This is a genomic window from Haladaptatus caseinilyticus (assembly GCF_026248685.1).
Taxonomy (GTDB): domain Archaea; phylum Halobacteriota; class Halobacteria; order Halobacteriales; family Haladaptataceae; genus Haladaptatus; species Haladaptatus caseinilyticus.
Genome location: NZ_CP111037.1, coordinates 57,672 through 173,014 on the forward strand (window position 1 = coordinate 57,672; position 115,343 = coordinate 173,014).

At 58.0% G+C, this 115,343-nt stretch carries 105 protein-coding genes and 2 pseudogenes (2 of these 107 cut by a window edge); 51 read left to right on the plus strand and 56 right to left on the minus strand.

What is annotated here, in order from left to right; translation table 11 throughout:
• Window positions 1-198: the beginning of a glycoside hydrolase 5 family protein gene (locus tag OOF89_RS14590; protein ID WP_266080321.1), read on the minus strand. Its footprint begins 1,008 nt before the window's first position; 198 of the gene's 1,206 nt are visible here — the first part of the coding sequence; the start codon lies at window positions 196-198; its stop codon lies beyond the left edge, outside the window.
• A gap of 475 nt (window positions 199-673) precedes the next feature.
• Between OOF89_RS14590 and OOF89_RS14595 the strand changes: the two genes are divergently transcribed.
• The 3 genes from OOF89_RS14595 (at window position 674) to OOF89_RS14605 (ending at window position 4,147) form a co-directional block, all read left to right on the plus strand.
• Window positions 674-838 carry a hypothetical protein gene (locus tag OOF89_RS14595; RefSeq protein WP_266080323.1) on the plus strand — a complete coding sequence of 55 codons (165 nt, stop codon included), beginning with the start codon at window positions 674-676 and terminating at the stop codon, window positions 836-838.
• A gap of 101 nt (window positions 839-939) precedes the next feature.
• Window positions 940-3,249, plus strand: a complete 2,310-nt coding sequence (locus tag OOF89_RS14600; RefSeq protein WP_266080325.1) for a cation:proton antiporter domain-containing protein — start codon at window positions 940-942, stop codon at window positions 3,247-3,249.
• A 133-nt stretch (window positions 3,250-3,382) separates the two neighbouring features.
• Window positions 3,383-4,147: a cytochrome b family protein gene (locus OOF89_RS14605; protein WP_266080327.1), complete on the plus strand. Its 765-nt coding sequence runs from the start codon at window positions 3,383-3,385 to the stop codon at window positions 4,145-4,147.
• A gap of 12 nt (window positions 4,148-4,159) precedes the next feature.
• Here OOF89_RS14605 and OOF89_RS14610 read toward each other — a convergent pair whose 3' ends face one another.
• The 5 genes from OOF89_RS14610 to OOF89_RS14630 form a co-directional block, all read right to left on the minus strand.
• Entirely contained in the window at window positions 4,160-4,921 is a 762-nt protein-coding gene (locus OOF89_RS14610; RefSeq protein WP_266080554.1) for a maleate cis-trans isomerase family protein, read from the minus strand.
• Between the two features lie 28 nt (window positions 4,922-4,949).
• Window positions 4,950-6,587 (minus strand): hydantoinase B/oxoprolinase family protein, encoded by a 1,638-nt coding sequence (locus OOF89_RS14615; protein ID WP_266080329.1) that lies wholly within the window; start codon window positions 6,585-6,587, stop codon window positions 4,950-4,952.
• Window positions 6,584-8,587, minus strand: a complete 2,004-nt coding sequence (locus tag OOF89_RS14620) for a hydantoinase/oxoprolinase family protein (RefSeq protein ID WP_266080331.1) — start codon at window positions 8,585-8,587, stop codon at window positions 6,584-6,586. Before OOF89_RS14620 ends, OOF89_RS14615 begins: the two co-directional genes overlap by 4 nt.
• Window positions 8,588-9,805 (minus strand): Nramp family divalent metal transporter, encoded by a 1,218-nt coding sequence (locus OOF89_RS14625; RefSeq protein WP_266080333.1) that lies wholly within the window; start codon window positions 9,803-9,805, stop codon window positions 8,588-8,590.
• A 164-nt stretch (window positions 9,806-9,969) separates the two neighbouring features.
• Window positions 9,970-10,518: a ribbon-helix-helix protein, CopG family gene (locus OOF89_RS14630; protein ID WP_266080335.1), complete on the minus strand. Its 549-nt coding sequence runs from the start codon at window positions 10,516-10,518 to the stop codon at window positions 9,970-9,972.
• Between the two features lie 253 nt (window positions 10,519-10,771).
• Between OOF89_RS14630 and OOF89_RS14635 the strand changes: the two genes are divergently transcribed.
• Window positions 10,772-12,022, plus strand: a complete 1,251-nt coding sequence (locus OOF89_RS14635) for a hypothetical protein (protein WP_266080337.1) — start codon at window positions 10,772-10,774, stop codon at window positions 12,020-12,022.
• A 177-nt stretch (window positions 12,023-12,199) separates the two neighbouring features.
• Here the strand turns inward: OOF89_RS14635 and OOF89_RS14640 are convergent, their stop codons facing one another.
• Together OOF89_RS14640 and OOF89_RS14645 are read right to left on the minus strand one after the other, a co-directional pair.
• Window positions 12,200-13,741: an oligosaccharide flippase family protein gene (locus OOF89_RS14640; RefSeq protein ID WP_266080338.1), complete on the minus strand. Its 1,542-nt coding sequence runs from the start codon at window positions 13,739-13,741 to the stop codon at window positions 12,200-12,202.
• Window positions 13,742-13,900: 159 nt separating this feature from the next.
• Window positions 13,901-15,334, minus strand: a complete 1,434-nt coding sequence (locus OOF89_RS14645) for a sulfatase-like hydrolase/transferase (protein ID WP_266080340.1) — start codon at window positions 15,332-15,334, stop codon at window positions 13,901-13,903.
• Between the two features lie 221 nt (window positions 15,335-15,555).
• Here OOF89_RS14645 and OOF89_RS14650 point away from each other — a divergent pair, with 221 nt between their 5' ends.
• The 3 genes from OOF89_RS14650 to OOF89_RS14660 all read left to right on the plus strand — a co-directional run bounded on the left by OOF89_RS14650 (window position 15,556) and on the right by OOF89_RS14660 (window position 19,338).
• Window positions 15,556-17,619: a heavy metal translocating P-type ATPase gene (locus OOF89_RS14650; RefSeq protein WP_407661635.1), complete on the plus strand. Its 2,064-nt coding sequence runs from the start codon at window positions 15,556-15,558 to the stop codon at window positions 17,617-17,619.
• A 72-nt stretch (window positions 17,620-17,691) separates the two neighbouring features.
• A complete protein-coding gene (locus OOF89_RS14655; protein ID WP_266080342.1) occupies window positions 17,692-18,960 on the plus strand; it encodes an MFS transporter in 1,269 nt (422 codons plus the stop codon).
• A gap of 192 nt (window positions 18,961-19,152) precedes the next feature.
• Window positions 19,153-19,338 (plus strand): hypothetical protein, encoded by a 186-nt coding sequence (locus OOF89_RS14660; protein ID WP_266080344.1) that lies wholly within the window; start codon window positions 19,153-19,155, stop codon window positions 19,336-19,338.
• 66 nt (window positions 19,339-19,404) lie between these two features.
• Here the strand turns inward: OOF89_RS14660 and OOF89_RS14665 are convergent, their stop codons facing one another.
• Both OOF89_RS14665 and OOF89_RS14670 read right to left on the minus strand, forming a co-directional pair.
• Window positions 19,405-19,566, minus strand: coding sequence for a hypothetical protein (locus OOF89_RS14665; RefSeq protein WP_266080346.1), 162 nt, complete (start codon window positions 19,564-19,566; stop codon window positions 19,405-19,407).
• 19 nt (window positions 19,567-19,585) lie between these two features.
• Window positions 19,586-19,816: a hypothetical protein gene (locus tag OOF89_RS14670; protein WP_266080347.1), complete on the minus strand. Its 231-nt coding sequence runs from the start codon at window positions 19,814-19,816 to the stop codon at window positions 19,586-19,588.
• 246 nt (window positions 19,817-20,062) lie between these two features.
• Here OOF89_RS14670 and trpS point away from each other — a divergent pair, with 246 nt between their 5' ends.
• The 4 genes from trpS (at window position 20,063) to OOF89_RS14690 (ending at window position 24,313) form a co-directional block, all read left to right on the plus strand.
• Window positions 20,063-21,169 (plus strand): tryptophan--tRNA ligase, encoded by a 1,107-nt coding sequence (gene trpS / locus OOF89_RS14675; RefSeq protein WP_266080349.1) that lies wholly within the window; start codon window positions 20,063-20,065, stop codon window positions 21,167-21,169.
• Between the two features lie 88 nt (window positions 21,170-21,257).
• Window positions 21,258-22,064: a creatininase family protein gene (locus OOF89_RS14680; protein WP_266080351.1), complete on the plus strand. Its 807-nt coding sequence runs from the start codon at window positions 21,258-21,260 to the stop codon at window positions 22,062-22,064.
• A 173-nt stretch (window positions 22,065-22,237) separates the two neighbouring features.
• Window positions 22,238-23,527: an NRAMP family divalent metal transporter gene (locus tag OOF89_RS14685; protein WP_407661636.1), complete on the plus strand. Its 1,290-nt coding sequence runs from the start codon at window positions 22,238-22,240 to the stop codon at window positions 23,525-23,527.
• A 12-nt stretch (window positions 23,528-23,539) separates the two neighbouring features.
• Window positions 23,540-24,313: a sulfite exporter TauE/SafE family protein gene (locus tag OOF89_RS14690; RefSeq protein ID WP_266080353.1), complete on the plus strand. Its 774-nt coding sequence runs from the start codon at window positions 23,540-23,542 to the stop codon at window positions 24,311-24,313.
• Between the two features lie 49 nt (window positions 24,314-24,362).
• Here OOF89_RS14690 and OOF89_RS14695 read toward each other — a convergent pair whose 3' ends face one another.
• Window positions 24,363-25,406, minus strand: coding sequence for a DHH family phosphoesterase (locus OOF89_RS14695; RefSeq protein WP_266080355.1), 1,044 nt, complete (start codon window positions 25,404-25,406; stop codon window positions 24,363-24,365).
• Between the two features lie 73 nt (window positions 25,407-25,479).
• Complete coding sequence (locus OOF89_RS14700; protein ID WP_266080357.1) at window positions 25,480-26,136, minus strand: O-methyltransferase; 657 nt, start codon at window positions 26,134-26,136, stop codon at window positions 25,480-25,482.
• A 708-nt stretch (window positions 26,137-26,844) separates the two neighbouring features.
• On the opposite strand from OOF89_RS14700, the gene OOF89_RS14705 reads away from it, so the two are divergent.
• Together OOF89_RS14705 and OOF89_RS14710 are read left to right on the plus strand one after the other, a co-directional pair.
• Complete coding sequence (locus OOF89_RS14705; protein WP_266080359.1) at window positions 26,845-26,967, plus strand: hypothetical protein; 123 nt, start codon at window positions 26,845-26,847, stop codon at window positions 26,965-26,967.
• A gap of 171 nt (window positions 26,968-27,138) precedes the next feature.
• Entirely contained in the window at window positions 27,139-27,429 is a 291-nt protein-coding gene (locus tag OOF89_RS14710) for a hypothetical protein (RefSeq protein ID WP_266080361.1), read from the plus strand.
• Between the two features lie 41 nt (window positions 27,430-27,470).
• On the opposite strand, the gene OOF89_RS14715 is transcribed toward OOF89_RS14710, so the two are convergent.
• A complete protein-coding gene (locus tag OOF89_RS14715) occupies window positions 27,471-27,779 on the minus strand; it encodes a hypothetical protein (RefSeq protein WP_266080363.1) in 309 nt (102 codons plus the stop codon).
• A gap of 1,103 nt (window positions 27,780-28,882) precedes the next feature.
• Between OOF89_RS14715 and OOF89_RS14720 the strand changes: the two are divergent.
• The 3 genes and pseudogenes from OOF89_RS14720 (at window position 28,883) to OOF89_RS14730 (ending at window position 31,218) form a co-directional block, all read left to right on the plus strand.
• A pseudogene (locus OOF89_RS14720) lies at window positions 28,883-29,234 on the plus strand (DsrE family protein).
• A 189-nt stretch (window positions 29,235-29,423) separates the two neighbouring features.
• A complete protein-coding gene (locus OOF89_RS14725; RefSeq protein WP_266080364.1) occupies window positions 29,424-29,798 on the plus strand; it encodes a winged helix-turn-helix transcriptional regulator in 375 nt (124 codons plus the stop codon).
• Window positions 29,799-30,018: 220 nt separating this feature from the next.
• Window positions 30,019-31,218 carry an AI-2E family transporter gene (locus OOF89_RS14730; RefSeq protein ID WP_266080366.1) on the plus strand — a complete coding sequence of 400 codons (1,200 nt, stop codon included), beginning with the start codon at window positions 30,019-30,021 and terminating at the stop codon, window positions 31,216-31,218.
• On the opposite strand, the gene OOF89_RS14735 is transcribed toward OOF89_RS14730, so the two are convergent.
• Complete coding sequence (locus OOF89_RS14735; protein ID WP_266080368.1) at window positions 31,219-31,887, minus strand: helix-turn-helix domain-containing protein; 669 nt, start codon at window positions 31,885-31,887, stop codon at window positions 31,219-31,221.
• Between the two features lie 111 nt (window positions 31,888-31,998).
• Here OOF89_RS14735 and OOF89_RS14740 point away from each other — a divergent pair, with 111 nt between their 5' ends.
• Window positions 31,999-32,709 (plus strand): DUF502 domain-containing protein, encoded by a 711-nt coding sequence (locus OOF89_RS14740; protein WP_266080370.1) that lies wholly within the window; start codon window positions 31,999-32,001, stop codon window positions 32,707-32,709.
• Here OOF89_RS14740 and OOF89_RS14745 read toward each other — a convergent pair.
• Window positions 32,706-33,935, minus strand: coding sequence for a Zn-dependent hydrolase (locus OOF89_RS14745; RefSeq protein ID WP_266080372.1), 1,230 nt, complete (start codon window positions 33,933-33,935; stop codon window positions 32,706-32,708). The two genes, OOF89_RS14740 and OOF89_RS14745, sit on opposite strands and share 4 nt — an antisense overlap.
• Window positions 33,936-34,113: 178 nt before the next feature.
• Here OOF89_RS14745 and OOF89_RS14750 point away from each other — a divergent pair, with 178 nt between their 5' ends.
• The 5 genes from OOF89_RS14750 (at window position 34,114) to hemG (ending at window position 38,090) form a co-directional block, all read left to right on the plus strand.
• Window positions 34,114-34,863, plus strand: coding sequence for an ABC transporter ATP-binding protein (locus OOF89_RS14750; RefSeq protein ID WP_266080560.1), 750 nt, complete (start codon window positions 34,114-34,116; stop codon window positions 34,861-34,863).
• 49 nt (window positions 34,864-34,912) lie between these two features.
• The gene (locus OOF89_RS14755) at window positions 34,913-35,464 is read left to right on the plus strand and encodes a DJ-1/PfpI family protein (RefSeq protein ID WP_266080374.1); all 552 of its coding nucleotides are present in this window, start codon (window positions 34,913-34,915) and stop codon (window positions 35,462-35,464) included.
• A gap of 109 nt (window positions 35,465-35,573) precedes the next feature.
• A complete protein-coding gene (locus OOF89_RS14760) occupies window positions 35,574-35,912 on the plus strand; it encodes a hypothetical protein (protein WP_266080376.1) in 339 nt (112 codons plus the stop codon).
• A 133-nt stretch (window positions 35,913-36,045) separates the two neighbouring features.
• Window positions 36,046-37,428 (plus strand): sulfatase, encoded by a 1,383-nt coding sequence (locus OOF89_RS14765; RefSeq protein ID WP_266080378.1) that lies wholly within the window; start codon window positions 36,046-36,048, stop codon window positions 37,426-37,428.
• A gap of 122 nt (window positions 37,429-37,550) precedes the next feature.
• On the plus strand, window positions 37,551-38,090 hold the full coding sequence (hemG, locus tag OOF89_RS14770; RefSeq protein ID WP_266080380.1) for a menaquinone-dependent protoporphyrinogen IX dehydrogenase: 540 nt from the start codon (window positions 37,551-37,553) through the stop codon (window positions 38,088-38,090).
• A 73-nt stretch (window positions 38,091-38,163) separates the two neighbouring features.
• Here the strand turns inward: hemG and OOF89_RS14775 are convergent, their stop codons facing one another.
• From OOF89_RS14775 to OOF89_RS14785, 3 genes are all read right to left on the minus strand, one after another.
• Complete coding sequence (locus OOF89_RS14775) at window positions 38,164-38,643, minus strand: twin-arginine translocation signal domain-containing protein (RefSeq protein ID WP_266080382.1); 480 nt, start codon at window positions 38,641-38,643, stop codon at window positions 38,164-38,166.
• Window positions 38,644-38,778: 135 nt separating this feature from the next.
• Window positions 38,779-39,174 (minus strand): DUF302 domain-containing protein, encoded by a 396-nt coding sequence (locus OOF89_RS14780; RefSeq protein WP_266080383.1) that lies wholly within the window; start codon window positions 39,172-39,174, stop codon window positions 38,779-38,781.
• 261 nt (window positions 39,175-39,435) lie between these two features.
• Window positions 39,436-40,671, minus strand: a complete 1,236-nt coding sequence (locus OOF89_RS14785; RefSeq protein WP_266080385.1) for a permease — start codon at window positions 40,669-40,671, stop codon at window positions 39,436-39,438.
• Between the two features lie 408 nt (window positions 40,672-41,079).
• Between OOF89_RS14785 and OOF89_RS14790 the strand changes: the two genes are divergently transcribed.
• Window positions 41,080-42,879 (plus strand): S9 family peptidase, encoded by a 1,800-nt coding sequence (locus tag OOF89_RS14790; RefSeq protein WP_266080387.1) that lies wholly within the window; start codon window positions 41,080-41,082, stop codon window positions 42,877-42,879.
• 134 nt (window positions 42,880-43,013) lie between these two features.
• Here the strand turns inward: OOF89_RS14790 and OOF89_RS14795 are convergent, their stop codons facing one another.
• The 4 genes from OOF89_RS14795 to OOF89_RS14810 form a co-directional block, all read right to left on the minus strand.
• Window positions 43,014-43,697 carry a haloacid dehalogenase type II gene (locus OOF89_RS14795; protein ID WP_266080389.1) on the minus strand — a complete coding sequence of 228 codons (684 nt, stop codon included), beginning with the start codon at window positions 43,695-43,697 and terminating at the stop codon, window positions 43,014-43,016.
• A gap of 109 nt (window positions 43,698-43,806) precedes the next feature.
• Entirely contained in the window at window positions 43,807-44,565 is a 759-nt protein-coding gene (locus tag OOF89_RS14800; protein WP_266080391.1) for a hypothetical protein, read from the minus strand.
• Between the two features lie 36 nt (window positions 44,566-44,601).
• Window positions 44,602-45,576: an aldo/keto reductase gene (locus tag OOF89_RS14805; protein WP_266080393.1), complete on the minus strand. Its 975-nt coding sequence runs from the start codon at window positions 45,574-45,576 to the stop codon at window positions 44,602-44,604.
• Between the two features lie 369 nt (window positions 45,577-45,945).
• Window positions 45,946-46,125 (minus strand): hypothetical protein, encoded by a 180-nt coding sequence (locus OOF89_RS14810; RefSeq protein WP_266080395.1) that lies wholly within the window; start codon window positions 46,123-46,125, stop codon window positions 45,946-45,948.
• A 1-nt stretch (window position 46,126) separates the two neighbouring features.
• Between OOF89_RS14810 and OOF89_RS24560 the strand changes: the two genes are divergently transcribed.
• Window positions 46,127-46,216 carry a hypothetical protein gene (locus tag OOF89_RS24560; RefSeq protein WP_328517192.1) on the plus strand — a complete coding sequence of 30 codons (90 nt, stop codon included), beginning with the start codon at window positions 46,127-46,129 and terminating at the stop codon, window positions 46,214-46,216.
• A gap of 1 nt (window position 46,217) precedes the next feature.
• Here OOF89_RS24560 and OOF89_RS14815 read toward each other — a convergent pair whose 3' ends face one another.
• Window positions 46,218-47,258, minus strand: a complete 1,041-nt coding sequence (locus tag OOF89_RS14815) for an enolase-like domain-containing protein (protein ID WP_266080397.1) — start codon at window positions 47,256-47,258, stop codon at window positions 46,218-46,220.
• 98 nt (window positions 47,259-47,356) lie between these two features.
• Between OOF89_RS14815 and OOF89_RS14820 the strand changes: the two genes are divergently transcribed.
• Entirely contained in the window at window positions 47,357-48,859 is a 1,503-nt protein-coding gene (locus OOF89_RS14820) for a cryptochrome/photolyase family protein (protein WP_266080399.1), read from the plus strand.
• On the opposite strand, the gene OOF89_RS14825 is transcribed toward OOF89_RS14820, so the two are convergent.
• Together OOF89_RS14825 and OOF89_RS14830 are read right to left on the minus strand one after the other, a co-directional pair.
• On the minus strand, window positions 48,856-50,334 hold the full coding sequence (locus tag OOF89_RS14825) for a DASH family cryptochrome (protein WP_266080401.1): 1,479 nt from the start codon (window positions 50,332-50,334) through the stop codon (window positions 48,856-48,858). The genes OOF89_RS14820 and OOF89_RS14825 overlap by 4 nt on opposite strands.
• A gap of 3 nt (window positions 50,335-50,337) precedes the next feature.
• The gene (locus OOF89_RS14830; protein WP_266080403.1) at window positions 50,338-51,129 is read right to left on the minus strand and encodes an HAD-IIA family hydrolase; all 792 of its coding nucleotides are present in this window, start codon (window positions 51,127-51,129) and stop codon (window positions 50,338-50,340) included.
• A gap of 155 nt (window positions 51,130-51,284) precedes the next feature.
• Here OOF89_RS14830 and OOF89_RS14835 point away from each other — a divergent pair, with 155 nt between their 5' ends.
• Together OOF89_RS14835 and OOF89_RS14840 are read left to right on the plus strand one after the other, a co-directional pair.
• On the plus strand, window positions 51,285-52,748 hold the full coding sequence (locus OOF89_RS14835) for an extracellular solute-binding protein (protein ID WP_266080405.1): 1,464 nt from the start codon (window positions 51,285-51,287) through the stop codon (window positions 52,746-52,748).
• A 131-nt stretch (window positions 52,749-52,879) separates the two neighbouring features.
• The gene (locus tag OOF89_RS14840; protein ID WP_266080407.1) at window positions 52,880-54,514 is read left to right on the plus strand and encodes a potassium channel family protein; all 1,635 of its coding nucleotides are present in this window, start codon (window positions 52,880-52,882) and stop codon (window positions 54,512-54,514) included.
• Between the two features lie 70 nt (window positions 54,515-54,584).
• Here OOF89_RS14840 and OOF89_RS14845 read toward each other — a convergent pair whose 3' ends face one another.
• Entirely contained in the window at window positions 54,585-56,054 is a 1,470-nt protein-coding gene (locus OOF89_RS14845; protein WP_266080409.1) for a stage II sporulation protein M, read from the minus strand.
• Between the two features lie 41 nt (window positions 56,055-56,095).
• Window positions 56,096-56,923 carry a hypothetical protein gene (locus OOF89_RS14850; protein WP_266080411.1) on the minus strand — a complete coding sequence of 276 codons (828 nt, stop codon included), beginning with the start codon at window positions 56,921-56,923 and terminating at the stop codon, window positions 56,096-56,098.
• A gap of 98 nt (window positions 56,924-57,021) precedes the next feature.
• Between OOF89_RS14850 and OOF89_RS14855 the strand changes: the two genes are divergently transcribed.
• From OOF89_RS14855 to OOF89_RS14890, 8 genes and pseudogenes are all read left to right on the plus strand, one after another.
• Entirely contained in the window at window positions 57,022-57,159 is a 138-nt protein-coding gene (locus OOF89_RS14855) for a hypothetical protein (RefSeq protein WP_266080413.1), read from the plus strand.
• Window positions 57,160-57,215: 56 nt separating this feature from the next.
• The gene (locus OOF89_RS14860) at window positions 57,216-58,166 is read left to right on the plus strand and encodes a DUF3179 domain-containing protein (RefSeq protein ID WP_266080415.1); all 951 of its coding nucleotides are present in this window, start codon (window positions 57,216-57,218) and stop codon (window positions 58,164-58,166) included.
• A 74-nt stretch (window positions 58,167-58,240) separates the two neighbouring features.
• The gene (locus tag OOF89_RS14865) at window positions 58,241-59,584 is read left to right on the plus strand and encodes an MmgE/PrpD family protein (RefSeq protein WP_266080416.1); all 1,344 of its coding nucleotides are present in this window, start codon (window positions 58,241-58,243) and stop codon (window positions 59,582-59,584) included.
• A gap of 196 nt (window positions 59,585-59,780) precedes the next feature.
• A complete protein-coding gene (locus tag OOF89_RS14870; protein ID WP_266080418.1) occupies window positions 59,781-60,221 on the plus strand; it encodes a hypothetical protein in 441 nt (146 codons plus the stop codon).
• Between the two features lie 468 nt (window positions 60,222-60,689).
• Window positions 60,690-60,929, plus strand: a complete 240-nt coding sequence (locus OOF89_RS14875) for a hypothetical protein (RefSeq protein WP_266080419.1) — start codon at window positions 60,690-60,692, stop codon at window positions 60,927-60,929.
• A gap of 388 nt (window positions 60,930-61,317) precedes the next feature.
• Entirely contained in the window at window positions 61,318-62,142 is an 825-nt protein-coding gene (locus tag OOF89_RS14880; RefSeq protein WP_266080420.1) for a phosphosulfolactate synthase, read from the plus strand.
• A gap of 139 nt (window positions 62,143-62,281) precedes the next feature.
• A pseudogene (locus OOF89_RS14885) lies at window positions 62,282-63,100 on the plus strand (aldo/keto reductase).
• A gap of 1 nt (window position 63,101) precedes the next feature.
• Entirely contained in the window at window positions 63,102-63,491 is a 390-nt protein-coding gene (locus OOF89_RS14890; RefSeq protein ID WP_266080422.1) for a DoxX family protein, read from the plus strand.
• 9 nt (window positions 63,492-63,500) lie between these two features.
• On the opposite strand, the gene OOF89_RS14895 is transcribed toward OOF89_RS14890, so the two are convergent.
• Together OOF89_RS14895 and OOF89_RS14900 are read right to left on the minus strand one after the other, a co-directional pair.
• Window positions 63,501-64,409 (minus strand): phosphorylase family protein, encoded by a 909-nt coding sequence (locus tag OOF89_RS14895; RefSeq protein ID WP_266080424.1) that lies wholly within the window; start codon window positions 64,407-64,409, stop codon window positions 63,501-63,503.
• Window positions 64,410-64,458: 49 nt separating this feature from the next.
• Window positions 64,459-66,036 (minus strand): acetolactate synthase large subunit, encoded by a 1,578-nt coding sequence (locus OOF89_RS14900; RefSeq protein ID WP_266080426.1) that lies wholly within the window; start codon window positions 66,034-66,036, stop codon window positions 64,459-64,461.
• A 203-nt stretch (window positions 66,037-66,239) separates the two neighbouring features.
• Here OOF89_RS14900 and OOF89_RS14905 point away from each other — a divergent pair, with 203 nt between their 5' ends.
• Window positions 66,240-67,094 carry a succinate dehydrogenase/fumarate reductase iron-sulfur subunit gene (locus OOF89_RS14905; RefSeq protein WP_266080562.1) on the plus strand — a complete coding sequence of 285 codons (855 nt, stop codon included), beginning with the start codon at window positions 66,240-66,242 and terminating at the stop codon, window positions 67,092-67,094.
• 18 nt (window positions 67,095-67,112) lie between these two features.
• Here OOF89_RS14905 and OOF89_RS14910 read toward each other — a convergent pair whose 3' ends face one another.
• On the minus strand, window positions 67,113-67,277 hold the full coding sequence (locus OOF89_RS14910) for a hypothetical protein (RefSeq protein ID WP_266080428.1): 165 nt from the start codon (window positions 67,275-67,277) through the stop codon (window positions 67,113-67,115).
• Between the two features lie 132 nt (window positions 67,278-67,409).
• Here OOF89_RS14910 and ctaD point away from each other — a divergent pair, with 132 nt between their 5' ends.
• Both ctaD and OOF89_RS14920 read left to right on the plus strand, forming a co-directional pair.
• The gene (gene ctaD, locus OOF89_RS14915; RefSeq protein ID WP_266080564.1) at window positions 67,410-69,128 is read left to right on the plus strand and encodes a cytochrome c oxidase subunit I; all 1,719 of its coding nucleotides are present in this window, start codon (window positions 67,410-67,412) and stop codon (window positions 69,126-69,128) included.
• Complete coding sequence (locus OOF89_RS14920) at window positions 69,128-69,352, plus strand: DUF6684 family protein (protein ID WP_266080430.1); 225 nt, start codon at window positions 69,128-69,130, stop codon at window positions 69,350-69,352. Before ctaD ends, OOF89_RS14920 begins: the two co-directional genes overlap by 1 nt.
• A 15-nt stretch (window positions 69,353-69,367) precedes the next feature.
• Here OOF89_RS14920 and OOF89_RS14925 read toward each other — a convergent pair whose 3' ends face one another.
• The 12 genes from OOF89_RS14925 to OOF89_RS14980 form a co-directional block, all read right to left on the minus strand.
• On the minus strand, window positions 69,368-70,561 hold the full coding sequence (locus OOF89_RS14925) for an MFS transporter (RefSeq protein WP_266080432.1): 1,194 nt from the start codon (window positions 70,559-70,561) through the stop codon (window positions 69,368-69,370).
• A 215-nt stretch (window positions 70,562-70,776) separates the two neighbouring features.
• On the minus strand, window positions 70,777-71,796 hold the full coding sequence (locus OOF89_RS14930; protein WP_266080434.1) for a Gfo/Idh/MocA family protein: 1,020 nt from the start codon (window positions 71,794-71,796) through the stop codon (window positions 70,777-70,779).
• A 63-nt stretch (window positions 71,797-71,859) separates the two neighbouring features.
• Window positions 71,860-73,113, minus strand: coding sequence for an outer membrane protein assembly factor BamB family protein (locus OOF89_RS14935; RefSeq protein WP_266080436.1), 1,254 nt, complete (start codon window positions 73,111-73,113; stop codon window positions 71,860-71,862).
• Between the two features lie 108 nt (window positions 73,114-73,221).
• Window positions 73,222-74,850 (minus strand): hypothetical protein, encoded by a 1,629-nt coding sequence (locus OOF89_RS14940; protein ID WP_266080438.1) that lies wholly within the window; start codon window positions 74,848-74,850, stop codon window positions 73,222-73,224.
• A 212-nt stretch (window positions 74,851-75,062) separates the two neighbouring features.
• On the minus strand, window positions 75,063-76,322 hold the full coding sequence (locus OOF89_RS14945) for an ABC transporter permease (RefSeq protein WP_266080440.1): 1,260 nt from the start codon (window positions 76,320-76,322) through the stop codon (window positions 75,063-75,065).
• 135 nt (window positions 76,323-76,457) lie between these two features.
• Window positions 76,458-76,889, minus strand: coding sequence for a universal stress protein (locus tag OOF89_RS14950; RefSeq protein ID WP_266080442.1), 432 nt, complete (start codon window positions 76,887-76,889; stop codon window positions 76,458-76,460).
• A gap of 115 nt (window positions 76,890-77,004) precedes the next feature.
• Complete coding sequence (locus OOF89_RS14955; protein WP_266080444.1) at window positions 77,005-78,297, minus strand: MFS transporter; 1,293 nt, start codon at window positions 78,295-78,297, stop codon at window positions 77,005-77,007.
• Window positions 78,297-78,734 (minus strand): CopD family protein, encoded by a 438-nt coding sequence (locus OOF89_RS14960; RefSeq protein WP_266080446.1) that lies wholly within the window; start codon window positions 78,732-78,734, stop codon window positions 78,297-78,299. The genes OOF89_RS14955 and OOF89_RS14960 overlap by 1 nt, the downstream gene beginning before the upstream one ends.
• Window positions 78,735-78,793: 59 nt before the next feature.
• Window positions 78,794-79,192, minus strand: a complete 399-nt coding sequence (locus tag OOF89_RS14965) for a helix-turn-helix domain-containing protein (protein ID WP_266080447.1) — start codon at window positions 79,190-79,192, stop codon at window positions 78,794-78,796.
• An 86-nt stretch (window positions 79,193-79,278) separates the two neighbouring features.
• Entirely contained in the window at window positions 79,279-79,761 is a 483-nt protein-coding gene (locus OOF89_RS14970) for a DUF6691 family protein (RefSeq protein ID WP_266080449.1), read from the minus strand.
• Window positions 79,758-80,267, minus strand: coding sequence for a YeeE/YedE family protein (locus tag OOF89_RS14975; protein WP_266080451.1), 510 nt, complete (start codon window positions 80,265-80,267; stop codon window positions 79,758-79,760). Before OOF89_RS14975 ends, OOF89_RS14970 begins: the two co-directional genes overlap by 4 nt.
• Before the next feature lie 18 nt (window positions 80,268-80,285).
• Complete coding sequence (locus OOF89_RS14980) at window positions 80,286-81,473, minus strand: MBL fold metallo-hydrolase (protein WP_266080453.1); 1,188 nt, start codon at window positions 81,471-81,473, stop codon at window positions 80,286-80,288.
• A gap of 221 nt (window positions 81,474-81,694) precedes the next feature.
• Between OOF89_RS14980 and OOF89_RS14985 the strand changes: the two genes are divergently transcribed.
• From OOF89_RS14985 to OOF89_RS15010, 6 genes are all read left to right on the plus strand, one after another.
• Entirely contained in the window at window positions 81,695-81,952 is a 258-nt protein-coding gene (locus OOF89_RS14985) for a sulfurtransferase TusA family protein (protein ID WP_266080455.1), read from the plus strand.
• Window positions 81,953-81,954: 2 nt separating this feature from the next.
• On the plus strand, window positions 81,955-82,530 hold the full coding sequence (locus tag OOF89_RS14990) for a DsrE/DsrF/DrsH-like family protein (protein WP_266080456.1): 576 nt from the start codon (window positions 81,955-81,957) through the stop codon (window positions 82,528-82,530).
• Window positions 82,531-82,792: 262 nt separating this feature from the next.
• A complete protein-coding gene (hflX, locus tag OOF89_RS14995; RefSeq protein WP_266080458.1) occupies window positions 82,793-84,088 on the plus strand; it encodes a GTPase HflX in 1,296 nt (431 codons plus the stop codon).
• 87 nt (window positions 84,089-84,175) lie between these two features.
• Entirely contained in the window at window positions 84,176-84,892 is a 717-nt protein-coding gene (locus OOF89_RS15000) for an NADH-quinone oxidoreductase subunit B (protein WP_266080460.1), read from the plus strand.
• Window positions 84,889-86,529, plus strand: a complete 1,641-nt coding sequence (locus tag OOF89_RS15005; RefSeq protein WP_266080462.1) for an NADH-quinone oxidoreductase subunit D — start codon at window positions 84,889-84,891, stop codon at window positions 86,527-86,529. The genes OOF89_RS15000 and OOF89_RS15005 overlap by 4 nt, the downstream gene beginning before the upstream one ends.
• Window positions 86,526-86,987 carry a NuoI/complex I 23 kDa subunit family protein gene (locus OOF89_RS15010; RefSeq protein ID WP_266080463.1) on the plus strand — a complete coding sequence of 154 codons (462 nt, stop codon included), beginning with the start codon at window positions 86,526-86,528 and terminating at the stop codon, window positions 86,985-86,987. Before OOF89_RS15005 ends, OOF89_RS15010 begins: the two co-directional genes overlap by 4 nt.
• On the opposite strand, the gene OOF89_RS15015 is transcribed toward OOF89_RS15010, so the two are convergent.
• Window positions 86,988-88,388, minus strand: coding sequence for an arylsulfotransferase family protein (locus OOF89_RS15015; RefSeq protein WP_266080465.1), 1,401 nt, complete (start codon window positions 88,386-88,388; stop codon window positions 86,988-86,990). It lies immediately after the preceding gene.
• Window positions 88,389-88,720: 332 nt separating this feature from the next.
• On the opposite strand from OOF89_RS15015, the gene OOF89_RS15020 reads away from it, so the two are divergent.
• The 3 genes from OOF89_RS15020 (at window position 88,721) to OOF89_RS15030 (ending at window position 92,315) form a co-directional block, all read left to right on the plus strand.
• Window positions 88,721-89,773 (plus strand): DUF1616 domain-containing protein, encoded by a 1,053-nt coding sequence (locus OOF89_RS15020; protein ID WP_266080467.1) that lies wholly within the window; start codon window positions 88,721-88,723, stop codon window positions 89,771-89,773.
• Between the two features lie 202 nt (window positions 89,774-89,975).
• Entirely contained in the window at window positions 89,976-90,860 is an 885-nt protein-coding gene (locus OOF89_RS15025) for a hypothetical protein (RefSeq protein ID WP_266080469.1), read from the plus strand.
• Between the two features lie 9 nt (window positions 90,861-90,869).
• On the plus strand, window positions 90,870-92,315 hold the full coding sequence (locus OOF89_RS15030) for a flippase (RefSeq protein WP_266080471.1): 1,446 nt from the start codon (window positions 90,870-90,872) through the stop codon (window positions 92,313-92,315).
• A 30-nt stretch (window positions 92,316-92,345) separates the two neighbouring features.
• On the opposite strand, the gene OOF89_RS15035 is transcribed toward OOF89_RS15030, so the two are convergent.
• Complete coding sequence (locus OOF89_RS15035) at window positions 92,346-93,875, minus strand: hypothetical protein (protein WP_266080473.1); 1,530 nt, start codon at window positions 93,873-93,875, stop codon at window positions 92,346-92,348.
• 229 nt (window positions 93,876-94,104) lie between these two features.
• On the opposite strand from OOF89_RS15035, the gene OOF89_RS15040 reads away from it, so the two are divergent.
• A complete protein-coding gene (locus tag OOF89_RS15040) occupies window positions 94,105-95,310 on the plus strand; it encodes a glycosyltransferase family 4 protein (protein ID WP_266080475.1) in 1,206 nt (401 codons plus the stop codon).
• Between the two features lie 151 nt (window positions 95,311-95,461).
• On the opposite strand, the gene OOF89_RS15045 is transcribed toward OOF89_RS15040, so the two are convergent.
• The 7 genes from OOF89_RS15045 to OOF89_RS15075 form a co-directional block, all read right to left on the minus strand.
• A complete protein-coding gene (locus tag OOF89_RS15045; RefSeq protein WP_266080477.1) occupies window positions 95,462-96,571 on the minus strand; it encodes a glycosyltransferase family 4 protein in 1,110 nt (369 codons plus the stop codon).
• A gap of 253 nt (window positions 96,572-96,824) precedes the next feature.
• Entirely contained in the window at window positions 96,825-98,078 is a 1,254-nt protein-coding gene (locus OOF89_RS15050; protein ID WP_266080479.1) for a sulfatase-like hydrolase/transferase, read from the minus strand.
• A 77-nt stretch (window positions 98,079-98,155) separates the two neighbouring features.
• A complete protein-coding gene (locus OOF89_RS15055; RefSeq protein ID WP_266080481.1) occupies window positions 98,156-99,127 on the minus strand; it encodes a hypothetical protein in 972 nt (323 codons plus the stop codon).
• A gap of 63 nt (window positions 99,128-99,190) precedes the next feature.
• Window positions 99,191-100,354: an antibiotic ABC transporter permease gene (locus tag OOF89_RS15060; protein ID WP_266080483.1), complete on the minus strand. Its 1,164-nt coding sequence runs from the start codon at window positions 100,352-100,354 to the stop codon at window positions 99,191-99,193.
• The gene (locus OOF89_RS15065; RefSeq protein ID WP_266080485.1) at window positions 100,347-101,396 is read right to left on the minus strand and encodes a DUF354 domain-containing protein; all 1,050 of its coding nucleotides are present in this window, start codon (window positions 101,394-101,396) and stop codon (window positions 100,347-100,349) included. Before OOF89_RS15065 ends, OOF89_RS15060 begins: the two co-directional genes overlap by 8 nt.
• Before the next feature lie 99 nt (window positions 101,397-101,495).
• Window positions 101,496-102,803, minus strand: coding sequence for a glycosyltransferase family 2 protein (locus tag OOF89_RS15070; RefSeq protein ID WP_266080487.1), 1,308 nt, complete (start codon window positions 102,801-102,803; stop codon window positions 101,496-101,498).
• A gap of 509 nt (window positions 102,804-103,312) precedes the next feature.
• On the minus strand, window positions 103,313-105,454 hold the full coding sequence (locus tag OOF89_RS15075) for a COG1361 family protein (RefSeq protein ID WP_266080489.1): 2,142 nt from the start codon (window positions 105,452-105,454) through the stop codon (window positions 103,313-103,315).
• Between the two features lie 168 nt (window positions 105,455-105,622).
• On the opposite strand from OOF89_RS15075, the gene OOF89_RS15080 reads away from it, so the two are divergent.
• From OOF89_RS15080 to OOF89_RS15090, 3 genes are read left to right on the plus strand one after another with little or no spacing between them, the layout of a single operon-like run.
• Window positions 105,623-107,089: a DUF58 domain-containing protein gene (locus OOF89_RS15080; protein WP_266080491.1), complete on the plus strand. Its 1,467-nt coding sequence runs from the start codon at window positions 105,623-105,625 to the stop codon at window positions 107,087-107,089.
• Window positions 107,086-107,550 (plus strand): hypothetical protein, encoded by a 465-nt coding sequence (locus tag OOF89_RS15085; protein WP_266080493.1) that lies wholly within the window; start codon window positions 107,086-107,088, stop codon window positions 107,548-107,550. The genes OOF89_RS15080 and OOF89_RS15085 overlap by 4 nt, the downstream gene beginning before the upstream one ends.
• Window positions 107,547-108,431: a hypothetical protein gene (locus tag OOF89_RS15090; RefSeq protein WP_266080495.1), complete on the plus strand. Its 885-nt coding sequence runs from the start codon at window positions 107,547-107,549 to the stop codon at window positions 108,429-108,431. Before OOF89_RS15085 ends, OOF89_RS15090 begins: the two co-directional genes overlap by 4 nt.
• A 92-nt stretch (window positions 108,432-108,523) precedes the next feature.
• On the opposite strand, the gene OOF89_RS15095 is transcribed toward OOF89_RS15090, so the two are convergent.
• The 5 genes from OOF89_RS15095 to OOF89_RS15115 form a co-directional block, all read right to left on the minus strand.
• Complete coding sequence (locus OOF89_RS15095) at window positions 108,524-109,549, minus strand: AAA family ATPase (protein ID WP_266080498.1); 1,026 nt, start codon at window positions 109,547-109,549, stop codon at window positions 108,524-108,526.
• 64 nt (window positions 109,550-109,613) lie between these two features.
• Window positions 109,614-110,675, minus strand: a complete 1,062-nt coding sequence (locus OOF89_RS15100) for a DUF4350 domain-containing protein (protein ID WP_266080500.1) — start codon at window positions 110,673-110,675, stop codon at window positions 109,614-109,616.
• Window positions 110,676-110,677: 2 nt separating this feature from the next.
• Window positions 110,678-110,953: a hypothetical protein gene (locus OOF89_RS15105; protein WP_266080502.1), complete on the minus strand. Its 276-nt coding sequence runs from the start codon at window positions 110,951-110,953 to the stop codon at window positions 110,678-110,680.
• A gap of 90 nt (window positions 110,954-111,043) precedes the next feature.
• Window positions 111,044-112,759, minus strand: coding sequence for a sodium/phosphate symporter (locus tag OOF89_RS15110; protein WP_266080504.1), 1,716 nt, complete (start codon window positions 112,757-112,759; stop codon window positions 111,044-111,046).
• Window positions 112,752-115,343, minus strand: partial view of an FtsX-like permease family protein gene (locus OOF89_RS15115; RefSeq protein ID WP_266080505.1) — the 3' portion only. The gene runs 408 nt beyond the window's last position; 2,592 of the gene's 3,000 nt are visible here — the last part of the coding sequence; the start codon falls outside the window, past its right edge; its stop codon occupies window positions 112,752-112,754. Before OOF89_RS15115 ends, OOF89_RS15110 begins: the two co-directional genes overlap by 8 nt.

Consider the following 115,343-nt stretch of genomic DNA (forward strand, 5'->3'; position numbering starts at 1 on the left):
CGGGATGTATATCGCGCCACGAACGTCCACCGGAGCGTCGGTATCCGGCGGGAGATTGACCGCAGTTCGGCGCTTTTTTCCGTGTCGATCCGGACTGGAGGTTCCGAACGTCGATGTGCTTCCCGCGATAGTGGGAAATCCGCCAGCACTCGCACCGATTCCTGCGAGAAACTGACGGCGACCAACTCGTCTGCTCATACCCTTTCTTCGAACCGAGGGGTCAACAAACTATTCCTCTCCGGAGGCTTCGTCCAACGGTTTGTGTGGGGCGAAGGGGCACGATTCGGCCATCGATTCGACCCGCTCGTTTCGGTGATGTCCACCACTGTGGATTTCCCGGCCGTTTTCACAATGCTGGTGATAGGTTAGCAAGGTCGTAACCATTCATTTCGTTCACTGTCGGTTCGGAGTTTGACCCGTCGGTTTCCTCCGTTCCGAGCGCCAACGTTGGGGACGCCGACCTACTTAGCCGATATCTAATCCGGTTTCGACCGTTCGGAAACGAGAACGGTCGGTGGTCATCATAAGCCCTGGGCGTCCATACATCAGTGCGTCACACGAACGCTACTGTGCGATCACCCCGAGTCAGAAACGCCTGTCATCTCGGCCGATATTTTCGTCGGCCGTCTCCGACCAGTTCGAGAATTTCCCACGACACACTCAGCCTTCCACCATGACGAACACGACACATCTGCTCAAGGAACTGCTCACGGTCATCACGATGCTCACGACGTTCGTGAGTACGATTACGGAAATGGCACACATCACGAACACGCGACTCGTCATCGTCGTTTTACTGGCCTGTCTCCTCGGATTGACCCTGTACGTGCGCGACTGAGTCACGACGCGGTTCGATTTGCAATTCGTCGGGAAGGGATGCCGTTCCGGGCAAGGGTATTTTAACTCCGTAGTTGAACGGGGACTGGGGAGAACGTGTCAGTGTATCCTACCGATACGGGTAGCGTCGTCCCGCCGCTTTCCGGTGAGCAGTTGCTCTTTCTGTTCGGACAGCTATTCGTTCTCCTGTTTACCGCCCGCGTTCTCGGCGAGACCGTGAGATATTTCGACTATCCGTCGGTGCTGGGCGAACTCCTCGCTGGTATCGTCCTCGGGCCGTCGATACTGGGAACGCTCGCGCCGGGGCTTTTCATCTCACTCTTTCCGCCGCATCCGTCTCAGTATCATCTGCTCGAAGCCGTTTCGTGGCTCGGTTTGCTTATGCTGCTTGTCATCACCGGCTTCGAGACCGACCTTGACCTCATCGCCAGTCGTATCGGTCGTGCGACCTCGATTGCCAGCACGAGCATCGTCGTCCCATTCGTTCTCGGGTTCGGTGTCGCGTGGGTGCTTCCATCCACGTTTCTTGCGGCGGAAGGTGACCGATTCGTGTTCAGCCTCTTCATCGCCACCGCACTCAGCATCTCGGCGATTCCGGTCATCGCGAAAATCCTTCTCGACCTCGGCATCATCGAACGGGAAATCAGCCAACTGATCATCACGTCGGGGATGATAGACGACACTGTCGGGTGGATCCTCCTCGCCGTTGTCGCCGGGCTCGCGCGCGGCCAGGGGGAAACCGTAATAACGGCCGCGGGGACGAGTATCTTCTTCCTCGCCGTTTTCCTCCTGCTGGCGTTCACCATCGGTCTCCGATCCGTCGAACGTCTCATTCGGTGGGTCGATAGCACGTTCAATAGCGACCTCGCGCTCGTCACGACGGTCATGATTTTGGCGCTCGGCGTGGGGACGCTCACGCACGCACTCGGACTGGAAGCGGTACTCGGCGCGTTCGTCGTCGGCGTTCTCGTCGGTCGGGTCAAACGCTTCGACCAGGAAGTGCGCCACGTATTCGAGGTCGTCACGCTCGGAATCTTCGCGCCGATATTTTTCGCCATGGCAGGGCTTCGCGTCGATCTGACGGCGCTAGCCGATCCCTCGGTGTTACTCGTCGGAAGCCTGGTGTTGGGGATCGCCACCATCGGCAAGTTCAGCGGCGCGTTCATCGGCGCGCGCCGCGTCGGACTGTCGAACTGGGAGGGGATCGCCATCGGTGCGGGATTGAACGCCCGGGGCGCGCTGGAGATAATCGTCGCGACGGTGGGTCTCAGCCTCGGTGTACTGAACGGGACGATGTACACGATAATCGTCGTCATCGCAATCGTCACGTCGTTGTCGGCACCGCCGATGCTCCGTTTCGCTCTCGATCACGTCGAACTCTCCGAGGAGGAAACGAGACGATTGCGGCACCGAGAGCGGGAGGAACGGAGTTTCCTCGGGACGCTACAGCGCGTCCTCCTTCCGACGCGCTGTAGCGTCCACGCGCAACTCGCGGCGCAGCTGCTCGGTCATCTCGGTCGAAATCGGGACCTCGAAGTAACGAGCATGTACGTCGTCAGGAGCGAACCCAAACAGACGTCCTTCTACGAACGAATACGCGCGTTGTTTTCGACGTACGGCTTCGATACGCCCCGAACTCGAAGTAACGGCGGTGACACCCCATCCGCCGATGTGGGGGAGGACACCGTCGCGGAGAGCTGTCTCGACCTCACGACTCGACAGCTGTCGCTTCCGGAATCGGCGACCAGTACCCAGATCCGCCGCACGCGAGGGCCGGTAAGTGAAGCCGTCGTCGGGGAACTTCACCGCGGGTACGACCTCCTCGCGTTGGGAATGGGAACCGGAGGTGAAGCGAGGGGCGGACGTGACGGGAGCGGACGACCACTGTTCGAACTGGGTATCGAGGACGTGCTTCGAGCCACGCCGACCCCGATCATGGCCGTGAATGCGAACATCCAGAACGAGCGCCGGCCGCTCGATCCGGTTCCGATCCGACGAATCCTCGTTCCGACGGTCGGAACCGAGTACAGTCGTCACGCGGCCGAAATCGCCTTCGAAATCGCACTCGACTGCAACGCGCTCGTAGAAATCGTTCACGTCGTCGACCTTCGGCGGCTCCGTGAACTGTTCGTCGGCGAAGCGGACGTGTCCGATGCGGTCGATATCGGCGCGGAAATCGTCGACAGGGAGGCGACACTCGGCCAACAGCTCGGCGCGGAGGTGTTGACCGACGTCCTCGTGAGCGAGCAACCGGAGCGCACAATAATCGAACGAGCGGCGGCGAACGAGGCCGACCTCATCGTGCTCGGGAGTGAACTCCGGTCCCTCTCACGGCGCGCGTTCTTCGGCTATCCGGTCGAGTACGTGCTGAAAAACGCACCGTGTTCAGTCGCGGTCGTCAGTTCTCGATAGCCAGCCCACACCCGTGCGCTTTCGGTCAGAACTGATGAGGTTGAGATAGCTATGGCGGAGGAAGTATCCCTCGAAAAGGTTCATACTCGAAGGGTGATTCCAATCTAGTACGGAATGAATGGGGGATGTTAGCATGGGCTCTCAGAACGACACGGACAAGGAGCTACGGACGGACGGTTCGCTCATCGTTCCTCCGGACGATGAGACGCCGACGTGGCTCGAACGAAAACAACGGACACAGGGGCTCGCTCGACTGACGTACGAGTACTTCGAACGCGCTCGCTACGAAGACGAACAGCTTCGACAGGAATCCAGCTACATCGAGCGTGACGTACTGGCGTTCCCGATGTGGCCACACGAGATGATTCGCAATCTCTCGATCGTGAGCTTCTTCGTCGGAATGATACTGCTCCTCTCGGCGACGCTTCCGCCCCACCTCGGCGAACCGGCGGACCCGAGTTCGACGCCGCTGATAATCCTGCCCGACTGGTATCTGTACTGGTCGTTCGGGCTGCTGAAACTCGGCCCGCTGAACCCTGAACTCGCCATCCTCGGCGACGACAAACTCATGGCCGACCGAACGTTCGGCGTCATCGCGAACATCGTCGTGGTCGGCGTCATCGCGCTGGTTCCGTTCTTGAACAAGGGGAGCGCCCGGCGACCGGTCGAAGAGCCGTTTTGGGCCGCAGTCGGCGTGTTCGGCGTCATCTTCGCCATCATGATCAGCGCCTACTCGGTGCAGAATCTCGTCCCCATCGACTCGCACCTGCTCTTCGACCTCACGATGTTGCTTCCGTTCATCGGTGGGATCATCACCTACGCGGTGCTCAAGGCGATGCGGGAAGGATATATGTTCGAACTCAACCGGCGCTACTATAGACTGCGCCCGCCGCGATAAACGGATTCGAACTCAGGCACGGTCGTGGTCTCCCAACTGTCCCGGAATCTCATCTGCAACCTCGGCCGCTCGAAGCGCGTCCCAGAGCGTCGCCTGATTACTCGTCACGACCGGAATCCCGAGGTCGCTTTCCAGCGGTTCTATCGCCGGAAACGTCCGGTAGTTCGTACAGGAGACGAAGACGGCGTCCACGGATTCGGCGACTGATTCGGAATCAGTCGCCGAATCCGAATCAACGTCCAGTGCCGAAACGACCGCTCGAACCTGTCGATAGGCGTCCTCCGGCCTTAGCGACCCGATTCCCGTGTTTGCTTCGATCCCTCGACCGTCCAATTCGACCACATCGAAGCCGGTCTCGTCCAGATACGACTCCTCCCGGTCGTTCAGTTCGTCGGTGTAGGGGGTGACGACCACAATTCGCTCGGCACCGAGTGCCCGCAACGCGCGCTTGACCGACAGTGCGGTAGCCACGGCGGGAACACCCGCTGTTTCCGACAGCGACGCTTCGAGGTCGCTGTCGAAGCCCTTCCCGTGTAGGAGGCTTCCGGTCGTACAGGCGTAGGCGACGACATCGACGTTTGCGTGGGACAGTCGGTCTGCACAGGAAACGGCGTCGTCCGCCATCGAATCCAGTTCTTCGACGGTAACCGATTCGAGCGGCATCCGTGCCGCGTGCAGACTCGCCCCGTCGGATATCGTCTGCTCGAACTCGCCTTCGACCGTCGTGTTCGAGGACGGAACGATAACGCCGAGACGAGCGCGCCAACCGAACATCAGCGACACTCCGTTTTCGAATCCTTCCTCATTCGTCCCACTCCATCTTCCCGTCGGCGCGGTCACGTTCGATCTCCTCGGGGTCACGTTCGTCCGCGAGTCCGTGGCCGCCACCACCAGGTGTGGCGACCGTAATCGTCGTTCCGGCGGGCACGTCGCGCGTCGTCTTCGCCGGAACGACCGTCCCCGCGATTCGGTTCTCGCCCGGTTCGCCGTCGTCGCCCCCCGCGATTCCTCGCGGCGCGACACGGCGTCGCTCCGTCAGCAGCGACACCGTTGCGTCCGCTTCGACAGTAACCGAGCGAACGACGCCGAGACCACCCCGATGCTTGCCGCGTCCGCCGCTGTCTTCGCGGAGTCCGTACTCCTCCACGAACAGCGGGTACTCGGCTTCGAGGGCCTCGACCGGCGTGTTCAACGTGTTCGTCATCCCGACTTGTACGCCGTCCATTCCGTCCTTCGTCGGTCGTCCGCCGAACCCGCCCGCGATGGTCTCGTAGTAGGTAAAGCCGTCCTCGCCACCGTCTCGGCTCCCGATGGTGAGGTTGTTCATCGTCCCCTGTCCCTGTGCCGGGACCCGGTCCGGGGCGGCCTCCGCGAACGCGGTGAACACTACGTCCGTCACCCGTTGGCTGGTTTCGACGTTCCCCCCGACGACCGCTGCAGGAGGTCGCGGGTTCAACAGCGATCCATCCGGAACCGACACGGAAATCGGGTCGTAACAGCCTTGATTCGGTGGAATTTCGGGGTCTGTCACACACCGAATGACGAAGTAGACTGCGCTTTTCGCGACCGCGAGCGGCGCGTTCACGTTTCCGGCCACTTGTTCTGCGGTCCCGGCGAAATCGACCTCGATTCGCTCGCCATCGACCGTCACCGTCACCTCGATGGGTATCTCGTCATCGACGACCCCGTCGCCTTCCATCACGTCTCGTGCGGTGTAGGTTCCATCCGGAAGGTCGGCCAGTTCGGCGCTGATGCGGTCGTGTGAATACTCCATCACGGCGTCGAAAGCGGCGACGACGCGTTCGTGTCCGTGTTCGCTCACGAGGTCGCCGAGTCGGTTCTCCGCCCGTTCGTTGGCCGCGATTTGTGCACGGATGTCCGCCCTGCGCTCGCCGGGGTTCCGGACGTTCGCGAGCAGGAGGTTCATCACGTCGTCGTTTACCTCCCCGCCGTTCACGAGTCTGACCGGCGGCAGTCGGATTCCCTCCTGATATATCTCACGCGCCCCGGCGGGCATGCTTCCGGGGGTCATCCCGCCGACGTCGGCGTGGTGTGCCCGGGAGACGGCGTAGCCAAGGATTTCATCGTCGATGGTGATGGGGGAAACCATCGTTACGTCGGGGAGGTGCGTGCCACCCTCGAACGGGTCGTTCAGCACGAACACGTCGCCCGGTTGAGGGTCGTATCGTAGTACCGTCGTCACTGCCGCGGGCATCGCGCCGAGGTGAACCGGAATGTGTTCCGCCTGCGCGACGAGTCTGCCCTCGGCATCGAACAACGCGGTCGAGCAGTCCCGTCGCTCCTTGATGTTCGGCGAGTACGACGAAGTGATGAGCACTTGTCCCATCTCCTCCGCGACGCTCTCGAACTGATTGCGCATGATCTCGAGCGTCACAGGGTCGATGTCGTCCTCGAAACCGGTGTGGTTTTCGTCGCTCATTCGTCGTCACCTCCGGAGAGCGTGAGGGTTCCATCCACCTGTACCGTGCCACTCCATGCTGGGGGAACGACGACGGTGCTCTCGTTCTGTTCGAGGATAGCGGGTCCCTCGACCGTCTGCCCCTCGTCGAGCCCGACGCGGTCGAACACGGGGGCCTCGTGGAACTGCTCGCCGAAGAAGACCTCGCGGGTTCCCTTTCTCGCACCGCCCGCGGTCCGATAGGAGACAGACAACGATTCGCGCTCGACGACTGCCGTCGCGCGGAGGTTCACGAGTTCTATTGGGTCGTCCATCGTGTAGCCGTACGTGTTCTCGTGCGCCTCGGCGAAGCGACCAGCGACGGCCTCCGCGTCGAACGATTCGCCGACCGGAACGGTGAGTTCGAAGCTCTGGCCCACGTATCGAAGGTCCGCGGCGCGACGAACGATGGCATCGTTCGGATTCTCCACGTCCGCCAGCACGTCCTCCGTAAGGCCGTCGTACGTCGTTTCGATCGACTCCAGTGTGATTCCCGAGAGGTGGCTTCGGAGGGTTCGAACCGAGTCGTGTTTTTCGGCGGCGGCGAGCAGGCCGTAAGCCGACAGGACCCCGCAGGCGTGCGGGACGACGACTGAGTCCATATCCAACCCCTCCGCCAGCGCGGCGGCGTGCATCGGTCCTGCGCCGCCGAACGCGACGAGGCCGAATCCGCGGGGGTCGTGGCCTCGTTCGACCGTGACGGACCGAATCGCTCGCGTCATATTCGCGTTGGCGACCCGGAAGACGCCGCGTGCGGCGTCGAGCGCGCTATCGAGTCCGGCTTCGTCGGCCAGTCGGGAGAGGGCATCGTGGGCCGCTTCCACGTCGAGTTCGAGTTCGCCGCCGAGCGCCGAACTCCCGCCGATGTAGCCGAGGACGACGTTCGCGTCAGTGACCGTGGGCTTCGTTCCGCCCCGTCCGTAACAGGCCGGGCCGGGGTTCGCCCCGGACGACTGCGGTCCGACTCGGAGCGCGCCTCCGGCGTCAACCCACGCGATCGACCCGCCACCTGCTCCGACTGTGTTCACGTCCACCATCGGGGTTTTGATGGGTCGGCCGTTGATCTCCGCGTTCGTCGTTCGTTCGACCTCGCCGTCACGAACGAGGCTCACGTCGCTCGACGTGCCACCCATGTCGAACGTGACCAGTCCGTCGAGGTCCCCGGTGGCGGTTTCCGCCGCGCCGACGACGCCCGCGGCGGGGCCGGACATCGTCGTGGTCACGGCATGTTCGCGCACGGTGCTGGCCGGGGCGATGCCGCCGTTGGCTTGCATGATTCGTGGGACGGGTACGCCGAGGGTTTCCGCACGCTCCTCCAACCGACCGATGTAGGCGTCGATCGCTGGCGTGACGTAGGCATCGACGACCGTCGTCGATGTACGCTCGTATTCGCGAAACTCCGCGAGCACTTCGTGTGACGCGGAGACCGGAACGTCGAGTTCCTCGCGGAGGATTTCGGTAACGATCTGCTCGTTCTCTGGATGTTGATAGGCGTGCAGAAGCGCGACTGCGACGCTTTCCGCGTCGCAGTCGCGAACGTTACGTGCGATTTCGCGGATCTCGTCCTCGTCCGGGGCGACTCGGACGCCGACGATCGCGGTTCGCTCCTCCACTTCGAACCTGCGCCGTCGCGGAACGAGCGGTGCGGGTTTGTCCACGTTCACGTCGTAGAGGTCCGGTCGGGCCTGCCGCCCGATTTCGAGCACGTCGCGGAATCCCTCCGTGGTCACGAGGGCCGTCTCCGCGCCGTTCTCTTCGAGCAGCGCGTTGACGGAAACCGTCATCGCGTGGGTGAACACGTCCACGTCGCTCGGGTCGATTCCGGCCTCCTCGCAGGCTTTTTCGATGCCGGAGATGACGCCGACGCTCTGGTCGTCCGTGCTCGGGACTTTCGCCGTCACGAGCTCGTCGTCGGGCATGAGGAGAACCACGTCTGTGAAGGTGCCCCCCACATCGACACCGACGCGTGTATCGCCGCCCATTCAGAGTACCCCCAAACTCTGTGCGACGCCGTAGAGCGAGCGAAGACCGAGCCAAACGACGATGAGCGTGACGACCACGCCGACGACGTTCTGTGCGGTGCTGTTTACGTACTTTCCGAGGATATCGCGGTCGTTCATCACGTAGATGAGGAAGAGGGCCACGATGGGAAGAAGGATACCGTTCGCGACTTGTGCGAAGACGATCGCCTGCACGGGACTGTAGCCGAGCCCGGAGAAGACGATACCGATGAGTAGGATGGACCCCCAGACGGCGCGGAACTTCGTCGATTTGAGGTCGGTGTCCCAGCCGAGCGCACCAGCCGTGGCGTACGCACCGGCCAGCGGTGCCGTGGTCGCGCTCGTGAACCCGGCGGCGAAGAGACCGATCCCGAACAGGAAGGTCGCTTGTGGTCCGGCGAGCGGTTCTATCTGTTCCGCCATCTGGCTCACGTCGCTGATTTGGGTACCGACCGGGAACGCCGCCGCCGCGGTGACGAGGATGGCGATGGTGATGGCTCCCCCGATGAGAATTGAGAGTATCGTGTCGGCGCGCGATTCGCCCAGTTCGTCCGGCCCGGCCCACCGCTCTTGGACGCTACCGGCATGTAAGAAGAGGTTGTAGCCGACGACGGTGGTTCCGATGAGGCCCGTGATGAGGAAGGTCGAGCCTTCGGGGACGCTCGGGACGAATCCCATCGCCAGGGAACCGAGGTCGGGACCGATGATTATCGCGTCGATGACGAACGAGACGGCCATGAGTCCGACGAGGAAAACGAGCGCTTTCTCGATGAGTTTGTAGCGCCCGGTCCACAACAGCGCGCCAGCACAGAGGCCCATCAATGGACCCCAGATGTTCGCGCTGATTCCCGTGACGCCTTCGAGTCCGGCGGCCCCGCCGAGGATGTTCCCGGTTTCGTAGGCCGCCGTCCCGATGCCGATCGCGCTCACGACGAGCGCGATGCTGATCGTGGAGAGTGCGGGGTTGTCGAACTGTTCTTTGAGCGCTTCGCCGAGACCTCTGCGCGAGACGACGCCCAAGCGGGCGCTCATCTCCTGGAGGACGATGGTGGCGATGATGGAGAACACGATGGTCCAGACGAGGGCGTAACCGAACTTCGCACCCGTCACGCTCGCAGTCGTTACCGTTCCGGGGCCGATGAATGCCGCCGCGACCATCGCGCCCGGCCCGATGGATTGTAGCCTATCTATAATGTTCATGGTTCTTGTCGTGCTATGCTGTCTCAACCCACGATTTGAACTTAAATCCCCCCTAAGAACGGTGTGTACTGCTGTCTATGGGGAGTGACGATCGTATGAACGAGTATGAAATCGTAAGAACCACTCATACGACGCACCCTATTACCCCTTCGTTTATTTCTGCATCAATCCTCCCGAACCTCCGTGATGAGCACCTTCGAAACGCCTTCCTCGATCTCGAGTTCGAACGGCAGTCTGGCCGTACTCAATTCGATGAATCGCATCATGAACCACTTCACCGATTCGGTCGGAAACACCACGTGGTAGGTGTTCCCTCGCGTCGCACGAACGGTCAAAAACCCGCACAGCGACAGCCAATCGAGGAGTTCGCCGAGGGTATCGAATCGATGTTCGTACTCTCGGGCGTGATACTCGGAGACCTTGTCCGCCTGTTCCAGGAAGTCGGGGTTCGGTTCGCCCGTTTCGTTTTCGACGTAGTCCAGAAAGCAGTGAAGGAAATCCACGTCGAGCAGAACGTGTTCGCCGCTCGATAGCATCTGATGATACGCCTCGAGGTTTTCACCGGCATCCGCCGTCGCCGCGTCGTAGTTCGCGGCGTAGAAGGTGAGTGCCTGCCTGACGAGTTCGCTCTGGGGCTTGTCGGCCTGTCCGACGAGGTTGTCGAGTGCCGTCTGTGCGTCGTCGTCCAGCGACACCGTGATACGGTTCGTCATCTCGTGTGTTACTACTGGTGAGGAAGGTTATCGTTCTGTCCCCGTGCGTTGTTCCGCTATCGCGACCATTTCCCGTCCCGCTCCGTGCTCATCCTCGCTTGTTCCGAGAGTGACGGTATCGGCGTCGAAATCGACGTAGTTCTTCCCCTCGATGACGGTTTTTCGCTTTCATTGAAGCGTAGCCACGGACGTGGGCAACCGAACGCCCCATCTCACACTGCACATTTTACCCCTTGCCGAACGTACCCCCTTCATGCTCGGAACGGAAACAACCAACGGGGAAACCACGCAACGGAACCGAAACGCACTGGTCGCGTGGTTTCTCGTGGCGGCGATGGGGGTCACAGTCCTCGTCAGCACGCTCCGCGGCGATTACCTGTGGGCCGTATTCGGCGTCGCGTCGATTCTCATCGCGTCGGTTCCCGCGCTCGTTTTCCGCCGCCCGACGGCGATGGTTCCGTGGGAATCGCTCCTTGCGGTCGCGATTGGCCTTCTCAGCGTCCCGCTCGGGTCGTTGCTTCCACGCTCGGTTGCGACGTTCGTCGCCGTGGCCGGACTCGCGCTGGTGCTGGCCGTCGAGTTCGACGCCTTCACGGCGGTCGAACTCTCGCCGTTCTTCGCCGTGCTGTTCGTCGCCGTCGCGACCATGGCGAGCGCGGGAGTGTGGGCGGTCGTCCAGTGGGCCGGCGACCGATTTTTCGGGATGCAGAACCTCCCGGGGCTCAACGCCGTGATGTGGTCCCTGTTCGCGGCGACCGGTGCGGGGGTCGTTGCCGGACTGCTGTTCGCGGCGTATTTTCGGCGCATCGATACAGCGCGCTTCGGGTTTGGTTCCGACGACGGACGCAAGCGAGGGGCGGAAACGACCGCCGTCGGTGCGACCGAGGGATGGGGGCTGTCCGAGACGCGCCAGCGTCAGGTCGTTCGAGGGTTTCAGCTCGTCCTCGTCGGCGTGCTGCTCTATGGCCTTTACGAGGTAAACGTCGGTATCATCGTCAACACGGCAGTTGCCCTCGCGCTGACAGAACTCCCCGCCCTGCTCGAACGAAACTATGGCCTTCCAATGGATACGCGACTGACGCTCTGGATCGTCGTCCCGGTGTTTCTCCACGCAATCGGCACGGTCGGCCTCTACCAATCCATCGGATTGTGGGACCAGCTGACCCACGCACTTTCGTCCTCGCTCGTCGCGGCGGCGGGATATACCGTCGTTCGCGCTCTCGACGTCCACGCGGACTCCATCTATCTCCCGAAGAAGTTCATGTTCGTTTTCATCCTCCTCTTTACGCTCGCCTTCGGCGTTCTTTGGGAACTGCTGGAGTTCGGACTCGACGGCATTGCGTCGATGACGGGAACCCAGAACGTGCTCGCACAGTACTCCCTCGAAAACACGATGCTGGATTTGGTGTTCGATACACTCGGCGGCGTCGTGGTCGCACTTTGGGGTGCGAGATATCTGTCGAACGTCGCCAACACACTCGCCTCCGACACTTTCGAACAGTGAGAATGGTCGGGATTCGTGTCGTATCCGGTTTCGCATCTTTCCCGTGCGCTCGTTCGTCCCCTCTCGGCTCTACAGCAGGATGGGCAGGCCGCTGTCCTCCCCCAAACCACAGTTGAGCGACCGGGCCGTCGTAAAAACGGTTGACGAGGCGAGGAATCCGAGGTAATCGACCTTCTTTTACGTTGGGAGGTTCTCCGCGAAGAAGTCGCGGTCTTCCTGCTCGATACCGAGCAAGTACAGCATTCCGGCGAACGCGGCGAGTCCAACGACACCACCGATTGCACCTTGCACGAGCGCGACGATCGCGTCGGATCCGATCCCCGAAACGTAGCCCGTGAGTATCGTTTTCGTGCCGAACATCACGACGGCCGAGACTGCCCCGGCGAACACGGGTTTGATGTACCGTCGGGAGTAGGGAAAGAGCCCTTCGGTATACCAGACCTCGTAAATCCGGAGGACGTTGATGGCGACGATGACCGTCGCCGACGCGAGCGCGGCGCCGATGAGCCCGAACTCCTTGATGAACAGATAGTTCATGATGACGTTACAGACGCCGAGTACCCACTGATTGACGAGTGCGAGATAGTGATGATCGGTCATCATCAGCACGTAGCCCGACGGACCGACGCTCGCGTTCGCCAGTTGGGCGACGACCAACAACAGCAGAACCATTACCCCCTGCTGAGCGAACGATTCGCTGAACAGGACGAGCAGTTCGTGCGCGTAGATGACGGCACCGATTGCCGGAAACAATCCCAGCGTGAACGTCCATCGGGTAATTCGACGGTACAACGTTTCGAGGTCCTTCATCTCCCCGTTGTTGTACAACCGGGATGCGATGGGCGGAAACAGTTGACTGAACGCGCTCAGCGGGAGGAGCAGTATTCCGGCGAGGACGACGGCGATTTTGTAGATACCGACGGCGTCCGGCGTACTAATATATGCCCCCGCGAGAAATCCGACCATCAGCAGGTCCACTTTGCTCGCGAGCACCTGTCCGGTATGGCTGGCGGTGAGCGGCAGCGAGAAGTCGTAGAACTCGATGAGTTCGTCGCGCGATGCGCCGAATTTCGGTTTGAGGTCGGCCTTCGTAACCACCAACCAGATAGCGATACAGAACACGATGACAGCAGCGACGACGGTGGCGACGACCGTCTCTAGAAGGGCCAATCCGAGGAGAAGCGCGATGCTGACGCCGATGACGCGAAAGAGCGGCGTCAGGATGTTCCGGATGAACACCTGATACTCCGGCATTTCGAGACTCTTGAAGAGACTCCCGAAACAGCTAATGAGCGTGTCGAGGGGGAGGAGAAACGCGAAGACACGCAGTACATCCACGAACTGTTTTTGATACTCTGGGTCAGCGTACTGCGAAATCCACGGGGCGGCGACAAAGATGATTACGCCGACGGCGACACCGGCAACCAGCGAGGTCAGATAGGAGAGACCCAACATCCGACGGCGTTTCAGCGGATTGCCATCGTATTTGGGAATGAATTTCATGATGGCCTGATTCGTCCCGAGATTGGTGAACACCTGTGCGAACGTCAATACGACCAACCCAAGGGTGTACACACTGAACAACAGGCCACCGAGTCCCCGGACGAGCACCCAATTCAGGACGAATCGAAGTCCGTTGTCGAGACCCTTCCCGGCCATGAAAAAAGACGCACCGCGAGAAACGGATTTGAGCGATGAGTCCGACGATTGGTCAGCCATTATCTTAGATTGGTGCTATACGATTAGAGCTGATTATCTCTTGCGCTTTCGCGTCCCGCGTGTGTGCGTCTGTTTCGCACAACGGCGGAAAATCCGAGTAGGTAACCGTTCGGGATGAACACCGCCGGTCGGAACATGCGTGAGTCAAACTGGTGCCGATTACAGATATCCCAGTTCCTTGAGGCGCGACTCGGTTGCCGAATCGACTGCCGCCTCGTCGGTCTTTTCGTCCTTCGCTGCCGTCTTTGCCTCCCCGATCGTCGTGTCGAAGAACTCGGACTCGCCTGTCGGAGTTCCTTCGTCCGTTTCCACTTTTTCCTGCCAGGATAGTCGGTCACGGTCGAGTTCGTATTCGGTGCGGTTTTCGAGCGAATCCCAGACCGTCTTCGTCGCACCGTCGTATACACACCGAATCATGCGGTCCCAATATTCCTGGTTTGACGGCGGTTCCGGTCCGGCACTCATACCGACCAGTTCGGCGGGCAGTCGGTCGCGGAACACGTCCGGTGTCTCCCCGTTCGCCAGTCCGAGAACGAGGTCACCGAGGTCGAGATGAGAGACGTATTCGTCCTCGACGCTTTCGTATCCATCCGGTGGGTTGATGAGCAACAACGGGACGTGAAGTAGTCCCTCTGAGAGACTACTTTTGTGATTTGCGAGGAAGTCGTCGGCCTCGCGACCGTGGTTTTCCCCGTGGTCGGCCGTGACGACGATGGTCGTATTCGGTGCCGAGTCGAGAACGCGATGAGCGAAATCCGTGAGCACGCGGTCCATATACTCGATGGTTGCACCGTACACTTGCTCGCGGAGATGCCAGTATTCGTCGTGGCGTTCCGATTCGTCCATCAGCTCCCAAACGTCGTATTGACTGGAACTCCACGAGTTCGGCACTTGCTGGAGTGAGGAGTCGAACCATTGGCAGGGGTGTAGCGGTGTGTGGGCGTCCATGAGGTTACAAAACCCGAAGAACGGCACCGACGCATCCTCGATATGCTGCTCTGCAGATCGAACCACGGCCGATGCACCGTCATCGACCTGTTTCCGAATCGGTCCTGTTTTCGTCGTCTCGTGAAGAAAGCCGAAGGCGGTGTTTTTCAGGCTCAACACCGGATGGTCGTGCTTCACGGCTCGTTTGAGATATTCGATGTACTTCGTTCCACCTGTCGCGTCGGTTCGTTGCCCGACTTCGTTAAGACTGGTCGCTTCCGGATAGCGATGTTTCGGTTCGATGGTGGATAGTTCGTCCAGCCACGAATCGAACCCGTAGGTCGGACTAACGAAGGCGTTCGCGCTCACGCCGAACGTAGTATACCCGTCGAGGTCGGTGAGAAACGTTTCCTCGCGGTCGATGCTATCGAATCGCCGATTATGGGTATGGACCCCGTGTTCCGAGGGGAGTTTCCCCGTAAACAAGCTCGCGTGGCTCGGAACGGTCCACGAACTCGCCGCACGACACTGCGTGAACGACACGTCCGCAAGCCGTTGGAGACGTTTCGCGTATTCGGCAAAGAAATCCGCTCGTACCGTATCGAGACAGACGACGAGAACGTTTCGAGGCCTCGAAGCGTCTGTTGGATTCTTAGAGGGGACCATTGGTACAGCAAATACCAAACTGACGTAAAACGATGTCGGCCACATCTTTACAAAACGGAGTATCAGTAAAACCGAGTCCTCCGTGGTTAGTGATCTTAGCTCCCCGCGATTCCTTTTTTCTCACACTGTGCGCCCGCTCTCGGCTCTGGTGTTAAAATATATCACTGTATGGAACAGAGTCAAGTCGGCACCTCGCGTACAACCGTGTTAGTGGGGGAACGATGATAGACACACACGAAGAGGGGCACGAGAGCGTGAAACGAACGGTGACGGAGCGCGAGGATGACTTCGGGGGGACTCGTGCCAGCGTGGACCACCACGGACACGAATCGATGTTTCGACGACGGTTTTGGATTTGTTTGGCTCTCTCGGTTCCGGTCCTCTATTTCAGCCCGTTCGTCCAGTCAACGCTCGGATATACCGCGGTTCGGTTTCCCGGTAGCACGTGGGTAACGCCGGTTTTCGCGGTCATCGTCTTTGCCTATGGTGGGGTTCCGTTTCTCGGTATGGCTCGCGTGGAGGCGAAAAATCGCGAACCAGCGATGATGATGCTCATTTCGCTCGCCATCACCGTCGCGTTCGTCTACAGCCTCGCGGCGTTTCTCTTCCTTCCCGGGACGATGAGTTTCTTCTGGGAACTGGTGACGCTCATCGACATCATGCTTCTCGGTCACTGGCTGGAGATGCGAAGTGTCCGACAAGCCTCCGGTGCGTTGGACGAACTGGCGAAACTGATGCCCGATACCGCCGAACGAATCGCCGACGATGGGACGACCGAGGCGGTTCCGACCACCACCCTCCGCGACGGTGACCGAATACTCGTCCGACCCGGTGCGAGCATTCCGGCGGATGGCGTCGTCGAAGACGGCGATTCGACCGCCGACGAGTCGATGATTACCGGAGAATCACGTCCCGTTGATAAGGACGCTGGCGACGAGGTCATCGCCGGTACCATCAACTCCGGCGATGGAAGCCTGCGCGTTCGCGTGGCCGCGACTGGTGACGAGACGACATTGGCCGGGATCATGCGCCTGGTCGAGGATGCACAAGGGAGTCGGTCCCGAACGCAGGTACTTGCCGACAGAGCCGCGGGATGGCTGTTCTACGTCGCGCTCGCCGTTGCCACGATCACCGCGGTCGCATGGATTCTCGCAACCGGTTTCGACATCGCGGTCGTCGAGCGAGTCGTCACCGTTCTCGTCATCGCCTGTCCACACGCGCTCGGCTTGGCCGTTCCGCTGGTCGTCTCCATCAACACCTCGATGGCGGCGGGAAACGGCGTCCTCGTCCGCGACCGAATCGCGATGGAGGATGCAAGACACCTCGATACCATCATGTTCGACAAGACAGGGACGCTCACGCGCGGCGAACAGGGTGTCGTGGGCATCGAAACCGTAGACGACTGGGACGACGACCGCGCACTCGCTCTCACAGCTAGCGTCGAGGGCGACTCGGAACACGTCATCGCGCGGGCGATTCGACAAAAAGCGGACGAAACCGGCGTCGAACTGCCCGAAGTCACCGAGTTCGAAGCCATCAAGGGTCGCGGCGTTCGAGCGACGGTCGAGGGTAGTGAACTGCTCGTCGGTGGACCGAACCTGCTGGAATCGTTCGATGTGACCCCTCCGACTGCCATCTCGGAATTCGCCCGGGAATCCGGCTCGAAGGGTCACACGGTCGTGTACCTCGTTTCCGACGACGAAATCGTCGCCGCGTTCGCACTGGCCGACGTCATCCGCGAGGCGAGCGAGCGGGCGATCGACGCCCTTCACGCGATGGACATCGAAGTTGCCATGCTGACCGGCGATAGCGAGCCAGTCGCTCGATTCGTCGCTGACGAACTCGACATCGACACCTACTTCGCCGAAGTACTTCCCGAGGAGAAAGACGAGACGGTCATGGAGCTTCAGGAGCAGGGCAAACTGGTTGCCATGGTCGGCGATGGCGTCAACGACGCTCCTGCGTTGACGCGCGCCGATGTCGGAATCGCTATCGGAAGCGGTACCGACGTCGCGATCGAGTCGGCGGATATCGTGCTCGTGGAAAACGACCCCCTCGACGTGGTAAAACTCGTCCGACTGAGCCGTGCGAGCTATCGCAAGATGCAGGAAAACCTCGTCTGGGCGACCGGCTACAACGTGTTCGCGCTTCCACTGGCGGCCGGTCTCCTCGCACCCATCGGCGTCCTGCTCTCACCGGCGGTCGGAGCGGTTTTTATGTCGGCGAGTACGGTTATCGTGGCGGTCAATGCCCAACGGCTTCGGAACACCGACCTCTCTGTGTGACTGGAGGGAACCGGTGACATTGGTCGCCACCCACTCGTTTAACCTCCCGCCAGACGACCTTCGAGTCATCCGATGTCGTCCAGTCCTCGTTCGCTCACTGTTCGTCTCCAAAACGCGGTTCGTGGGCTTCGCGGCGACGGCCGCGGCTGGATTCTCATCGCTGTGGCGCTTGGCTGGGCGTTCACCCTCGGCCTGCGATTTCTCGTTCCAGCGCTACTGCCCCAAATAAAAACGACGTTCGAGGTCACCAACGCCACCGCTGGACTCGCCATTACGACCCTCTGGGTTGGATACGCCCTGATGCAGTTTCCGGCCGGTATTCTTATCGACCGGATCGGCGAGCGAACGCTCCTAACGACGAGCCTCTGTCTATCAGGGGTGAGCCTGTGTCTGATCGGACTCTCACCGGTGTTCGTCGTTTTCTTCGCTGGAAGTACGGCGTTCGGGCTCGGGTCCGGACTGTACGGCCCGAGTCGGGGAACTGTTCTCTCGCGCACCTATACGCGAAACGCCGGCGCGGCGTTCGGCGTCACGCTCGCCGTCGGGAGCATCGGTTCCGCAGTCCTTCCGAACGTGGCGACTACGATCGTCGGGGAGGTCGGATGGCGATACATCCTTGCCGGACTCTCGATTCCGTTTTTCGTCGTCGCAGCGTTGGCGTGGCGGGTCGTTCCCGAACGCTCGGGAACGACCGCTGGCGGATACGCCGAATCGACGGATGGTGGAAGCCTCGATTCCGAACCCGCCGACACGACACTCTTCGACCGTCGCATGCTCCGCGACATCGTACGAACGCTCTCCGACCGCTCGATTTTCCTCGCGGTCGTCGCTATGGCGCTCCTCCTGTTTGTCTTTCAGGGGTTGACGGCGTTTCTGCCGACGTATCTCCAAACCAAGGGAATGAGCCAGCAAACCGCTGCCCTGTTGTTCGGCGTCATGTTCATCGCGGGTGCGGTTTCACAGGTCGTCGCGGGCGGTGCCGCGGACCGAATCGGTGTCAAACCCGTCCTTCTCGCCGTCACTGCGATCGGTGTCGTAACGCCAGTGGCCCTCACGCTCGCGTCGGGAACGGCAGTTCTCGCGGTCGTCGTCTCCATCCTCGGCACTCGGATGGCGATTGCACCCGTGAATAACGCATACGTCGTTCGGGCGCTCCCCGAACATATCGAGGGCTCCGCGTGGGGATTCCTCCGAACCGGGTTTTTTCTGGTCGGTTCGACCGGTTCGACGTTCGTCGGCTATTTCGCCGACGCGAACCGGTTTGACTTCGCGTTTCTCGTGTTAGCGGGGTTGTCGGCTGTCGCGCTGGGATTGTACACGATGTTGCCCGACCCGGAATAGAAGACGACCGTCAGCTCGAAATACTCGTCGAGTGATGGGTGTCGGCGGGCTATCGCTATCATCGTGACTGATCGATACCGAACTCAACTGCTCAATGCAATCGTCGCCTTCACGATCTATCTGCCGGTTTCAGTAAGCCGTGATATCTCATCGAGGGGAACGATTTTGTATCAGATTTCTATTCAATTCTGTATGGACGAGTCCGCTCTCCGAAGCCAAATGTACCGAATCAGGCGACGGCAGTATCTCATTCTCATTCTGCTGATCGCCCCGATCTTTCGTCTCATCGCCGAACTGATCGGATTCTGGACTGCTGGAGTTCTCTGTACCGTGCTTGGCCTCGTCTCATTCGCGACGTTCGTCTTTCGTCGCAGATGAAATCGGAACGCGACGGGACAGTAACCCGAAATCGGCGCTCGATTCGTGCGCCGATAGCAACTTCGATTATGATGGATTGCGGGGCATCCTCGTATCGGTTTTCGGGTCGATGATCGACGATTCAGCACCTCGCTCGGGGAGGATTCCAGCGTGAAAGAACATCCCCTCGTCCGAAAAGAGTCGGCGTTTGAGGTGCGCGAGAACGTGTGGCTCAGTCTGTTCCGACAAGTCCGCCGAAAGGCTGATTTTACTCCCCCAGTTCGGTTTCGACCGAGAGCCACCACAGATGACCTCGGTTCCGTGCCTCCGTGTGTTCGAGAACGCCGTCCTCGACCAGTTCGTGAAGTCGGTCGAACATCGCATCAAGCGATACGTCGAACTCGTCCGCGAGATACCGCGTGTTCACGACCGGTGCTGGCGCGTCTCGAATCGCGGCGACGATGTTCGCCGGTTCGAGGGACGCTTCCCCGGAGTCCATACGCATCCTCCGTCGCCGAATGGTATGTGCAGTTCGGCCGGATTGACCGGCCGAACTGCAGGGGTTTAGACTCGAACGACTCCCGACTCGCTGTTGCGTGGACGAAACGTTTTTCCGCGCTACCGACGGAATGGAAACTGGCATGTATCCATCTGCCACTGCCGGTGGTCGATTTTGGCCGACCACGGCACACTGAAGCGACTTCTGCTGTACCGATAGTGATACTCACAACCCGGGAGGAGAGCCATGCCTGAAATCGATCCGTGGGGCGACGTCGAAATTACAGACTACGAGGCGACGATGGCGCAGTTCGGTATCGAACCGGTTGCGGAGCTTGCGGACCGGTTGCCCGATAACCGCCTCGTTCGACGAGGCATCGTTTTCGGGCACCGGGACCTCGACACCGTGCTTGATGCCCGCGACGAAAGCGATCCGTTCGCCATGATGACCGGCATCATGCCCTCGGGTGTCTTCCACTTCGGCCACCTCGGCGTGGTCGAGCAGGTGCTCATGTTCCAGGAGATGGGCGCACAAGTCACCCTTTGCGCGGCGGACATCGAATCCTACACCACGCGGGACGTGTCGCTCGAAGACGCTCGCGAACTCGTGATAGAGGAGTATCTGCTGAACTACGTCGCGCTAGGACTGAACCTCGACGCGACGGACTTCTACTTCCAGTCGCAAGCGGGTAACGACCATCACGTCCGGAGCAAGCTGTTCGCTCGGCACGTCACACAAAACGAGTTCGAAGCGACGTACGGCAATGCCGATCCCGGAAAGATGGCGTCGGCGCTGACCCAATACGCCGACATCCTTCGTCCGCAATCGACCGAACACGGCGGCCCAAAACCGACCGTCGTTCCGGTCGGAATTGACCAAGACCCGCACGTCAGGCTGACGCGAGACGTTGCGTCTCGATATCGAGATACATCGTATCGAAAGCCTGCGAGTACGTACCACCGGTTCATGCGGGGATTGCAGGGTGGGAAGATGAGTTCGTCCGACCCGAAAAGCTACATCGCCCTCACCGATTCGATTCCGGACGCGAAACGAAAAATCGACGAGGCGAAAACCGGCGGCCGGGTCAGTATCGAGGAACACCGCGAAAAGGGCGCCGACGTCGAGGAAGACATGGTGTTCGAACTGCTCGCGTACCATCTCGTCGAGGACGACGACGAACTGAACCGGATTCGCACCGAGTACGAATCCGGGGCGATGCTTTCGGGCGAACTGAAAGCGATTGCCAAGGAACGGCTCGAAACGTTCCTCCGGGAACATCATCGGAAACGCGAGGAGGCTCGGCCGAAAGTCGAGCAGTACGTCGCGGACAACCTCCCCGGGGCAGTTCACTGATGCGAATCCGGTGCCTCCGTGCGACCGAACTCGTTCCGTTCGTGGACGAGAGCGGAATTTTATGCTCCCTCCCCACGGTTAGTTTAGCATGTACCTCGCCGACAAGACGTGGCCGGAACTGGGCGACTACGTCGCCGAAGAATCCGTCGCAGTCGTGCCGCTGGGTTCGACCGAACAGCACGGTCCGCATCTGCCGCTCGCGACCGATCACCTCATCGCGGAAGCGCTAGCACGGGAGGCCGCGGACCGAACGGGCTACCTCTGCACGCCGACGATAAACGTCGGCGTCAGTCCCCATCACAAGCAGTTCCACGGAACGATGTGGGTCGATGCACGGGCGTTCCGAGAGTACGTTGAAAGCTTCACACGGAACCTCACATATCACGGTATCGACCGCGTCGTGTACGTCAACGCCCATGGCGGCAACATGCAGCACCTCCGTGAGGTCGGTCGGCGACTTCGCGAGGACGAAGTCGCCTTCGCCGTCGAATGGATGTGGGATGAGTCGATTCCCGACCTCGTGAGTGATCTGTTTGAATACAACGGCCCCCACGGTGGGCCAAAGGAGACGGCGATGATCATGCACATCGCGGGCGAGTTGGTCCGAACGGATCAACTCGCGAACGCGCGGGACGGTGGTTTGGCCGACCTCCGTGACGGAAACTTTACGATTCACGGTGCACGCAACTACTACGACGCGATCGACAACACGGAAAACGGGGTGCTCGGCGACCAGACCGACGCGACACCCGAGAAAGGTGAAAAAATCTTCGAGGCGGCGACGGAACAACTCGTCTCCCTCCTCGAGTGGTTGGACGGTGCGCGATTTTCGGATTTGATGGCGAAACCGCACGTCGAACCGCAACCCGGCAGTCGGTGCGAGTATGCGCCGTGATGTTCCGACGGTTGAACTGACACCGTTTCTTCGAACGTTCCCGCACTCCACACCGAAGTCAGTGGTGTCTCCAGAACTGCCACAACGTTTTTACAATTACTCTCGCGCATAAAAGCGGCTTGCACAGACAGGCACACGAGAGTAACCGATGACGTGTGATGAGGCAACTATCAATGGAAACGAAGCCAGGTCGGGAAACGAAGAGTTCCTATGGAAGTCGGTTCCGCGACGCAACGACTGGGTTTTTCCAGAAGTACGGACTCGGGTTCGTGATGGTGGCGAGCTACTTCGGCTCCGGTTCTGTATTCATCGCCAGTTCCGCCGGTGTTCGGTACGGATATGGCCTCCTTTGGGCCGTCGTCGGGGCGGTTCTGCTGGGATTCATGGCACAGGATATGAGTGCACGGCTGGGGATCTTCGGCGAACCGCTCATGGCGTTCGTCCGTCGAAAAATCGGTCCGACCGGTGCGACGGTGATCGCCGCCGTTCTATCCATCGGCTGTGTCGCGTGGACCCTCGAACTCACCGCAGCGGTCGGAAAAGGTGTCTCGATACTCCTCGGTGGTGCGGTCGGTTGGCAGCCCCTCGCGCTGGTGACGGGACTCCTCGCCATCCTCATCGGCGTGCTGAACTACGACGGGGTGGAGCGCATCATGACTGCCATGATGCTCGCTTTGCTCGTCATTTACATGGGTGTCGCAGGCGTGAGCAGTCCCTCGATGGCGGACGTCGCGGGCGGATTCGTTCCCTCAGTTCCCGTCGGTGGAGCGTTGACGCTCGCGGCCGCTATCATCGGGACGACCGCGCTGTGGCCGAACTTCTTCCTCGAATCGAACCTCGTGGACAAAAAGGGTTGGGTCGGTGAGGAAGGCGTCTCTGAGATGCGTCGTGACCTCGGAATCGGCTATCTCGTTGGTGGCCTGACGACAGTGGCGATCGTGGTCGTCGCCGCGGCGGTTCTGCGTCCTGCTGGGTACACCGAACTGGAGACGTTCATCACGCCGGGCCGAGCGCTTGCCGACGTGTTCGGCGAGTGGGCGATGATCGTCTTTCTCCTCGGAACCCTCGCGGCGGCGTTCAACAGTATCGTGCCGATAATGTGGACGCCTGCCTATCTCCTCCAGAACGCACGCGGACGAGTCGCCGATAGCGCGACCCGCGAGTTCAAGATCATCTACGCGGTCGGCGTCGGTATCGGAAGCCTCTCCCCACTTGTACACCAGTTCGCGGGACTGAGTGTTATCGACATGATACTCTTGTTTCCGGCGTACAACGCCATCGTCGGTTTGCCAATCACGGCGATCTTGTTGTTCTGGGCGGTAAATGACCGGAACACGATGGGAGAACACCGAAACGGGATGGCGCTGACAGCGGTGAACTTCCTGCTCGTCCTCCTCTCGGCGTATCTCGCCGTGACGTCGCTCCCTGGATTCATCGACGCACTGACCTCGGGCGGTCTCTAACGACTGAGACGAATGCTTCCCGACCCGACAACGCTGGCGGTCCTGGTCGTCATTGCGTTTCTGTCCGGTATCGGAATCACGGCCGTCGGACCAGGTGGTATTTTCATCACGGTCGCCCTGTTCGCACTGACGGACGTTTCGTCGTCGGTCGTCGCAGGAACTGCGATGACGACCTTTGTTTTCACGGGTGTGCTTGGAAGTCTTACGTACCTTCAGTCCGGTGAACTACGCTCTACGTCGGGGAGACGGCTCGCAGCCCTCGTAACGCTTCCGAGCGTAGTCGGCGCTATTGCCGGGGCGTTCGCCAACACGGTCCTTTCTGATGGCCTATTCGGAATCATGTTGACCGGATTTACCATGCTGGTTGGAACGAGTATCGTCTATCGGGAGCAACGGGGTCTGGATTCAAAATGGTCGTTTCGAACAGATTCGACACTCGGAATCCTCGTTTTCGGCGTTCTCGGCTTCTGTATCGGTTTCTTGGGTGGACTGCTCGGCGTCGGCGGGCCCGTCATCGCCGTTCCTGTCCTCGTCGTCCTCGGCGTTTCGATGCTCGACGCACTGGCAGCCGCGCAAGTGCAGTCTGTGTTCCTTTCTGCGTTTGCCGCCTCGACATACCTGATGGAGGGTGCTGTGTCGATTCCGTTGGCCGTCGCCATCGGTGTTCCCGAACTGGCAGGCGTCGTCGTCGGGTGGCGGGTCGCTCATTTCATCGACCCATCCCGTTTGAAACTTGCGCTCGGTGGTTCACTCGTCGCTGCCGGGTTCGCGCTCATTTTTTCGTAATCTCGATACGGAGACCGGGAAGGTGGTGTCCGGCACACCCTGGCGCGTGTCAGCTAGACGTAGTGTTGGCGAAAAACCGTTCGGTGAGCGTGTCGGTAAGCAGGTCGATGAGTTCGGTGTCACAGTCGTCCAATTCCCCAAACACGCCGAGTGGGACGACTCCACCGGCCATATCGCGGTGGCCGCCCGCGCTCCCGACCCCGCCGAACGCCGCGGTCATCACCTCGCCGATGTGGACTCGTGGGTCGCGAGTTCTCGCGCTCAGATGGACGGTCCCATCGATGATTCCGAACACGAGTGTCGTGGTGATCCCCTCCAAATTGAGGAGGTAATCCGCGGCCTGTGGGAGAGTATCCCGTTCGTCCGTTCGTCCAGTGTGGGTGACCAGATACGATCCTCGAACCGCGCGGTTTTGAATCGTCTCTCCGATGGAATCGAGCGTTTCGTGCGTGAACAGAGAATCGGACAACCGACGGAGCAGATTGATATCCGCGTGTGGATGCAGGAATCGAGCACTCGTGTACTCCGCTCCCGTGGCACTACGCGTGAATGCGAGTGTCTCCCGGCGAATCCCGAACAACAACGCCGTTGCGAGTCGCTTGTCGAGTTCGATGTCGAGAAACGCGAGATACTCGGTTAGGATGGACGCTGTCGCGCCGACTTCGGCCCTGTGGTCGACGTACTTGGCATCGATTCCCGTGACTGAGTGGTGATCGATGACGATATCCGGCATCGTCCCTTCCGGGACGGAGTTGTTGACACCGGGTTTTGCATGATCGACGAACGCGAGTAGGGACGATGAACGCAGGCAGTTCTCGGTCAATCGGTACAGTTCGATGTCGAGGGCGTTGACCATCGCACGGTTCTGTTGATGAGTGATTTCTCCACCGTAATACAGGGTAACGTCCTCGACACCGACGTGTTCCGCGACCGTCGAGAGGGCGAGCGCGCTACTGATACAGTCGGGGTCGGGGTCGTTGTGACAAAGGATGGCTAACGAGTCGTTCCCGTCCAGTAGTTGAAGCAAGGAATCGAGACGTATCTCCGTCCGGTTCGGACTCGACTTAGGGTTGACGTTGATCCCACTGCTCAAAGTTGCTCTCCTGTCGGTTCTGCTATGAGTAATACATACCTCAACGAAAAAGACTTTCGGCCCCCGAATAATTCTATCGCCGACAACTCACGGCGATTCCTTCTCCGAGCGGGACTACCGACGTTTCGAACTCCTCGTCTTCCCGCATCGCTACTAGATACTCCGCGATACCGCGACTATCTTCGTCCATCTCCGGGTCGTTCCCTTCGAGTGCGTCGAGAATCAAGTCGAACTCCTGTATTCCACTGACCATCGCATTGTCAGCAACGATGACGCCGCCCGATGCGACCTTGTCGCGCACGGCTTCCAAGGCCTCGGGGTAGCCGTCCTTGTTGTGGTCGATGAGAACGACATCGAACGGTCCATCGTGTCGTTCGATGGCATCCATGGCGTCGCCATTCTCGAAAACGGCACGGTCGGCGAATCCGGCCGTTTCGAGAAACGCACGGGCTTCCCGAAGTTCGCTCGCGTCGTACTCCGTAAGGACGATTTCGCCGTCATCGGGAAGTGCCTCGGCGAACCAATACGCCGAGTAGCCGAATCCCGACCCGAATTCGAAGATACGCTCCGCATTCGTAACGGAGGCGAGAAACCGAAGGAACTGACCGACTTCGCGTCCGACGGTCGGGAACCCTTGGCCACGCTCTTCCATCGCTTTCAGCGTCTCGTCCGGCTCGGGCAGTGCGGCACGAACGAATCGCTTCGTCTCTTCCGGTAGGATCTCAGTCATACGGCACAAAACGACTCCGATACGGTTAATACTCGGGGTATGCGGTCAGGTCCGATGTACCGTCCACCTGTTCGAACCATTCCGTCTATGTTGATGAACTCGTCCCTCGTCGTCTTGTTATAATGAACAACGTGATCGTAACCAGAATCCAGAGTGCGACCATTTTGACGCCTGCTTCTCCCGTTTCGGTGGATCCTTTTGTTTCACCCGTTCTGTCCCCCATTTTACCGTTCCCCATCCTCATAGACACGGAAGACGATGAGGACGAGAATAAAGATGATGGCGATTCCGTCGTTCTCACGCCGATGCCGAACCGGCATTCGAAAATAGCGACGCTCATTTCCGAAGTAGTATCGCTGGACGAAGGACGTGGCATTTTCAGTAGTACGCAAAATGAACAGAGCCGAACGTGTTACCCGACCCGGTACCGTCCCCGACCGAAATCGATGAGAAAAATCGCAACTGCGGAAACGGGAGTGTTGCCCTCATTCGTACATTGTTCATTTATCAATCCAACTTCAAATGGTGGCCACATCTCCGAATATCGACGCGTAGGTGGTGACTACTCCAGGGAAGGCTAGTCATACCAAAGTGGGTTTCGAGCGTCATTCCTTCTGAAGAAACGACCATGTCTGCTCCGAATCACACCCCATACGGAACAGGGAACCGCTCCGAAACGACCACCCGCCGTCTCTGTGAGGGTGTCTGATGGCTGGAAAGCCAACCTGCGAGATGGTGGTTTGCGAGACCGGGTGGATAGAGCTTCGAAATCCGGACGAAAGCGACGAGCAGTGGTTGCTATCGGATACTGCCGCCGAAATCCGTCAGTGATCGATTCTCTCCGGGATATTCATAACAACGTGTTATGGACGACATCGTCAGACACCCGCCTGACTGAACTTCTTGTAGATGCCCGCTGTTGGATCGTGATATGGCATTCGTGACTGTCGCATCCATCTACGGAACCACCAACACAAACGCGACAGTCGACGGTGAGGCTGTATGAGCGGCCAATGTGTTCGGATAGAGGTGTTGGTCGCGGATTCACCAGAGGACGCCCCACTAGTCGAATCCGACTCTCGCGTCGATGTTTCGGTAAACGGTCAGATGTATCCGACCGCGAAACTCACCGACGGTCGATATGTGGCGTGGTGGTTCGAACCGACTGCACCGGCGGTCGATTCCAGCATCACGACCGAGTGGGTCGCTGCACCGACCCGATATTTGGCGGCCGTGACGTTGGGTGAACTCTGGGAGAACCCGGCGACGTTCGAGACGCTTACCAAGGCGTAGTTGAAAGGACGAACAAGTCCATTCCGTATCCCTCCTCCCCATTACAGGCGGTCGATACCCGTCTTCGACTGGTGGGTGCTTCGATGGAGGGTTCGTCTTTGCGTTGGGCGCGACTGGCCGTTCCGCATTCCCCGCTGACGACGGTCACGTGGATGGAGTGTAATCGACGAAAGGAGCAACCGACCCACCAGAGCAGTCACGCTGAGGTTAAACAGAACCACGAAAAGAACTTCCGAGGTTACGAACGTCACGAACAACCCAGTCAGCAATACACGGACGCTGAGTCCCATCGCACCGACGGCGAGGAGGCTGGTGAGGAGGGCTTTGGTCCACCCATAATCCCGTCGCATATCTCCATGCTCGTAATGAACGGGAGACAGCGCGACGAAGCTTGCTGACAACTGATCGATTCCTACCCGCGGGCGTGCCGGAAACGGTACTCGTGATGACCCGTAGCACTGTGCTAACGACTCCCTCGACCGACGAGTACGTTTCTCCATCGTGTACGCGTTCGACTGGGTCCGTATTTAAACTGCGTCAGTCCATTGTCTGACGCTGATTTTTCTGTAAAAAAGTCTTCGCCGTTCGAATCACGACAGTCGCTCGACCTTGATATACTGGTTCGAAGCGGGAGACTCGTCCTCGAACAGCGTTTTGAACGACACGTTCGGGTCCGCGCGAAACCGTGCCAAGCAGTCCTGACACAGAGCAGAGGCGGAAGGCGAGGGCTTTTGGATCGGATGCGAGGAACCGTCTATCGCCGTCCGAATGACTCTGATAATGGCGTCGTCTAAACAGCGATCACAGGAGTATCGGTCGTTGCGTGAGTTGGCTCCGTTTTTGTGTGTATTTCGATTCATCGAACTCCGAATTCGATTCACGTCTTTTTACTGCAAGAGTATGAGCGACGTGCGGGCGAGCGGTCGATTCGTAATCACTCCGTACCGGGTTCGTGTCCGTCGTTGTTGCTCTACTGATGCCAAATCCAAGCCTCGTCGCGAGACGACGAATTTTGCGGAGCAAAGGTTGCTACGACAGAAAGCTATCCAGATTCCAACGATTATCGGTACTCGCGATGCATCAGTCGCACTCGGTACCTCTTCCCGCCATCCCGACGCTTGGGCACGAAGTCGAACCGTCTCACCCGAATCGATGGGCCGGTTTTATCGTGCAGTGGCCGTCCTGATTCCATGTGCTCCCCATCACCGCGCTCGCCGAAAATTACCCGGAAAAGCGTTGCTCCAAGTGGTCGATTGCGTTCTCCTCGATTTTCGAACAGATACATCGTCCGTTCAGTTGTTGGATGGACGGTTGGAGTAGACCGTTCGTACTTTCAACTAACCATTGCCTGGCCGATGTCTCGATTCCGATGAAAGGAGGTGTTCGAAACTGAGTCACCGGACAGCACAACCGATTTCGAGGGAATCTATGCGCAGTAGTCGAATGGGTATGTATGGCGAAAGCCGCAATCGTTGTTCTGGCCGCGACTGAATCGCACGCGGATTGGGCCGGTTGACCAACGCACTGCAGGCCGCAAAGGAGTTCCAAGAGGCCGGTGACGAGTTAGAATAATCTTCGACGGTGCCGGTACCCATTGGGTAGACGAACTTGCCGACGAGGACCACCCCGAACACGTGTTGTACGCGTCCCTCGAAGCGCACGTCAGTGTCTGTGAGTACTGTGCCGGTGCCTTTGAAGTGGAGGAGGAAGCGGCGGAGAGTGAGGTTGAAGTGGTCGGCAAGTTCGAGGGTCACCCGAGTATTCGACAGTTGGTCGGAGACGATTACGAAGTCATCACATACTGAGGACGCGTTCACACTGCCCCGGAATCGCTCCTTCCTCCGCTTGTTTGGCGCGGATACTGTTGGAATTAGGAGAGTAATCGTCGTTTCGCAATCGGTAGTGTCCTTCGTGCCGACGTATCGGATTACTATCCAAAACCTAGTTACTAGCGGTAACCCTATACTCGTCGGGGCTCTAGTAACGAAGTAAGGATGACCGAGCAATTGAATCAACTCGAAATTTGGTGTGAGGGGGAGGAGTGGTGTCCAATTACCTCCACGACCACACTTATCGGGAAGAAATGGCACCCAGTAATCATACACCGTCTGCTCGAATACGGTCCAAGTGGGTTCAACGAACTGAAGCGGGCCGTGGATGGTATCTCCAGCAAAGTACTCTCCGATAGTCTCGAAGATCTCGAAACCAAACAGCTCGTTTCGCGTGAGATCGTCAATCAGAAACCGGTCCGTGTCGAATACTCGCTTACTGGCCACGGCGAGTCGCTCCGTCCAGTTATCACCTCGATGCGAGACTGGGGGATGGGGTATCTCACTCCGGCAAAGGATGTGGACTCATCGATCGCGTAGGTATCATCATCCGCTCAAATTTTCCCGTTCGTCTCTCGATTTCTTCTTCCTCCCCGATACCACGACCACTCGGTAGGGAGCGTGCGGACGTCCTCGAACTATGAATTCGGCGGTTCGTTTCCACCATCCGTTCCGGATGCGTTCGTTGACCGCAGCTGACATTCCCTCCCGAACGAATTATCAACTTCTCAACCGTCTAGACCGATAGCGAGGGGAGAGGGTGAAAATTTGGAGTGAACGGGACTCTGACGGTATCGCGATTGGATGGTGGCTATTTGGAATCGCCATCGCCATCGTCCTCGTCGTCTCGCTCGATACGTACCTCGGATGGGTGGTATTCGGGCTGTTCCTGTACTACGTCGCTCGGCCGATTTCTCGATGGCTTCAACGTCGGGGATTGTCCGCTAGTCTCGCGTCGCTTCTCACGCTGGCTCTCATCATTTTGCCCTTCGTTGGATTACTCGGCGCTATCGTCGTCATCTCTTTCGGACAGCTCTCGACGATACGACCAGAAGATATCGAGCAACTCGCTCGAACGCTTTTCCCGGGCCTCGATATCAAAACGATACCGACCGAACCGACGCAGTTGTACGATTCCGCCACACAACTCCTGCGCGAACCGTCGGTGCAAAACCTGCTCAGTCAGTTCGGTGGCTTCGTCGGGACGTTTGCGACACAGGTGTACAACCTGTTTCTCGCGCTCGTTTTTGTTTTCTTCCTGATCCGGGACGAGAGCAGTATCGCGGACTGGTTCCGGAGGACGGTTGCCGACGAGGAGACCACGACGTACGAGTATCTGGATGCGGTTGACCGCGGATTGAACTCGGTCTTCTTCGGTTACACACTGACTATCTTCGTCATCATCGTCGTCTCCGCGATAATTTACAACGGCTTTAATCTCATCTCGCCGCCGAGGATGGCGATTCCACAGACCATGCTCGTCGCCGTTGCAACCGGACTCGCAACCCTCATTCCGCTTGTTGGGCGCTCCATCGTGTACTTGACCGTCGTCCTCTATCTCGCTATCATTGCGATCGAAACCAACCTGACCCGGCTTTGGTTCCCTATTCTCTTTTACGCATTTATGGCGTTCGTGTTCGACAACGTCATCCGAACGTACGTGCGACCGTACCTCTCCGGTCGGATGTTCCACACCGGACTTATCATGTTCGCATATCTCCTCGGCCCACCGATCTTTGGCTGGTACGGTATCTTCCTCGGACCACTGATAATGGTCATCGCCGTCCAATTCCTGTGGAAGGTATTTCCGAACATTCTCCCCGGTACGTCGTCTGCAACCGATGTATCAACGGTGAACGAGGAAGCTCAGTCGCCGGACGGACCGATACCACCGGGCCACGGAGGTGATCGGACGGGGGCAAAACCGGACGACCAAGACCGTGGGGACTCTACGCCGTGACTACCGTAGTTCGTTTTCGCCGACGACGAGCGCGTTCGAAATCAGGTTTTTATACGCTCGACGGAGACGCTCCGATAGCGCCTGATGTGAGATTCCGAGGCTGTCGGACAGCTCTTCACCCGATATTTCCCGCGGGATGTCGTAGTAGCCCGCTTCGAGCGCGGCCATGAGCGTTTCGTACTGTTCTTCGGTGAGTCCGTACTGCCCCCGCCGTGGTGATTCGTCTATCTGATATATCTGCTCGATTTCGAGGGGGATATCGTTCTCTTCGCAGAACTCGTACGTCGCCGACAGCGAGTCCCGGTCGGGGAACAGAATCCTGAGTTGCCAGCCATCGTCCTTCCCGTTCGCATCGATGATGGTGCCACTCTCCTCGACGAGGATGTGAATCGCGAACTTAGTTCTGCCAACCCACGACATCCGGTACAGCCTTTCTTCCTCCAAATCCACGAGCAGTTCGACGTTGTCCGTCGTCGGGTCGTCTTCGAGCGCCGCTTGGAGCGCTTCGAACTGGTCCGGCTCCGCCGACGCCCAGATGTATGGCATGACCCGTTCGGGTTCGGTGGCGACGACGCGCTCGACTTCGAACTCGACTTCCGGAACTCGCTCGAGTGTCGTCTGCAGTGCGAACCCTGAGGCTGGAATTCCCACGATGGCGATAGTACTCATACCACTCTCTAGGCACCTCGGGGGAATGACTCTGCTGGCGGATGTGTGCTATTTTGTCTCTACTGGAATGTGCAGGCGGTACGCTCTTTATGGCGCGTCAGAGTTCACCGTATGATGGACGATTCCGAAAATCTGTCTCCACTAGAAGTTTTACGTGAAGCGGCACTCACCGGCGTGACCGTCGTCGTTCCGCTGCTCATCACTGTGTACGTTCTCGTTGTCCTGCTCACTTTCGTTGCGGACATCCTTCGACCGCTGCTCGAGTTCGTTTCCCTCTCTTCGATTTACGTTCTGGGTGGCGTTACTGCGGCAACCGTTTCCGCGCTGATTTTGGTTATCGGATTCATCGCACATTCGCCGATGGGCGAGCGTGCAATCGACAACTTCGACGAAGCCATCAGCCGCGTACCGGGGCTCGGCACCGTCTACCGGAGCTTTCGACGGATGGGCGATGCCATGATAGAGAGCGATGCCGACCACTTTCGTGACGTCAAACTCCTCGAATTTCCCACTGACGGAGCCTACACGTTCGCGTTCGTAACGGCGGAAACCCCGGAGGGAATCGAAAGAGCGGTCGGTGAAGGCTCCATGACGACCGTCTTTCTCCCGATGGCTCCAAATCCAGTCATGGGTGGGTTCGTCGTCAACGTCCCCGACGATCAACTCGTGGATATCGATCTAACGCTCGAAGAAGCGTTCCGGGGAATCGTTACCAGTGGCGTCGGAATCGACGAAATGGACGCCGGTGGGAACGGCCTTTCCGAAGAGGAACTTCGCCAGCTGACCGGATATGACGTCGCAAAACGGCAGAAACGAACTTAGCGGGCCAACGACGCAAGCGCGCCAGCGAGTATCCGTGTCGCTGCGGCACAGTCGTCCCATTCAGTCCATTCGGCGGGATTGTGTGAGATCCCGTCTCGCGACCGGGCGAAAAGCATCGCCGTATCGGTTTCTTTCGCGATATGCATCGTGTCGTGGGCGGCCCCGGAATGAAGGTCGAGAAGTTCGATATCGGCTTCGTCACCTGCATCGTGCACTGCTCGCCGACAGCGGTCGCTCATCACTATCGGTTCGACATCGAACTCCCGGACGAATCCGGTTTCCACACCTCGCTCCGACTCGAGACGGTCCAGCGAATCCTGCGCCAGCGAGACAAGTTCATTCATCGCATCATAGGAAACGTCTCGAATATCGACACCCATTTCGACCGCTCCGGGAACGACGTTTGTCGCGTTCGGACGAACGTCTAGTTTACCGACCGTGCCGACCGTCGTCTCTCCGATCTCGTCGGCACCTCGTTCCACATCCTGTACGAACTCGCTCGCGGCGACGAGCGCATCGGTTCGTTCGTCCATTGGAGTCGCCCCGGCGTGATTCGCCTCCCCGAAGACTTCTACATGGCAGTGTGTGATCCCGGTAATCGTCGTTACGACGCCGACCGGCAAGTCGGCGCGTTCGAGGCGTTTACTCTGTTCGACGTGGAGTTCGAGCCACGAATCCCACTCGCTTGCGTCGATCCTCCCTTCGCCACGGAATCCCATCGTTTCGAGCGCATCTTCCAGCGTTGTCTGCCCGTCCTGCAGCGCGAGGGCCTCCTCGACCGATCGCTCGCCAACTGCGACCGACGACCCGAGCAGTCCGTCGGCGAATCGTTGACCTTCCTCCTCGGTGAAGGAGACAACTTCGACCGGTCGACTCGGTTCGATACCCGCATCCTGCATCGCCCGTACCGCTTCCAGTGCGGCGTAGACGCCGAGTGGCCCATCGAAGACACCTCCCTCCGGAACCGAATCGAGGTGGCTCCCTGCCGCGACGGCGTCCGCATCCGGGGCCGCAGTTTCGGGCGTCCACCGCCCGACGATGGTGCCGACCGCGTCCACTCGCACATCCAGTCCGGCGTCTTCGAGTCGCTCGACGAAGTACTCACGTACTTGGCGATTTGCTTCGGTTCCAGTGAGAACGGTTCGTCCGTGACCGTCTACATCGAGCGCGCCGAACTCGGCGTTCGTTTCGATATCGTTCCTGAGTCGTTGGCTATCGATTTTCATGACTCTGGGAAGGGTTTCGACGGGTAATAAGAGAGGGGATGTCTGGCATGCTCTGCCGGAAAGAGTATCCCACAACTGTCTCCTCCCGGTGAATGTTTCGATAGATGATGTTATTTTCCGCCATCCGCTTCCCGTGAGATGGGGCAGGGTTTAGACGATGGGGATGGTATCAGTGGATATGGCCGCCAGCCACTCGGTGACGGAGTCCGACGAGGGGCCGAGAGACGCCGTGACGCTGACCGACGTTCGGAGGACGTACCACCTCGGAGAACCGGTTCACGCGCTGGACGGCGTCTCGTTGTCGATTCCACGGGGCTCGTACACCGCAGTCATGGGACCGAGTGGGTCGGGAAAAAGTACCCTCCTCAATCTCATCGGCTGTCTCGACACCCCGACGGAGGGGATGGTTCACGTCAACGGGCGAAAAGTGACGGGACTCTCCGATGGCGAACGGACGGACGTTCGTGGAGAGGAGATTGGCTTCGTTTTCCAGACCTTCAACTTGATGCCGCGATTGACTGCTCGCGAGAACATCGCGCTTCCCCTCGTTTTTCAGGGGATTTCCCGCTCTGAACGACAGGAACGCGCCGACGACCTGCTCTACAAAGTCGGGCTTCGCGGGAGGGGCGACCACCGTCCGAACGAACTGTCGGGTGGGCAACGCCAACGTGTCGCCATCGCTCGCGCGCTGGCGAACGACCCTGCGATTATTCTGGCCGACGAACCGACCGGCAACCTCGACAGCGAGACGGGCCAACAGATCATGGGTCTCTTCGAGGAACTCAACGACGACGGCCACACCGTTTTGATGGTGACTCACGAGCGCAATATCGCGGAACACGCGGAACGTATCGTTCACATTCTGGACGGCACCATCGAGCGCGTGGAAGAAATCGAGGTTCCGCGCCGGGTCGAAGAGACACACTAGATCGACTGCCACACGAACAATCAAGCAGTCCCCCCGCCAACTCGGTTCCATGCATATTGCGTTCGTCGCATACGACGGCATGACCGTGCTCGATTTCGTCGGCATCTACGATCCACTAACTCGGCTCGATACGATGGGATTTCGGAACGACGTGTCGTGGGACGTTTGCGCCCGAACCGACCGCGTCACCGCGAATGCGGGCCTCGAAATCGTTCCCGACGTCGTGGACGAACCACTCTCGGGGTACGACATGCTGGTGGTGCCGGGCGGATTCGTCGCCCGTGACCTAGCCGAGAACGACGAGTTCACCTCGTGGTTGGCGACCGCGGATGCGGAGTGGATCGCCTCGGTCTGCACGGGGTCGCTCCCCCTCGGGGCCGCGGGATTTCTGGAGGGAAAACGCGCGACCACGCACCCCGACGCCTACGATCGACTAGCCGAGTACTGTGAGGTTGTCGAAGAACGCGTCGTTCGGGACGGACGGGTCGTGACGGCGGGCGGTGTTACGTCCGGTATCGACCTCGGTCTGTGGCTCTGTGCCGAATTGACCGACGAGTCGATCCGTGACGAAATCAAGACACAGATGGACTATCCGTATTAGCAGGTCGTCATTCCGGATGGCGGTACCGCGGTCCTATAGTGCGGTTCTCGGCCACGCCGGGGGAGAGCAGGGGAACGGTTATACGTCCTGTACGTGTCGCTGTTGGTGAATGATGGACGAGATCGACGACGTGGGCTTCGTTGCGATGAGCGTCCTTCCGGTGCTCGCGGTCATGGGACTCGCCAGTTTCGATATCGTACTCGGGGTGTTCCTGTTCGTTGGCGTCGTTACCGGAATCGTCCGCTATCGTCAGGGGCAGAAGTGGCTAGCGTTCGGGTGTGTGCTTTTGTCAGCTTCGGTCTCCTCGCTTCCGTTCATCAGCAGCAGGCCGCTCGTCATCGTCGTCTTTTTTGGCGGCGTTGTCGTCTCGCTGGTCATTCTCGTTTTCGGTCAGTTGGGCCTCATCGAACGACTTTCCCTTCCGTCGCTTCACGGTCGGCGTCGCTGAAGGGAACGAACCCACCGGTAGCACGAACTCACGAGTGCTATTGAGTTCTCCCCAGAACGACTGATATTTTGCTCGAAAAACATTTTATCTTCGTGACGGACTCTCAAGTAGCGGAGCCACCGCGACCGAAAGCATGAGTGCAAACGACACGGCCGTGACTGTCCTGTTCACCGTCGATTCGCTTCGTTCCGACGCCCTTCCAACGGATGGCGTCGTTTCTGCGCTGGGTGAACGAGGGACCGTCTTCGAACACGCGTTCGCTCAGGGGAACTGGACGCCGTTTTCGTTCCCGTCGATTCTCGGTGCCGAACAGGTGTTCAACGATTCGGGGGATATCGGTGTCGCCGATGCGCCGACGCTAGCCGAGACGCTGTCCGATGCCGGAGTATCGACCGCGGGATTCAACGGTGCGAACGGCTTCCTGACCGAACACTGGGGATACGACCGCGGATTCGATGACTTCGAATCGTTCACCTCCGGAACGGGGGACAGCCTCTACAGCAAGTATCTCACGGCCCATCCGACCGTTCAAGCGTGGCTCCAAGTCGCTGCCTCACCGATTCGGCGACTGTTCGGAAAAAGGGGTGGGGCGCGAAACGTTTCTCGAATGCTCGACGTGGAGCACCGAGCTATCGACTTCGTCGAAGAGGCTGAACCGCCGTTCTTCCTCTGGGTCCATTACATGGACGTTCATACGCCGTACGTCCCTGCCCCGAAGTTTGTCCGCGACGAGACTGGCACGAAGGTCGGCTCGCTCAAAATGCTTCGAGCACATGCGAGGGCAGGGTTGGGTCGTGAAGTGAGTGACGATTCCCTCGCCGATCTCGAATCGCTCTATCGGGCCGCAAGCAGGCAGGTAGACGCCAGCGTTGGTCGGGTGCTATCGGCACTCGACCGACGAGGAGTACGCGACGACGCTTGCATCGTTCTTACAGGTGACCACGGCGAGGAGTTCATGGAACACGGCCATCTCGCCCATTATCCGAAACTCTACGAGGAATTAGTTCACGTGCCACTCATCGTCCGAACCCCGGACGACGGGCCGAAATCCAAGCGTGGAAACGAGGATACAGTCGAGTGTGCGGTCGGTCTCGACTCGATTCCGGCCACCATCTGTGACACGATGGGCGTCGAACACGACTTTTCGAGCGGCAGTTTGCTCGGCGACGCCTCTGATCGAGTGCCGGTTACTTCCGTAGCGGTACGTGGCACCCACGTAACACAACAGCCGATTCCACGTCGGTTGAAGGACGGTGAACTTCTCGTGAGTGCACGAACCGCTGACTGGTCGTACATTTACCATACGGAATCGGGGAACCGCGAGTTGTACGACCGACGCCGCGATCCGACCGAACAGGAGAACAGCTGGGACGAACACGAGGGGTCGGAGTTCGCTGGTCGCCTCCACGATGCGGTTGAAAATCGAATCGACGATATCGAGACCGACGGGCGAAGCGAGTCGGTCGAACTGCCGTCCGACGTGACGAATCGGTTAGAGGCGCTCGGCTATCAGTGACCTCGTTGGTTTCCACCGACTGTCCGAGCGATGGTCGTTTTGGTTGTCGGTGTCTAACGTTTGCTGGGGGAGAGAATACTGATGAGAGAGAGCGCAAAAACCCGATTCGTGGAGGGTGGATGATGGCACGAGTGCTCGTTGTTTTCGGTACATCTGAGGGGCAGACAGCCACGATTGCCGAGCGGATTGCGGACGTGCTCGAATCGGAAGACCACTACACGACGTTGGTTCACGGACGACACGTCTCCGAGGAGTTTCGACTTCGCGACTACGACGCCGTCATCGTCGGTGCGTCGATTCACATGGGAAAACATCAACGGTACCTGACTCGATTCGTTCGGGAACACGCAGCGGAGTTGAACGAACTCCCCTCGGCGTTTTTCTCGGTCAGTCTCACGGCCGCAGCGGGGACCGACGAGTCACAGGCTACGGCACAAGGGCTGGTTGACGAGTTTCTCGCGACAACGGGGTGGCATCCGGACGAGACGATGACCGTTCCCGGCGCGCTTACATACAGTCGATATGGCTGGATCAAGCGGTTCGTGATGAAACAAATCGCGAGGCAAGAGGGTGGAGGTACGGACACGACACGGGATTACGAGTACACTGACTGGGATGAAATCAGCTCGTTCGCCATCCGTTTCGCCCGCTCGTTAGAATGAACGATGTCGAAAAACGTCCGCCTCGTCCGTCCACAACGGGCGGACGAGAGTGGACTTCCCACTTCCGTCGTTCTCAGAAGGTGCGCCGTGCCGTAGTACTCAGTAGGTTGAGTTCGCTACTGAAGATGGTCGCGTCCCCCGAGAATCGGTATCGTTCACCCCGGCTGAAGTTCGCGTCACGTGCGAACATCAGTGCCGTGAGCGCGGCGTTCGGACCGCCGAGGTCGTACCGGATGACCCAGCCACTGTATTCGTCCGGCTGACTGATTTCTGCCACGTCGCCACCGCCCGGTCGCCGAAGCAATCGAACGACTGTCGATGCCTCGAGTGCGTTCGTGATGCGGAACGGAACGTTCGGGTGATACGCGTACGTGTACACCAACACGTTCTCCCTCCGTTGTGCGGTAGCGGTTCCGGCACTGCCGAGACCCAGCGCGAGCGCACCCGTCGCGAGTGCACCCTTTTTCATAAATGTTCGCCGTGACTCGTCCGAAAGGACGTCCCCTGCGTTCTCTCCTGCACTTTTTGTGTCTATACTCTCACTCTCTGCCATACTTAACCCCCGTTAGAATATTGGACACTCTCATATATAAGGAAGTATTATTGTTATCTTTGGGGACATTTCCCCTCTTCCCTCCACACCTCCCAACTCCTCTTCCCTCGTGTCTCTTGCGGTACCGTGGAATTACTATTTATCAGCAAGCGTTTCGAGGACGCGGTCGAACCGGGTCCGAACATCCGACGCGATGTCTTCCATTTCCGGATTGTCCACGACCGAGAGCATGGCTTCTGGGTCCACTGCGCTGACGACGACACTGTCATCCGTTTCGTAGATGACGACGTTGCAGGGAAGCAGCACGCCGAGATCTCGCTCCGTGTCCAGCCCCTGTTTCGCGAGCGGTGGGTTACACGCGCCGAGAATCCGGTACTCGGGATAATCCTCGATACCAAGCTTTTTCTCGAACGCGTTGCTCACGTCGATGTCGCTCAGGATGCCGAAACCTTCGTCGCTCAGGGCATCCGTGGTTTTGCCGATGACCTCCTCGAATTCGCCCTCGACGTGTAGCTTGTCGTAATACGTCATCGATTCCCAGTACAAGAGACGGGAAGTTAGTAATTGAGGTTTCACAATGCGATTTCGCTCAGTTACTTTATTTTCAGTACAGAATTCCGAGTATGATTCCATTGAACCCCTGTCGGATGATATCGCTGAAATCAAACGATACGGTTCGGGGGAACACTTGCCCACTTACTACCCGTTTCGACGAGAAAGGTGGTAGCAACGCAGGATCGGAATACGATTTCTCGCCACCGTAGGAGTACGAGCGTGCGATTAAAGCTCCGTTCAGTCCGCGTGAGCGGCTGATTCTTCCTGGCCCCCGCTCGATTCGAAGTACGTCACGTACATTTGTGCGACGAAGACGGCAGTGAAGACCACGTTGAGAACCGTCGTGTATGTATGAGGAACTGATCCACCAGTCCCCGCTCGTTTCGGAATCAGACCGACTGCACCCCATGCATAGTGAGTCACGATGCCCGTTAGAGTGGCGACCGCGAAGATGGAGAGGAACAGTACCGCTGCCAGACGTTTGCCGTAGTATTTGCGATACATGTCGACGATGTGGGGAACGATTAGGTCAGCGTAGATGAACGACATCACGCCTCCAAACGGGATTCCGGACGACCATAGCACTAGTGCGAAGGGAACGTTCGCCACTGAACAGACGAACGTAAGGACGCCGACGAGGACGCCGATCGCTGACCCGAGTACGACCCACGCGACAGTCCCTTCGGGTGCGAGCGTGAATAGCTGTGCCCACCACGATCGTGGTACGAACGCGGCGAGAAGCGAGGCGATAATGAATCCTGCGACGAGATCGTCCCACAACATTTCCCACTCCCCGATGGCATTTCTGAAGGCGTTTTTCCATCCCGAGACGGTGAACAGTTTCTCCCTCCACGTCGCGGGTTTCTGCTGATTTACGAAGGTCTCTTTGCACGACTCCGAGCAGAAATACGCCGTTCCATCGTCCGTCTCGATGTACACGCTATCGTCGTCGTTCGGGTCGACTTCCATTCCACACACCGGGTCACGGACGGTTCCGTTTTCCTCGTCGCCCGAGCGAGCGTGGTCGCGCGCGGCTTCGAACCACGAATCGGGGACGATGTACTTCGTAATGCCCGCCAGCAGAAGGATCATCAGGATACCGCCGAATACGTCGGCGGCGACGAACTGCCAGCCGAGCAAAATCCACATCACGAGTCCGATTTCGATGACAAGGTTTGTGCTGGCGAACTGAAACCCGGCGAAGGACGATTCCGGCGAAGCTCCCTTCTTGAATAGTGATTTCGCCGTGGCGACGGCTCCGAACGAGCAACTCGACGAGAGAAACCCGAAGAGGCTGCCGAGCCCGATCTCACGTAGACCCCTTCCGCCGAGCACGTCGGTCATACGGTCCTCGCTGACGAACGCCTGCACTGCCCCCGCGATGGTAAATCCGAGTACTAGCGCCCACCACGTTTTCCACGTCATGTCGCCGAGGAACGTCGCAGCATCCACGAGGTTTTGAGCGATGTTCATGGATGGAACTAGGGACACGATGTTTTCGGTCGTTGTGGTTAATGGAACGGTAATTCGAACGTCGGTCTGCGAACGGATACTCCCGGAAAATCGCGTAAATCAACCGATTAGAAACCAGCCACATCAAAAACTCATTTATTAGTTCGGCCATTCACCCTAATCGTCTTGCCTTTCTAAAAAATACCGCTTCAAAGCTTGATCAAATAAGGTGGCGTAGCTTCCGGCACCGAATGCCAGCAAACGCTACGAAAGTGTTTGGGAACAGTAAGTCTCTATCGAGAACCGTCGGAAATGGCGCTCGAACTCTGACGGCGAGGTGCATACTCGGTACGACAGAAATGGGGCGAAAACCGGGGAAACACGCACCCCAGCCGAATCCTTTTGCCGTCTCCGTTCTTCGACCGTACCATGTCATCACCACGGTACTCTGTCGCACGCTATCTGAGCATCGATAGCGCCGAGTCGCCGACGATTTCGGTCGACGGCGAAATCGTCTATCTCACCGATACGACCGGAACGCCGCAGGTCTGGTCCCTCGACGCACCGAACACGTATCCGACTCGACTCACCGCGTACGACGAACGAGTTTCGTTCGTCTCGGCTTCGCCATCCCGTCCGGAGGTGATTTTCGGCATGGACGAAGGAAGCAACGAACACGATCAGCTATTCCGGTACAACCTGCGAGACGGTACCGAAACTCCACTAACTGACGACCCTGGATCGATACACCTGTGGGGCGGATGGAGTCCTGACGGCGATCAGTTCGCGTTCACGGCGAATCGTCGTGAACGCGATACCTTCGACGTGTATGTACAGACTCGGGACGAGTTGGAGCCAACACTCGTCCACGAGGGTACGGGTGGTTTCCTCGGTATCGAAACGTGGGGGGAACCCGGTATCGTGCTTTCGAAAGCACACGCCAGCTTCGACTACGACCTGTTCCTGCTCGACCCCGAAACGGGTGACCACCGAAGGTTGAGCGACGACACTGAAACACGGTACGGAAACGTGCAATTCGGCCCCGATGACGGACTCTACTGCGTGACGAACTACGGTTCCGATACGGCAGACATCGTCCGAATCGACCTCGACGACGGAACGCACGAGACGATACAGTCGGGTGACAACTGGAACGTCGAAGGGTTCACGCTGCACGTGGGAACGGACCGTATCGTCTGGAGTCGAAACGTCGATGGCTACTCCGACGTCCAAGCTGGCACTCTCGTAGGCGATGATATCGAGTCATTGGCTGAACCGGACCTCCCTGAAGGTGTCGTGTACGACCTCGGTTTGGGACCGGATGGCGAGCAGTGTGTCCTCTCACTCAGCCGGAGCGATGACCCGAGAAGCGTCGTTACGTTCGACCTGGGGACGGGAGACTCGGAGCGATGGACGAACTCCGGAACACTCGGCATACCCCGTGAGAGCCTCTTCGAACCGGAAACGATTCGATACGAGACGTTCGACGGGCGGGAGATTCCGGCCTACTGGACGCTTCCCGAGAACGTCGAATCGGACGGCTCGTCCGGAACGGTCCCCGTCATCGTCGACATCCACGGGGGTCCGGAGCATCAACGACGGCCGTGGTTCTATCCAACGAAACAATACTTCCTCCAACAGGGATACGCGATCTTCGAACCGAACGTTCGCGGGTCGTCAGGGTACGGCACGGAATACACGCACCTCGATGACGTCGAAAAACGAATGGATTCGGTTGCGGATATCGAATCGGCAGTCGAGTGGCTCCACGACCACGAAGCCGTCGATTCTACCCGTATCGTCGCCTACGGGCGCTCCTATGGCGGATTTATGGTTCTCGCGGCAATAACGGAGTATCCTGACCTCTGGGCCGCGGCGGTCGATTTCGTCGGCATCGCCGACTTCGAAACGTTCCTCGAAAACACCGGCGAGTGGCGGCGCTCCCATCGTGCACGGGAGTACGGCTCGTTGGACGATCCCGAACATCTCGAATCCATCAGCCCGATTCACAAGGTCGACCGAATCGCCTGTCCGCTGTTTATTCAGCACGGTGCAAACGACCCCCGTGTGCCGGTCGGTGAAGCCGAGCAGATCGCCGAAAAGGTTCGAGACCGAGGCGTTCCGGTCGAAACCTGTATTTTCGAAGACGAGGGTCACCACACGACCTCACGCGAGAACTTGATCGAGGAATTCGAACGCATCGCCGAGTTCTTGGACGAACACGTCTAAGTAGGGTGTCCGCCCATTTCCCGAGAGACTCGTTCGTCGTCGAACCGGTCGATTTGGTGGGTTGGAATGGCTGTACCTAGGTTTGGTGTCCGGTAACCAACACGTCGATAAGTGGTGCTCGCTGCAATCGACTTCTACACCCCTAACTCGTCGGCTAAGTCGTAAATCGATTCGATAACGAGGTCCGGCTCGTCGCCGAATGGCTCCCACGGCTTTCCTTTTCTGTCCAACCACACGCCCTGCATTCCGGCGTGTTTCGAACCCTGTACGTCGAACCATCCGGCGGTGATATGTGCGATTTCCTCGATCGGGGTCCCGGTTCGTCCCGCAGCATGGCGGTAGATCTCCGTGTCGGGTTTGAACGTCTCCACTTCGTCGGCGCTGATGGTGTCTACGAGGAGGTCGCCGATGTCGGCGTGTTCGACCATCGAATCCAACATTTCCGGGTTTCCATTGGAGACGACGTAGCAGTCGTAGCCACCGTCGCGGAGTCGCTCGATTCCGTCTCGCACGTCGTCGAATACATCGAGTTCGTGATAGACGGCGAGGATTTCGTCGCGCTCGTCCGCGGTAATGTCGGCATCGTGGGCGGAGAGAGCGTACTGAAGCGCATCCCGGTTCATCTCATAAAACGGTTGGTACGAATCGGTGTGGTTGGCGACGAACGTGTATTCGAGCGACCGTGCACGCCAGAGATCGGAGACGGGTTCCGGATCTTCGACGCGCTCGGCGAGCGCTTTTTCCGCGGCATCGACATCGACCAGCGTGCTGTAGGAGTCGAACGTAACGGTCGTAACTCGGTCGGACTCGAAGGACATGGACGGTGTTCGCTCGGAACGGAGTTAGTCGTAGGGGCAAAAGCAGGGATTTCCGGTACTCCTTGCTCCTCGATCGTGCAGCGATCAAAACGGGAGTGACGTTCAGTTCCTACAACCGGACCGTATGTTGTTTCGCCGAACCGACCCCGTCGAACTCGGAGAGTTGGCCGCCGCACGAACTCCGTGTTTCGGACGGACTGAGATACACCTCGAACTGGGAACTACAGCCGATGGTTCCCCAGGTCTCGATAACTGTCGTCGCTCCCGTCGCTTTCGGTTGTAGCGTGTAGAGCAGTTCCCCCCTTTCTGGGACGTTTCGGAACTGAAACACGTGTTCTGAACCCGGTTCGAGGGTGTACGCCTGGTCGAAAACGACGTTATCCTTTGGGCGAATTCGCGTCGCCTGCATCGTAAACTGGAATTCGCCGTCATCGCGTTCCTCCTTCCCCGTATTTTCGTCCTCGTCCCCGACTACGTCGTCGACCATGTCCTGAACGTCGATTTCGCCCTCGTCCTTTACCGTTTCCGTTTTCCCGTTCTTGTCGGTTATACGGTACGCCGAAATCGGCTGACTCGAAACGGAAAGCGTGAACAGTTGTGGATTGTCGGTCGGATTCTTTACCAAGAGCCGGTTTCCGGTCGATGACTGTGACTGGTTTTCGGTACGTGATTGACTTCCGATCGAGGATTGTGATTCGTCACCGCTGGAACTTTCCGTCTGTTTTGCAACAACCGAAGCCATCGTCCCGGTGAGAAGTACTGTCCCCCCTGCGAGTAAACGTCGTCGTGATATGTGATCGGAGAACTTACCCATGATACCCCACAGAACGGTGTCGCTCTTCAGCCCTTTCAAGGCTGTGGCACTCACGTGACACTATCGTCCCCTGATGGGGTGGTCGGTATCTCACTCGTGGCCCGACACGTGAACTGCTGAGTACGGCTCTTCGAGATACGCTAAATCGCCGGACGAGAGGTCGATATCGAGCGCTTCGACAGCGTCTTCTAGATGTTCAACGCTAGTCGTCCCGACGATCGGCGCGTCCACCCATTGTTTGTGGAAGAGCCACGCGAGCGAAATTTGCGCCATCGTCACGCCTTTTTGGGCGGCAAGTTCCTGCACTCGTTCGTTGATTTCCGCGCCGCCGTTATCCGCGTAGGGATGCTGGTGTGCGTAATCGTCGGATTGTCCTCGAGTCGTATCCTCGAACGCTTCGTGTGGCCGGGTGAGATAGCCACGTGCGAGGGGACTCCACGGAATGACACCGATCCCCTCTTTTTTACAGAAAGGAAGCATCTCGCGTTCTTCCTCGCGGTACACCAGATTGTAATGATTTTGCATCGTCACGAATCGGTCGAGGCCGAGTCGCTCACTCGTGTGAAGGGCCTCGGCGAACTGGTGTGTCCACATCGAACTCGCGCCGAAGTAGCGAACTTTTTCCCGTCGAACCGCATCGTCGAGTGCCCGTAGGGTAACGTCTATGGGCGTCCTCTCGTCCCACCGGTGAGTCTGATAGAGGTCGATCGTATCCATGCCGAGTCGGGAGCGGGAGTTGTCGAGTTCCTGTTCGATAGCCTTCCGTGAGAGCCCTCCCGAGTTCGGGTCGTTCTCGTTCATCTGGAAGTAGCCCTTCGTGGCTACCACCATCTCGTCGCGCCGACCATCCAGCGCCTTTCCGAGGATTCGTTCACTTTCGCCGCGTGAGTACATGTTCGCCGTGTCGAAGAAGTTGATACCGAGCTCGATGGCTCGTTCGATGATCGGCATACTCTCTTTCTCGTCTAGCACCCACTCGCGCCAGTCACTCGACCCGAAGCTCATACAGCCGAGGCAGATGCGACTTACCTCCATACCCGTATCGCCGAGCGTCGTGTACTCCATATCGAGAATCTCGCTTGCGGGTGGCAAAAAGCTACGCCACCCCGGAGAGTAACGTGCTCACACGATTATATATCTGAATAGATTTCTCAGAAGCTATCTAGAAAGCTATCTCACTTGGATTCCTTTGGAGCACGGAACGGTAGCGCAACTGAATCACACGCGGAAAATAGCGATTCGACGGTTCCGTTCATCACTCATTGCGTCACTCTTCTAGCAATTAGTGAACAGAACAAATAATATTAGTTTTTAGGAATAAATACCTATCGTAAAGAAAGGCGATAGTATGAAAACGAATATTTGGGTGCTACCAATCGACCCGCCGCAGACACGGGTGTTGTTCCTGCCGATTTGGAACGCAATGTACCAGGACTAACGATCCATACTGTCGACGACGTACAGGATGTTCTCAACGGTATCGAGGAGTGGAACGTCGATTGCGTCGTCAGTGCCTACGTGTTTCCGAGGTGGGACGGGATCACACTGTCCGAACGAGGCCGCGACCGCTTTCCATACGACCACGGATAGTGGATCGGGACTGGGTCTGTCCATCGTGAAAGGAACCGCCGAGGCCCACGGGTGGTCGATTTCCGTTCGTGACGGAACGGACGGCGGTGCGTGTTTTCGGATTCTGCTGGAGTAACCTACGGTCGCCGAAACCCTTCGACAGTGGGAGCGTCCAACGGACTCGTCGGAAGACCGTCCGTTGGCTCGGGGTCGTTGTATCCGCGTGGCGCGACGTCGTTCGGCGAATTCGGGTAGAACAACGACGCGAGCAGTTGGATCTGTTCACGGCCGACGCTCAGTTCGAACTGGCCACCACCATACAGTCGTATTTCGTGACGATCACAGTATTCGAGCGTGTCGAACAGCGACTCGACGCTTCCGAAGCGCGATGGCTTGATGTTCAACCACTTCGGCTCGAACGGAAGCGACTCGACACTTTCGACGCTTGTAATCGGGACGTCCCACGAAATTCTGTTCCGAGCAGAGTCGAGAATCGGTGCGGTTTCGTTGGTGTACGCCGGGTCTTCGATAACTACGTCGGGAAGGCCGTCCCGAACACGACAATACAGGTCCGGTTCAGCCGATTGTCCGACGGCTGCATCTTCGTACTGTGATTTCAGATCGACGATTCGAACGTTACCGGTGGCGGCCAGTTCCGAGACGAGTTCGGATGACCACTCAGGCGTGGCGTCGAGCTTGAACGATAGGTGAGGATCGATATCCAACCACCGTCGAACGCGCTCAGCACTCGGAGGGTCACCCAATCGCGTGCTCACCACGAACTCCACTGGAAGGGCAGTTCGTCCGAGAACGGTCGGGAGATCGGTGCCTGCCTGTCGAAGCGCCAAATCCAGTGCTGAACTCTCGAACCCCCACCGTCTGTACTGGCGGAAGTCGTCGCGGGACGGTCCAGCGGGAAACAAATCGAGGTCGCTCAGCGTCGCCGAAAACTCATCGAGCGTGTATTTACCGGACAGATCGAACGTCGCGTCTGCCAGTGCGTACTGATCGTCCGCCTCGTAGGTTACGTCTTCGCCCCGGCCGGTTTCGCCAGCACCCTGCAGGACGATTTCAGTCGTAACGCGCGTGAAATCGCTGGAGGTGTCTCGTTCGTGTGTTTCGAACTCGCATGCTTCGATTTCGAGCGGGAGATCCGCGATTTCGTCGTAAAGGCCCATAGGTGAGAAACGACGGGGGTGGGAATAACTGTCTGGTGGTGTCGACGAGATCATTCGTTGGGAGATGAACTTTTGGCACTGCCTCCCGACTCACACCTATGACCGTCTGGGTACTCGGCGACCAACTGACGACAGCGACCGGGCCACTCACGAACGCCGGGGATGAGCGAATCCTTCTCGTGGAAGCACACGACTTCGCCCGACGAATGCCATACCACCCGCAGAAACTCACACTGCTGTTCAGCGCGATGCGCCACTTCAGGGATGAACGCCGGAACGATGGACGGGAAGTCGTCTACCGGCAGTCGGAGACTTTTCTCGAAGCACTGAAAGCACACTTCGAGGTGTTTCCCGGCGACGAACTGCGACTGATGGAACCGGCCAGTCACGGTGCTGGAAACCGACTGCGAGAAATAGCCACGGAAGCGGGCGGAACGCTCGAACTCGTGCCGAACGACCTGTTTCTCGTTTCACCGCAGGCGTTCGACGAGTGGGCCGGTGAGGATACCACCCGATTCCGCCACGAACAGTTTTATCGATGGATACGCATGCAAACCGGTTATCTGATGGACGGGGACGACCCGGAGGGTGGCGAGTGGAACTACGACGATGCGAATCGTGAATCGCCGCCGCCGGAGTACGAGTTCCCCGACCCGCCATCGTTCGACCCCGACGAACTGACCCGTGAGACGCTGGCGTGGGTCGAACGGGAGTTCGAGACGTGGGGCACCGCTGACGAATTCCACTGGCCAGTCACACGGGAAGGGACGCTCGACGCGCTCGACCAGTTTATCCAGCACCGACTCGCCGATTTCGGGCCGTATCAGGACGCGATGGTAGGGTCTGAGTGGGCGCTGAACCACTCCATCCTTTCCTCGTCGGTCAACCTCGGATTACTCCATCCCCGTGAACTCATCGAACGGGCTATCGCGGCCTACGAGAGCGACGAAGCGCCTCTCAACAGCGTTGAAGGCTTCGTCAGGCAGGTGCTCGGCTGGCGGGAGTTCATGCGACACGTCTATCGCCGACGAATGGACGAGATGGCGGCCGCAAATCAGCTCGAAGCGCACCGAGAACTGTCGCCCCTGTACTACTTCGGCGACACCGAGATGAACTGTCTATCCATCGCAGTTGACCGCGTGTGGAAACGTGGTTACAGTCATCACATCGAACGATTGATGGTTCTCTCGAATTTCGCACTTCTCATCGGGGCCAGTCCACGGGAACTCAATCGATGGTTTCACTTCGCCTACGTCGATGCCTACCATTGGGTGACGACGCCGAACGTCGTCGGGATGGGTGTCTTCGCGACGGACGCACTCTCGACCAAACCCTACGCGTCCAGCGGACGATATATCGACCGAATGAGCGACTTTTGTGGGAATTGTCGATACAACGTCAACGAGACGACTGGACCGGATGCCTGTCCGTTCAACGCCCTTTACTGGGATTTCCTCGTCGAAAACGAGGGACAACTGCGAGATAATCACCGAATGGCACTGGTCTACAGCAACCTCGACCGAAAGGACGAGGACGAAATCGATGCGATCCGTGAACGGGCACGAACGGTTCGTGAAATGGCCGAGCGTGAAACGCTCTAATCGGTCTTCTCCGACGGCCGAACGATCGGTTTCGGATAGTCCTCACCGATAACGACCCCGTACCGATTCTGCTCGGCGGGGCTGAGATTCCACGGTTCATGTGCTTGTTCAGGCGGGATGCCGTCCAGTTCCGGTAGCCAGTATTTGACGTATGCTGCGTCGGGGTCGTACCGTTCCGCCTGCCAGACGATATCGAACGAACGGTTCCGCGAATCGTTTCCGACACCCGCGATGTACGCCCAGTTGCCGTAGTTGCTGGCCGGATCGTAATCTACGAGGTGGGTTTCGAAATACGCCGCGCCCCTTCGCCAATCGATTCCGAGGTCGTTCGCAAGAAAGCTGGCGACGTTCTGGCGACCGCGATTCGACATGAAACCCGATTCGTTCAGTTCTCGCATGTTCGCATCCACGAACGGAATCCCGGTTCCACCGCGCTTCCATCGTTCGAGCGCGCTTTCCGCATCTTCGTCGCCGCCTTCTCGATCATCCCTCCAGTCGATATCCCGCCGTCGAATCCCCCCCTGCTCGAACAGCTTGCTCCCGTGTTTTGCGAACTGAAACTGAAAGAAATCCCGCCATAGTAGCTCGAAGAAGAGCCAGTAGGTCGATTCGTTTTCGACTCGTTCACGTTCGTACCGTTTGACGGCTTCGTACACCGTCCGGGGGGACAAACAGCCCAAATTGAGCCACGGCGATAGTTTCGAGGAATAGTCCGAACCCAACAGTCCGTTCCGTGTTTTCTTATATTCCCTAAGGCGGTCGCGTTCCCAGACGTACCGTTCGAGTCGATCGAGTCCCGCCGTCTCCCCGCCCTCGAAATCGAGGACCGCGCGCTCGTCCGGCGTCGAACTATCGACACCGAGGTCGGTAAGCGTCGGGATCGTGCCCGTTTCGAGGCCCCCCGAGGGAAACGTCGGGCTCGGTGGAAGTGTCGGCGGTTCGACCGTCGGTCGAACCGCCGCGTTCGAACCCTCGACCCCCTTTCGAAAGGCCGTAAACGTGTCCTCGATTTCGTTGACTGCGACCGGCAAGTCATCGGGGTGGTAGAGCGTGTGTCCCGGAAACGATTCGATCTCGATGCCTGGTGTCGCCTCGCTCGCCCGATCGGCTACAGCTCGTTCGACGGCGATTTCCTCTACCGTCGGATAGGTGTGGAAATACACCGCGCTCGCGTCGATTTCGGCGGCCAGCGTCGGTACGACCGATTCCGGCGTTCCGTGACGGACGACCAATTCCGACCCCATCTCGCGGAGTGAAGTTCGAAGGTCCTCAACGCTCTCCCGAATGAATCGCGCGCGGTGGTGCCCGGTTTTCTCGTAGCGAAACGATCGCTTCCCGCCATACTCGCGTGAACTGAACGACCGAGGGTCGAAACAGAACACACAGAGCAGTTGCTCGCTTTCGCTCGCAACTGTCAACGCGTGGTTGTCACGGAAACGAAGGTCGTTCCGAAACCAGACGATGGCCGTTTTCATACATCAAACTCGGTCCCCGAGCACTTCCCCTATCTGCCCAACAGAGTCGAGGATATAGTCCGGTCGAATCTCGGAATCTTCGAGATCGTCCGGTGTCGCCACTCCCGAGTGGACGAGCACGGTCGTCGCGCCGATGTGTTCGCCGAGCGCGATGTCCGTATCCAGTCGGTCGCCGATGACGAGGCAGTCTTCCGCCTGAACCCCCAGGCGTTCAAGCGCAGCTGCTCCTGCTTCCGGTGCTGGCTTGCCCAGTACGTGGTCGGGGTCTCTCCCGGCGACACCTGCGATGGCGTTAATGATCGCTCCGGAACCCGGAACGAGACGTTCGGGGGTTGGAATCGTCACGTCCGGGTCAGTGCCGACGAACGGGGACCCATCTTCGAGCGCCCAGAGCGCGCGAGTGAGTTCCTCGTAATCGAACTCGCGGTCGATAGAGCCGACGACGACCTCCCCTACGTCGGGGTCGTCCCGAACCGTGAACCCGCGTTCGCACAGGAGGTCGCGAAGATACGGCTCGCCGACGACGAACAGGTCGCGCTCCTCGTATTCGGTTTCGAGGAACTCCGCCGTGACAAGTGCCGAGGTAAGTACCTGTTCGGCATCGATTCCGATATCGTGCGCACCGAGTCGCTCGACGTAGTGTTCGGGGGGACGTGTCGGATTGTTCGAAAAGAAGAGGAGGTCGATTTCGTTTTCGCGAAGCGTGTTTACTCCGTCCTTCGCTCCGGGCAGGAGGTCGTCACCCCGAACGAGTGTTCCGTCCACGTCCACGATTGCACCGCGACAGATGCTCATAGCCGAACCAACGAACCGGAACGTGTTCAATCGACCGTCCGAACGTCGAACGTTCCAAAACGGTAGCATTTCGAGAGAGCGGGTCGCTGCTGCTGGGGACGACCACCCTCTCATTGATGCTTGCTCCGAGAGTACTCTGTCATGGGGGAACACAAATGGGATCACGTGACACAATCTGTGACGATAGTCCGACATCCACCGTGACGCGGCGGGAATTCGCTCGACGGGCGGGTGCACTCGGTGGAATCGGCGCGGTCGGTGGCTACACATCCATCGATCGTGCTCGGGGCGGGACGACGGTTCAGTGGGCCTCGAACAGTGATTTCTGGGAACTCACGGAGACGTTTCAGCACGCGCTTTGGGAGGCTGGGTTAGATCGAAACATCTCGCTCGAAATCATCCCCGGGCCGGCAGAAACGAACGAGGTTCAACAACAGTACACGCGGTGGCTGTCGGCCAATCTGTCCGAGCCGGACCTCCTCATGACCGATAGCGGGTGGACGCTCGACTTCATCATCCAGCGACAACTGCTCAACCTAACTGAACACCTTCCTGAGGAACTGTTACGACGGATCGAGTCGACGTATTTCCGAACGAGCTTATCGACGGCCGAGGGACCAAGCGGTGATCTCTACGCTGTGCCACTCTACCCCGACTTTCCGACGATCCTGTATCGAAAAGACCTGGTCGAAGAGGCAGGGTACGACCCCGACGGGGAGGACTGGGCGACGGATACGATCGAATGGAAGCGGTTTTCCAGGGTGACACGGAACGTACTCGACCGAAATGCGGACGTTCCGTATGGATTTACGTTCCAAGGAAGCCAATACGAGGGTCTCCCGTGTTGTGACTTCAACGAATTCATGACGAGTTGGGGCGGTGCGTATTTCGGTGGCCGAAAATATCTCTTCGGACCAGTCGGAAAGCGCCCGGTTACGGTGAATTCACAACCCACGGTGGATTCGATTCGAATGATTCGGACGTTCCTGTACGGCCAGGACGACGAATCGGCTCTCGACGGATACGCGGGCGAAATCGTACCTCGAGCGGTTTTATCCTGGATAGAGGATACATCCCTCGCACCGTTTCTCAACGGTGATGCAGTGATGCACCGAAATTGGCCGTACGCGATCCTCAGTGCCGGTGCCGATAGCGCGTTCGGTACCGACTTGGGTGTCATGCCGATTCCGTATGCCGTAACCGCACAACAGGCGAAATACCCCGGAACAGGTGGACCGACTGCCTCGCTCGGGGGATGGCACGTCGCCGTCAACCCAAACACGAACAAGTTAGACGAGACACTACAGGTGCTCGAAGCGATGACGCAGGAGTCGTTTCAGCTGACTCTCCTTCGGAATTTGGGGTTGTTACCGCCAAACCGGACGCTCTTTGACTCCTCGCGGGCGAAACAGGTGCCGGTGATGGGACGGTATTTGGATTCGCTTCGCGTCGCGGGCGAAAACGCGATACCACGCCCTGTAACGATCGCGTGGGTCCAGGAGTCGGAGAAGATCGCCCAGAACGTCTTCTCCGCGTATTCCGGCGTCCTCTCCCCGGAACGGGCGATGTCGGAGCTAGAATCCCAAATCCGACTCATCGAGAATTACAACGAACTATAAATATTGCTCACCTTTTGAGTCCGGGACGGCCGAGCGGGACTGAATGTGCTCGACACTCCTACCGACGTTCTTTTCGAGATTGCTCGCGGACGGCAGAATAAAGACGACAGGATGACAGAGGAAAAACGAGGATGAAACGACAACGACGGCGAGCGCTGCTCTATATTGCTGCATTCATCACGGTTCTCGTCGTGTACACGTTCGTCTACTCGTGGGCGATGCAGACGTTCGAAGGCGTTGACCGGAGCTTTCTCGAAGCGTTCGGTATCGTCATCGAGACGTTTACCACGACCGGATACGGGACGGACTCGATCTACTGGGATTCGATGGAGATGCAGATTCTCGTCATCATCATGCAGATGACGGGCGTCGTGCTCATCTTCATGGCTTTACCCCTGTTCGTGGCCCCATGGATTCAGGAAGCGATACGTGCGAGTCCACCCACGTCGATGGACGAATTGGACGGTCACGTCGTCATCTGTGGTTACTCGCCGCGGGCGGAGACGCTCATCGACGAACTTCGGTCGTGGGATCGAAACTACGTCGTCGTCGTCAGCGACCGTGAGGAAGCACTCGACCTGTACGAGGCGAACGTCAACGTCGTTCACGGTGACCCGGAATCGGCGGAGGTTCTGGAAAAAGTACACGTAGGCAGTGCGGACACCATCATCGCGGACGCGACCGACGAACAGAACGCCAGTATCGCGCTCGCTGTTCGGGAAGTTTCGAACGACGTACAAGTTATCAGTCTCGTCGAAGATGCCGACCTGACGAACTACCTTAAATACGCCGGCGCGGATCAAGTGTTTTCGCCACGGCGTCTTCTCGGTCACAGTCTCGCCGAAAAAGTGACCGCGTCAGTGACGACCGACCTCGGCGAAACGGTCACTATCGGTGAGGATTTCGAAATCGTCGAGCTGTCCATCCAAGACGGGAGCAAGGTCGCAGGCGCAAAACTCGCGGAGAGCGGTATTCGGGAGCGAACCGGAGCGAGTATCATCGGTCTCTGGCGGCGTGGGGAGTTTCAGAGTTCGCCATCTCCGGACACCACCTTGGACGAGAGCACGATCCTGCTCGTTGCAGGCCGGGAGAAACAACTGGAACGGCTAAAGGAGATGACGCTCTCGGACGGACACGGGTCCGCTCGCAGGTCGGTCATCGTCGCGGGATACGGGGAGGTCGGCTCGACGGTAGAAGAGGAGATGCAATCGACAGCTATGGGTACTGTCGTCGTCGATATCGAAGATAAGCCCGGCGTTAACGTCGTCGGCGACGTAACTGACGAGGGGGTTTTACGCGAGGCTGGTGTCGAGCACGCGAACGCACTCATTCTCGCACTCGGTGACGATACGACGACGATCTTTGCGACCCTCGTCGCGCGCGAACTCGCACCCGGTGTCGAAATCGTCGCACGGGCGAACGAGACCGACAACATCGGCAAACTGTACAGTGCAGGTGCCGATTACGTTCTCGCGCTCGAAACTGTTAGTGGTCGGATGCTCGCTTCGACGATCTTAGACGAGGAGGAAGTCATTTCGCCGGACAAACAGGTCGAAATCGTTCGAACGACCGCACCTCGACTCTCGGGACAGGACCTCAAGGATGCAGCAATCCGTTCACGAACGGGATGTACCGTTATCGCAGTCGAACGAAACGGCGATGTTATCACCGACCTCGGTCCTGAGTTCACGATTCGACGAGACGACCAACTCATCATCGCCGGAACCGACGACGACACGAACGAGTTCGCCGAGATCGCTCAGTAGGGGTGCGCCGACTTTCTACTTCGTTCCGGCTCACCGCTGACTTGTTTTCGACTCCGATCCGACTTCGTCTTTATACGAACGAGGTGGCCACCCACCACGTTAGGAACGCCTCGATAAACGCCGCGACGATGAACACCGGGAGTAGTCCCAGCAGGATGTAGTACGCCCGAACGAGTTCCGCTGCGAGACCAGGTGCTCCCGTGGAGCCGCGAACGTACGACCATGAGACGCCGCCGAGGTGAAGGCCGAGCGCGCCCGCGACCGCTAACGCGGGTATTTCGATGATCCCGTGTGGTGCGATGAGGGCGATTGCAAGCGTCGTGTCGGGAAGCAACCCGACGACACCGCCGACGATGAGACCGTTGAACAGAAGCGTGACGACGGCTGGGATACCGAATACGAGCCCGGCAAACGCCGCTGAGATGGCGACTAACCAATTGTTGACCGTCAACGTGACGAACGCTCCGAAGGGGACCGACCCGAACACGTTTTTTGAAACATCTGTCTGAAGGGTGGTGAGCGCAAACGGACTTGTCGTCACCCAGCCGCCGACGATTCCGCCCGCGAAGAGACCGCTCGCGATAAGGACGAGTTCGAACCGACCGAATACGAACGACGTAAGCTCGGTGAGTCCACGGCCGAATGCGCCCCGAATCGACCCGCGTGGTTCGGGTTCGAGCGGCGAATCGTCGAGATAGAGCGCCGTTTTCAGGAGGCTGAGGGTCGGAAACAGGCCGAACGCGAGAACGATTCCGAGAACCCGACTGACGCCGAGGAATTGGAAGAGGACCGAAACGAACCCGAGCATCCCGAAGAGACCGATGACGACGACGAGATACGCCGCGACACGGGCCTTGTTGTTCCAGCCGAAACGCGCACTTCGGCGGATTCCAGCGCGTACTCCCACGCCATCGATGACGATTGCCTGCGGGACGAACAAAAAGAGGAGATTGACGACCAACAACACCGGGGTTAGCAACAGAAATACGAGAAGTGACAATAGAACAGTCGCCGGTGTGAACTCCCCGGCGAGGATTGCTGGGAGAGCGCTCGGAAGCAACAGTAGAAGGGTGGCGGTCATACGAACCATGGACAGTTTGAGGAACGTCCACGAGTCCTCGCGGGCACCGGTAACTCCTGCTGCAATCGCAGTCTCGTTTCGGAGGGCGGCCGTCGCCGTGTGGACCTGCGCCGCTTCCGCGATGGCGCGAGCGACGAAGAAAACGACGATAGCACCGACTACCGAGAGGAGAAGGGTCAGGGTTATTTCGGGCGTGAACAGCTTTGTCATCGCGTCCCCGAGCCGTTCCATTTCGGCGTTGCTCAAGTCCGATTGGCTGAAATCGATACTCCGAATCGTACTAAAGATGGATCGGATTCGAGCCGTTCCGAGGAGTATGTAGGCCACTACGACCCCGACGATCGGTACCGTTTGTGCAACCATGCCAACGCTCGTTCCGGCGAGATAGATCGGAAGCACCGTCGCGGGGCGAGAGCGGAGCACCGACCATACCGACGAACCGGCGTTGCCGAACTTCATACCACTACCGTTTCATTCGAGTAATATACATGTAGTGGCGCTCAGTCGTGTGATCGGTATTCGATAGTGAGAAACTGCCGGCCGAACAGCCACATTTCGTGGCATGCCCTGATTCCATCGCCATCCGGAACGACACGAAACGTCTGCTGCATCGGGAGTGTGACGGAACCGATCGGTGTGACAAAATAGAGCCCTTCGTCACCCGTCTTCGTTTTCGTCGTCAGTTCGATCCCGTCCGACTCCCCGCCAAAATCGTACTGTCGAACGTGGAGAACGGTGCTCAGGTTCGACCACGGGAGAGGTGCTGCGATGTTGACGTAGCGAGTTTCGTTCCGGACGTGACTCGCATAGGTGGCAACAAAAACGGCGGTATCCGACTCGTCCGTTCGAATCCACGCCCGTGTTTCGTCTCGCGGGTCGTCATCCACACTCACCGAAACGATTCGACTGCTGAGGGTACCTGTCGATGGTTCCGAGGGACTTGGAAGGTTGAACTGTTCGATGTGCCTCATGAGTCGAAGCGCAAGGGTCGCCCCGAGTCGAAATCCGCGATGCCATCGGACATGATAGCTGAGGTCGTACTCACCTGTTCGTTCGTAAAACCGCCGAACCGCTCGATGGACTGATTCGGGGTAAAAATCGTCTCGTGCATAAGCAGCCATATCGTCCATCTCACCGGACGGATTTGCACCGGTCGTAACGTCGTGTTGTTCGAGATAATTCGCACCTACTCGACCGCGTGCGACGAGTGGGCTGAGCGGGACTTCACGAGTGTGTGCTACTGACTGTCTCAGTCGCCGGATTCCGACGATGAGCAGTACGAGCAATCCGACACTGCGCCATCGAAACTGACCCGTCGGAACGTGCATACTACCCGATTAGTCAGCTCCGTATTTCAATTCATGCCTGTCCTTCCGGAGGGTTATTCGGGTCATAATAAAGTAATATGAGGTGTTTTATGGAATTGATGATCGCCACAGAAACGAACGGGAACGAGCCGACCACGACCACGGTAACTCACGAGACCGAGGAGGAAACGCCGCGTCGTCGGTCGTTTTCCCTTCGCGCTCTCCTCCCCGGCCCGTACGTCCGGTACCCGAAATAACGAACCTCCCGAGATTCTCCCTCGATCTTTTATATTATCCTACGGAACGACCGAACATGAACGTGAGACAGGTCATTCCCCGGGATGCTATTCCGAGTGTGAACGGCCCGGAATTCGGGTCGGCGTACGACGGAAACCCGGACGACCGAGTCGTCGTCTTCGAACCCGAATCGGGGCCGGTGCGCGCCTATCCGGTTCGGTATCTACACTATCACGAAATCGTCAACGACGAACCGAACGGCCAACCGATCGCCGTGACGTGGTGTCCGCTTTGTGGCAGTGCCATCGTCTATTCGCGCGAAGCCAGCCAGGGAACGCTCGAGTTCGGGGTATCGGGAAAGCTCGCCGCCGACGACCTCGTCATGTACGACCGCGAAACGGAAACGGAGTGGAAACAGTCGAGTGGCGAGGCGATCGCGGGTGAACTCCGTGGCGAATCGCTCGCCGTCCTCCCCGCCGCACTCATCACGTGGAACGAGTTCCGCGAGCGACACTCGGACGGTCTCGTTCTTCAGCCGCCCGGTGGCGAGAGCGAAGCGAGCGGTCCGGGCGACGACCCGGCACCCATCGACTACGATGCTGAACCGTATCGGGCGTACTTCGAGCACGACGGATTCGGATTAGATGCCCATCGCGGCGGCGACTCCCGAGCGTGGAAGCGCGACGACATCGACCCGAAAGCCGTCGTTCTCGGCCTCGAATCCGACGGCGATGCACTTGGGTTCCCACTGCCCCGTGTCGAAGATGCGGGTAACGTCGTGACGGCGAGTATCGGTGAAATCGACGTCGTTGTATTTGCGGCGGATGGGATTCATGCCTTCGAACATCTCGGTTTCAATTTCGAGTACGAAGATGAGTTGTTCTTTCGTGCCGATGGGGTGCGCTGGCACGGTGCAAGTGGCGAGAGCGGCGGCGGCCGCCAGTTGACGAGACTCCCCGCGCGCCGACTGTTCGCGTTCGCATGGCAGGACGACCACGGTGAGGACGGATTCTGGTCGCCCGAGTAACGCCGACTTTCCGCGTCGAAACGCGATGAACGCCCGGGGGTGCTTTTGGTCGTGCCCGTCGTTACCATCCCTGTATGACCACGACCGCCGAGATAGCGGATTTCGTCACCGAAACGGCGTTCGACGACCTCTCCGAGGAGACCGTGGACGAACTAAAAAAACGAATCCTCGATTCGTTGGGCATCGCAGTCGGTGCGATGGGCGAAAAGCCAGTCGAAGACGTCCGGGCGACAGTCGAAGAGATGAACGGTCAAGGATGTACCCTCTGGGGAGGTGGAACGGCATCACCTCCGGACGCCACCATGCTGAACACGGCCGCCGTGCGCTACCTGGATTACATGGACTCGTTTCTTGCACCGGGCGAGACGCCCCACCCCAGCGACAACATCGCGGGACTAATCGCCGCCGGGGAGTATGCGGGGCGATCGGGGGAGGCACTCCTCACTGCGGTCGGAATCGCCTACGAGGTACAAGGCGAACTCGCGTGGAACGCGCCGGTTCGTGACCGGGGATGGGACCACGTCACACATACCGTTATTTCCGCGGCCGCCGGGGGCGCGAAACTCCTCGACCTCGACCGTGAAGCGACCCGTTCTGCACTCGGCATCGCGGGCACCGCACACAACGCCCTTCGGGTAACCCGGACCGAGGGGATTTCAGAATGGAAGGGGTTGGCATCCGCGAACGCAGCCAGAAACGGGGTATATGCAGCCATGCTCGCGAAAAACGACGTCGAAGGACCGACGAACCTCTTCGAGGGCCAGAAAGGGTGGAAGCATATCATCTCCGGAGATTTCGAAGTCGATCTGTCCCCGGTAGAGCGCGTCCACGACGTGATGACGAAGAAGTTCGTCGCTGAAACCTACGCCCAGTCCGCCGTGGAGGGAATCATCGAACTGGCAACGCAGAACCATATCGACCCCAACGATGTGGATTCGATCCATCTCGACACGTTTGCAGGTGCGAAACTCATCATCGGCGGCGGTGAGGGAAGCCGATACGATGTCGAGACGAAAGCACAGGCCGACCACTCGCTCCCGTATATGTTGGCTGCCGCGCTCATCGACCGCGAAATGACGAACGCCCAGTACGATCCGGAACGAATTCGCCGCGACGACGTGCAGGAACTCCTTCGAACCGTCGAGGTGGAAGCAGACGAAACGTTGACTGACCGCTTCGAAGCGGGTGAGATGCCCGCAATCATCACCGTGACGATGGACGACGGGACGACTCACCGTATCGAAAAGACCGACTTCGAAGGTCACCCGAACAACTCGATGTCGTGGGAGCAGATCGAAACGAAGTTCGGGCGGATGACCAAAGATCGATACGACCAGCCTCGGCGGGAGCGAATCGTCGAAACGGTGCTTCAGCTAGAAAACCACGATGTCGTTGACCTCGTCTCGTTGCTCGACTGATTTTGAGCTATCAGCCCGCCGCTAACGAGGTTATTCTTTGCACTCTGTCACCATATCGCATTGTAGAAGGAGTAACGATTTCCATCTTCGAATGATGTTACTATGACAGTTGGCTCGACGAAATCGGTTAAGCATCTTCCATAGAAAGTTCTCGTAACACCTGATCTCTGGCGTTTTAGCCGTTTGAAGGGCTTATATGCAGTTAGCCATAACCGTCAGTCCTGACGGTCGGGTTGAACGGTACTGGGCATTGAAATACAGTCGCGGCAACACGAATAACTGGCTGACGCAGGGCATGCTGCTTGCCCGAACGCGTCGCCAGGTGTATACGATGAAGAAAGCAATCAGGCTACTACTCGCAATGTCTATCGTCGGCGCGCTGTTCGCCGCAGGTGCCGCAGGAACCGCCGCTGCAGACGACCACCACAAGAAGAAATGGTGGAACGATAAGCAGGAAGTCGATCAAGAGGCCACGGCGGTTGTCTATCAGGACCAGTACGTCGCGCAAGGTAACTCAAACGTGCAAGGTGCTGCAGTCGCCGTTGGTGTTCTTGGTGACGCGGACGCAGTCCAGTACAGCGAGCAAGAAAACAACAACCTGCAGTACGGCGAAGCGGAAGCCGAAAACGAAGCGTAAAAAACCATCAGGATGGGCGCCGAGAAGCGAGCGGATTGAACCCAGTATCGACGCCTAACTGAATAATGGGGGAACTCTCCCCCGACGAACCGCATTTTCCGCCTTTTTCGCGTTCTCACGTTGAAACTCGAATTCGTTACTTACAGTACCAAATCGAGCACGACGCTCGACAGTGTTCGACCGATGAGCGACGGCGAACTCCGTACTGCCAGCTGTGTGCTCAGTATCCTTGTCCCTGTATACCAAAATCAGTCTATCAGAGCGGAATCGGTGACACTCAGTAATCGAGAATTCGCCGTCAGTGAGCGCCGAATAACAAAGGGTGAGTGTCCCATTCGAACGAATATGGTCGAACGTGGGACTCAATCAGAATTCCGGGGTACAACGCCCAATAAAAGCGAAAGCTCCGTGACCAGTCGTTCTGTCGTTTTCTTGTCGTTCACCTTGGTATTCGGTGTTGGTTTGGGTGTGTCCTTGATATCGGTCGGTTCCCCCGCGGATGGGGTCGTCGAGAATTCGGCCGGGACCGCTGTCGATGGCCCAACAGGTGCGCCAGCAAGTGGCGTTTCCGGAGTGCCAGGGGGACCAACCAAGACGGCGGACTCCTGTGTTCCCGAATCAGGAAATACCCTCGCGTGGCATCTCCAACGATACGGGTCGGGATGCGCGGATGAGAGACACGTTGGGTTTTCTGAAAGCGACGAATAAACAGACCTGGCGACCACCGAGTTTTCGGCTTGGTGTGGCGAGGACGATGAGTCCCTCGACGGGAGGTGTCATGAATCACGAGCGATAGGGATGGACGTCCGCTATCGTCGAGGTACTGCACGCCTGTCGCAGGTCAAACCATCCCTACACAAGATTGTTCGGCGGACGACCGATTCCCAGCAGCGCACGGGGTACTGACGTGATCGATTCCGTGTCGAACGTTCCACTGCCATCTTTCGCTCTTTCAGACACGGTCGTCGTTTCCGGCGACGAACGTACCCCCCGCCAGCCATGTTCGAGAGAACGGAGGGAGAATTTCACCGCTGGAAACGCTTCTGTCTGCCCAACTGCTTTTGTAGGTGCTCGTCGTACCGCGTTCGGGGGTTTCATGACCGATAGAGCATTCGACTTCCTGCACACGAACGAGCGCGAATCGAAACCACGCGAGAAGGGAATCACGGAGATGCGGGGGCCGTACTACGACCCGATGGGGCCACGCGAACTTCAAGACATCCTCGATACCATGGGCGAGTACGTGGACATCTACAAGTTCTCCGGCGGGTCGTTCGCTCTGATGCCCGAGGATGTCGTTGAAGAACTCATCGCTGTATGCCACGAATACGACGTTCAGGTCTCGACGGGTGGATTCATCGAGAACGTCCTCGTCCGCGACAACGATAAGGTAGAACAGTACGTCGAGGAGGCTGGCAATCTCGGTTTCGATATCGTGGAAATCTCGTCGGGCTTTATCGCGATCGGGACCGACGACCTCGTGGCGTTGACCGAACTGGTCCAAGACCACGGCCTGAAAGCGAAGCCGGAAATCAACGTCCAGTTCGGTGCTGGCGGTGCCTCGGCTGTCGAGGAGCTGGAGAGCGAGGAAGCTATCGATCCGGCGAGTGCGATTCGGGAGGCAAAGCGACACCTCGATGCGGGTGCGTACAAGATCATGGTCGAATCGGAAGGTATCACGGAACAAGTGCGCGAGTGGCGAACCGATGTCGCCTTCGCAATCGCCAACGAGGTCGGTATCGAGAACTGCGTGTTCGAGGCCGCGGACCCCGAAGTGTTCGAGTGGTACATCAAAAACTTCGGTCCCGAAGTGAACTTGTTCGTGGACAACTCCCAAATCGTGGAGTTGGAATGTATGCGCTCCGGACTGTGGGGCAAGAAGAGTTCATGGGGACGAGTGGTGTCGTACGACGGACACTGACTGGACACTATACTTTTTCGCCACTTCTAACCGGGGGAGGGTCGTATCGACTAACCCACCGAATCCATTGTTTGGGCTCGATTTCCTCACCCCATCAGTCTGGCACTGCATATTTACTCCCTGGTAGTCTTTAGCAGTTATGGAATACGAGACGATAGCGGGCGAAGACGTTCCGAAAATCGGTCTCGGAACGTGGCGATTGACTGGTTCAGCCTGCCGGGATACGGTCGCGACCGCCCTCGATTTGGGTTATCGCCATATTGATACGGCACAGGGCTACGGGAACGAGCGACAGGTCGGGCAAGCCGTCCAACAGTCGGACGTCGCCCGTGAAGATGTGTTTCTGACGACGAAAGTGTGGCCGATGAACCGGAAATACGACGATATCGTGGAGTCAGTTCACGAAAGTATGGCGCGACTCGGGATGGAATACGTCGATTTACTGCTGATCCATTGGCCGAATCCCGCCGCCCACACCCGCGAAGTGATGCGTGCGTTGTCTGACGTGCGAAGCGATGGGCTAACCACCCACATTGGCGTAAGCAACTTCGACGTGAAACAACTCGAATCTGCGCAAAGGGACGCCGAAGCACCGATTTTCACCGACCAAGTGCAGTTTCACCCCTACAACCCGCAGACAGAACTGCTCGACTACTGCCGACGAAACGACGTCCTGTTGACGGCCTACAGTCCGCTGGCGCACGGCGGCGTCATGCGCGACCAAATCCTCACGACGCTCGCAAAAATGTACGGTAAGACCCCTGCACAGGTCGCGCTTCGCTAGGTCGTTCAGCACGACGGCGTCGTGACCATCCCCAAATCGACGAGCAAGGAGCATCTGCGGGAGAACCTCGACATTTTCGATTTCGAGTTGACGGAGACGGAGATGGAACTCGTTGGCCGTCCCTCCCGCATTCGCACCGGAGTATCGATGCTTCGCGGTCGATTGGGGGTCTGAAATGGGTGCCACGAGCCAACTCCGCAACTGGCTTCCACTCGTTTTACGGATCCTCATCGCCGCCACCCTCGCGCTCCCGGCCACTGGTAAGTTCCTGGACTACGGTGGGCAGGTCGAATTCTTCGCGAGTCTCGGTATTCCCGCTCCCGGAATTTTGGTCCTCCTCGTTGGCGTGGCCGAACTAGCGTCCGTCATCATGCTCCTCTTCGGCATCGCCGGGCGAGTTGCTGCGCTCGGGCTGATTGGTATCATGCTCGTCGCCATCATCATTGCGGGAGCGAATCCACTCAATCTCACGATACTCCTCGCATCGGTCGGCATTCTCGCTCTCGGCACGGGACCGTATTCGCTTTGGGAACTGGAAACTAAATCATCCGACATAAGCGGGTGATACGGCCGCTCACCGTTTTTTGAGTCCTTCGACGACTCGCGAACCGACTCGGAAGGTGTTTTCCATCCCGAGTTCGACCGCCGGTTTCCCGAGGTCCGTTGCGAGACTCTCCCGTACTGTCTGGCGTTCGTGTGGTCTATCGAAATTCACGACGCTGCGGATGCTCAGATAGCGGTGCAGGAGACCGAACCGATCGAGTGCGGTCGCGGTTCCATACTCCTCCATCTCCGTCGTCGCGTAGGTTCCAGCATCGTACTGTTCGACGAGCCACTGAGCGTCCTCGGCAACGGTCTTTCCATGCCAGAACTCGTCACCACACAGTGTCGCCCCGACCCCGACGCTTGGCGGTTCGCGTGCCGCCGGTTGTGAGTATCGGTTTCGGAGACGTTCTACTGGCTTCGAATCACGAAGTGTAACGTCTCTTGCCCTGTCGTACGCATCCTCCACGAGGGCTTCGTTCAGTCGATAGACGTAGTCTCGGGGGCGGTAGGGAAGTAGCTGTACGGTTCTATCGTCATCAGGGTCGTCGCGCTCGGCCCAGCGCTGTTTACAGTCCCAATCGACGACAGCGTCGGCGATGAAGACGGACCCGAGTGTTCCGACTTCGGGTGTCGTGCCCGCGACGCCGACCGTCAGAAAGTACGCGTTCGAACAGTCGATCTTGGGAGACGCGAGTATCGCGGCTACGGTCGTCGCGGATTCGGATTTTCCCATTCCGGTAGCCGTGATTCCGATCCCATCGTCCGTATGGAAAACCGGCATGTTCGCGCCGGAAACATCGATCTCGCTCGAAAAGTCGTAAGCGTCGAACCAACGTTCGATTTCGTTCGGAAGGGCTTCGTCGGAGACGAAATCGTCGTCCGCAAAAGCTGGGAGGAGGAGGATTTGCAGTTCGGTCGAGGACACGTTTTTCGTCATTTAGTGCATGATTATGTCGGCCGATATTCCATAGACGTTCCGCTGGTATTCACTCCATCGGGATTTCGACCACTGTCATCCCGTCACTTTCGACCGCCGATCGGAGCGCTTCGCTGATTTCGTCCCAAGTCGTTGCACGGACCGCATCGATACCGAAACTCTCCGCAAACGCCACGAAATCGGGGTTCGTCAGTTCGGTTCCGTAATGCTCGCTGCGGTCTGCTTCCTGATTCTCGGTGATGAGTCGGTACTCGGAGTCGTTAAAAACGATGATAGTGTAGCTACAGCCCAGCCGTGTCGCCGTCTCGATTTCCGCTGCATTCATCATGAACCCGCCGTCGCCGGTCGCAACGACGACATTTGCGTCGAGCGCGAGGTCTGCGGCAATCCCGCCCGGAACCGCGATGCCCATGCTCGCAAGCCCGTTCGAGATGATGACTGAGTTCGGTTCGTAGGTCGGGAACTCCTGTGCGATAGCCATCTTATGACTCCCGACGTCGGAGATGAGTACGTCCTCGTCGGCCATCACGTCGCGCAGGACGGGGAGGACGTTTCGAACCGTCACAGGGTCGTCTTCGTCCGGCGTGCTTATCATCCGTTCGACGAGCGACTCCCGCTGGTCCCGGTACCACGCTTCTGGACACGTTACGTCCACGTCTTCGAGGAGGGCCTCGAGCCCTGCGGAGATGTCACAGACGAGTTCGACGTCCGGATTATAATGTTCGTACACCTCGGCGGATTCGTGGTCCAAATGGATGATTTGTTTATCGAGTTCCGGGTTCCATTTTTCGGGGTCGTGTTCGGCGATATCGTAGCCGACCGCGAGGACACAATCCGCCCGCGAAATCGCATCCGCGGATTCGCCGTTTTCGCCCGAATCGAGCGTGAACAGTGAGTGATCGTCGTCGTCCGAGAGCGCCCCTTTTCCCATGTACGTTCCGACGACTGGAACCGCCGTTTCGGAAACGAACTCCCGGAGTCCTTCCGCCGTCCGCGTCCGAACGGCACCGTTTCCGGCGATGACCAACGGACGCTCCGCATTTTCGAGCAGTTCTGCGGCGCGTTCGACCGATATGTCGTCGGGATCGGGTCGCCGAACTCGTTCTCTCACTTCCAACGGCTCGGCGTCCGTTTCCTCCCCCGCGACGTCTTCGGGGAACTCGAGATGCGTCGCACCTGGTTTTTCGTATTCGGCGAGCTTGAACGCCTTCCGAACCGATTCGTTGATGATCTCCGGGTCACTCAACTGCGTGTTCCACTTCGTCACCGAGCGATACGTGTGGACGATATCGAGCGCCTGATGGCTCTCCTTGTGAAGCCGTTCGAGTCCGGCCTGTCCCGTGATAGCAACGAGTGGACTTTTGTCGAGATGGGCGTCCGCAACCCCGGTGAGGAGGTTCGTCGCACCCGGCCCGAGCGTCGAGAGGCACACTCCCGCGCGTCCGGTGACGCGCCCGTGAACGTCGGCCATGAACGCCGCGCCCTGTTCGTGACGAACTGGAATAAACTCGATGTCGGAGTCGCGGATCGAGAACAGTACGTCTTCGAGTTCCTCGCCCGGTAGGCCGAATACGTATTCTACCCCTTCTGCTTCGAGACACTCGACGAGCAGGTCAGATGCTTTCATCACTTCGATTAGGACGACAGAGGGTTAGTTCTTGTTGGCATACTAAACGACTCCCCACACCGAATGGCCGATTTCGACACATCGATTCGACGGCGAGGTTTATTGCCGTCGAACCCGAGGTACGGTTCGGAAAGGGGTTTCCAGTGAGCCAACAGGAAGAGGAAGCGGCGCAGTCGGAAGGACAGATGCGTGCGGATGAACCGATGGAGGATACGCAGGCGGAGGAGTTTCGGGCCAGTCGCTCGCCGCAGGAGCGTCGGATGGCCGACAAACGGCAACGTCGCCGCGAGGAGCGAGAAGCCGAGGTTCGGAACAAAGAAGAGACGTCGGCCGATACGGTCCATCTCAAAGTGTTTCGGTACGATCCAGGCGTCCCGGAGAAGGAGAAACCGCGATTCGATCACTTTCACGTTCCGTACACACGTGGACTAACGGTTTTGGACGCACTCCTCTACGCTCGTGACCACTTCGATTCGACGCTGACGGTGCGTCACTCCTGCCGGCAAGCAATCTGTGGGAGCGACGCCGTCTTCGTCAACGGCCGTCAGAAACTCGCCTGCAAGACACAGATCTCGGAGTTAGATGAACCGATACAGGTCGAACCGCTTCCGCATCAGGAGGTTATCAAGGATCTCGTCGTAGAGATGGAACACTTCTACGACCAGATGAACGCGGTCGAACCATTCTTTCAGACCGATTCGCTCCCCGACGAGGAACTGATAGAACAACGCCATTCACGGGAAAATCGCGAGGAGATAAAGATGGCGACGCGCTGTATCTGGTGTGGCGCGTGCATGTCCTCATGCAACATCGCGGCGGGGGACAACCAGTACCTCGGTCCGGCGGCGATCAGCACCGCCTATCGGTTCATCATGGACGAACGCGAGGATGAGGCGACGACCGAACATCGACTGAACATCATGGATCAAGAACACGGCGTCTATCGCTGCCAGACGCAGTTTTCCTGTACGGAAGTGTGTCCGAAGGACATTCCGCTGACGGAACACATTCAGGAACTCAAGCGGGAGGCGGTGAAGCGAAACCTCAAATTTTGGTAGTCGACCGGAGTCGGATTTTTATATGTGCTCGAAATAGGAGCGAACGTGAATCGCGTGCTGTTCTCCCGTTGACCGATTCACGACGGTCCGTTCGTCGGTATCGGTGACCGATCGTCGGATGTGGTTGTCGGATCGGGTTTTCGCCGTTTCCAATCCATCAGTGTTCTCGAACCGTGTCGTCACAATCAATTCAGGTAATATATTGAACATAAGCCACTCCGAAACAATTGTCATTTTACCGAAAGGAATTACCCTCTTCCAACCAACTACTGTACGATGGCTGCGCTATCAACGGACTTGGCGCTCACCATCCTGATGGGTGGGTTCCTCCTGGCCGTTCTGTTCTTCGTCCTTCGGGTCGAAGATTGGCGGTCGTACACACCCGCAGGTGGGGGGATGGGACAAGTCGAAGAGCGACGGGTCGAGTACGCCGAAAAACCGGGCGGAATCCTTCGATGGCTGACGACGGTTGACCACAAGGATATCGGTATGCTGTATGGTGTCTATGCACTTATCGCCCTCGTTTGGGGCGGTATCGGCGTGACTCTCATGCGCATCGAACTGGTCGCACCCGATATAGACCTCATGCAAGCCGGGTTTTACAACTCCCTGCTTACCACGCACGGGATCACGATGCTGTTCCTATTCGCGACGCCGATGATTGCGGCGTTCGGGAACTACTTCATCCCGCTCCTCATCGGGGCGGACGACATGGCGTTCCCGCGTATCAACGCCATCGCGTTCTGGCTTCTACCACCCGCTGCAATCCTCATCTGGATCGGCTTTCCGCTGGCGGCACTGGGAACTGGCATCGAACCCTCTCAAACGAGTTGGACGATGTACACGCCGCTTTCGGCGCAGCAACCGAGTCCGGCGACCGATCTGATGCTGCTCGGTTTGCATCTTTCCGGTATCAGCGCGACGATGGGAGCGATAAACTTCATCGCGACCATCTTCACCGAGCGGAACATCGACTGGCCCGAACTCGACCTGTTCTCGTGGACAATGCTCACGCAATCGGGGCTCATCCTGTTTGCGTTCCCGCTTTTGGGGAGCGCGCTCATCATGCTCCTGCTCGACCGCAATTTCGGGACCACGTTCTTCGGAGTGGAGGGTGGTGGCGGGCCCATCCTCTGGCAACACCTGTTCTGGTTCTTCGGCCACCCCGAAGTGTACATCATCGTCCTTCCACCGATGGGTCTGGTTAGCCTCATCCTCCCCCGATTTTCCGGACGTAAGCTGTTCGGGTACAAGTTCGTCGTCTATTCGACGCTTGCCATCGGCGTCCTCTCCTTCGGCGTCTGGGCGCACCACATGTTCTCTACCGGTATCGACCCGCGAATTCGCGTCAGTTTCATGGCGGTATCGATGGCGATTGCGATACCGAGCGCGGTGAAGGTGTTCAACTGGATTACGACGATGTGGAACGGCAACCTTCGGATGACTGCGCCGATGTTGTTCAGCATTGGCTTCGTCCAAAACTTCATCATCGGCGGCGTCACCGGTGTGTTCCTCGCGGCCATCCCGGTCGACCTCGTCCTCCACGACACCTACTACGTCGTCGGCCACTTCCACTTCATCGTGATGGGTGCCATCGCCGTTGCACTGTTCGCGGGTGTCTACTACTGGTTCCCCATCTACACCGGGAAGATGTACCAGAAGAAACTCGCACATTGGCATTTCTGGCTCACGATGATCGGGTCGAACGTCACATTCTTCGCCATGATATTCCTCGGCTACGGCGGCATGCCACGACGGTATGCGACGTATCTCCCACAGTTCACCACGTGGCACCAGGTCGCAACCCTTGGGGCCTTAATCCTCGCAATCGGGCAACTTATCTTCATCTGGAACATCGCCCAATCGTGGCTCGAAGGTCCGGTCGTCGAGTCCGGTGACCCGTGGAATCTCGAAGCCGACGGGATGCAGTCGCCCGAATGGACGTGGTTCGAAAAGAAGCGCGAGACCGCACTCACGGACGGCAGTGGTCCTGAAGATGGTGGGAACGCACGCCCCGAGCGAGGTGACGACTGATGGCGGAAGCGGATTCCGACCCCGTCTTCGATCGCGAAACATTGCTCGACATCACGGTGAACATCGTCCCAATGTTCATCCTTGCGTTCTTCCTTTTCCTCTTTTTGTTCTTCTCCCCATGGCCTGACGATACGTTCATGGGCATCCTCGGTCTCGGACTCACGGTAATCCCGCTCGTCCTCCTCGGCTTGCTGACGTGGATTGCGGCCCACTACGTCAGGTGAGCCGGTTATCGAACGCTATCCCGCGAGCGCGGTGGCACCAGCCAACAGTACCGACCCTGCCATCACGACCGCGAGAAGCCCGAACGCGACGGCGAATCCGACGGTATCGGCGACGATGCCGACGATTGCTGGCGCGATAGCACCGACGCCCATCAACAGGGTTCGAACGAGTCCGAGGCCGCCGCCGGCCACGTTTCCTGGTATCGTCGCCGCGAGGTAAGCACCGCGAATCGGCCGGAAGCCGTGACTGCCGAGACCGAATGCGATGACGATGGCTACGAGAACGAATACCGATGCCTGCCCGACGACGAACAGCATCCCGAGCGCCCCCGCCGCGATAGCGAGGACTGCGATGGCAAGCGGTAACTGGCCGATTCGGTCGGAGAGGTCACCAGTAACGATTTGGACGAAGCTGACGGCGAATAGCGCGCTATAGACGAGGGACGCCGTCGAATCGGTGAGTCCCTGTTCGGTAAGATAGAGCGGTAGAAATGCGACGACGCCGTTGTATGCAAACCCGAAGCAAAGCGTCACGCCGACGAACAGTGTAAATCGACGACTTCGAAATAAGGTGAGATACTGTCCCAGTGCGAGTGAACTTTCCGACCCGTCGTCCCCGGCACTCGGCGATCGACGCGGTACGTACGCGAAAACGCCGCTGGCGAGCGCGAGACCGACGGCTGACCCGGAGAGAAAGAGCAGATGCCAGCTCCCGCCGTCGGTTGCGAGGACGACTGCGGCCGGTGCCGCGACGCCGCCAAAGGCACCGAGTGTGTCGAACAGGCCGAGCGCCCGTCCCGTTCGGCTCGGATATACGCGGGAAAGCAGCCTGATAGAGACGGTCTTGTGGACGCCGGTGCCGAGTCCGATGAGGAGCATCCCACCCAGTAGCACGGCGAGCGATGCGGGGATTCCGAGCACCAATGCACCGCTGGCGGCGACGACGGCACCGACTGTGATAACCTGCACGGCACCGAATCGATCGGCGAGAACGCCGCTGGGAAACTGCATGAACGAATAGCCGATCATCATCGCGGTGAACGCCGCCCCGAGGAATGCGTTCGAAACGCCGAACTCAGCTTGATACACGGGAAATAACGCCGGGAGCGAATAGCGCAGAAATTTGGCGAGAAACCAGAGTCCAGCCGTCAGCAACAGCGTGTCGTAGTCGTCGATGCTCGAAAATCGACCCGACACTCCACGCATCATTCAAACGATGGTCTCCCCTGAACGGACAAAAAGCGGACGGAACCGGCGATACGGACAGGGTACGCTATCAATATTCGAATGGGTTCAGAAAAGACGACGGCGAACGTCTCTCGTATCTACTCCTTGTCGCGAGAAATACTTAAATGACTGCTGTTATCGACGAAGCGCGGCGGCCGACAACCGGTTCGTCCACGCTTCGTATCCTCTGGTTCCACTTAGTCGAGGTCGATCGAGACGCGCTCGCCGGTTCGGGCGGATTCGTAGGCTGCTTCGGTGAGTGCGGTCACGGCGAACGCATCGCGAGCGGTCGCGGGCGGCTCCTCGCCGGTCTCGATACAGTCGATGAACGCCCCGGCCTTGCTATCGTGGCGTTTGTTGTCCATGTACGGCACGACGGTCGTGCTGTCCTCCTCGATTTCCGTCAACTGGCGCGGTTCCCACTGCCGTCCTTCGAGGTAGAGCGCGCCCTCCTCGTCCCAGATGTGGATGTGCTCGCGGACACAGGGTGCGTCGCTATACACGGCGATGCTGGCGGAGGATCCCCCTTCGAATTCGACCGTGAGTTGTGCTCGTTCGTCCACCCGGTCTTCCTCGTCGGCGAACTTCATGGTCGCCTGTACCGACGTCGGTGTCAATCCGGTCGTCCAGAGGACGGCGTCGATGAGGTGGCTTCCGGTATCGTAGAGGTTTCCTCCGCCGGAGAGGTCGGGGTCGGTTCGCCAGGTGTCCTTGAACCGTGAAATCCAATTTTGTGTGATTTCGGCGCTGATGAACTGCGGCGTCAGGTCCGTTCCGTCCCATCGTTCGCGCGCTCGGACGAAGGCCTGATTCAAATGCCGCTGGTAGCCGACCATTAGCACCTGATCGCCCTCGCTTCGTTCCGCGAGTTCGCGGGCCTTGTCGCGGTCGGTCGTGAGTGGTTTGTCACAGAGAACGTGGAGGCCGTCGTCCAGTGCCGCCATCGTCTGCTCGTAGTGGAATGCGTGCGGCGTTCCGATGAGAACGGCATCCAACTCCTCGGCGTCGAGCATCTCGACGTAATCCTCGTACCGGGAGCCTTGTCCGACGTAGAGGGTATCTCCGGCCTCGTCTCGGGCCGGTTCGCTCACGTCCGCGATCGCGACGACTGTCGAACGGGGGTCTTCCTCGAACTCTTGGCCGACGGTCGTTCCGATGAAACCGCCGCCGATGACGCCGACTCGAAGCTTTTCTGGGGATGGGGTTGTTCCTGACATGAATTACTCCAGTATCGAATTAATTCGCACGCTCGTTCGGTTGGTAAGGTCGGGTCATATATCTCATGGCCCGTCCGACGATTCGTACGAGAGTGAAACGACTCGTCCGTCGCCGTAGATGACGTAGATTTCCTCGGCACCGTCACCATCCAAATCGGCGAGCGTCGGGTGTGTATAAATCGGTACCGAGCGTTCGTAGGTCGAAAGCATGGTTCCGGAATCCGGCGCGACGACCGCCACTTTTCCGTCGTTCGTGGCGGCCACGAGTTCCGCATCGTCGTCGCCGTCCACGTCGCCAACGATGGGTGGTGGGGTCATCTGTGTCCCTGTCGTCAGCGACGTTTTCCACTCGACGCTCCCGTCGGTCGCGTCGAGCGCGAACAGCGTCCCTTCCTTCGAGACGGCGTACACCTCGGGGCTGCCATCTCCATCTCCGTCGGTGATGTCGTGGACTGCCGCGAGGTCGCCGACCGACCGACGCCACTCGATGCGTCCGTCGCTGCCATCGAGAACGACGATTTCGCCGTCGGCGGTCGCGACTGATATCTCCATTGCGCGGTCGTCGTCCGACTGCCCAGATCCCATCCAGAGCACCGATCCATCGATATCACCGTTCTGCCATACCGTGGTGTTGTTACCGTCGATGAGGACGACTCGTCCGCCGTCCGAGGGTGCGAAACCGACCACGAGTTCGGAGTCCCCATCAGCGTCAAAATCGCCAGCAGAGGGTTGTGCCCACGTCATGCCATTCAGGTCGCGCGTCCAGATGGCGGTTCCGTTCGCCCGCACCAGCGAGAGCTTCCCCTTCACGTCTACGACGGCCGTCTCGCGACCGGAATCGGATGCGAGGTTGCTGACGACCGGTTGCGTGTAGCCGTAGTCGGCCAGTTCGTGGCGCATCACTTCTTCCCCCGTGAGTGCGTCGTAAGCCGTAACTCGCTCCTCCGTGCTGGAGGCGAGCACTTCTTTCGTGCCGTCGCCGTCGAAATCCGCGACGGTCGGGTCGGCTACGGCGTGAATCGTACAGTTCGCGGGTGGTACTTGATGTTTCCACACCGTGCTTCCGTCGTCCCCATCGAGCGCGAACAGTCCACAACCGGTTCCGTTTCCTTGGTCGCTGATCGGCGCGAACACGAACGATTGGCCCTGCACCGTGGCTGCTGCCGGAGCATGGTGGTTCCCCTTCATGTCCCGTCCGGTATCACTGACCCATCGTTCCGAGAGGGTTCCGCCGTCGTTACCCGCGAACGCGACGACTCCGACGCCAGCGAGGACCGCCACGACGACGAGGAGGACTGCACCGGTTGCAAAGCGCATTGGTTACGATTAGCGGTCGTCGGGCAAAAGCGCTCTCCATCGACGCTCGGATTCGAGACGTAAACCACGCTCGCTTCCGAGGGCACGCCATCCGACGCTCGACTGGATTTACACCGGTATGGGTTCCGTGGTTCCGGACCGCGGCGGATGCCATCCGTCCGTCAATCGAAAGATGGCGACCTCCTCGTTTTCGAACGCGAGTTGATACTGCGGCGAGCGCATCATCGTCGGTATCATCCGATCCGGTTGGTGTCGTTGCATTCCGCGAATCGTGTACACACCCTTCGGGATGTAAACGTAGTCCGGATGAACGCCGAACTGCATCAACCGTACCGTGAGACAGTTGGAACTATGACAACGAGAGAGCCGACGGAACTGTCGCAGTTGCTCACGATACTGCTGGTGGCCCTTCCACTCAACGCCCCACGGCCCCACCAACATCGTTCGATCGGTTTGCTGTGGAAACCACTCCGCGGCGTCGCCGAGGACGACGAACTCCGCCGAGGTGTCAGTGTTCGATTCCGCCCACGCCATCGCTTTTACATCACCCTCGTTTACGAACTGCGGAAGCGACGGACTTCCGGCATGCGCATTCAAACCTCCGGTGGCGTACAGTGCACCGCCGCTTAAACTGACTGTCACCAGAACTACGACGGAAAACGTCACGATCTCTTCCCGGCCGAACATGATAAACGACGTTCGATGGAGCCATGGAACGAGGCCACTGAAGACGAATCGGGCGCTCACGAGTGCCGCGATGAGAAACACGAACCGTGCTTCTTCGATGGTTGCGACGGTGACGAACAGCCACGTCGGGAGGAGATACTCTCGCTTTAGAATGAGCCAAAAACACCCGACGATGGCGGCAATGTGCCACATCGATACGAGCGGTGATTCACTGATCTGTTGTTCGACGAACCGTTCCAGCATGGGAATCGCGTTGCCGATACCACCGTGGGTACCCGCTGCTGCGGAAAACACCATCGTCCCGTGTGCTGCGAGCACTGACCCCCACCAGGGTGTGGTCAGAAGGATACCACCGACCCCGACGAAAAATCCCCGGAGAAGCCCCTCGACCGACCTATCGAATTGGAGGTAGAGAAGGAGATAGCTCAGTACGAAGAAGATGGTGTACATCGGATGTGTCAAAATCGTCAACGTGAATGCGATGAGTGCTGGAATCATCCATCGCGCGTCGTCGTCCCGAAACAGGTGGAGACCCGCGTAGATCCCGATGAGCGAGAACAACAGTGCTGGAGCACGAACGATTCCACCGGCGGAGATATGCCACTGAAGGATTGGCGGACTGACGGCGACGATCAGCGTCGCGAGTGACGCCTGTGGACGCGACCCGAACAAATCCCGCGCGAAGAAGTAGAGCGGGATGAGATACGCGATACTGACCAATCCGGGGAGGTACTGCGCAATCGTGAACGGGTCCAACCCGGTCAGGTCGAGTAGCGCTGCGGTAACGTAAAACATGAGCGGAGGGTATGCGAAGGGTACTCCTTCGGCAGTGTATCCCGGAATCGTCTTCGGAAGTGCGTACCCGTTCTCGCTGATGTGTTCCGCGATGTGGAAGTACAGACCTGCGCCGAACGACGGATACGAGTGCGAACTCACGTAAAAATAGAAAATACACGTTCCAGCAAGCAGTGCCGGAACCAGCCATGGCAGTTCGTACTCCAATCCGCGCGATTCCTGCGTCGTTTTCGAATCAGTCTGATGGCTAGCCATGGGTGAACCCCGAGCGACCGCTCAACGGCGTGTAGCGGCGATGTTCTCGTTGATGGAAAACTATCGCAGGATTCACTCTTTGTTATCCAGTGGCTATCTTGCCGATAGCCACGAATACTTACTGACGAGTGATGGTAGGCGAGCGTTCATATCCCAGTAACGACGGCTTGTGTATGGAGCTTCGGAGCCATCGATCGTCAAAAAAGTGACCGTCATTCGTACCGCAGTGCGTCTATTGGGTCTGTCTGTGCGGCGTCCCACGCGGGATAGATCCCTGCTATGATACCCACGAACACGCCCACGGCAACTGCGATACCGAACCATTCGGGACGAAACGCCAGCGGCAGTCCGATGAGCGATGCTGCGATGTATCCTCCTCCAAGACCGACCAGCGCACCCACTGCCGACCCGAAGAGTCCGAGTAGCATCGCTTCGAACAGGAACAACTGTAAAACATCGTTGTTTCGCGCCCCAACCGCTTTCATGATGCCGATCTCACGGGTTCGCTCCGTAACGCTCACGAGCATGATGTTGGCGATGCCGATGGCTCCGACCACGAGTGAGATGAGCGCGATACCGGTGATGTACGCTGTGAACGTGTTGCTCACCTGCTTGACCTGATTGACCATCTCGTCCTGCGTCGTGACTTTGAACCGGTAACTACTGGATTTCAGTTGCCGTGCGTCGGATTGCTCGCCGAGATACGTGTACACGCGACCCTGCACCGCATCCACCCGTTCGGGGTTATCCGCCAACACGAGCACGCGCCCGTAGACGCGCTGGTTTTCGTTTGCCGAGGGACTGAACACCGTTCGCTGATAGAACGGGTCCGTCGGTGCGAAAATTTGTGGCGAGGAGCCTTCGCCGAAACCGAGCGCAGATTCGTCGCTCGGTTCGACGATACCGACCACTGTCGCATTGATTCGTTGCCCGCCCGCGGCGCGCGTAACGGTAATGTTGTCTCCGACAGTGACGTTTTCCCCCCCGAACATCCTCGCCGCTGGGCGGTTCAAAACGACCTCGCGTTGCCCGCTTTGGAACGACCCTCCGGCGATGAACTGCTGATTTTTCACGTCGAAGTACGACGGCGTGGTCACCACCACCCACTGTCGCCCGACCGTCGAATTGTTGAACTCGACGGTCGATGCGGCGATGCCCCCTTCAGGAACGGCGGCTTCGACACCCTCCAGCGACCGGACATCGTTGATATCGTGTTCAGTGAAGATGGTCTGCCCACCGCTTCCGAGATTCGGCAGGCCAGTTTCACTTTGTGACTGTGCGGAAACGTACATCGTCGCCGCGTTCCCGCCAGCAACGGTGCTGATGATATCCGCTTGCAGACTTGCGCCGAGCGTGACGAACGTGATGACCGCGGCGACGCCGATAATGACGCCGAGTGTCGTCAGCGTCGAGCGAAGTTTGTGTTCGCGGATGTTCCGCCAACTGATACGAAGGCTCTCGAAGAGGTTCATCCGCCCCAATCGTTTCGTGTGTCTTTCATTTTCCCGACTACCCGTCACGCTCTACGGCGGCATCCGACAAAAGTCTATGACGGGAAACGTCGTCTTAATCGCTTGAAACGCCGGATTATTGGGGCTATTGGGGTTTCACGAGGATCCCGACATGCGGACTGTCAAAACCGGTCGATCGGACAGTCGAACGATCTTTTCTGTCACACTTCCGAGCAGATAGCGGTCGATTCCCCGGCGACCGTGTGTCCCCATCACGATGAGGTCGATATCGTGGTCGTCCGCGAAATCGAGGATGGCACGATACGGTGTCCCTTGAGGAATCGACGTGCGCACGTCGATTCCCGCGTCGCTTGCCCTCATCTCGATGTCCTTCAGTGCCCGCTCGCATTCACGTTGTAGTTCATCGTAGAGGATATCAGCACGGACGTCCGGCGGGATCGCGCTCTGATCAATCACCGAAATCGCGTACAATCGTGCATCGTAGGTGTCCGCAAGGTCCATTGCCTGTTCGATAGCCCTGTTCGAGGCTTCGCTCCCGTCCGTGGGCAGCAGGATTCGTTCGTACATCCAACGCTTACACGCTTCCTATCGCCAAATGGCTACTGGCGGTATACGCCATTAAATCGTGATTCCGATCGGACGTCGGAGTCGTGGATTCTCGTTCCGGAGGTCCCGATCTGACCTACAACTCGGCATTCTCGGCGGGCGTCGATCGTTTCCCTACTTGCACGGTCGTCAGAATGACGTAACAGATGGGGAGCATCAACAGTCCACCGAGAACGAACGGCACCCAATACGCGACTGCGGCGTACAACCCTCCCGCCGCGATCGGGCCGATTGCACGGGCGATGCTTCCGGCGCTCTGCGTGATGCCGAACGCACCGCCCTGTTCGTCGTCGGATGCGCTCTTCGAGACGAGCGTGGTCAGCGAGACGTTCGTAAATCCGTTGCCGACCGCGAGGGGGGTGAGCACCAACGACAGAGCGAGCAGTCCGTCGGAAAACGGGCCGACGGTCGGAAGCAGTCGGCCGATCACGGGTGAAAACGGTAACGCCGAGAGCGTCACGAATTCGAGGGAAGCACCGACGAGTGCGATGGTTCGTTCTCCGAAGCGGTCGGTGAGTCGGCCGATGAGGCCACCTTGGACGATGGCGATAATGATACCGACGTACGCGAGAACATATCCGTTCATCGTCGTCCCGTAGCCGAACTTCTGTTCCGTGAACAGCACGAACATGCTCTCCATTCCCGAGAGAGCGAGTGAAACGAGGAAAAACGAAACGACGAGTCCGGAGAGCGCCGGGTCGGAAAGCGAGTCGAACAGGCGCGCGATCCGCGACTCGTCCCCTCCTTCGGTGGTGCGTTCGGTTCGCGTTTCCGGGAGGGTGAAAAACGCCACTGCGAGATTGACTGCACAGATTCCTGCGGCGAGAAAGCTCGGGAGGGAGAATCGGTTTATCGGGACGAATCCCGGCGAAAACCCTCGTATGAACGTGATTGCGGCGTCACTCGAAACGAGTCCGCCGAGTGCCGGGCCGAACACGAATCCGAGTCCGAACGCCGCGCCGATGAGGCCCAACCCCTTCGCCCTTTCTTCCGGTGGGGTGATATCAGCGATGTACGCCTGCGCCGTCGCGATGTTTCCACCCATCGCTCCCGCGAGAAGGCGTGCGAGAAAGAGTACGACGAGGCTTTCGGCGAGACCGAACAGCGTCCACGCCAGCACGCTCCCGAACAGCGAGAGCAAGAGAATGGGTCGCCGTCCCCGTACGTCCGAAAGACGGCCGAGAACCGGGGCGAAAACGAACTGCATGATGGAGTACGAGGCGATGAGCAACCCGACGACGAACTCGTTCGCGCCGAACGCCGAAGCGTACAACGGAATGACCGGAATAAGGATACCGAAGCCAAGCAAATCGACAAAGACGATGGTAAACACGGTCGCCAGCGCACGACTCGACCCTTTCTCAGTCATCACAGTCTCCCGGCGACGATGAGGAGGCAAACTGCGACAACACCGGCGGCGGCGAACCACGTCGCGTTTGCAGCGGCGGCGCGATGCGCGCCGTCGTTCAGCCGTTTCGTCAGGCGATTACTGGCTACGTGTGTCACGCCCGTAAGCACGAACCAGAGCGCGACCATGGCGATCACGAGATGGCCGCGTGAACTGTTTCCGAGATCTTCGATGGTGTACCCCGTCCCAGCGAGATGACCGCCGGTCACGAACAATACGAGCGATGAGACATTCGAAATTCTCGAAAATCGTTCCGTGAGCAATCCGAGACCATCGGTTCCGAGATGTCCTTTCCGTGCAGCGGGGAGTATGAGGAGTGCCATGAACAACGTCCCGCCCGCCCAAATACCCGCAAAAACCGTGTGTAGTATCCGCATCGTCACGTCCACGACTGTCATCCGGTGAGGGTTGTCGCAGGCTGGACAAATAGCTTCGGATGAGCGACTGCGGGTTCGGATCAGGCCGTTTGACGGGGCTGTTCGGTTTCGTCGTACTTGTCCTCGAACTCCTGAATCAGTTGGCCCATCTTCGCGTACCACTCATTCAGCATCCGTTGCATCTTGCGTGATACCTCCCCGGGGTCGGTCGGTCGGTAGACGTGGTAGTAGCCGCCCTGGTCGTAGTTCACCTGTTCTTTCTGGATGAAACCTGCCTGCAGCAGTCGCTGGATGGAGCGGTACGCAGTCGAGCGTTCTCGTTCGATTCGGTCCGCGATTTCGTCGATGGTCAGCGAGTCGTTGCTCTCGACTACGACCTGATAGCAGAGCCTATCGAGTTCTTTGAGTCCGTGGATGCATTCCAGCAGGCCCTCACACTCCATGTCCTGCTGAAGATACTCAGCCATCGAGTTTGCCATTCTAGTTAGAACGTGACCACTAAGACGTAAAAGGATTTTGTAAGGTTTTCACAACACTCTACTCGGGAGGGTCGAAAGGGACCGCATCAGTCGGCGCTCGTCGTCGGATTGGTGGTGTCCGCTCCGCGCTTGCGCCACAGTCCTTGGAGATACGCTCCCACGAACATGCCGCTGATCCCGAACAGGATGAGGTAGTTCCCTAAACCGAGACTGGCGTAGGCAGCACCCGGACAGATACCCGAGACACCCCACCCGACGCCGAAGATACCGCCGCCGACGAGCACGTTTTTGTCGAAGGATTTCAATCGGCGAGTGTACACGTTCCCTGTCAGCGGAGCTCGGCCGGACAGTCGCGTCGCAACGGCGAACGTCGTTCCGGTGACGACCGCCGCACCACCCATGACGAACAGCAGGCCGAAGTCCTCGAACTGAAGGAAATCGAGGACGACCTCGGGCTTCGCCATCTGGCTGAAGCCGAGGCCGAACCCGAAGATGAGGCCGCCGACCAGTATCAAGAGCATGAACAATGGCCCGCGTTCGTTCGACTTCCCGCTCGATTTTTCGCTCATGGCGACACCCCGACTCCTATCGCTTGCATGAGTTGTGCGGTTCCGATCGCGATCGTCATGAACGTCGCCACGTTGACGATCGAGGTGAACGACGCCGATCCGACGCCACAGACGCCGTGGCCTGACGTACACCCTTTTCCGATTCTCGTGCCGATACCGACGAGAAGGCCACCGCCGAGAAGTCGCCACCACTGTACGTCAGTCGTCCAGATTTCACCATGGAAGATTGCCTGATAGATGGCTGCGCCCCCGACCATTCCGACGGTGAAGACGACGCGCCAATCCCGAGAGGCGACGTATTTCCCTTTTTGGAACCGTGGTACGTCCGAGACGTACGACAAAGACGTTTCTAAGAACGTGCTTGCCCCGGCGATGATTCCCGTTCCGAGGTAGATAACGGCGACTCCGAGGCCGATGAGGAGGCCACCGATGGCGTAGTGATCGATTCCGTTCGGGAACAATTCCGCGTACGCGAGTGATGGAATGAGTGATGATACTGTCTGCATGGTGTCTCTCCTGCCACGTTAGTCGGTCGTGAGCGAATCGCGACTCGCGGCGCAGTTGTTCGGTCCGAGTTCGAGCTCGAACGCTTCTTCGTCGTCTGTGTGCTGTTTCCCCAAGTTCGTTGCGATGATATCCTCGTAGTTCGCAGGCCGCGGTGGCATGTCCGAGAGCACGAACTCGACGAACTCGTCGTGGTCCATCGAAAGAACGGCCATCGTCTCGCAGAGGCTACCGACAGTCGCGGTGAAAGTGCCGTCCTCGGCGGCAGTCGCCGAATCGCTGAAGTGGGCCGGCGCGACAACGGTTTCATCGGGAAGCGACAGGATCCGTTCCTGAAGCGTCTCGTAAAGGTTTTTCGCGGCTTCAGGTGCACCGTCGTCGCCTTCCTCGAGGTCGGGGCGGGCCACGCTTTCGGTGAACAGCGTATCACCCGTGAACAGTACGCCGCCGACTCGATACGAGGTCATGCCCGTCGTGTGACCGGGCGTGTGAATCACGTCGATGTCGGTCGCTCCCAGCGGGAGTGTTTCGCCGTCCTCGACCGTTCGATACGCCGCGCCGTACTCGAGACCACGGGTGTCTGCAAGGGTTGGCACGACAGCTTCAGCACCGCTCACATCTGCTACAGTTCGAACGCCGCTCACGTGGTCCGCGTGGATGTGCGTATCGATGGCGTATTTCAGGTCAGCATCGTGTGCGTCCGCGTCTTCGACGTATTTCTCCGCAAACGCTCGAAGAGGGTCGATAACTGCCGCTTCACCCTCGGAGACGACGAGGTACGATAGACAACCGCTGGACGGTCGTTGGTACTGAAGCACAGTCGTTTCCGCTCGCTCGATTTCGTTCCGTTCGAGTACGCGTGCCCACCCTTTCATCCCATCTTCGAGGTGATCGACGTCGTACCCCTGCTCGGCGAACAATCCGGCGATATACTCGCTCGAGCCGCCTTTCGCGCAGAGGACGGTTACTTCCTCGTCCTTGGGAACCGGGTCGAACAGTTCGTCGTCAGGCACATCGGCGAGATACTCGAAATATGGGACGTTGACGCTCTCGACGTTTTCACCGTCGATGCGCCACTTCTTATACTCGTCCGTTGCCCGTACGTCAAGAATCGTCACTGGGTCACCCGCGTTGATTCGCTCGTACAACTCGGTGGGAGTTACGGATTCCACTTCGACGTCCGGTGATGGAAACGCGGATTCGCTCATGGACACCATCAGCTATCGGCTACAGACACAAAAGGGTTCGCATAGTATTCCAAACTCTATACAATACTAAACTCCGTAAAATCCCTATATGGCTTCCCAAACTTTTGAATTTGTTAAACAGCTAATACGGTAGTGGGCACACAACACAATAATCAATACCCTTTTAACGGTACGAGCAATATTGTCCAATCCGTCCAACACAGCACATTGGTGATTGAACAATGAATACGGAATTCGACATCACGGAGACGCTCGACGTAACGGGAGAGAACTGCCCCATGCCGGTTATCAAAACGAAACAGACGACTGATGGATTGGCGGAGGGGGACGTACTTGAGGTCGTCGCAACCGATTCGGGAAGCATGAGCGACCTCAAAGGATGGGCGAACACGACCGAGGGCGTTGAACTGCTCGACCAGGAGGAGAGCGACAACGGCGGCGAAGCCGTCTACCGTCACTACGTCCGTAAGACGGAGTAATCATGAGTACCGATACGCCGAACTCCACACCGACGGAGGAGGACAGTGATACAGCGCTCCGAGAGCGAATCGAGGCGTTGGAAGGGGAACTCGCCGACCTAAAGGACGAGGTCGGTGGACGAAAGAAGATGACCATCATCGCCACGAAAGGAACCCTCGACATGGCGTACCCGCCCCTCATTCTCGCCAGTACCGCCGCCGCGTTCGGTTGGGATGTCGTGGTCTTCCACACCTTCTGGGGGCTGGACATCCTTCACGAGGAGAAATCGAAGAACCTCAAACTCAGCGCCGTCGGCAACCCGAGTATGCCGATGCCGAACGCGATGGCCGCCCTCCCCGGTATGGACGCCATGGCGACGAAGATGATGGAGAAGAAAATTGAGGAGAACGGCACCGCGACAATCGAGGAACTCATCGACGTATCGATCGAATCCGGCGTCGAGCTGCAAGCCTGTCAGATGACGATGGACCTGATGGATTTCGACGAATCGGAGTTTTACGACGGCGTCGTTTCCGGCGTCGGTGCGGCTACCGCCCTCGAACACATGGCTGATGCCGACATCCAACTGCTCGTCTAATCGAGTTCGATTTATTCGTTCACGACTTTGTTCTACCTCTGACACTACCCCAACATTTTTGAGGGGTGTAGTCATATCGACATGCAAGGTCGAATCATGACCACCTCTCTCCTTCACTGACCGGACCGTAGTCAGGTCGATTCGGTGTCTTCCATCGAATAGCCGCCGCTTTTGACCTCGCTCCCGGTTTCACACGCCCCACGTCGAACAGCGTCGGGTGACGAGTTTAACAACCCGGAAACACACCAAACGAAAATTAGCTATGCAATCAGGTTCAGCAATCATCGCACAACGGACGGACGACGGAACGACTGATACTGCGGAAATTCGGGCGCTCGCCGACGCGGCGGGTTACGACGTGGTCGAGGAGGTGACACAGAACCGAGCCGAAGATTCGACGTACCAGTTCGGGCGCGGCACGGCCGAAACGTTGGCGGAGCGAGTCGAAGCGAGCGGCGTGACCACCGTTATTTTCGACAATCCACTCAGCCCACAGCAAACGTACGAAATCGCAGAGCTGTGTCCGAGTGGAACCGAAATCATCGACCGATATCGTCTCGTCCTCGAAATATTCGGTCAACAGGCCGGAACTCGCCGGGCAAAGTTACAAGTCGAACTCGCACGGTTACGGTACGAACTCCCGCGGGTACAGGCCGAAATCCGGTTGGAGAAGGAAGTCGCGAACGAACGCCGGTCGCGGAACGGCCTCGGGGAGAAAGAGGATCGGCGCATTACCGACATCAAAGATCGTATCGACCGAATCGAGTCAAAACTCGACAGCATCTCCGATATCAGCGACCAGCGACGGGGAAAACGCCGAGAGCAGGGGTTCGCCCTCGTCGCTCTCGCGGGGTACACCAACGCCGGAAAATCGACACTGCTGCGACGACTGGCCGATGAAATGGAATTCGAGCCGAACAACCACGACGACCTCGAAGTGAGCGCCGAGGTCGAGGATAGGCTGTTCAAAACGCTCGAAACGACCACTCGCCGGGCCGAAGTTCGGGGACGAAAGACGCTGATTACGGATACGGTTGGCTTCATCGATGACTTACCTCACTGGCTGGTCGAGTCGTTCGAGGCGACGCTCACGGAGACGTACGAGGCCGACCTCGTGTTGCTCGTCGCGGACGTTAGCGACCCCCTGCCGGAACTGCGCGAAAAGCTTCGGACCTCCCACGGTCTCCTCGGAGACGACGTAGAGGCCGTGGTGACGGTTCTGAACAAAGCGGACCGAATTACCGATGCCGAACTGGACGAGCGAGCTTCCGGCGTCGCTGACCTCGCGCCGAATCCAGTCGTCGCCAGCGCGACCGAAAACGAGGGTATCGACGCGCTTCGGGGACGAATCGTGGAGCAGCTACCCAATTGGAAGACGAGCGAATTGACGCTTCCAAACACGAGCGAGACGATGTCGTTTCTTTCGTGGCTCTACGACCACGCCCGAGTCGAATCGGTTTGGTATCCGGGTGAGCGCGAGGAAGTCGTGGTCGAATTCGCTGCGGCACCGACGATCGTCCGACGCGCGACTGCGAAAGCCGACACCATTTCGGTATAATCGCCGGTTACGCTCCCAAATACTCATGACCGTTCCCCCCTTACGCCCATTGATGCCCGGTAACACGGGTATCGGGGGACGGGGAATATGAGCAGTGACTCTCAGCCAGTAACACAGCGGGATAGTCCACCGGACGAGCAGCTAGTCGGCGAACCCGGCCGCTCGGAGGCGAAAGAACAACTTCCGGATCGGTTCGACTCGAAGCTCCGTCGCGCGCTCGGAACGTCGCCATTCATCCTGACGAAGTTCGACTCCTTCATGAACTGGGTTCGAGGCTCGTCGATGTTCATGTTGCAGTTCGGCATCGCTTGCTGTAGCATCGAGATGATGCACACCTACGCGGTCAAACACGACTTGGACCGGTTCGGAGCGGGGGTTCCGCGGGCATCGCCGCGGCAGGCCGACGTTATCATCGTACCGGGGACCATCGTCTCGAAGTTCGCGCCTCGGATGAAGCGCGTCTACGACCAGATGCCGGAACCCAAATTCGTCGTCAGCATGGGCTCGTGTACCTGTTCCGGCGGGCCGTTCCAGGAGGGGTACAACGTCATCAAGGGTGCGGAGGAAGTCATCCCGGTGGACATCCACGTCCCCGGATGCCCGCCACGCCCTGAAGCGCTCATCTACGGCATCGCCAAACTACAGGAGCGAATCGCTCACGGGGAAGCCAGTCCGGTCGTCGTAAAGCCGTATGAACTGGAACAGTTCGGCGACCTGAGCCGCGACGAACTGGTTGCGACGCTCGCGGACCAAATCGACGACGACACGCTCGTCATGCGCTACAACTGGGTGGATTCCCCATGAGCCTGCAGGAACAACGCTTTGATGGTGACGAACTCGCCGACTTGCTCGGTGACCACGTCGTCGGACGCGAGGAGCATCTGAACGCGCCGGGGTTCGTCATTCGACCCGACGAAGTGCAGTCTGTACTGACCGTGCTGCGCGACGAAGCCGGGTTCGACCATCTTTCGTGCCTCTCCGCCCAGCAATACGAAGACCGATACGAGAGCATCTACCATCTGAAAAAATACGACGACCCGAAACAGGAGGTCAGCGTCGTCGTCCCGACGAACACCGACGACCCCGTGAGTCAGTCGGCGGAACCCGTCTTCCGAACCGCGGAATGGCATGAGCGGGAGGCGTACGATCTCGTGGGTATCGAGTACGAAGGCAACCCCGACATGCGACGCATTCTCCTGCCGGAAACGTGGCAGGGACATCCGCTCGCGCTCGATTACGACCAGGATAAGCCACAAATCGTCACGCTGGAGGCACACAAAAACCCGCTTCAGGAGGACCATTACGCGGACGACGCCGATACAATCTTCATCAACATCGGGCCACACCACCCCGCGACGCACGGCGTGCTTCACTTGGAGACGGTATTGGATGGCGAACAGGTCCTCGACGTGAAGCCCGACGTGGGGTATCTCCATCGCTGTGAGGAGCAGATGGCCCAAAACGGCACGTACCGCCATCAGATCATGCCGTATCCGGACCGCTGGGATTACGCCTCCGCTGGATTGCTCAACGAGTGGGCGTACGCCCGCGTCGCCGAGGACCTCGCTGCGTTGGAGGTTCCGGAGTATGCGCAGGTGATTCGAACGATGAGTGCGGAACTGTGCCGAATCGCGGCACATATGCTCGCGGTCGGAACCTTCGCGCTGGACGTGTACGGCGACTTCACAGCAATCTTCATGTACGCTATGCGCGACAGGGAGCGGGTCCAGAACCTTTTGGAGGATTTGACGGGGCAACGAATGATGTTCAACTACTTCCGCCTCGGCGGAGTCATCTGGGACCTTCCAGAACCGCGTGAGGAGTACTTGGACAAAATTCGGGATTTCATGGACGAACTTCCCGAAGCGCTCGAAGAGTACCACGATCTCATTACCAGCAACGAAATCTTCCAACTGCGCTGTCTCGACACCGGCGTGCTCGAACCCGAGGTGGCGAAGCAATACGGCGTAACTGGTCCCGTCGCTCGTGGGTCGGGCATCGACTACGACCTGCGTCGTGACGACCCATACGGCTACTACGACAATCTCGATTGGAACGTCGTCACCGAAGACGGGTGCGATAACTACGCTCGCGTCCTAGTTCGACTCCGGGAAGTCGAGGAATCCGCAAAAATCATCGAGCAATGCGTCGAACTGCTTGACGACTGGCCCGAGGACGAACGTGAAATTCAGTCGAACGTTCCCCGGACGCTCAAACCCGAGGCCGACACCGAAATCTATCGCGCCGTCGAGGGTGCGAAAGGCGAACTCGGCATCTACATCCGGTCCGATGGCACGTCCAAACCCGCACGGTTCAAGATTCGAAGTCCGTGCTTCCACAACCTTTCGGCACTCCCCGAGATGGCGAACGGTGAACTCGTCCCTGATTTGGTTGCGTCGCTGGGGAGCCTCGACATCATCCTCGGGGAGGTGGACCGATGATCGGCTTGCTCAAAGGGATGGCGACGACGATGAAACACGCATTGGACGGGTCCACGTTCACGGTCGAGTATCCGGACGTAGCGCCCGAGGTCAGCCCTCGCTTCCGCGGCATCCACAAGTTCAGCCAAGAGCGCTGTATCTGGTGTCGCCAATGCGAGAACGTCTGTCCGAACGACACGATTCAGATCGTGATGGACGACCAACGCAACGGCGAGCAGTACAACCTCCACGTCGGGCAGTGTATCTACTGCCGGCTCTGCGAGGAGGTCTGTCCCGTTGACGCGATTTTGCTCACCCAGAACTTCGAGTTCACGGGCGACACGAAAGACGATCTCGTCTACAACAAAGAGCAATTGAAAAACGTCCCGTGGTACAACGATATCGACCCACTCGAATCACGCGAACCGGACAGGGGTGCGTGGATCGGTGAAGGTGAGGGGTCGGTGGATTACCAGTAATCAGGCCAGTCGCCGTTTCATACCGTAATACAGCCGCCGTCGTTGATACACCAACTCGCCGATCAGCCATCCGACCACGAGGAGGATGGCGAATATTACGGCGATAAAGGCGTACTCGTTCATCCAGATAGGGCGGATGAAGGGAGTCGCTTGATCCCACAGTTCGCCGTACTCGCGCATATCCTCTTCGAGGGACGTCCCTGCGAAGGTGTTTCCGAGAAGGACAGACATCTTCACTCGGTCGCCGGTTCCGGGGTCGATGTTCGCGCTTCCGGAGACCTGGTATTTGCCGGTCACGCCTTGATCGGCCATCGTCGGATCGTTGGAGCCGTCACCGGAGGAGATGCGCTCGGCGTCGTACGGAAGCCACGGCGAGTAGAACTCCCAGACGATTTTGCCCTTTGGCGTTACTTCAATGACGCGGTGGTTTGAGGAGTCGGTGATGAGAGTGTTCCCGTTCGGAAGCCGGTCCGCGTCACGGGGCCAGTTGAACTTCTCCGACGACCCCATCTCCCACGTTTTCTTCCAGTCGCTACCCCGTTTTGCGTATTCGACGACACGGTGGTTCTCGGAGTCAGCGACGAGGATGGTCGGAGTACCGGATTCGCTTTCAAGATAGTCCGGATTGTGCTGCTCCTGCAGGATATCAGTGTTGTCATCCTTTCCGAGCTTCATCGTGACTTCCTTCGACTCGCGGTCGATAACAATGACCTCATCCATGTTTCGCGGGTCGGCCATGTATTTGCCCGGCGCAATTTTATCGACGTCGTTGACGTGCGTCCAATCGTCAGTGAAATCCCCGCCGTTTTGCTTCTCGTAATGGTTGCGGAAGTACCAGCGCCAGACGATTTCGTCTTTCTCCAGGTCGTAGACGTAGATACTGTCGTCGTTCTTGCCGGAGCTCTCGTTGTACGCCCGCATGTTCGCGACGAGGAGCTGTGTGCCGTTGTTGATGAGGTCGATGTCGTGCGTGTCGTGGATTTTGAGGAATCGCTTCCAAACCTTCTTCTGCGTGTCCGGGTTGTACTCGTAGACGAGTGTTCCACCTCGCTGTGTCGAGGTGACGAGCAGGTTTCCGTTCTCCAGCGGATCAACGTCGTAGAACCACGCTGCGCCTTCCTTCGAGCCGTTGTGGACCCACTCGACGTTCCCCTTCGGGCCGACGGCGACGAGGCGGGCGGGCTTTTTCTTGTTTCCTTTCCCTTCGAAGTGATATCCTTGAACGCTGATAACCGTCGTCCCGTCCGCCGGTTGTTTGATCGTTCCTTTCGTGAGATTCGATTCCTCTTGGTCGTACGTTATTGCGGAGACAGCGGAGGGCGCGAGTAAGGCGACGACCAACAACAAGACGACTCCGCGCACGAGCCACGGCCGTGGCGGGAGTCGTTCCGTCCAGTCCATACGCTATACTCGCTAACCTTCTGTTTGTATATTTTGTGTTTCCTCTACCATTTTCGACCCCTTGTTGTTCCTGTCATATATATGTACATCAATATATCTGATACGTACTCGAATGCATCGCGAGCACGACCAGTGCTCGCACAAGACCCTCATCCGATGGTTTTCTTGCCCTCCCGGGCTGGGGGTCGCTATCGACGGGAAACGTTCGTCGTTTGCACTCCTTGTCGTCCCTATATGTGCACAGTACCGAACCATGAACGAACCCTTACTCCGACGACGGAACCGGTAGTAGCTAATGGTTTTTAACTGATACCGCCGTCACACGTTCGTGAATGCCCCGTGATATCGACCCACGGCTACTCGTTCCCGCCCCCCTTCGCCGCATCCCATCCGATCTCGCGGCGATCTTCGTATTCGTCCTCGCGACGCTTCTCAGCACGCTCCTCCCGGTCGTAAACGAAACCCCCGTTCGGCTCGTTCTTGCGGTCCCATTCGTTCTCTTCGCCCCCGGCTACGCCTTCGTTGCGGTGCTCTTTCCCGAGGGAAGCACGTCCTCCGGGAAACGACGCTCCGTCACTGACCGAATTCACGACCGGTTCGAAACCGGCATCGATACGCTCGAACGCGTTGCGCTCTCGTTCGGAACCAGTATCGCGATCGTTCCGCTCATCGGACTCGTACTCAACGTTACCTCGTGGGGAATCCGACTGCTCCCGGTGCTGGTCGCGCTTAGTGGATTTACCCTTCTCACGACGGCGGTCGCGGTGGTTCGTCGTTGGAACGCCCCCGAAGAAACCCGATTTTCAGTGTCGTTTCGACGAACGGGTGCTGAGATTCGAACGGAGCTATTCGAACCGGAGACGCGCTTCGATGCGATGCTAAACGTTGTCCTCGTTGCGTGTCTGTTGCTCGTCGCTGCGAGCATCATGTACGCGGTTACGGTTCCCAACACCGAGGAACAGTTTACCGAGTTTTACCTGTTGTCCACGGACAAGGATGATACGCTCGCCGCCGACGAGTATCCGACCGACTTCACCGTTGGAGAGAAAAAACCGGTCTACGTGGGGTTACAAAACCACGAACAACACCGGAAACGGTACACTGTCGTCGTTCTCTTACAGCGCGTAACTAGGACGGACGACTCGACGAATGTTCATCGTGAGCAGGAGGTCGCTCGATATCGGCCGGTGGTCGAGGAAAACGGGACTTGGCAAAAGAAAACCGTTATCGCCCCGCGAATGACCGGTGAAAACCTCCGATTGCAGTATCTGTTGTACAGGGGTGATGCACCGGCCGAACTGAACGCCGATACCGCCTACCAGGAACTTCACCTGTGGATCAACGTTTCGGAACCGAATCCATCGTCCCCGGGTGATCGTTCTTGATTTCGATGACCTGCATCGTGAACCGAGGAAAACGATATACCGCGCCGTCCACACCCAGCGTCTGCCGTTCAATCGGGAACCGAGTCAGGAATAATACCACGGTTTCATCGCTTCCAGATGTATAGTGGCCGACAGATTCATGTGACTATAGCTAGATAAGATGATGATGAAGGGATTAACTATCGACCGTGCATTGAAAGCAATGCGCAACCCGTACCTCTTGGCGAGGGAAATAAATAAATTATATTATACGAACTACAAAAACAATAGTGCGTACGGAACTGATATCTTCGATGAAGATTGGGATAATCTGATAATCCTGGACGCATGCCGGTACGACGTCTTCAAAGGTGAAAACTACCTCCCCGGACAGTTACAAAAGCGAGTCTCGAAGGCGAGTAGCACCGTCGGTTTTCTGCGACAGAACTTCGATGGCGGACGATTTCACGATACTGTTTACGTGACCGCGAACCCACAACTCACGTGGAAGTCGGATTTTTTCGAGACCGAGTTTCATTCGGTCGCCAATGTGTGGACATCCTCGTGGGACGAGGACGTTCAATCCGTCACGCCGCAGACGATGGAACGACACGGGAAGAAGGCGAACGAGCGCTTCCCGAACAAGCGACTGATACTTCACTTCCTCCAACCACACTTCCCATTTATCGGTGAGTATGGGAAGTCGAATTTCGAGACCGGTTTCGCGTCCGGATTTTGGACGAGAGTGAAAGAGGGGGACGTCTCGGTACCGAAAGAAACGATTTGGGAAGCCTACCGAGAAAATTTGGCGGTAGTGCTTCCGAGCGTCGAAGCCCTTCTAGAGACGCTCCCCGGGACAACGATCGTGACCTCCGATCATGGGCAAGCATTCGGCGAACGGTCCTTTCCTCTCCCGATTCGGGAGTACGGACACCCGCGAGAAACGTTTATGCCTTGTTTGACCGACGTTCCGTGGTTAGTGTATGATTCCGGTCGCGAAAAGCACGTCGAGGCCGAACCACCGGCCGAAGCCCACCGTGATATGGGACGACAATACGATACCGAACAGGTAGAATCACGGTTGAAGCAACTCGGCTACAAGATGTAAGTCGTATCGATGAATGGAAGCTTCACCGAAAAGATATCGATCACATTTATCGGCGGTATCGTCGGGCGGTTCACGCAGTATTTCATCTACATCCTGATATCGAGGTCGCTGGGCCCAGCAGCGCTCGGCGTTTTTAGCTTCGGCTACGTCCTCCTGAGTTTCGTTTCGATCATCTCACGATTGGGGTTGGATAACGCGGCGAAGAAGTTCATCCCGAAATACTCCGATACGGAGACAAAAATTCGGGGAATAATACTTTTGTGTCTGGTAGTTCCTGCGATATCGGGTAGCATTCTGTCCGTCGGGGTATTTCTGCTCTACGATGTGCTAAACGGTGTCGTTCAATTCAAAGTCGCCCGGAACGCACTTCTCTTTCTCGTCGGTGTTCCAGCGTTTTCGTCCTTAACAGTGGCGATGGCCGCAACGCTCGGGTTCAGGGAGACCAAGTACTCCGTCTACGCGAAAGACATCATCCAAAGCGGTTCGGCTGGGATTTTGATCGCCGCAGTCGTGTACTTTCATGGTTCCATTCGATTGGTCATCGCGGCGTACGTGGTCTCCATCGTCTTGGGGTTAGTGTACTCGATAGCGGTGTTAGCACGCAAGAGCGGGATGTACGACTCGCTCCGCTACGAGATTCGATATCGAGAGGTGCTTCTCTTTTCGATTCCGGTGATGTTCACGGCGGTATCCCAGTATCTTGTTTCGTGGACGGATATCCTGATGCTTGGAATCCTCATGGACAGTGCCGCGGTTGGCTACTATCAAGTGGCATTTCAGACCGCCGCTATCATGGGTTTCATCATGTTCGGTGTGAACTCCCTCTTCCCGTCCGTCGCTGCCGACCTCTATCACTCCGACCGTCTGGATGAGCTTCGAACCACGTATCAGATCATCACAAAGTGGATCACGTATCTGACGGTCGTTTCGTTCCTCTTCATCGTGATAAAATCTGATGAGATTTTGCGCCTCTTCGGTTCCTCGTTCGAACAGAGTCAAATGGCTCTCATCGTCCTCGGCACTGCGTTTATTGTCGCTGGTGTCGTCGGCCCGACGGGATATCTGCTCAGTATGACCGGTTACGAGCGAGTTGAGATGGTCAACAACGTCGTCATCGCAGTGTTGAACATCGTGCTGAACTACGTTTTGATCGGCAAATTCGGCGTATTGGGGGCCGCGTTTTCTACGTCGATATCGCTTTCGCTGCTGAACGTCCTGCGAGTCGTCGAAACCTGGGTGTTTTTGGATATCGCCCCCGACCCGTCTTCGTACTACAAAGGAATCGTTCCGATCGCGGCCTCCATGGGCACCCTTGCTGCGACATCCGGACTAGTAAGCGGTAATCTCATCGACCTCGTTGTCAGTGGACTCGCCTATGGGCTGACGTTCGTGGTGTTGATGTACTATTTCGGGTTCGAAAAGCGCGACAGAAAGCTGCTACAACCGATTCAGTAGTCCGACTCGTCGGAACACCACCGGTTTCCGTCAGGCCGTTTCGTTACTGCTGTAATATATCGTCGTTTGCTCCGCATTGTATACCTTATGCACGTGGACGTTGCTCCGAATCCGTGCTCTCGACTGGTCCCACGATTCGAGGTTGACCCAATTTTTGAGCGCTAACCATTTCCATTCGTAGTTGATCGCGTAGTATCCTGACGTCGGTTTCGACCCGTTTCGAAGTTGTCCGACGTTTTCTATCGATATCTTCTGTATCGCCGCTCCGTCGGACGCTGGTTCTGGCGTGTTCGTCTCCATGAACAGTTGGAGGAGGTACTTCGTGAGGACGCTCGATTTTATCTCGGAGACGTTCGTGTACTGCATTGCCCATTGAGACGTGGCGTCGAAGTCCTGATACCCATCGGTACGGTTTATCGTCCGGTTCTGCTCGTTGACGACGAAGAACGCCGGCTGTGCGATGAGCAACACCGCTATTGCGACTGCGCTCCATTGTCGCAGGTTGATTTTCGGCAGTGCGCGGTCACCGAGACGCCAGAAATACGCGATGCAGAGCACTGCCGGTGGATGGAGCCACGCGACGGCAGGATGGCCCATGACGAATCGAATGAATATGAAGCCACCAATTCCGACGAGAAATGAGTGGATGAGGATGCTGTCTTCGCGTGGCCTGTCTCGGAGGACGTGGTAATAAAACATCGAGACGAAGAACAACAGAGAAAGGGCGATGACGACGTATTTTGCGACCGCGATGTACGTCGATTCGACCGGCTGTGTAAAGTAAAGCGACTTCGCGAGCTGTGTCGAAGTTTCGTCGTTCGTGAACCACTCCATTAGCAACTTATCGAAGCTCGAAATCGACGGTCCCGCTCCTAGAAACACGGGAATGAATCGAAGGTAGATGAAATTGAGAAAGCCAAACTCGACGACCAGTAGTATCGGAACGATGTTCTCGACCTGCCGGTTCGTCGCTACTTGTTTGATCGGATCGTATATCAATCGACGAGTCAGCATGAGTGTGACGAGTGTGAGTAGGACGATGGCCGTGCGGTCGTACGAAACGAAAACCAGCGTGGTCCCCGCCAGCAGACCGATCGGGTAGAACCGTTTCGTCGGTTTGTCCACCTCAATAAATAGTAATAGTACGATCGTGAACTGAAGCAGGGCACCAATTCCGTGTGGCCAATAAAATGTCTTGCTCGTTCCGTTGAGTGAGGCGAGAAATTGTATCAGTACCAACAACCCCGCGATCAGATGACTGCCCGAAATCCGTTTGAGAAGTGCATAATACAGGGCGATGTAGGGGAAGATAGTTACTGGAGCAAACAGAAGCGGTGTGCTCGTCGTCCCCCACATGAGCGCCAGTATCGACCCGAGTGAGTAGAATCCGGAGAGATAGATGTACGGCTCGGAGATGTGGCCCGTCTCCAGAACCTGCTGAACGCGCGCAACGTGCTGCGGTGCGAACGAGTCGATGGAGATGATATGTGCGAAGAGAGGAAATGAAATGGCGAGGGAGACACAGATAATAGCGACCTTCAACCGCCGACTGTCTTCCATACCGACCGTACTTTGGACACCCCGATAAAACTCTGTCTCGTTTACACAAACCCGGGAGAAAATCCAGCGACGGAACGGTTGTGATGTATCTTCACGAAGGATATTCTCGTCGGCTGGGTGGTTATCGAACAGGGACGCCGTTATTCTAGCGCGGACGGTGGAACCATCGTCTACGTAGAAACGGTCGGCCGAAAGGATATTTACTATTTCAGTCGTTCGAACGATACTGATGAACGTCCTCCAGGTAGGACCGGTGCCGAAACGCGTCGGGGGGAAAAACACGGGCGGGGTGGCAAACCATCTCTGGGATCTTTCGACGAACCTCGTCGCCAACGGGTACGAAGTGAACGTATTAGCACACAACTTGTACGATTCGACTTGTAACCCGACGACGAAGGACGGTGTACGGATCTACGGCGTGGATTGGAAGCGAACCGTTACGAACACCGACACGTATCGTTCCGCCGGAGATCTGCTTTCGGTTAATCGCGAATACTTCGGACAGTTTCCGCCCGTCGACCGGATTAAATATCTCGTCTATCACCTCCATTGCCGAAGCGTCTTCGAACGTATCGATCCCGACCTGATACACAACCACCATCTCGGATTCAAGTGCCCTATCGTTCATCACGAGCGGAACGTAACGCTCGACGGGGAAGTACCGATACTCACCTCCGTCCACGGGTTCCACGGAATGATGTTCGGCGACGAAAAGTCGAAAGCCGATCACGAAACGTTGATACGGGACAGCTATGCGCTGTCGGACAATCTGCTTCTCAACAGCAGCCAAGTACTAGACGAAGCGAACCATCTCTTCTCCGATCTGGATAAGAAGGAGTACTACGTGGGAATCAATGGGGTCGACGGGGAAAAGTATCATCCGACCGGCAAACCCTTGGACACGACCGACCAAACGACGCTTCTCTATGTCAGCCGATTGGAGGAGCGAAAAGGGATATTCACCCTGTTGGATGCACTTTCGGACGGGTTTTCGCCGGAAAACGTTCGGTGCATCGTGGTCGGTGACGGTGAGGAGAAGCCCGAAGTGGAGCGGCGGATCGAGACGAACAGAATCGAGGACGTGGTGGAACTGAAGGGCTTCGTGCCGAAACTGGTCGATTACTACAACGAGGCTGACGTACTCGTCGTCCCCAGCTATCACGAGGATTTCGGACTGATATACGCCGAAGCACTTTCCTGTGGTACCCCGGTGATCGCGACGACGAACGTCCCCGAAAGCCTGATCCCGAACGAGGAGATCGGACTGCGTATTCCACCAAACGATTCGGACCGGCTGGTTGACGCTATCGAAACGGCATCGCACAAGGAGTGGAATACCGCGAAGATACTCGACCACGCACGAACTTATCACTGGAGGAATAAGATCGCTGATTACAACGAAATCTACACCGATCTCGTCGCCGTCGATGGATGAATCCGGGGCTCCTGTTCTCCCCGTTCGAAGAAATCCGCTTTTCACCTACGGTTCCGTGAGCGACGAGACGTTTCAATCGAGGGGGAAATTCCTCCAACGGACGTAGTGCAAACGACCGACAGATCCGTATCCCGATACGGAGACGGAGCATTCAGTCCGCCGTTCGCTCTATCTTCAGATAGATGCCGTCCAAACGCTCGGCCAGAATTTTTGTCGTGTATCTCCGTTTCACAAGCCTGTGGTTTTCTTCGCCCATCTCTTCGACCCACGTCCCCTCTATCATCGCCGCCATGGCATCGGCGAGCGATTGCGAATCCTTAGGGGGTATGAGGATACCATTGTTCTCGTCTAGCAATTCGGGAATACCCGAAACGGTCGTGGTAATGATCGCATTTGCACCCGCCATCCCCTCCACGATCGCGATCGGAACGCCCGCCTCAGAACGTGTTGGGAGGACAAAAACGTCCTTTTCGTTTATCAGCGATCGCTTTTCGTCTTCGGTTACGAACCCGCGATACTCGACGGCGTCGTATGACTCCGAAAGCGTGTGGACGACATCGGATAAGGGACCCTTCCCGGCGATCGTAAGTGTCGCCCGACCCGATTCGAAGTAGTCCGACAACGTCTCGACAGCAGCGGCTAGCTCTGCGACACCTTTCCGCTTTATTAGATTCGACAAGAACAAAAATCTGACTTCCCCGTTGCGTTCGGCTACTGGTTCGTAATCGTCTATCTCCACGCAGTGGCGTAGGACGACGACGTTTTGGTCGGGAAACGATTCGCTGATGGCGTCAGCGGTGTCCTCCGAAACGGCGATCGTGTACGCGACAGTGTCGAAGACTTCGTCCTGCAGGCGCTTCATCATTCCATCCGAACGTTCGACGAAACGAGCGAACTGCGACCCGTGCGCGTGAAGAACGACCGGGACGTCCCAATAGCGTGAGAAGCCCAGAACGTAAGCCGCCGATAGCAGAAACCCCCGCGACTGTGACGTATGGACGTGAAGGATATCAGGCTCGCTCTTCGCAAGACAGCTCACGTATTGATACGGGATGGAAAGGATGGCAACGAGGTAGTCAGTGAAATCGTTCCGCTTCGGAATCCCTTTCCCGTGTATGTGGTGTCTCGTCCGATCCGTGGGAAGTCTCGACAGCTGTCCCAGATATCGCGAGACGCCTCCGGTCGGATGCCCGGACGGACCGATGTGTAAGACGGTTCGAGGTGTAGCAGCAGCCTTCTGTTGCGGATCAGTGTCTGTCACCGTTCGATCGTTCGCTCTCCCGGAGAAACGTCAATACACGTCCTCCGACCATTCGATTGCCGTCCCGCTACTGACTCCTCGACTGAACAGCCATAATGTTGCTCTAACAACAATTCTACAGGGATGTACTATAGCCACTGTTGAATCTCTTACGGGCATCGAATCCGTCGGTCGGAAGGACTGTCATCTGGTGCCATTTGCCGATAACCCATTCGTCGTCGACCTGACCCAAGCGCCCAGCCACCAGTTTACACTATTTGTATCCCAATGTCCGTAAGCGCTTTTCGACGGTAGAATCGTGGAGTTGAGTTCCGTCTTCCAGTATGTTTTCCCCGATCTCGTCTCTCGAGACAAATTCGTCCAGCTCTGCTTCTAATTGCCCGACCCACTCGGCACTCTCCGAGACGTCCGTCGTTTCGTCAGGATCGCCCGCCAAATCGTACGCTTCGGTTCGGAGACGACGCTTCGTCTCCGCATCGAACGTCCTGATCAGTTTTCGTTCTTCAGTTCTGACGCCGGTGTACACCCGATTCAACATCGGCGAGTGATTCAACAGAAAACTCGGCCTCGCGTCGGGACCGTGTGGGGATCCCTCCCAGTTCGTCGGTATCTCGATGTCCAAATTCGACGCTATCGTCGCGGGTATATCGAGTTGCCTGACGTATTTCGACCCGGAAAACCAATCCGCGGCTCCGGGACTCACGAACAGGGGGACGCGAACACACTCGTCGTAAAGCCGTGCGTGGCCGTACTTTCCGTGTTCGAACTCCTCCCCGTGGTCACCGACTATCACCACGATATCGTCCGGTTCAATCAACTCGAAGATGTTTCCTATCTGCTCGTCTACGAACTCGACACAATCCCAGTACAGTCGTTCCAGCGTTGCGACTGTCTCCGTATCGATGTCGCTGTGGTTCTTCGAATATTTATAATGTGAATACAACGTTTTTACGAGCCCATTCTCGAACGACCGTCTGAACCCGGGGAGAAACGGAACGTGAACGTCCATCAGATGAAGCCAGAGAAACTTCCGTCCTGCCGTTTCGGAGTACCACTCGCTCGCCCGCTTTGACATTTCCTTCGTCGTTACTCGCCCGCGAAACCGTAAATAGTCGGTCACGTTGTCGATGGTATCGTACACGTCGCTCAGTCTCGTCGTTTCGCGCGTGGATCCGGTACCGAGTCCGTCGTTCCAGAACGTATCGAAATACGGGCGCCATGCGCTCAAAAATGGGTTCGAAGCGACGAACCCGCCGGTAGCGTAGCCTTCGTCGGAGAGAAGTTCAACGAGCGGGGTCGTCCCATCCCGGATACTATCGAACCCGGAGTAGACGGTCGGATAGTACTGGCCGCTCAGGATGGCTGGAAAGACGCCCCGCGTCGCGGGTGCCGGACAGATCGATTCCCTGTGGAGGTAGTTTTCGGTGAGTGACGCGAATTCGTCCATCTCACTGGGTGCATCGTGCCTCCAACAGTCGATAGTTATCAGAACTATATCGCGGGACATCTTCGCTAATGAACACCCCTAACGCTTTCAACTTGTTGGCTTCTTTTAACGTCCCGGCTGACACTGCACACGGTCGATTACCGATACCCTAGTTGTTCGAGGCGTTCCATCACTCGATCGTTCGATTCCGAGCGTCGTTCCGACGACGTTCCGGACGTGACGTCCCTGCGCTGTGAATAGTCCAATTCGAGCCACGGAACGGTGACGAGATCGGTCGCGTAGATTCCCTCGGGATGGCCGTAAACCGGAACTCCTAACGGTCCGATCCGCTCGCCGAACAGATTACCGTGGTCGGACGTTACGACGGTTTTTCCGTTCAAACTGGACTGTAGCGTTTCGACGTGCGGAAGGGTGATCTCGAGGTTCTCCCGGTACGCCGTTCGAACGACGTCTTCCCGTAGGTATCCCTGTTTTAGCATGTCCCAAACGTTCCAGTGGTCGCTCTCGGCCATTTCGCCGGTTGCCATTCGCCTCGACAGTTCGATTCCTGCTTGTTGTTCAATGGCTTCCTGTCCGAACTCCCCAATAAACGGGTAATGGGGTTGGATAAAATGTGCGATGATCCGCTTGTTCGGATACGTTGCTCGTGTTTCGAGTGTTTTTCGAACCATCTCGCGCGGATGAACCGTGTTGTGACTCTCGTCCCAATCCGATTCCCAGACGTTGACAACGGCGTGGAACGTATCATCGGTGTGAACGTTGACTTGCGGATTCGCGGTTACGTAAACGGTATCCCGAAAGGTACGCCCGTCGAAGTTTCGCCGCAAGAATTCTGGCGTGTTCGACCCGAGCGACCGTTTTCGGGTCAACGTGCCGGACAGCGTGGATTCTGTGAGTGATTCATGGAACACGTCGAATCGACAGGCGTCCAGGATGAGCAAGTTGTCCCAGTCTTCGAACATTACGCGCGATCCGGTGTGGCCGTGAACGTACCGATAGTACGGCTTCAAAACCGCCTTTTCGTATAGAAACGGAAGCGCAATACGCCTCCACCACCGAGCGTCATCGCAATGGTCCACCGTCTGTCGAAGCTTTTCGATGACATCCATACCTATTCTCGAGTCGGGAGCCAATTTCATATTTCTGACGTATGATTTGTGCATCTCATTTCGTTATGCTAACCGTTCCGTTAGATACGTAGAAAGTGCGTAGGCCATCCACGCCTGACACCATCGCATCAGCGTAAACCGCTTCGTATAATGTTTTCTTTTTTGATAGTAGAACTGACCCGACCCCGCGTACAGGTTGTCGACCACCCACTCGATAATCGAACGGGCGAACGCGAAGTCCCCGACCATACTGAAGACGATGATTCCCTGCGTCGCGGCGTGGATATCTTTCGGGTATGCCTCGTTCTCGTCCCAGTTCGGCGCGCCGTCCGCTTCAAACAGTTCGTTTCGGTAGAACTCCAACGCCGTCGATAGTTGCTCCGCGTACCTATCGGACTCCGTCACGTTTCGGTGTCGAAGGAACGATTCGATAATGAAACCGTTGTGATGGTTGTCCATCGACAGATGGGACGACGATGGTGGATCGCGGTAGTACCACCCACCGAGGTCGGTCTGTCGTTCGGCCACGTAATCGAGGATCTTCGTCGAGCGTCTCCGCAACTCGTCCGTACCGAACTTCGAGTACAGGTCGATAAGTAGTCTTGCCCCCAGTGCACCACCGTTGAGGGTGTAGTACTGACCGTTCTCCAACGGTTGGTACTTTATTTTCGCGGCGTCCTCTATTTCCCTGTATTCTAACTCCTCGTACAGAAATTCGGTCGCCTCGGCCGCGGTATGCGCGAACGTCGGGTCGAACTCCGACACAGCGAGTAACGCCTTCGTCGCGTACGATGTCGGAACGATGTTCGGGGTATTCGGGGGCCTTCGTTCCCGAAGCATCTGCATCGCGTGTCGATGTCCGCCGCAAAATCCGGCGTACCCGTCGCTGGTGTTGTTCGTCAACCATCGTGCGAGTCTGACCGCGTCGTCCCTGTACGACTCGTCCGTCGAGAGATGGAACATTCGGCGGTTCGCCATGGCGAATAGGGCAGTTCCCTTGAAATTTCGGCGTTTCTCCACCAACAGTAATGGACGGACGTTTATCGGCGCTCGCTTGATCCCTTCCTGTACGAGTATGTTGAGCCATTTGTTATCGACCGGAATCGACGTGAGAACCCGACTACTCATACCGTCGAAGTAGTCGTATCCCACGTAGTCGTGCTCCCTCGAATAATGGAGCGTTCGTTTCAACAGTCCGTAGATATCTTCGTACTGTAGTTCACTCATGGATGGACTCACAAATTCGTGCGACGATGCTACTGACTTCGTCCCGAACCCGACGCGACTGGCCGAGATCCCCTGCTTTCCTCCACTCACCCGATAGGTAGTCGAAAATCTCGCCCGGATGACGTGATGTCAGCATCCTTCCCTTACGCTGTAACCGTTGATCAACGGACAGCGGCGTTTCAGGAAAGAACGACACTGCTGGCTTGTTCATACAGGCAGCTTCCCTCGCCATCGTCCCGGAACCGGTGAGAACACCATTGGAGTGCCACGCAAGCTGAAGGCCGTTCAGCGCCGTTCGGGGGACGTATACCTGCTCGCTGTTGTACGTTGCTGTGAAATGTTTGTCGCCTCGCCCCCGCGGCAAATACACGACGTTTATGTCTCGCTCCGCCGCTCCACGTAGCAGCTCCGGAACGAGTGACTGCGCTTTGCTCACATACGCCGCATCGAGAGCTTCAGGTCGGATGACGATGTATTCGTCGAAGGGTAATCGTTTGGGAAACGAATCGTCGGGTTCGAAATCGGCGACGTAGATATCCTCTTTGTATCCATCGTAGGTGTGAACGCGTGACGAATCGAAACGCCATTTCGTCAGTTCCTCGGTTTCGAACGCGGCAGGGACGATGTTGTGCGTCGCTTGTGCTTCAAGTCGGTTGTACAGTTCCTCGAACGGAAGTCCATCCACGTGAGCCGTGATATCGTTGTCAGTGAAATGGACCGAGGGAATATCTCGAACCTTGGATGCGAGCACGCACATCGCGTTTCTGGACGATAACGATACGCTTGCGGACGGAGCACGCGCGGCTAGCTGCATCGTCCGTACCGGGATGCCGACTTTCCGGAGCAACGTGTTGTCGAAATCGCGTCCGAGGACCGTGTAGTCGAATCCGGTTTCCGCGGCCAAATCGACCGTTTCGGTCTTCTCTCGGACGGTGACTTCCGTTCGGATGCCGGGTAACGAGTCAGACAGTCCGCGGAAGAAAAACGGATGGGAGGGGCTTACTAAGTCGATCCACGCTGTTTGGGTGTATGTAACTGTCATCTGTATTCGTGATCGAAATCGATCGTGTTGCGTTCGGTCTCGTCTGCCATCGCTTTCCAGTGGGTCGGATTGAAGGGATGTTCGCCGTTAGCGGTCATATTATCCGCTGACCTCCAATTCTCGAATCAGATTTGTGATGCGATTCAGTACTAACCCACAGAACACGCCCAGCACGCCGAATATCGTCACGAATCCCGCCACTAGAACCTTACTCGGGTAAAATGTCCCCGTGGTTTGGTAGATAAGAATCGCATCGATACCGTACAGCGTGCCCGCGAGAATAAACAATATCCCCGGAACGCCGAAGAACACCAACGGATGTCTATCCTGTACCAACTGTAGGAGGAACATCGTTACGACCAACCCATGGTGAATGGGATTGTACGTCTGCCCATCGATACCCTCATATCGGACATCGATTGGCACCTCACGTATCGATAGCTCCCGTCGAACCACCTGGTCTACCATCTCCGATTCGACGCCGATACCGTTCGTTCGAAGACGGATTTTTTCGATGGTTTCGGCGGACAGGGCACGAAACCCGCTCTGTGTGTCAGTCAATGCGACGTTCGACGAGTGTGACGTGAGATAATCGAGTATTTTTTGTCCGAATCGACGATAGGCGGGCGTTTCGTCGTCGGTTGATGGGGAGAGATACCGGCTTCCGATGGCGAGGTCGGCGTCACCTTCGAGAACGGTCTCCGCGACGGCATGAATATCCTTCGACGCATGTTGTCCGTCCGCGTCGAGGAGGACCAGCACGTCGAACTCGACCGTCCGGGAGTACTCGAACAGCGTTTGTATCGCACTCCCCTTTCCTTCATTGGATTCGTGCTCGATGACGGTAGCACCTGCTTCCGACGCAACCATCGCGGTATCGTCCGTACTCCCGTCGTCGACGACTATCACGGAATCGGCGTGGCGCTGGGCCGTGAGAACCGTACTGCCGATGCCGATTTCCTCGTTGTAAGCCGGTATGCCGACGACGATTTCGTTAGAGTGTGATACAGGCTCGTCGTCGAAGTCCGTCCCGTTCGCGTCAGTGGGGCCCCCGCTCCGACGTATTTTTGCCAAGTCGATCGGTTGTGATGGGGTCGTCTGGAGGACGATTCCGGAATATGCGCATTCCTCCGCGTACTCGATGAGCTCCTTGTGGAACAACTCGATATCGGCGACCGCGCCCGTCGAATCGATACAGTTGGCACCCAACTGTTCCGCTATCCGAACGCTTCTGGCTTTTGGAATCCCTCGATGAATGATGATAACTTCGTACCCGAGTTGCATCGCTCGGCGTGTCGAACGGACGATTTCGACATCGTTACTCTCTGTGGCGATCAATCCGACCGCAATCGGATCCTTGTATCCGGAAAGCCGATGATATCGCGCTTTCTGTGAACTATCGGTCATTATCGAGAGAGTGTGCCCCCATCTGTTTCGACGTGTTACGTCCGGAGTTTCGGACGAACGCGCTACCGGCAACCGTTTCGAGAAACAGATGTCGATAGAACAGTATTTCAACCCCGGCTTTCGTTTCGATGGTCGATTTATAGTCGCCCGTTCGTCACAGGTCATTTCCCCGCCGTGGAGAATGGTAGTCTCTCAATATCGAATCGAGGGGGTCGTGCATACTATCGTACCGGTGAAATCCGTGCCGAGACGTCGCACGTCCGAAACCGCGTTCAGCAGCCCGTGAAATCCGACGATATGAGCGTGTCGACCCGTTATTACTCGGTTGTGATGTCCTTCGTGCCGCTCGGCGTGAACACGTGTATGAACACATGTCGTATTGCGGGTGGAGTCCCCTCGGTATTGTTGGTTAGCTTTCCGAACGCGGGACGAATGGGATGCCTAATACGGGAGTACGGACGGAAAAACCATACCGGAATCGGTGAGCCGCCGTGCTTTTCTCTGTGAAATCAGTCGGAGGTGTCAGTCGTTCGCCCTATCTCCGCGGCGCTCCGAACTGCTCGGCTGGCGAGCGTGTTCGAGACGGCGTTTCCGGTAAAGGATGCCCGTTCGAACGCTTTCGTAACTATCTCGAGGCTCCTTCGCTCTCCATCCTCCAAATCCGCGTTCGTGCACTCTCTGTAGAACTCCCAGTGCGTCAACCGGGGCTCGACCGACGTCGTCGATTCGACGTGTACGCGAACCGCTGCGTAGGACAACTCCGCCGCTCGGCTATAATCACCGTCGGCGAGTGCGGCGTTCGCACGCTTCAGAAACGCTAGATGCAGGGCTGGCGGATGCATCTCTCCAGACCTATCCTCCTCTTCCGTCGCTTCGAACTCGGTCACTTCGACCCCTTCTTGATTCTGTGAGTTGTATTTCCTTCGCCATACATATGCACCGGCGATGAGCAAACTGGTGAGCGCGGCGCCGAGAACGAAGAGGAGCCACCACTGTTCGAGGAGTGAGGCCGTCTCCGACAGTTCCAATCGAACGCGTGTTTGTGCACGGCTTGGACCCAGATTCGACCCGCCGTCACGATATCTGGCCACGAGCATTACGGATTCGTTGGACTGGTTTTTCGCGACGCTGGCGGGAATCCGCAACTGTGACCGATACGTTCCGTTTGCGCCAGTTTGTACCGTTCCGATCGCTTTCCCACCGGCGACAATCGTGACGGTTTGGTTGTCGACGACTCGCCCGTCTCTCGTCCGCAGTCGTCCCTGGACACTAACATTGCGTCCCTGGGTAACGCTCCCCGACAGCGAGAGCGACGTCGGCGTTTCACGCACCCTGATTGGTGATGTCGCTTTCGCCCGCGTCAGGGCCTGTCGGTGATACGGTAGCTGTACGCGGAGCCGCTGTTTGCCAGCCGACGTATTGAGCGGTAGCTTCGAGTCGAATTCGAACGTCCCGTTCGAATCCGTCGTCGTCAGCGCGATACGCTCCCCACCGGCGAACAGCACCACGGGAACACTCGAAACGGCCCCTCCCGTCGAACGCACTGTCCCCGTTGCCGTCACACGCTGACCGAACGCTGTCATCTCGGTACTTCGGTCGAGCACGACTGTCGCGTTCGTCTGCCGAACGGTCGCGGAGACGTTCGTGCTCGTTCCGAGGTAAACGGAGTCGCTCGATGGAACGTATCGGAGGTTGAACGATTGATTTCCAAGATGCACCGCGCGTGGCCGCCCGGTGATGGAAAACGTCCCGTCCGGTCCCGTCTTCGTGTTGACAGTGTGATTCGACGTGAGTCGGAGTTGAATGGTCTTATTGGAGAGCGTCGTTCCGTTACGAGAACGTAGTTCTCCGGTCACCCTCAACGGGTTCCGATACGACATCCCCGGCTGTGACGAGCGCGCGACCAACTGGGTCTTCGTGAACTCGTTTCTCCGAATATCCACCTGCTGATTGGTGATGTTCTTCGTAATTCCGTGAACCGACTGAATCTGACTCGAGAAGTCCTTTCCGGTCGAATTCGATACGTTCCGGTAGTTTTTGGATAGCTCGTCGTCGGTGGTATCGATGGTCGATTGGAGTCGATTTAGTTTTCTGGCTATCCGGCGTGCTTTTCGTTCGTTTCCGTTTCGCTTCGCTTGCTGATACTGCGTGTAGAGACGACGATAGCGCTGAACGCTGTTAGCGTACGTCTGCTGTCTTCGTTGTGTTTCGTTCAACTCCCTCGCAATCCTGTCGTCGCGCTTCGTTTTTGTCTGACCTACCACATCGACGTACTGTGAGAGCTTGCTGTCGTATTTCGAACCTACCAGTGAACGTGCGTCCTCGTACTTTCCTTGCTTTATCTTAACGGTACTCGACCCAAGCCGGGAGGAGAGATGTGAGACGTACCACTGGCTGAGTTCCGAGAGCTCTCCCTCCCGATTCACATCGGACGGATTGACGTGATGGTCGGACGATGTCCCGTTTCCGGTCGCCGATTGGTTCGGTTGTACTCCGAACGCCCCGAGCGGTTCGAGCGTAGCGGCAGGTGAATGGTTCGACTTGTCCCACTGTGTGTCACCGAAGGCGATCGAAGTACAGCCGGCTATGACGATGACCAGCGTTAGAAGGAGGACGAATGACTTCTGCAACCGACGGGGCGCTTGTGGCACGACCCTCTAATCGGTAGTCCCCATCAAAACTCCTTTTGCCAGCGAACCGGTTACGCTGACCGTTCCATTGTTGTCGCTTCGACATATTACGGAAAGCTGTGTGTACGATTGTTCATTCGGATGAACGGTCAGTAGGTTCAATTGGTAGCGAATCGAGAGCAGACTGGTATGCAGCCGATGCGCCGATTCTGGGCGACGTGTAGCCTTACGGCAGTACTCGTTGCCGGAGCGTGGGTGCTCGATGAACCATTCTTGCTCGTTGGTGCGGCGTCGATCGGTGCGTCCCTCGTCGCTCACCAACTAGCGTTCATTCTCAGGGTAACCCGACTGTCCGACGACCTCGTTGTAACACAGGACGTGTCACAAGAGGAGACTACCGTCGAGACGGACGTCGAACTCCGTCTTCGGGTACGCCTCCCGTATTCGGCCCCGTTTTCGCTTTCGATTCGCACATCACCACCGATCGCGGCGAGCGGAAGCACGGCGGCGGAACGCACAGTCACGCTCGAGGAGGGCAGTGACGACGCTGAGACTGAATTTTCGGTTCGATGGCCCGTCGCCGGTGAGTATCGGTTTTCCGAGCCAACCATCACCGTTCGTGACCCACTGTCCGTGTTCGAAACCACCCTTTCGCTGGGGACGACGCCCGTCGTGACGGTGGACCCGCGCTATCCGGAGAACCTCCACGTTGGTATTCGCGGAGAACGTGTTATGTCGTCGCTCGGCTCGAAGAAAACGGGGAACCGCGGAAATGGGTTCGACCCGGCCGAAATCCGACAGTATATCCCCGGCGACACAGTTCGGCACATCGACTGGAAGGCAACCGCTCGAATGAATTCACTCTACGTGCGGGAGTTCGAGGAGAAAACCGACCTCTCGAACGTCCTCGTCGTGGACCATCGTTCGACGATGGGGGAAGGAAAACAGGGACGGACGAAACTCGACTACGCACGACAGGTAGCGCTCGGATTCGTCGCGAACGGACAGGTTACGAACACGCCGTGTGGATTGTACGGCCTCGATGACGAGGGTATATCAGTTCAGCGGACATCGAACGCGACAAAACAACATTTCGATCGGTTGCGGACGGACCTTCACGCGTTCTCGTCTTCGAGGTCGGAGCGGTCTAACGGCCGCCGACCCTCTCGATCTGGAGGGTTCGGCGGTTCCTCACATCGATTATCACCCACGAACGCTCGAACAGCGACGAGTCGTCTCGACTCGTCCTCGCCGTTCGATACCTGCCTTCGTCCGTTCTTCGAGACCCGGTCGTCATCCATCGCGTTGTCCGGCGAGAAACCACTCTACGACGCTGTTCGAACGCATCTCTCGAGCGTTCGAAAAACGGTCATCGCGGTGTTTTTCACCGACGATACCCGTCGGGCCGAGCTTCAGGAGGCGATCACGGTCGCACGACAACGGTACGAACAGGTGATGGTGTTCGTTACCCCATCAATCCTGTTCGAACCGACGGGACTCGCCGACCTCTCGCGGGCATATGAACGATACGTCGATTTCGAGGAGTTTCGAAAGTCGTTGGCAAGCACGAATGACGTAACTGTGTACGAAGTGGGACCACAGGACCCGCTCACGGCGATACTTTCGACGCATTCGAAGCAGGTGGTGAACCGATGAACCTTCCGGAGTCACGAACCCCACTCGGTGTTATCGGCGTCACAGTGGCGGGCGTCGCCCTGTGGTTTGGCGGGGGTATTGTTGGCCTACTCGCCGCAGGCGTGCTCCTCGCCCTCTGGTACCTGCTACCCGCGAGCTACGCAGTCACGTTCGGACAGTTCGCGCTCGTAGCGTTGGTTCTCCCTGCCGGAACACCACCGGTCATCGTAGCGGGTGAGGTGGGGCTGGTGACCATCCTCCTCGAACCGTCGTTTGCGCTCGAAACGAACCGAATGCGGGTCGCCATCGGTGCCGGATGTATCGGCCTCTTTACCAGCGGTGTTTGGTTGCTGTATCTGTGGAACGGATCACTCTGGCTTCCGACCGTCGCGCTCGTCGGTACCTTGATATTGGCATTTTACAGTCTTCATCGGTACGAGATGGCCGTTCGTGAGGCCATGATCGGGGAGGCAGACGGATGAGTACCGACGTCGGGACGTCGGCCGACGAACGAGAATCAGTAGCCGTGGACAATCCGGTCGATGACCGTGAAGAGCTGACCGCCCGGATGGCGTTACTCGTCGAAGAAAACGAGCGACTTCGACGCGAGTATCGCCGAGCACGACAAGCTGAGTATCGCCGTACCGCACTCGGATTGGCAGGGTGTGGTATAGTCGCGGCGCTCGCAGGCGTGCTGTTTTCGGACGCACGACCGACGTTGTTCACTCTCGCAGGTATCGGACTGTTCGCGGCCGTTCTGACGTACTTTCTCACGCCGGAACGGATCGTTCCGGCATCCGTCGGGGAACGTGCTTACGCCGCATTCGGGACGCTCGGTGCGACGATTCGCTCGGAATTGGGGCTGTCGGAGGAGACGCTGTATCTACCGACGGACCGATCGGAAGACGAGTTCGAATCCGTCCTCCTGTTCGTCCCGCAGCACGCGGATTACGAACTGCCGGACTGCTCGACGCTTACTGCAGGGTTCGTCGTGCCGGACGACGAGCGACAACGGGGAATCGCGGTTTGGCCCACTGGGTCCGGTTTGTATCAGGAATTTCGGTCACAGGTGGGGGCCATCCCGGAGACGCCGGACGACCTCGCCGTCCAACTCGCCGATGCCCTCACCGACAGTTTCGAACTCGCCGATTCCGTAACTTCGGAAGTGGATACCGACGGACAGAGCGTGACGTTCGGTGTCGTCGGAAGCGCCTTCGGTTCGGTCGAACGGTTCGATCACCCGATCGCTTCGTTCGTCGCGGTGGGGTTCGCTCGCTCCCTGAACCGGGTCGTCTCGGTCGAACAGGTGGCGACAGAAGATGACGATAGAACGGACTATGTGGTGCGGTGTTCGTGGGGGTAGAATGGGATCGATATCGACTGACGCTAGTCTTACACACCGAAAATTCGAATCGGCTCTTTCGTGCGGTCGGTGCCGATTATGAGACGGAACGGTTATTTATCGTCCGTATTCGCCCACTGCCTCGGAACTCCACCGTCTTCGGATTTTGCTGTCGTTGGCATCGATTTCGTCGAATCGCTACTTGGCGGCGAGATGTCCGAGATGATTTCTTCGATTATTTCGTCCGTCGTGCGGTCGCTCAGTTGCGTTTCGGTATTCGGCACCAGCCGATGCATGAGAACCGGAACCGCCATCCGTTTTACGTCCTCCGGAATGACGAACTCTCTGTCGTGAATCGTTGCTCGTGCCTTGGCGACCTGCAGGAAGGCGAGGCTCGCACGCGGTGAACCGCCGTAGCTCAGGTCGGGATGCTCCCGTGTGGCCGCGACGATAGTGCGGATGTATCGTCTCACCGGCTCCGCCACGTGCGTTCGGGAAACCATTTCACGGGCCGCAAGTATCGTGTCCGGATCCACGACTCGTTCGATGTTCTCGGGACTAAGTGTCGGCTGGTTGTCAAATCGCTCCAGGAGTCTGAGCTCGTTTTCCTCGTTCGGTAGATCGACGGTCGCCTTCAACTGGAACCGGTCCCGCTGCGCCTCCGGTAGTTCGTACGTGCCTTCCATCTCTATCGGGTTCTGCGTTGCGACGACGATGAACGGTGCCGGCAACGACATTGTTTCTCCCTCTATCGTGACGGTTCCTTCCTGCATTGCTTCGAGCAACGCACTCTGTGTTTTCGGCGTCGCGCGGTTGATCTCGTCGGCGATGAGAATGTTCGTGAAGATCGGCCCCTGCTGGAGTTCGAACGTCCCGTCCGCTTCTTTGTATACCTGCGTTCCGGTGATATCCGCGGGAAGCAAGTCGGGCGTCATCTGCACGCGTTTTGCGTCGAGTCCGGTTGCCCGTGCGAACCCGTTCGCGATGGTCGTCTTTGCGACGCCAGGTACCCCTTCCAGAAGAATGTGTCCGCGAGTCAGTAGAGAGATGGTCAAATATTCGATAATTGATTTGTTTCCAATGAGAACGGTCGCGACCTCCTCCCTGATTGCTGTGTGAATTTCTTGAGGAGTTGTCATCAAAGCTGATACTATACCAATTAGAATAAGCGATAGGGATTGTACGGCGACAGAAATCGTTGTCTCAACGCTGCTGGTCTTGATATGCGCGTACCACCCGTTCTATCTTTTCGTCGTTCCACTCCGGATGATGGGTTTCGAGATGGGTAGCGATTTCGTCCGTCGTCAACTCGACATCGGTCGGAGTTTTCGACGTCGAGCGCAGACTGGAAACGTATCGTCCGACACCGATGGATGGTCGTTTCGTCCATCCGAAAATCATCCCGATAGAGAGAAGGATGAGTCCAAATTGGAGTGGGCGAGAGTCACGAAGCAGTAAGATTGCGGCTGAAACGGGCGGTAGCGACCCTGAATGGGAATAATCGAGGAGCACGCGTTTCTCGCGGTCGAAAATTTCCCGAACGAACACCCCATTATCCCTACGGTCTTGCATCGAGTTGATAAACAGGCTAGAGTCGCTAACGACGATAATTCGCCCGTGTCCAATCGATTCGACTGTTGCGACGGGGTGATTTCCGACCGACTCACTCGTGTCCAATTTCCCGTTCGAATTCGTATCGAGATACGCGTGTGCCGAACTGTTTACGAGGACGGTCGCGTTGTTCGGCCGAACTGCAGTTCCTCGATTGAGCGCGAGCGAGGAGACGTTCGCAACTACAGGATGGCCCGATACGTTCCGCGCGATCGGCATCTCCGGGGATCGGTCGTTGTACCGCTCGTCACGGAGCAGGCGGCCGTCGAGCCGCGACCGAGCACCCAAATCGTGGAGTAGGGGGTTGGTGTTCGGCCCGAAGTCGTCAGCGACGACGAGCGTTCCGCCTCGCTGAACGAATCGGCGGAGTTGCGTTCGTTCGCGCACGCCGTATTGCTTCGTCGGCGACAGGACGACCGCAACTGTCTCGTTCGCGGGACCGTTGGTGTACGCAGTCGTATCCCGAACGACGACGCTCGTCGCATCCGTTTCTTCGGCCTGTGACTGTAACTGGGACGCACCGTTCCACTCCCCGTTGTACGCGCTGAACGACGCATTGGACGTGCTTGCGACGATGAGAACGGTGACAAGGACGACCGTTGCGAACCCGCCGACGACGACGGTTGGAAGCGACAGTCGATCGCGCCACGACACGATTAGAGCACCCCTGGGGGTAGAATTGCGAGGATTCGACGAATGACGATGAGTCCGAACACGGCGAAACCGAAAACGATGAACCACCGGAGACGTCGTCGCCAAAGCGGGGTCAGGGAGACCGGTGCCGTGAGTTCAGTCAGGACGAGAAATCCGAGAAACGACATGGCGAAAAACAGATCACCCGAATACGTTTGGAGCACGTTTAGGACGAAGAGACAGAGAAGCATCCAGACAGTCTGTCCGTAAACGAAGCGGCGGCGACGCTGTGTCGGCATTCGATCGATGTACTATCGGAACTGTTACCAAAGTAACGGCTATCGAGGACGCCTTCAAGGCTGGAATTTTGTAAGATATCTCGGCAGGATTCATGCCTTTGTGGTTCGATTCTCCGACTCGATGTGCGAGGGACCCAACGCCGAAGCGGGTCTGTCCCCCGGTTCGACCGGACAGTCGTCGGTCCCTCGTGGCATCGTCACCACGAGTGGGTCGCGGCCGCTGGCTGAGTAGACCACGTCCCTGCGTGCGGTCCAGCGCTCGTACCGCTGGGTATTGATTCGAACCGGCGACGACGGGAAGACCTGTGCGCCGACTGTCGTCCAGGACCGTTGTGCGACGACCGGGCAGTTCGGTGACGATCCGCCTCCGTGTAGCCATTGATAGAGCGGCGTGTATTGTACGCTGGTCCGATACGGGTAATATCGCGACGACATGAACGCGATGTGACCGTCGCTGAGCCAGCCACCTTCGATGTGATTCGACGCGAACGTCCCTGTGGCGAATTCGGAGGATGTGACCGTCGGTTGTGCGGATGTTGCGTGTAGCCCGGTGAACGCAAACGGCGCGCTGACGAGAATACAGAGGACGACGAGTGGAACGACCGCTTGCCGAGCGACGGATAGCGACGATGCTGAACCGCGTCGATATCCGATTTCCACGGCCCCAATGGCGGCGAGAATACCCAGAGCAAAATGCACGAATATCTGTCCGCGAACGGCGAGTGCTTCGTACTCGTGCGTGAGGTTGCTGGTCATGGCGAAACCGATGAGAGCGAGTGGTCCGACGAGCAGGCCAACGACGACGGCCGATACTCCCTCGTCTCCCGATAACTTCGGAAGTGCCCACGCGGCAACGAGTCCGATGCTCGCGACGGGAATCAGGAACGCCAACTGTAACGGTGCCGTCGAGGCGGACCCGGGGAAAATCGGGAGGAAGTGATTAGCGACCAACAGGGCAACGACACCGACGACGACACCAGCCGGAACGAATCGTTGGACGACGGTCCCAGCGGACGGAAGCCACTGGGCGAGGACGACGAGGAATATCACCCATGCGAGAAAGAGGCCGGGGAGTTCCGTGATATATCCCGCCGCAGTGAGTCCCGTATAGTAGTAATAAACCAACATGTATGTCCAAAACAGGACGAGGACTGTCGAGCCGAAGACGATTCGCCGCCTCGTCGGATTCTTGAGCGCGCGGACGAAGATGGCGAGGAGCACGAGCGCGCCAATCATCGAACTGAGATTGTGCGTAACCGGGAGGGCTACCACGAACGCGAGCGTGAGCGCCATCCACGCTGGGCGTTCGGTTCGGAGGGCTCGATAAAATGCGAGCGCCGAAAGGATGACGAGCGCGTGCCCGAGCATCTCGCTACTGACTGCCGCCGACCGACCGAGATACACCCCTTCGAACGCCAGTATCAACCCGGCGAGAAGCGCCGCGAGGCGAGCGTGTGATGGCTTCCATTCGAGTCGCTCACAGACGTGCCGAATGAGTACGATCACCGTGAGCGCCGGAACGGTTCCGATGATAGCCACGAGAAACTGTGCGATGCCGAGTGGCTCGATACCGGTCGCTTGACTGACCGCCGCCAAGTATGCGGTGAGGACGTACTCGTCGGGGTTGAGTAACTGCGAAGCGGCGGAGAGGTGGCCCGTCGCTCCCGCCGTCCGGGCGAGCGCGGCGAAATGAAACCCATCGACATTGTACGGAAGGGGGGTCCAGTGAAGTGGAAGCATCCGCATTGCGACGCTCACGACGAAAACGGTCAGTGCGACGAGGGCGTCTCCTCGGCGATTACTCATTCGATTTACCACCTGACTCCGCGGACCGTCGTGTTTGCGGCGGACGTTCGGAGAGGAGTGAGTCGGGGTCTTCCCCGATGAGCGTCCCGGCGACGAACACCGAACTGAGACACATGACACCGATTCCACCCACAACGACACCAACCACCACGGGGAGGTTGAGCAACGGGGTAATTCGAACGCCGTACATGACGAGCAATCCTGCTTTGGCCAAGACTGACACCGTAGCGATAGCGACTGCGAACGCGAGGAGGGTCGCAAATGTCCCGACCACCACCGCATCGAAGAGGATGAGCGAGAGGATGCGGAACGGGGACGCACCCGTCGCACGAAACACACCGACCACTCGCCGCCGAGAATGAACGGTGTACGCGACCGTCGCCGTGGTGCTCCCGACCGTCATCAATCCTGCTAAACAGACGAACACGCCGACGAGAAGGTTGAGGTCGCCGAATGCGGTGGTGATTGCACGACTGATGCCGGTTTCACCCTTCCGTCCGCTGTTGGCAAGCGCGCTTGCGATTCGATCGTCGCCGACGACCTGATACGTCCTCTCGGCGACTGTCCGGCCGCCGACCATCGCACGGACGGTGACCGAACCGGGTGATCGATGGTCAAGTTGCGTTCTAATCGTCTTCCGCTCGCCCGGTTTCAACCGTATCGTACGGGTGTGTCGGTCGCTTTCGGTCGCAATCGTGACCGTTCGCGAGAGCGTCTCGTTCCACGGATTGGTGAGCGCGACCCGTGCGGTCGGTCGTGTGAGAAGCGTCGGTTTGCGCGGTTGCACACGAAGATGACCGACGAGCGTCCGTGACGCGGTTTGAGAGACCTGAATCGTCCTCGTCGTCATTTGTTCCCCGGACGTGGCACGAATCGTCGCGTTCCCTGGTGAACCGAATCGAACCCTCGCCGTCCCGTTCGATCCCGTTGTCGTCGTTTCGTCCCCCACCGAGACGGTCGCGTTCCGTATCGGATCCCCACCGATACCCGAAACACGAACGAGAGGTGTGCTGTTCGGTGGAGTGCGCTCGGGAACCCCGTGGAGTTCGATGGCGTCGCGCGGAACGACTCGAACCGTCCGATTATATCCCCCGACGGTAACCCGTTTCGGGCCAAGACGCGTCGTCGGAACGCGGATGGCGACTTCGCGGCGCTCGCCTGCACCGAGCGAGACGGTTTTCGAGCGTGTCCTATCGCCGACGTGCACCCGAACCGACTTGTTTACTCGGTTCGAACCGAGATTTTCGAGTTGGATTCGAATGGGTATTGTTGCCCCCTTTCGTATCCGCGTCGGGACGGAGACGTCGCCGATAACGGCGTCACCGTTTTCGTCCGAAGCGATAGCGGTCGGGGTTCGAATCAGCTGAACCATCCCCGGTTCGACGCGTGCCAGGTGACGGGCCGTCGGGAGTGGGACGAGCAGTTGGTCGTCCATCGCCCCAGGTGCGGCGTATTCGCCGACGATAGTCACCCGGTCGATACCGGCTGTCGTACTTCCGCCGAGCGTCACCGTGTCGTTCGGTGCGAGGTCGAGCGTCCGCGCCAGGTCGGCACCGATAACAGCCTCACCGGGGGAACGCGGTTGTCGTCCTCGGACGAGGCTGGCGTTCGATACTCTCGCGAACGATTCGAACTGCATCCCTCGAACGACCATCGGTTCGCCGTCGTGGACGGCGAACGCGAGTATTTCGGGACTCGCCTCGGTGCCACGGGTCTCGAGCGCGGTCGCATAGTTCGCGGGGACACGACTGGAGATCGGATGGGGGGCATTCGTATCCGAAATCGTCGTCCCGCTGGTTTGGACGAGTGGCGTGACAACTCCCGTGATCGAGGCGACGAGAATAACGACCGTTGCAAACGCCGCGAGCGGTACGACGCTCGGAACGAGAACCCGCCAATCAAGCAGCGTTAGTGAGCGCATTCCGGAGAGTGTATCGCGAACGGACGACCGCCAGCAGGACGAGCTGAACCGTAGACCGGAGGGTATCGGGGGGTGACGAGTGATTCGCCATGCGGCCAAAACGCCCGCCATCGCTCCGACTACGATAGTGACGCCGTACAATGGCAGCAGGAACGTCGCCGCACGTGGCGTTACGTGAATCGAGAGCGATGTCGGAATGCCGAGATAGATGGCCGCGTTGACGACGACGTTCGTGGCAACGACGCCCGTTGCGTAACCGAGCACGGTACCGACGGCAGTGATTGCCCCCGCTCGAATCCCGTATAGGCGGAGGATCCGTCCGGGTACGCCACCGGTTGCGCGGACGACGCGAATCGCACGTCGTCTGTCGCGCGTGTGCATCCTCGTAACGCCGTACACGGTCACGCCGACGAGAACGCTGGTCCCGACGGCAGTGACACCCAAGACGGTGATGACCTGTTCGATTCCCGCGAGGAAGAACGGGAGTGCCGACCGGAGGGGGGTACCGTCGTCGGGTTGGTTTCCTTCGTTTCCGGAAGTCGGGTCGACGACGAAAGCCCCCGTGCGCCCGAGACGGTCGACGACCGACTCGTCCGCCACGTACCAGTACGGTGGAATGATGGACTCATCATCGCTTCGAGAATTGATGAGAAGCGTTCGTCG

Bases quoted from the DNA above. Each gene is read 5' to 3' on its own strand.
- OOF89_RS14595 (WP_266080323.1), top strand. From the start codon at position 674: ATGACGAACACGACACATCTGCTCAAGGAACTGCTCACGGTCATCACG.
- OOF89_RS14605 (WP_266080327.1), top strand. From the start codon at position 3,383: ATGGGCTCTCAGAACGACACGGACAAGGAGCTACGGACGGACGGTTCG.
- OOF89_RS14610 (WP_266080554.1), bottom strand. From the start codon at position 4,921: ATGTTCGGTTGGCGCGCTCGTCTCGGCGTTATCGTTCCGTCCTCGAAC.
- OOF89_RS14615 (WP_266080329.1), bottom strand. From the start codon at position 6,587: ATGAGCGACGAAAACCACACCGGTTTCGAGGACGACATCGACCCTGTG.
- OOF89_RS14620 (WP_266080331.1), bottom strand. From the start codon at position 8,587: ATGGGCGGCGATACACGCGTCGGTGTCGATGTGGGGGGCACCTTCACA.
- OOF89_RS14625 (WP_266080333.1), bottom strand. From the start codon at position 9,805: ATGAACATTATAGATAGGCTACAATCCATCGGGCCGGGCGCGATGGTC.
- OOF89_RS14630 (WP_266080335.1), bottom strand. From the start codon at position 10,518: ATGACGAACCGTATCACGGTGTCGCTGGACGACGACGCACAGACGGCA.
- OOF89_RS14635 (WP_266080337.1), top strand. From the start codon at position 10,772: ATGCTCGGAACGGAAACAACCAACGGGGAAACCACGCAACGGAACCGA.
- OOF89_RS14640 (WP_266080338.1), bottom strand. From the start codon at position 13,741: ATGGCTGACCAATCGTCGGACTCATCGCTCAAATCCGTTTCTCGCGGT.
- OOF89_RS14645 (WP_266080340.1), bottom strand. From the start codon at position 15,334: ATGGTCCCCTCTAAGAATCCAACAGACGCTTCGAGGCCTCGAAACGTT.
- OOF89_RS14650 (WP_407661635.1), top strand. From the start codon at position 15,556: ATGATAGACACACACGAAGAGGGGCACGAGAGCGTGAAACGAACGGTG.
- OOF89_RS14655 (WP_266080342.1), top strand. From the start codon at position 17,692: ATGTCGTCCAGTCCTCGTTCGCTCACTGTTCGTCTCCAAAACGCGGTT.
- OOF89_RS14660 (WP_266080344.1), top strand. From the start codon at position 19,153: ATGGACGAGTCCGCTCTCCGAAGCCAAATGTACCGAATCAGGCGACGG.
- OOF89_RS14670 (WP_266080347.1), bottom strand. From the start codon at position 19,816: ATGGACTCCGGGGAAGCGTCCCTCGAACCGGCGAACATCGTCGCCGCG.
- trpS (WP_266080349.1), top strand. From the start codon at position 20,063: ATGCCTGAAATCGATCCGTGGGGCGACGTCGAAATTACAGACTACGAG.
- OOF89_RS14680 (WP_266080351.1), top strand. From the start codon at position 21,258: ATGTACCTCGCCGACAAGACGTGGCCGGAACTGGGCGACTACGTCGCC.
- OOF89_RS14685 (WP_407661636.1), top strand. From the start codon at position 22,238: ATGGAAACGAAGCCAGGTCGGGAAACGAAGAGTTCCTATGGAAGTCGG.
- OOF89_RS14690 (WP_266080353.1), top strand. From the start codon at position 23,540: ATGCTTCCCGACCCGACAACGCTGGCGGTCCTGGTCGTCATTGCGTTT.
- OOF89_RS14700 (WP_266080357.1), bottom strand. From the start codon at position 26,136: ATGACTGAGATCCTACCGGAAGAGACGAAGCGATTCGTTCGTGCCGCA.
- OOF89_RS14705 (WP_266080359.1), top strand. From the start codon at position 26,845: ATGGCTGGAAAGCCAACCTGCGAGATGGTGGTTTGCGAGACCGGGTGG.
- OOF89_RS14710 (WP_266080361.1), top strand. From the start codon at position 27,139: ATGAGCGGCCAATGTGTTCGGATAGAGGTGTTGGTCGCGGATTCACCA.
- OOF89_RS14715 (WP_266080363.1), bottom strand. From the start codon at position 27,779: ATGCGACGGGATTATGGGTGGACCAAAGCCCTCCTCACCAGCCTCCTC.
- OOF89_RS14725 (WP_266080364.1), top strand. From the start codon at position 29,424: ATGACCGAGCAATTGAATCAACTCGAAATTTGGTGTGAGGGGGAGGAG.
- OOF89_RS14735 (WP_266080368.1), bottom strand. From the start codon at position 31,887: ATGAGTACTATCGCCATCGTGGGAATTCCAGCCTCAGGGTTCGCACTG.
- OOF89_RS14740 (WP_266080370.1), top strand. From the start codon at position 31,999: ATGATGGACGATTCCGAAAATCTGTCTCCACTAGAAGTTTTACGTGAA.
- OOF89_RS14745 (WP_266080372.1), bottom strand. From the start codon at position 33,935: ATGAAAATCGATAGCCAACGACTCAGGAACGATATCGAAACGAACGCC.
- OOF89_RS14750 (WP_266080560.1), top strand. From the start codon at position 34,114: ATGGCCGCCAGCCACTCGGTGACGGAGTCCGACGAGGGGCCGAGAGAC.
- OOF89_RS14755 (WP_266080374.1), top strand. From the start codon at position 34,913: ATGCATATTGCGTTCGTCGCATACGACGGCATGACCGTGCTCGATTTC.
- OOF89_RS14760 (WP_266080376.1), top strand. From the start codon at position 35,574: ATGATGGACGAGATCGACGACGTGGGCTTCGTTGCGATGAGCGTCCTT.
- OOF89_RS14765 (WP_266080378.1), top strand. From the start codon at position 36,046: ATGAGTGCAAACGACACGGCCGTGACTGTCCTGTTCACCGTCGATTCG.
- hemG (WP_266080380.1), top strand. From the start codon at position 37,551: ATGGCACGAGTGCTCGTTGTTTTCGGTACATCTGAGGGGCAGACAGCC.
- OOF89_RS14775 (WP_266080382.1), bottom strand. From the start codon at position 38,643: ATGGCAGAGAGTGAGAGTATAGACACAAAAAGTGCAGGAGAGAACGCA.
- OOF89_RS14780 (WP_266080383.1), bottom strand. From the start codon at position 39,174: ATGACGTATTACGACAAGCTACACGTCGAGGGCGAATTCGAGGAGGTC.
- OOF89_RS14785 (WP_266080385.1), bottom strand. From the start codon at position 40,671: ATGAACATCGCTCAAAACCTCGTGGATGCTGCGACGTTCCTCGGCGAC.
- OOF89_RS14790 (WP_266080387.1), top strand. From the start codon at position 41,080: ATGTCATCACCACGGTACTCTGTCGCACGCTATCTGAGCATCGATAGC.
- OOF89_RS14795 (WP_266080389.1), bottom strand. From the start codon at position 43,697: ATGTCCTTCGAGTCCGACCGAGTTACGACCGTTACGTTCGACTCCTAC.
- OOF89_RS14805 (WP_266080393.1), bottom strand. From the start codon at position 45,576: ATGGAGTACACGACGCTCGGCGATACGGGTATGGAGGTAAGTCGCATC.
- OOF89_RS14810 (WP_266080395.1), bottom strand. From the start codon at position 46,125: ATGGACAGACCCAGTCCCGATCCACTATCCGTGGTCGTATGGAAAGCG.
- OOF89_RS14815 (WP_266080397.1), bottom strand. From the start codon at position 47,258: ATGGGCCTTTACGACGAAATCGCGGATCTCCCGCTCGAAATCGAAGCA.
- OOF89_RS14820 (WP_266080399.1), top strand. From the start codon at position 47,357: ATGACCGTCTGGGTACTCGGCGACCAACTGACGACAGCGACCGGGCCA.
- OOF89_RS14825 (WP_266080401.1), bottom strand. From the start codon at position 50,334: ATGAAAACGGCCATCGTCTGGTTTCGGAACGACCTTCGTTTCCGTGAC.
- OOF89_RS14830 (WP_266080403.1), bottom strand. From the start codon at position 51,129: ATGAGCATCTGTCGCGGTGCAATCGTGGACGTGGACGGAACACTCGTT.
- OOF89_RS14835 (WP_266080405.1), top strand. From the start codon at position 51,285: ATGGGATCACGTGACACAATCTGTGACGATAGTCCGACATCCACCGTG.
- OOF89_RS14840 (WP_266080407.1), top strand. From the start codon at position 52,880: ATGAAACGACAACGACGGCGAGCGCTGCTCTATATTGCTGCATTCATC.
- OOF89_RS14845 (WP_266080409.1), bottom strand. From the start codon at position 56,054: ATGAAGTTCGGCAACGCCGGTTCGTCGGTATGGTCGGTGCTCCGCTCT.
- OOF89_RS14850 (WP_266080411.1), bottom strand. From the start codon at position 56,923: ATGCACGTTCCGACGGGTCAGTTTCGATGGCGCAGTGTCGGATTGCTC.
- OOF89_RS14855 (WP_266080413.1), top strand. From the start codon at position 57,022: ATGATCGCCACAGAAACGAACGGGAACGAGCCGACCACGACCACGGTA.
- OOF89_RS14860 (WP_266080415.1), top strand. From the start codon at position 57,216: ATGAACGTGAGACAGGTCATTCCCCGGGATGCTATTCCGAGTGTGAAC.
- OOF89_RS14865 (WP_266080416.1), top strand. From the start codon at position 58,241: ATGACCACGACCGCCGAGATAGCGGATTTCGTCACCGAAACGGCGTTC.
- OOF89_RS14870 (WP_266080418.1), top strand. From the start codon at position 59,781: ATGCAGTTAGCCATAACCGTCAGTCCTGACGGTCGGGTTGAACGGTAC.
- OOF89_RS14880 (WP_266080420.1), top strand. From the start codon at position 61,318: ATGACCGATAGAGCATTCGACTTCCTGCACACGAACGAGCGCGAATCG.
- OOF89_RS14890 (WP_266080422.1), top strand. From the start codon at position 63,102: ATGGGTGCCACGAGCCAACTCCGCAACTGGCTTCCACTCGTTTTACGG.
- OOF89_RS14895 (WP_266080424.1), bottom strand. From the start codon at position 64,409: ATGACGAAAAACGTGTCCTCGACCGAACTGCAAATCCTCCTCCTCCCA.
- OOF89_RS14900 (WP_266080426.1), bottom strand. From the start codon at position 66,036: ATGAAAGCATCTGACCTGCTCGTCGAGTGTCTCGAAGCAGAAGGGGTA.
- OOF89_RS14905 (WP_266080562.1), top strand. From the start codon at position 66,240: ATGGAGGATACGCAGGCGGAGGAGTTTCGGGCCAGTCGCTCGCCGCAG.
- ctaD (WP_266080564.1), top strand. From the start codon at position 67,410: ATGGGTGGGTTCCTCCTGGCCGTTCTGTTCTTCGTCCTTCGGGTCGAA.
- OOF89_RS14920 (WP_266080430.1), top strand. From the start codon at position 69,128: ATGGCGGAAGCGGATTCCGACCCCGTCTTCGATCGCGAAACATTGCTC.
- OOF89_RS14925 (WP_266080432.1), bottom strand. From the start codon at position 70,561: ATGATGCGTGGAGTGTCGGGTCGATTTTCGAGCATCGACGACTACGAC.
- OOF89_RS14930 (WP_266080434.1), bottom strand. From the start codon at position 71,796: ATGTCAGGAACAACCCCATCCCCAGAAAAGCTTCGAGTCGGCGTCATC.
- OOF89_RS14935 (WP_266080436.1), bottom strand. From the start codon at position 73,113: ATGCGCTTTGCAACCGGTGCAGTCCTCCTCGTCGTCGTGGCGGTCCTC.
- OOF89_RS14940 (WP_266080438.1), bottom strand. From the start codon at position 74,850: ATGGCTAGCCATCAGACTGATTCGAAAACGACGCAGGAATCGCGCGGA.
- OOF89_RS14945 (WP_266080440.1), bottom strand. From the start codon at position 76,322: ATGAACCTCTTCGAGAGCCTTCGTATCAGTTGGCGGAACATCCGCGAA.
- OOF89_RS14950 (WP_266080442.1), bottom strand. From the start codon at position 76,889: ATGTACGAACGAATCCTGCTGCCCACGGACGGGAGCGAAGCCTCGAAC.
- OOF89_RS14955 (WP_266080444.1), bottom strand. From the start codon at position 78,297: ATGACTGAGAAAGGGTCGAGTCGTGCGCTGGCGACCGTGTTTACCATC.
- OOF89_RS14960 (WP_266080446.1), bottom strand. From the start codon at position 78,734: ATGACAGTCGTGGACGTGACGATGCGGATACTACACACGGTTTTTGCG.
- OOF89_RS14965 (WP_266080447.1), bottom strand. From the start codon at position 79,192: ATGGCAAACTCGATGGCTGAGTATCTTCAGCAGGACATGGAGTGTGAG.
- OOF89_RS14970 (WP_266080449.1), bottom strand. From the start codon at position 79,761: ATGAGCGAAAAATCGAGCGGGAAGTCGAACGAACGCGGGCCATTGTTC.
- OOF89_RS14975 (WP_266080451.1), bottom strand. From the start codon at position 80,267: ATGCAGACAGTATCATCACTCATTCCATCACTCGCGTACGCGGAATTG.
- OOF89_RS14980 (WP_266080453.1), bottom strand. From the start codon at position 81,473: ATGAGCGAATCCGCGTTTCCATCACCGGACGTCGAAGTGGAATCCGTA.
- OOF89_RS14985 (WP_266080455.1), top strand. From the start codon at position 81,695: ATGAATACGGAATTCGACATCACGGAGACGCTCGACGTAACGGGAGAG.
- OOF89_RS14990 (WP_266080456.1), top strand. From the start codon at position 81,955: ATGAGTACCGATACGCCGAACTCCACACCGACGGAGGAGGACAGTGAT.
- hflX (WP_266080458.1), top strand. From the start codon at position 82,793: ATGCAATCAGGTTCAGCAATCATCGCACAACGGACGGACGACGGAACG.
- OOF89_RS15000 (WP_266080460.1), top strand. From the start codon at position 84,176: ATGAGCAGTGACTCTCAGCCAGTAACACAGCGGGATAGTCCACCGGAC.
- OOF89_RS15005 (WP_266080462.1), top strand. From the start codon at position 84,889: ATGAGCCTGCAGGAACAACGCTTTGATGGTGACGAACTCGCCGACTTG.
- OOF89_RS15010 (WP_266080463.1), top strand. From the start codon at position 86,526: ATGATCGGCTTGCTCAAAGGGATGGCGACGACGATGAAACACGCATTG.
- OOF89_RS15015 (WP_266080465.1), bottom strand. From the start codon at position 88,388: ATGGACTGGACGGAACGACTCCCGCCACGGCCGTGGCTCGTGCGCGGA.
- OOF89_RS15020 (WP_266080467.1), top strand. From the start codon at position 88,721: ATGCCCCGTGATATCGACCCACGGCTACTCGTTCCCGCCCCCCTTCGC.
- OOF89_RS15025 (WP_266080469.1), top strand. From the start codon at position 89,976: ATGCGCAACCCGTACCTCTTGGCGAGGGAAATAAATAAATTATATTAT.
- OOF89_RS15030 (WP_266080471.1), top strand. From the start codon at position 90,870: ATGAATGGAAGCTTCACCGAAAAGATATCGATCACATTTATCGGCGGT.
- OOF89_RS15035 (WP_266080473.1), bottom strand. From the start codon at position 93,875: ATGGAAGACAGTCGGCGGTTGAAGGTCGCTATTATCTGTGTCTCCCTC.
- OOF89_RS15040 (WP_266080475.1), top strand. From the start codon at position 94,105: ATGAACGTCCTCCAGGTAGGACCGGTGCCGAAACGCGTCGGGGGGAAA.
- OOF89_RS15050 (WP_266080479.1), bottom strand. From the start codon at position 98,078: ATGTCCCGCGATATAGTTCTGATAACTATCGACTGTTGGAGGCACGAT.
- OOF89_RS15055 (WP_266080481.1), bottom strand. From the start codon at position 99,127: ATGGATGTCATCGAAAAGCTTCGACAGACGGTGGACCATTGCGATGAC.
- OOF89_RS15060 (WP_266080483.1), bottom strand. From the start codon at position 100,354: ATGAGTGAACTACAGTACGAAGATATCTACGGACTGTTGAAACGAACG.
- OOF89_RS15065 (WP_266080485.1), bottom strand. From the start codon at position 101,396: ATGACAGTTACATACACCCAAACAGCGTGGATCGACTTAGTAAGCCCC.
- OOF89_RS15070 (WP_266080487.1), bottom strand. From the start codon at position 102,803: ATGACCGATAGTTCACAGAAAGCGCGATATCATCGGCTTTCCGGATAC.
- OOF89_RS15080 (WP_266080491.1), top strand. From the start codon at position 105,623: ATGCAGCCGATGCGCCGATTCTGGGCGACGTGTAGCCTTACGGCAGTA.
- OOF89_RS15085 (WP_266080493.1), top strand. From the start codon at position 107,086: ATGAACCTTCCGGAGTCACGAACCCCACTCGGTGTTATCGGCGTCACA.
- OOF89_RS15090 (WP_266080495.1), top strand. From the start codon at position 107,547: ATGAGTACCGACGTCGGGACGTCGGCCGACGAACGAGAATCAGTAGCC.
- OOF89_RS15095 (WP_266080498.1), bottom strand. From the start codon at position 109,549: ATGACAACTCCTCAAGAAATTCACACAGCAATCAGGGAGGAGGTCGCG.
- OOF89_RS15105 (WP_266080502.1), bottom strand. From the start codon at position 110,953: ATGCCGACACAGCGTCGCCGCCGCTTCGTTTACGGACAGACTGTCTGG.
- OOF89_RS15110 (WP_266080504.1), bottom strand. From the start codon at position 112,759: ATGAGTAATCGCCGAGGAGACGCCCTCGTCGCACTGACCGTTTTCGTC.